The 109,501-nt window shown below is 73.7% G+C and carries 117 protein-coding genes and 1 pseudogene (1 of these 118 only partly in view); 56 read left to right on the top strand and 62 right to left on the bottom strand.

The annotated features are described in order from the left end of the window. The 3 genes in view from AC1C2V_RS13055 to AC1C2V_RS13045 are tightly spaced (at most 16 nt apart) and all read right to left on the bottom strand, a layout consistent with a single transcriptional unit that may run on beyond the window. Positions 1-335, bottom strand: the beginning of a protein-coding gene (locus AC1C2V_RS13055) for a peptidoglycan-binding protein (RefSeq protein ID WP_495390051.1). It extends 796 nt beyond the left edge of the window; only the first 335 of its 1,131 coding nucleotides appear in the window; the start codon lies at positions 333-335; its stop codon lies off the left edge, out of view. Positions 336-351: 16 nt separating this feature from the next. Further along, positions 352-933 (bottom strand): hypothetical protein, encoded by a 582-nt coding sequence (locus AC1C2V_RS13050; protein WP_495390050.1) that lies wholly within the window; start codon positions 931-933, stop codon positions 352-354. A 2-nt stretch (positions 934-935) separates the two neighbouring features. Beyond that, positions 936-1,211, bottom strand: a complete 276-nt coding sequence (locus AC1C2V_RS13045) for a hypothetical protein (protein WP_495390049.1) — start codon at positions 1,209-1,211, stop codon at positions 936-938. A 392-nt stretch (positions 1,212-1,603) separates the two neighbouring features. Here AC1C2V_RS13045 and AC1C2V_RS13040 point away from each other — a divergent pair, with 392 nt between their 5' ends. Continuing rightward, complete coding sequence (locus AC1C2V_RS13040) at positions 1,604-2,545, top strand: alpha/beta fold hydrolase (protein WP_495390048.1); 942 nt, start codon at positions 1,604-1,606, stop codon at positions 2,543-2,545. Positions 2,546-2,582: 37 nt separating this feature from the next. Here AC1C2V_RS13040 and AC1C2V_RS13035 read toward each other — a convergent pair whose 3' ends face one another. The 9 genes from AC1C2V_RS13035 to AC1C2V_RS12995 all read right to left on the bottom strand — a co-directional run bounded on the left by AC1C2V_RS13035 (position 2,583) and on the right by AC1C2V_RS12995 (position 11,187). Then, positions 2,583-4,247 (bottom strand): ABC transporter permease, encoded by a 1,665-nt coding sequence (locus AC1C2V_RS13035; protein ID WP_495390047.1) that lies wholly within the window; start codon positions 4,245-4,247, stop codon positions 2,583-2,585. Beyond that, entirely contained in the window at positions 4,244-5,248 is a 1,005-nt protein-coding gene (locus AC1C2V_RS13030; protein WP_495390046.1) for an ABC transporter ATP-binding protein, read from the bottom strand. The genes AC1C2V_RS13035 and AC1C2V_RS13030 overlap by 4 nt, the downstream gene beginning before the upstream one ends. Beyond that, positions 5,245-5,955 (bottom strand): TetR/AcrR family transcriptional regulator, encoded by a 711-nt coding sequence (locus AC1C2V_RS13025; RefSeq protein WP_495390045.1) that lies wholly within the window; start codon positions 5,953-5,955, stop codon positions 5,245-5,247. Before AC1C2V_RS13025 ends, AC1C2V_RS13030 begins: the two co-directional genes overlap by 4 nt. Before the next feature lie 101 nt (positions 5,956-6,056). Beyond that, positions 6,057-6,983, bottom strand: coding sequence for a prenyltransferase (locus AC1C2V_RS13020; RefSeq protein WP_495390044.1), 927 nt, complete (start codon positions 6,981-6,983; stop codon positions 6,057-6,059). Next, positions 6,980-7,291, bottom strand: a complete 312-nt coding sequence (locus AC1C2V_RS13015; protein ID WP_495390043.1) for a lycopene cyclase domain-containing protein — start codon at positions 7,289-7,291, stop codon at positions 6,980-6,982. The genes AC1C2V_RS13020 and AC1C2V_RS13015 overlap by 4 nt, the downstream gene beginning before the upstream one ends. After that, positions 7,288-7,659: a lycopene cyclase domain-containing protein gene (locus tag AC1C2V_RS13010; protein ID WP_495390042.1), complete on the bottom strand. Its 372-nt coding sequence runs from the start codon at positions 7,657-7,659 to the stop codon at positions 7,288-7,290. Before AC1C2V_RS13010 ends, AC1C2V_RS13015 begins: the two co-directional genes overlap by 4 nt. Continuing rightward, positions 7,656-9,278 carry a phytoene desaturase family protein gene (gene crtI, locus AC1C2V_RS13005; protein WP_495390041.1) on the bottom strand — a complete coding sequence of 541 codons (1,623 nt, stop codon included), beginning with the start codon at positions 9,276-9,278 and terminating at the stop codon, positions 7,656-7,658. Before crtI ends, AC1C2V_RS13010 begins: the two co-directional genes overlap by 4 nt. Continuing rightward, a complete protein-coding gene (locus tag AC1C2V_RS13000; protein WP_495390040.1) occupies positions 9,275-10,153 on the bottom strand; it encodes a phytoene/squalene synthase family protein in 879 nt (292 codons plus the stop codon). The genes crtI and AC1C2V_RS13000 overlap by 4 nt, the downstream gene beginning before the upstream one ends. Then, entirely contained in the window at positions 10,150-11,187 is a 1,038-nt protein-coding gene (locus AC1C2V_RS12995; protein ID WP_495390039.1) for a polyprenyl synthetase family protein, read from the bottom strand. Before AC1C2V_RS12995 ends, AC1C2V_RS13000 begins: the two co-directional genes overlap by 4 nt. Positions 11,188-11,264: 77 nt before the next feature. Here AC1C2V_RS12995 and AC1C2V_RS12990 point away from each other — a divergent pair, with 77 nt between their 5' ends. Further along, the gene (locus tag AC1C2V_RS12990; RefSeq protein ID WP_495390038.1) at positions 11,265-11,816 is read left to right on the top strand and encodes a MarR family winged helix-turn-helix transcriptional regulator; all 552 of its coding nucleotides are present in this window, start codon (positions 11,265-11,267) and stop codon (positions 11,814-11,816) included. Here AC1C2V_RS12990 and AC1C2V_RS12985 read toward each other — a convergent pair. Genes AC1C2V_RS12985 through AC1C2V_RS12970 form a run of 4 tightly spaced genes read right to left on the bottom strand, consistent with a single transcriptional unit; the run spans position 11,811 to position 14,491 of the window. Beyond that, positions 11,811-12,548 carry a glycosyltransferase family 2 protein gene (locus AC1C2V_RS12985; RefSeq protein WP_495390037.1) on the bottom strand — a complete coding sequence of 246 codons (738 nt, stop codon included), beginning with the start codon at positions 12,546-12,548 and terminating at the stop codon, positions 11,811-11,813. The genes AC1C2V_RS12990 and AC1C2V_RS12985 overlap by 6 nt on opposite strands. Next, positions 12,545-13,117, bottom strand: coding sequence for a DUF2238 domain-containing protein (locus tag AC1C2V_RS12980; protein ID WP_495390036.1), 573 nt, complete (start codon positions 13,115-13,117; stop codon positions 12,545-12,547). The genes AC1C2V_RS12985 and AC1C2V_RS12980 overlap by 4 nt, the downstream gene beginning before the upstream one ends. A 5-nt stretch (positions 13,118-13,122) precedes the next feature. After that, a complete protein-coding gene (gene idi, locus AC1C2V_RS12975) occupies positions 13,123-13,689 on the bottom strand; it encodes an isopentenyl-diphosphate Delta-isomerase (protein ID WP_495390035.1) in 567 nt (188 codons plus the stop codon). Beyond that, positions 13,679-14,491: a TspO-related membrane protein gene (locus AC1C2V_RS12970; protein WP_495390034.1), complete on the bottom strand. Its 813-nt coding sequence runs from the start codon at positions 14,489-14,491 to the stop codon at positions 13,679-13,681. The genes idi and AC1C2V_RS12970 overlap by 11 nt, the downstream gene beginning before the upstream one ends. 126 nt (positions 14,492-14,617) lie before the next feature. Between AC1C2V_RS12970 and AC1C2V_RS12965 the strand changes: the two genes are divergently transcribed. Continuing rightward, entirely contained in the window at positions 14,618-16,165 is a 1,548-nt protein-coding gene (locus AC1C2V_RS12965; RefSeq protein ID WP_495390033.1) for an SDR family oxidoreductase, read from the top strand. Positions 16,166-16,184: 19 nt separating this feature from the next. Here the strand turns inward: AC1C2V_RS12965 and AC1C2V_RS12960 are convergent, their stop codons facing one another. After that, positions 16,185-16,517 carry a hypothetical protein gene (locus tag AC1C2V_RS12960; protein ID WP_495390032.1) on the bottom strand — a complete coding sequence of 111 codons (333 nt, stop codon included), beginning with the start codon at positions 16,515-16,517 and terminating at the stop codon, positions 16,185-16,187. Positions 16,518-16,683: 166 nt separating this feature from the next. Between AC1C2V_RS12960 and AC1C2V_RS12955 the strand changes: the two genes are divergently transcribed. Together AC1C2V_RS12955 and AC1C2V_RS12950 are read left to right on the top strand one after the other, a co-directional pair. Continuing rightward, positions 16,684-17,124, top strand: a complete 441-nt coding sequence (locus AC1C2V_RS12955; RefSeq protein ID WP_495390031.1) for a VOC family protein — start codon at positions 16,684-16,686, stop codon at positions 17,122-17,124. Further along, positions 17,121-17,873, top strand: coding sequence for a VOC family protein (locus AC1C2V_RS12950; RefSeq protein ID WP_495390030.1), 753 nt, complete (start codon positions 17,121-17,123; stop codon positions 17,871-17,873). The genes AC1C2V_RS12955 and AC1C2V_RS12950 overlap by 4 nt, the downstream gene beginning before the upstream one ends. A 60-nt stretch (positions 17,874-17,933) precedes the next feature. Here the strand turns inward: AC1C2V_RS12950 and AC1C2V_RS12945 are convergent, their stop codons facing one another. From AC1C2V_RS12945 to AC1C2V_RS12930, 4 genes are all read right to left on the bottom strand, one after another. Beyond that, positions 17,934-18,557, bottom strand: coding sequence for a nucleoside/nucleotide kinase family protein (locus AC1C2V_RS12945; RefSeq protein WP_495390029.1), 624 nt, complete (start codon positions 18,555-18,557; stop codon positions 17,934-17,936). Between the two features lie 113 nt (positions 18,558-18,670). Further along, positions 18,671-19,006, bottom strand: a complete 336-nt coding sequence (locus AC1C2V_RS12940; RefSeq protein WP_495390028.1) for a TraR/DksA family transcriptional regulator — start codon at positions 19,004-19,006, stop codon at positions 18,671-18,673. Between the two features lie 98 nt (positions 19,007-19,104). Next, positions 19,105-20,652 carry an amidohydrolase gene (locus tag AC1C2V_RS12935; RefSeq protein WP_495390027.1) on the bottom strand — a complete coding sequence of 516 codons (1,548 nt, stop codon included), beginning with the start codon at positions 20,650-20,652 and terminating at the stop codon, positions 19,105-19,107. A 31-nt stretch (positions 20,653-20,683) separates the two neighbouring features. Further along, on the bottom strand, positions 20,684-21,169 hold the full coding sequence (locus tag AC1C2V_RS12930; protein ID WP_495390026.1) for a heme-degrading domain-containing protein: 486 nt from the start codon (positions 21,167-21,169) through the stop codon (positions 20,684-20,686). 176 nt (positions 21,170-21,345) lie between these two features. On the opposite strand from AC1C2V_RS12930, the gene AC1C2V_RS12925 reads away from it, so the two are divergent. Both AC1C2V_RS12925 and AC1C2V_RS12920 read left to right on the top strand, forming a co-directional pair. Then, positions 21,346-22,608: an MFS transporter gene (locus tag AC1C2V_RS12925; RefSeq protein WP_495390025.1), complete on the top strand. Its 1,263-nt coding sequence runs from the start codon at positions 21,346-21,348 to the stop codon at positions 22,606-22,608. After that, positions 22,605-23,582, top strand: coding sequence for a hypothetical protein (locus tag AC1C2V_RS12920; protein WP_495390024.1), 978 nt, complete (start codon positions 22,605-22,607; stop codon positions 23,580-23,582). The genes AC1C2V_RS12925 and AC1C2V_RS12920 overlap by 4 nt, the downstream gene beginning before the upstream one ends. 17 nt (positions 23,583-23,599) lie before the next feature. On the opposite strand, the gene AC1C2V_RS12915 is transcribed toward AC1C2V_RS12920, so the two are convergent. Both AC1C2V_RS12915 and AC1C2V_RS12910 read right to left on the bottom strand, forming a co-directional pair. Then, the gene (locus AC1C2V_RS12915) at positions 23,600-24,025 is read right to left on the bottom strand and encodes a hypothetical protein (protein ID WP_495390023.1); all 426 of its coding nucleotides are present in this window, start codon (positions 24,023-24,025) and stop codon (positions 23,600-23,602) included. Positions 24,026-24,109: 84 nt separating this feature from the next. Next, the gene (locus tag AC1C2V_RS12910) at positions 24,110-24,868 is read right to left on the bottom strand and encodes a MerR family transcriptional regulator (RefSeq protein ID WP_495390022.1); all 759 of its coding nucleotides are present in this window, start codon (positions 24,866-24,868) and stop codon (positions 24,110-24,112) included. A gap of 114 nt (positions 24,869-24,982) precedes the next feature. Between AC1C2V_RS12910 and AC1C2V_RS12905 the strand changes: the two genes are divergently transcribed. Continuing rightward, positions 24,983-26,365 (top strand): pyridine nucleotide-disulfide oxidoreductase, encoded by a 1,383-nt coding sequence (locus AC1C2V_RS12905; RefSeq protein ID WP_495390021.1) that lies wholly within the window; start codon positions 24,983-24,985, stop codon positions 26,363-26,365. Positions 26,366-26,390: 25 nt separating this feature from the next. On the opposite strand, the gene AC1C2V_RS12900 is transcribed toward AC1C2V_RS12905, so the two are convergent. After that, on the bottom strand, positions 26,391-27,269 hold the full coding sequence (locus AC1C2V_RS12900; RefSeq protein WP_495390020.1) for an alpha/beta fold hydrolase: 879 nt from the start codon (positions 27,267-27,269) through the stop codon (positions 26,391-26,393). A gap of 244 nt (positions 27,270-27,513) precedes the next feature. Between AC1C2V_RS12900 and AC1C2V_RS12895 the strand changes: the two genes are divergently transcribed. The 4 genes from AC1C2V_RS12895 to AC1C2V_RS12880 all read left to right on the top strand — a co-directional run bounded on the left by AC1C2V_RS12895 (position 27,514) and on the right by AC1C2V_RS12880 (position 31,952). Then, on the top strand, positions 27,514-28,176 hold the full coding sequence (locus AC1C2V_RS12895; RefSeq protein WP_495390019.1) for a hypothetical protein: 663 nt from the start codon (positions 27,514-27,516) through the stop codon (positions 28,174-28,176). A gap of 103 nt (positions 28,177-28,279) precedes the next feature. Further along, positions 28,280-28,648, top strand: a complete 369-nt coding sequence (locus tag AC1C2V_RS12890; protein ID WP_495390018.1) for a hypothetical protein — start codon at positions 28,280-28,282, stop codon at positions 28,646-28,648. Beyond that, on the top strand, positions 28,648-30,888 hold the full coding sequence (locus AC1C2V_RS12885) for a hypothetical protein (RefSeq protein ID WP_495390017.1): 2,241 nt from the start codon (positions 28,648-28,650) through the stop codon (positions 30,886-30,888). Before AC1C2V_RS12890 ends, AC1C2V_RS12885 begins: the two co-directional genes overlap by 1 nt. After that, on the top strand, positions 30,885-31,952 hold the full coding sequence (locus tag AC1C2V_RS12880; RefSeq protein WP_495390016.1) for a hypothetical protein: 1,068 nt from the start codon (positions 30,885-30,887) through the stop codon (positions 31,950-31,952). The genes AC1C2V_RS12885 and AC1C2V_RS12880 overlap by 4 nt, the downstream gene beginning before the upstream one ends. Here the strand turns inward: AC1C2V_RS12880 and AC1C2V_RS12875 are convergent. Further along, positions 31,912-33,222, bottom strand: coding sequence for a serine hydrolase domain-containing protein (locus tag AC1C2V_RS12875; RefSeq protein WP_495390015.1), 1,311 nt, complete (start codon positions 33,220-33,222; stop codon positions 31,912-31,914). The genes AC1C2V_RS12880 and AC1C2V_RS12875 overlap by 41 nt on opposite strands. A 291-nt stretch (positions 33,223-33,513) precedes the next feature. Then, entirely contained in the window at positions 33,514-34,455 is a 942-nt protein-coding gene (locus AC1C2V_RS12870) for a hypothetical protein (RefSeq protein WP_495390014.1), read from the bottom strand. A 60-nt stretch (positions 34,456-34,515) separates the two neighbouring features. Between AC1C2V_RS12870 and AC1C2V_RS12865 the strand changes: the two genes are divergently transcribed. Both AC1C2V_RS12865 and AC1C2V_RS12860 read left to right on the top strand, forming a co-directional pair. Beyond that, the gene (locus tag AC1C2V_RS12865) at positions 34,516-35,763 is read left to right on the top strand and encodes an MFS transporter (protein WP_495390013.1); all 1,248 of its coding nucleotides are present in this window, start codon (positions 34,516-34,518) and stop codon (positions 35,761-35,763) included. Beyond that, positions 35,760-36,197, top strand: a complete 438-nt coding sequence (locus AC1C2V_RS12860; RefSeq protein WP_495390012.1) for a YchJ family protein — start codon at positions 35,760-35,762, stop codon at positions 36,195-36,197. The genes AC1C2V_RS12865 and AC1C2V_RS12860 overlap by 4 nt, the downstream gene beginning before the upstream one ends. On the opposite strand, the gene AC1C2V_RS12855 is transcribed toward AC1C2V_RS12860, so the two are convergent. Further along, positions 36,170-36,796, bottom strand: a complete 627-nt coding sequence (locus tag AC1C2V_RS12855; RefSeq protein ID WP_495390011.1) for a hypothetical protein — start codon at positions 36,794-36,796, stop codon at positions 36,170-36,172. The genes AC1C2V_RS12860 and AC1C2V_RS12855 overlap by 28 nt on opposite strands. Then, entirely contained in the window at positions 36,787-37,347 is a 561-nt protein-coding gene (locus AC1C2V_RS12850; RefSeq protein ID WP_495390010.1) for an RNA polymerase sigma factor, read from the bottom strand. The genes AC1C2V_RS12855 and AC1C2V_RS12850 overlap by 10 nt, the downstream gene beginning before the upstream one ends. A 128-nt stretch (positions 37,348-37,475) precedes the next feature. Here AC1C2V_RS12850 and AC1C2V_RS12845 point away from each other — a divergent pair, with 128 nt between their 5' ends. From AC1C2V_RS12845 to AC1C2V_RS12820, 6 genes are read left to right on the top strand one after another with little or no spacing between them, the layout of a single operon-like run. Further along, positions 37,476-37,970, top strand: coding sequence for an Asp23/Gls24 family envelope stress response protein (locus tag AC1C2V_RS12845; RefSeq protein WP_495390009.1), 495 nt, complete (start codon positions 37,476-37,478; stop codon positions 37,968-37,970). Next, the gene (locus AC1C2V_RS12840; RefSeq protein ID WP_495390008.1) at positions 37,967-38,362 is read left to right on the top strand and encodes a hypothetical protein; all 396 of its coding nucleotides are present in this window, start codon (positions 37,967-37,969) and stop codon (positions 38,360-38,362) included. The genes AC1C2V_RS12845 and AC1C2V_RS12840 overlap by 4 nt, the downstream gene beginning before the upstream one ends. After that, positions 38,359-38,541 (top strand): DUF2273 domain-containing protein, encoded by a 183-nt coding sequence (locus AC1C2V_RS12835; RefSeq protein ID WP_495390007.1) that lies wholly within the window; start codon positions 38,359-38,361, stop codon positions 38,539-38,541. The genes AC1C2V_RS12840 and AC1C2V_RS12835 overlap by 4 nt, the downstream gene beginning before the upstream one ends. Next, positions 38,534-38,941 carry an Asp23/Gls24 family envelope stress response protein gene (locus AC1C2V_RS12830; protein ID WP_495390006.1) on the top strand — a complete coding sequence of 136 codons (408 nt, stop codon included), beginning with the start codon at positions 38,534-38,536 and terminating at the stop codon, positions 38,939-38,941. The genes AC1C2V_RS12835 and AC1C2V_RS12830 overlap by 8 nt, the downstream gene beginning before the upstream one ends. Continuing rightward, positions 38,938-39,531 carry a DUF6286 domain-containing protein gene (locus AC1C2V_RS12825; RefSeq protein ID WP_495390005.1) on the top strand — a complete coding sequence of 198 codons (594 nt, stop codon included), beginning with the start codon at positions 38,938-38,940 and terminating at the stop codon, positions 39,529-39,531. The genes AC1C2V_RS12830 and AC1C2V_RS12825 overlap by 4 nt, the downstream gene beginning before the upstream one ends. Continuing rightward, positions 39,528-40,118: a hypothetical protein gene (locus AC1C2V_RS12820; RefSeq protein ID WP_495390004.1), complete on the top strand. Its 591-nt coding sequence runs from the start codon at positions 39,528-39,530 to the stop codon at positions 40,116-40,118. The genes AC1C2V_RS12825 and AC1C2V_RS12820 overlap by 4 nt, the downstream gene beginning before the upstream one ends. 183 nt (positions 40,119-40,301) lie before the next feature. On the opposite strand, the gene AC1C2V_RS12815 is transcribed toward AC1C2V_RS12820, so the two are convergent. Beyond that, the gene (locus AC1C2V_RS12815; protein ID WP_495390003.1) at positions 40,302-41,756 is read right to left on the bottom strand and encodes an aldehyde dehydrogenase family protein; all 1,455 of its coding nucleotides are present in this window, start codon (positions 41,754-41,756) and stop codon (positions 40,302-40,304) included. 113 nt (positions 41,757-41,869) lie between these two features. On the opposite strand from AC1C2V_RS12815, the gene AC1C2V_RS12810 reads away from it, so the two are divergent. The 5 genes and pseudogenes from AC1C2V_RS12810 to AC1C2V_RS12790 all read left to right on the top strand — a co-directional run. Beyond that, positions 41,870-42,805, top strand: coding sequence for a helix-turn-helix domain-containing protein (locus tag AC1C2V_RS12810; RefSeq protein ID WP_495390002.1), 936 nt, complete (start codon positions 41,870-41,872; stop codon positions 42,803-42,805). A gap of 176 nt (positions 42,806-42,981) precedes the next feature. Then, entirely contained in the window at positions 42,982-44,133 is a 1,152-nt protein-coding gene (locus tag AC1C2V_RS12805; protein ID WP_495390001.1) for a substrate-binding domain-containing protein, read from the top strand. After that, entirely contained in the window at positions 44,130-45,713 is a 1,584-nt protein-coding gene (locus AC1C2V_RS12800) for a sugar ABC transporter ATP-binding protein (RefSeq protein WP_495390000.1), read from the top strand. The genes AC1C2V_RS12805 and AC1C2V_RS12800 overlap by 4 nt, the downstream gene beginning before the upstream one ends. Further along, the gene (locus AC1C2V_RS12795) at positions 45,710-46,747 is read left to right on the top strand and encodes an ABC transporter permease (RefSeq protein WP_495389999.1); all 1,038 of its coding nucleotides are present in this window, start codon (positions 45,710-45,712) and stop codon (positions 46,745-46,747) included. Before AC1C2V_RS12800 ends, AC1C2V_RS12795 begins: the two co-directional genes overlap by 4 nt. A gap of 164 nt (positions 46,748-46,911) precedes the next feature. After that, positions 46,912-47,103, top strand: a pseudogene (locus AC1C2V_RS12790) (helix-turn-helix domain-containing protein); the annotation flags it as partial. Between the two features lie 102 nt (positions 47,104-47,205). Here the strand turns inward: AC1C2V_RS12790 and AC1C2V_RS12785 are convergent. The 7 genes from AC1C2V_RS12785 to AC1C2V_RS12755 are packed head-to-tail and all read right to left on the bottom strand — an operon-like array spanning position 47,206 to position 53,364. After that, the gene (locus AC1C2V_RS12785) at positions 47,206-48,081 is read right to left on the bottom strand and encodes an oxygenase MpaB family protein (RefSeq protein WP_495389998.1); all 876 of its coding nucleotides are present in this window, start codon (positions 48,079-48,081) and stop codon (positions 47,206-47,208) included. 20 nt (positions 48,082-48,101) lie between these two features. Then, on the bottom strand, positions 48,102-48,233 hold the full coding sequence (locus AC1C2V_RS12780) for a hypothetical protein (protein ID WP_495389997.1): 132 nt from the start codon (positions 48,231-48,233) through the stop codon (positions 48,102-48,104). 2 nt (positions 48,234-48,235) lie between these two features. Then, positions 48,236-49,495: an acyl-CoA dehydrogenase family protein gene (locus AC1C2V_RS12775; protein WP_495389996.1), complete on the bottom strand. Its 1,260-nt coding sequence runs from the start codon at positions 49,493-49,495 to the stop codon at positions 48,236-48,238. Between the two features lie 10 nt (positions 49,496-49,505). Continuing rightward, entirely contained in the window at positions 49,506-49,958 is a 453-nt protein-coding gene (locus tag AC1C2V_RS12770) for a MaoC family dehydratase (RefSeq protein ID WP_495389995.1), read from the bottom strand. Then, complete coding sequence (locus AC1C2V_RS12765; RefSeq protein ID WP_495389994.1) at positions 49,955-51,532, bottom strand: acyl-CoA synthetase; 1,578 nt, start codon at positions 51,530-51,532, stop codon at positions 49,955-49,957. The genes AC1C2V_RS12770 and AC1C2V_RS12765 overlap by 4 nt, the downstream gene beginning before the upstream one ends. After that, positions 51,525-52,433 (bottom strand): amidohydrolase family protein, encoded by a 909-nt coding sequence (locus tag AC1C2V_RS12760; protein WP_495389993.1) that lies wholly within the window; start codon positions 52,431-52,433, stop codon positions 51,525-51,527. Before AC1C2V_RS12760 ends, AC1C2V_RS12765 begins: the two co-directional genes overlap by 8 nt. A 1-nt stretch (position 52,434) precedes the next feature. Next, on the bottom strand, positions 52,435-53,364 hold the full coding sequence (locus AC1C2V_RS12755; RefSeq protein WP_495389992.1) for an SDR family oxidoreductase: 930 nt from the start codon (positions 53,362-53,364) through the stop codon (positions 52,435-52,437). Between the two features lie 147 nt (positions 53,365-53,511). Between AC1C2V_RS12755 and AC1C2V_RS12750 the strand changes: the two genes are divergently transcribed. Both AC1C2V_RS12750 and AC1C2V_RS12745 read left to right on the top strand, forming a co-directional pair. Next, entirely contained in the window at positions 53,512-53,967 is a 456-nt protein-coding gene (locus AC1C2V_RS12750; protein WP_495389991.1) for a MarR family winged helix-turn-helix transcriptional regulator, read from the top strand. 34 nt (positions 53,968-54,001) lie between these two features. Beyond that, positions 54,002-54,979 (top strand): ABC transporter substrate-binding protein, encoded by a 978-nt coding sequence (locus AC1C2V_RS12745; protein WP_495389990.1) that lies wholly within the window; start codon positions 54,002-54,004, stop codon positions 54,977-54,979. A 12-nt stretch (positions 54,980-54,991) separates the two neighbouring features. On the opposite strand, the gene AC1C2V_RS12740 is transcribed toward AC1C2V_RS12745, so the two are convergent. Continuing rightward, a complete protein-coding gene (locus AC1C2V_RS12740) occupies positions 54,992-55,354 on the bottom strand; it encodes a MerR family transcriptional regulator (RefSeq protein ID WP_495389989.1) in 363 nt (120 codons plus the stop codon). Between the two features lie 57 nt (positions 55,355-55,411). On the opposite strand from AC1C2V_RS12740, the gene AC1C2V_RS12735 reads away from it, so the two are divergent. Next, complete coding sequence (locus AC1C2V_RS12735; protein ID WP_495389988.1) at positions 55,412-56,122, top strand: SDR family oxidoreductase; 711 nt, start codon at positions 55,412-55,414, stop codon at positions 56,120-56,122. Between the two features lie 114 nt (positions 56,123-56,236). On the opposite strand, the gene AC1C2V_RS12730 is transcribed toward AC1C2V_RS12735, so the two are convergent. Next, positions 56,237-56,794 carry a small multidrug efflux protein gene (locus tag AC1C2V_RS12730; RefSeq protein WP_495389987.1) on the bottom strand — a complete coding sequence of 186 codons (558 nt, stop codon included), beginning with the start codon at positions 56,792-56,794 and terminating at the stop codon, positions 56,237-56,239. A 173-nt stretch (positions 56,795-56,967) separates the two neighbouring features. Between AC1C2V_RS12730 and AC1C2V_RS12725 the strand changes: the two genes are divergently transcribed. The 5 genes from AC1C2V_RS12725 to AC1C2V_RS12705 all read left to right on the top strand — a co-directional run bounded on the left by AC1C2V_RS12725 (position 56,968) and on the right by AC1C2V_RS12705 (position 60,304). Further along, positions 56,968-57,270, top strand: coding sequence for a putative quinol monooxygenase (locus tag AC1C2V_RS12725; protein WP_495389986.1), 303 nt, complete (start codon positions 56,968-56,970; stop codon positions 57,268-57,270). A gap of 3 nt (positions 57,271-57,273) precedes the next feature. Beyond that, the gene (locus AC1C2V_RS12720; protein WP_495389985.1) at positions 57,274-58,431 is read left to right on the top strand and encodes an FAD-dependent monooxygenase; all 1,158 of its coding nucleotides are present in this window, start codon (positions 57,274-57,276) and stop codon (positions 58,429-58,431) included. A 101-nt stretch (positions 58,432-58,532) separates the two neighbouring features. Beyond that, positions 58,533-59,129 (top strand): DUF6318 family protein, encoded by a 597-nt coding sequence (locus AC1C2V_RS12715; protein WP_495389984.1) that lies wholly within the window; start codon positions 58,533-58,535, stop codon positions 59,127-59,129. A gap of 35 nt (positions 59,130-59,164) precedes the next feature. Beyond that, positions 59,165-60,142, top strand: a complete 978-nt coding sequence (locus AC1C2V_RS12710) for a hypothetical protein (RefSeq protein ID WP_495389983.1) — start codon at positions 59,165-59,167, stop codon at positions 60,140-60,142. Between the two features lie 39 nt (positions 60,143-60,181). After that, positions 60,182-60,304, top strand: a complete 123-nt coding sequence (locus tag AC1C2V_RS12705; RefSeq protein WP_495389982.1) for a hypothetical protein — start codon at positions 60,182-60,184, stop codon at positions 60,302-60,304. On the opposite strand, the gene AC1C2V_RS12700 is transcribed toward AC1C2V_RS12705, so the two are convergent. Next, a complete protein-coding gene (locus tag AC1C2V_RS12700; RefSeq protein ID WP_495389981.1) occupies positions 60,291-61,478 on the bottom strand; it encodes an FAD-dependent oxidoreductase in 1,188 nt (395 codons plus the stop codon). The genes AC1C2V_RS12705 and AC1C2V_RS12700 overlap by 14 nt on opposite strands. Positions 61,479-61,586: 108 nt before the next feature. Here AC1C2V_RS12700 and AC1C2V_RS12695 point away from each other — a divergent pair, with 108 nt between their 5' ends. The 3 genes from AC1C2V_RS12695 to AC1C2V_RS12685 all read left to right on the top strand — a co-directional run bounded on the left by AC1C2V_RS12695 (position 61,587) and on the right by AC1C2V_RS12685 (position 64,015). After that, a complete protein-coding gene (locus tag AC1C2V_RS12695) occupies positions 61,587-61,952 on the top strand; it encodes a nitroreductase/quinone reductase family protein (protein WP_495389980.1) in 366 nt (121 codons plus the stop codon). Between the two features lie 109 nt (positions 61,953-62,061). After that, entirely contained in the window at positions 62,062-62,478 is a 417-nt protein-coding gene (locus AC1C2V_RS12690) for an Hsp20/alpha crystallin family protein (RefSeq protein WP_495389979.1), read from the top strand. Between the two features lie 313 nt (positions 62,479-62,791). Further along, entirely contained in the window at positions 62,792-64,015 is a 1,224-nt protein-coding gene (locus tag AC1C2V_RS12685; protein WP_495389978.1) for an NAD(P)/FAD-dependent oxidoreductase, read from the top strand. Between the two features lie 32 nt (positions 64,016-64,047). Here the strand turns inward: AC1C2V_RS12685 and AC1C2V_RS12680 are convergent, their stop codons facing one another. Then, complete coding sequence (locus AC1C2V_RS12680) at positions 64,048-64,359, bottom strand: MerR family transcriptional regulator (protein WP_495389977.1); 312 nt, start codon at positions 64,357-64,359, stop codon at positions 64,048-64,050. 51 nt (positions 64,360-64,410) lie between these two features. On the opposite strand from AC1C2V_RS12680, the gene AC1C2V_RS12675 reads away from it, so the two are divergent. Both AC1C2V_RS12675 and AC1C2V_RS12670 read left to right on the top strand, forming a co-directional pair. Continuing rightward, positions 64,411-64,746: an imine reductase family protein gene (locus tag AC1C2V_RS12675; RefSeq protein WP_495390158.1), complete on the top strand. Its 336-nt coding sequence runs from the start codon at positions 64,411-64,413 to the stop codon at positions 64,744-64,746. Positions 64,747-64,836: 90 nt separating this feature from the next. Continuing rightward, on the top strand, positions 64,837-65,598 hold the full coding sequence (locus AC1C2V_RS12670) for a class I SAM-dependent methyltransferase (RefSeq protein ID WP_495389976.1): 762 nt from the start codon (positions 64,837-64,839) through the stop codon (positions 65,596-65,598). Positions 65,599-65,610: 12 nt separating this feature from the next. On the opposite strand, the gene AC1C2V_RS12665 is transcribed toward AC1C2V_RS12670, so the two are convergent. After that, positions 65,611-66,462: a VOC family protein gene (locus AC1C2V_RS12665; protein ID WP_495389975.1), complete on the bottom strand. Its 852-nt coding sequence runs from the start codon at positions 66,460-66,462 to the stop codon at positions 65,611-65,613. Next, complete coding sequence (locus AC1C2V_RS12660; protein ID WP_495389974.1) at positions 66,459-67,190, bottom strand: TetR/AcrR family transcriptional regulator; 732 nt, start codon at positions 67,188-67,190, stop codon at positions 66,459-66,461. Before AC1C2V_RS12660 ends, AC1C2V_RS12665 begins: the two co-directional genes overlap by 4 nt. 98 nt (positions 67,191-67,288) lie before the next feature. Here AC1C2V_RS12660 and AC1C2V_RS12655 point away from each other — a divergent pair, with 98 nt between their 5' ends. After that, positions 67,289-68,188 carry an LLM class flavin-dependent oxidoreductase gene (locus AC1C2V_RS12655; RefSeq protein ID WP_495389973.1) on the top strand — a complete coding sequence of 300 codons (900 nt, stop codon included), beginning with the start codon at positions 67,289-67,291 and terminating at the stop codon, positions 68,186-68,188. A gap of 23 nt (positions 68,189-68,211) precedes the next feature. On the opposite strand, the gene rbsD is transcribed toward AC1C2V_RS12655, so the two are convergent. Genes rbsD through AC1C2V_RS12630 form a run of 5 tightly spaced genes read right to left on the bottom strand, consistent with a single transcriptional unit; the run spans position 68,212 to position 73,374 of the window. Continuing rightward, entirely contained in the window at positions 68,212-68,607 is a 396-nt protein-coding gene (rbsD, locus tag AC1C2V_RS12650) for a D-ribose pyranase (RefSeq protein WP_495389972.1), read from the bottom strand. Positions 68,608-68,647: 40 nt separating this feature from the next. Continuing rightward, complete coding sequence (locus AC1C2V_RS12645) at positions 68,648-69,634, bottom strand: substrate-binding domain-containing protein (protein ID WP_495389971.1); 987 nt, start codon at positions 69,632-69,634, stop codon at positions 68,648-68,650. Between the two features lie 37 nt (positions 69,635-69,671). Beyond that, positions 69,672-70,646, bottom strand: coding sequence for an ABC transporter permease (locus AC1C2V_RS12640; RefSeq protein WP_495389970.1), 975 nt, complete (start codon positions 70,644-70,646; stop codon positions 69,672-69,674). Next, positions 70,643-72,169, bottom strand: coding sequence for a sugar ABC transporter ATP-binding protein (locus AC1C2V_RS12635; protein WP_495389969.1), 1,527 nt, complete (start codon positions 72,167-72,169; stop codon positions 70,643-70,645). Before AC1C2V_RS12635 ends, AC1C2V_RS12640 begins: the two co-directional genes overlap by 4 nt. Further along, the gene (locus tag AC1C2V_RS12630) at positions 72,166-73,374 is read right to left on the bottom strand and encodes a LacI family DNA-binding transcriptional regulator (protein ID WP_495389968.1); all 1,209 of its coding nucleotides are present in this window, start codon (positions 73,372-73,374) and stop codon (positions 72,166-72,168) included. Before AC1C2V_RS12630 ends, AC1C2V_RS12635 begins: the two co-directional genes overlap by 4 nt. 171 nt (positions 73,375-73,545) lie before the next feature. Here AC1C2V_RS12630 and AC1C2V_RS12625 point away from each other — a divergent pair, with 171 nt between their 5' ends. Next, entirely contained in the window at positions 73,546-74,307 is a 762-nt protein-coding gene (locus AC1C2V_RS12625) for a CPBP family intramembrane glutamic endopeptidase (RefSeq protein ID WP_495389967.1), read from the top strand. 449 nt (positions 74,308-74,756) lie between these two features. Here AC1C2V_RS12625 and AC1C2V_RS12620 read toward each other — a convergent pair whose 3' ends face one another. After that, positions 74,757-75,854 (bottom strand): Gfo/Idh/MocA family protein, encoded by a 1,098-nt coding sequence (locus AC1C2V_RS12620; protein ID WP_495389966.1) that lies wholly within the window; start codon positions 75,852-75,854, stop codon positions 74,757-74,759. A 16-nt stretch (positions 75,855-75,870) separates the two neighbouring features. Next, a complete protein-coding gene (locus AC1C2V_RS12615) occupies positions 75,871-77,025 on the bottom strand; it encodes a Gfo/Idh/MocA family protein (protein ID WP_495389965.1) in 1,155 nt (384 codons plus the stop codon). Between the two features lie 107 nt (positions 77,026-77,132). On the opposite strand from AC1C2V_RS12615, the gene AC1C2V_RS12610 reads away from it, so the two are divergent. Beyond that, positions 77,133-78,143 (top strand): LacI family DNA-binding transcriptional regulator, encoded by a 1,011-nt coding sequence (locus AC1C2V_RS12610; RefSeq protein WP_495389964.1) that lies wholly within the window; start codon positions 77,133-77,135, stop codon positions 78,141-78,143. Between the two features lie 311 nt (positions 78,144-78,454). Here AC1C2V_RS12610 and AC1C2V_RS12605 read toward each other — a convergent pair whose 3' ends face one another. Beyond that, positions 78,455-79,888 (bottom strand): serine hydrolase domain-containing protein, encoded by a 1,434-nt coding sequence (locus AC1C2V_RS12605; protein ID WP_495389963.1) that lies wholly within the window; start codon positions 79,886-79,888, stop codon positions 78,455-78,457. Between the two features lie 112 nt (positions 79,889-80,000). Between AC1C2V_RS12605 and AC1C2V_RS12600 the strand changes: the two genes are divergently transcribed. From AC1C2V_RS12600 to AC1C2V_RS12590, 3 genes are all read left to right on the top strand, one after another. Next, entirely contained in the window at positions 80,001-80,204 is a 204-nt protein-coding gene (locus tag AC1C2V_RS12600; RefSeq protein WP_495389962.1) for a hypothetical protein, read from the top strand. Continuing rightward, on the top strand, positions 80,201-80,518 hold the full coding sequence (locus AC1C2V_RS12595; protein ID WP_495389961.1) for a type II toxin-antitoxin system PemK/MazF family toxin: 318 nt from the start codon (positions 80,201-80,203) through the stop codon (positions 80,516-80,518). Before AC1C2V_RS12600 ends, AC1C2V_RS12595 begins: the two co-directional genes overlap by 4 nt. 236 nt (positions 80,519-80,754) lie before the next feature. Then, positions 80,755-81,840 (top strand): lipase family protein, encoded by a 1,086-nt coding sequence (locus AC1C2V_RS12590; protein WP_495389960.1) that lies wholly within the window; start codon positions 80,755-80,757, stop codon positions 81,838-81,840. A gap of 9 nt (positions 81,841-81,849) precedes the next feature. Here the strand turns inward: AC1C2V_RS12590 and AC1C2V_RS12585 are convergent, their stop codons facing one another. Genes AC1C2V_RS12585 through AC1C2V_RS12575 form a run of 3 tightly spaced genes read right to left on the bottom strand, consistent with a single transcriptional unit; the run spans position 81,850 to position 86,578 of the window. After that, complete coding sequence (locus AC1C2V_RS12585) at positions 81,850-82,830, bottom strand: NAD-dependent epimerase/dehydratase family protein (RefSeq protein WP_495389959.1); 981 nt, start codon at positions 82,828-82,830, stop codon at positions 81,850-81,852. After that, entirely contained in the window at positions 82,827-85,562 is a 2,736-nt protein-coding gene (locus AC1C2V_RS12580; protein WP_495389958.1) for an alpha/beta fold hydrolase, read from the bottom strand. Before AC1C2V_RS12580 ends, AC1C2V_RS12585 begins: the two co-directional genes overlap by 4 nt. Then, positions 85,556-86,578, bottom strand: a complete 1,023-nt coding sequence (locus AC1C2V_RS12575) for a 3-oxoacyl-ACP synthase III (RefSeq protein WP_495389957.1) — start codon at positions 86,576-86,578, stop codon at positions 85,556-85,558. The genes AC1C2V_RS12580 and AC1C2V_RS12575 overlap by 7 nt, the downstream gene beginning before the upstream one ends. A gap of 224 nt (positions 86,579-86,802) precedes the next feature. Between AC1C2V_RS12575 and AC1C2V_RS12570 the strand changes: the two genes are divergently transcribed. Then, positions 86,803-87,996 carry a threonine aldolase family protein gene (locus AC1C2V_RS12570; RefSeq protein ID WP_495389956.1) on the top strand — a complete coding sequence of 398 codons (1,194 nt, stop codon included), beginning with the start codon at positions 86,803-86,805 and terminating at the stop codon, positions 87,994-87,996. Positions 87,997-88,043: 47 nt separating this feature from the next. On the opposite strand, the gene AC1C2V_RS12565 is transcribed toward AC1C2V_RS12570, so the two are convergent. Next, positions 88,044-89,309: an MFS transporter gene (locus AC1C2V_RS12565; RefSeq protein ID WP_495389955.1), complete on the bottom strand. Its 1,266-nt coding sequence runs from the start codon at positions 89,307-89,309 to the stop codon at positions 88,044-88,046. Between the two features lie 45 nt (positions 89,310-89,354). Between AC1C2V_RS12565 and AC1C2V_RS12560 the strand changes: the two genes are divergently transcribed. The 4 genes from AC1C2V_RS12560 (at position 89,355) to AC1C2V_RS12545 (ending at position 93,102) form a co-directional block, all read left to right on the top strand. Beyond that, positions 89,355-90,290, top strand: a complete 936-nt coding sequence (locus AC1C2V_RS12560; RefSeq protein ID WP_495389954.1) for a winged helix-turn-helix transcriptional regulator — start codon at positions 89,355-89,357, stop codon at positions 90,288-90,290. Between the two features lie 41 nt (positions 90,291-90,331). Continuing rightward, positions 90,332-90,814: an SRPBCC family protein gene (locus AC1C2V_RS12555; RefSeq protein WP_495389953.1), complete on the top strand. Its 483-nt coding sequence runs from the start codon at positions 90,332-90,334 to the stop codon at positions 90,812-90,814. A 92-nt stretch (positions 90,815-90,906) separates the two neighbouring features. After that, positions 90,907-92,163, top strand: coding sequence for a glycoside hydrolase family 3 N-terminal domain-containing protein (locus AC1C2V_RS12550; RefSeq protein ID WP_495389952.1), 1,257 nt, complete (start codon positions 90,907-90,909; stop codon positions 92,161-92,163). Positions 92,164-92,268: 105 nt separating this feature from the next. Beyond that, positions 92,269-93,102 carry a class I SAM-dependent methyltransferase gene (locus tag AC1C2V_RS12545; RefSeq protein WP_495389951.1) on the top strand — a complete coding sequence of 278 codons (834 nt, stop codon included), beginning with the start codon at positions 92,269-92,271 and terminating at the stop codon, positions 93,100-93,102. Between the two features lie 74 nt (positions 93,103-93,176). Here AC1C2V_RS12545 and AC1C2V_RS12540 read toward each other — a convergent pair whose 3' ends face one another. Next, a complete protein-coding gene (locus AC1C2V_RS12540) occupies positions 93,177-93,338 on the bottom strand; it encodes a hypothetical protein (RefSeq protein WP_495390162.1) in 162 nt (53 codons plus the stop codon). A 40-nt stretch (positions 93,339-93,378) separates the two neighbouring features. On the opposite strand from AC1C2V_RS12540, the gene AC1C2V_RS12535 reads away from it, so the two are divergent. Continuing rightward, positions 93,379-93,474 carry a hypothetical protein gene (locus tag AC1C2V_RS12535; RefSeq protein WP_495390157.1) on the top strand — a complete coding sequence of 32 codons (96 nt, stop codon included), beginning with the start codon at positions 93,379-93,381 and terminating at the stop codon, positions 93,472-93,474. A 65-nt stretch (positions 93,475-93,539) separates the two neighbouring features. On the opposite strand, the gene AC1C2V_RS12530 is transcribed toward AC1C2V_RS12535, so the two are convergent. From AC1C2V_RS12530 to AC1C2V_RS12520, 3 genes are all read right to left on the bottom strand, one after another. After that, a complete protein-coding gene (locus AC1C2V_RS12530) occupies positions 93,540-93,854 on the bottom strand; it encodes a hypothetical protein (RefSeq protein ID WP_495389950.1) in 315 nt (104 codons plus the stop codon). Then, positions 93,851-95,131: an inorganic phosphate transporter gene (locus AC1C2V_RS12525; RefSeq protein WP_495389949.1), complete on the bottom strand. Its 1,281-nt coding sequence runs from the start codon at positions 95,129-95,131 to the stop codon at positions 93,851-93,853. Before AC1C2V_RS12525 ends, AC1C2V_RS12530 begins: the two co-directional genes overlap by 4 nt. 77 nt (positions 95,132-95,208) lie before the next feature. After that, entirely contained in the window at positions 95,209-97,509 is a 2,301-nt protein-coding gene (locus AC1C2V_RS12520; protein ID WP_495390156.1) for a S9 family peptidase, read from the bottom strand. A 340-nt stretch (positions 97,510-97,849) separates the two neighbouring features. Between AC1C2V_RS12520 and AC1C2V_RS12515 the strand changes: the two genes are divergently transcribed. The 4 genes from AC1C2V_RS12515 to AC1C2V_RS12500 are packed head-to-tail and all read left to right on the top strand — an operon-like array spanning position 97,850 to position 102,143. Next, positions 97,850-99,346, top strand: a complete 1,497-nt coding sequence (locus AC1C2V_RS12515) for a branched-chain amino acid ABC transporter permease (RefSeq protein WP_495389948.1) — start codon at positions 97,850-97,852, stop codon at positions 99,344-99,346. 13 nt (positions 99,347-99,359) lie between these two features. Continuing rightward, positions 99,360-100,361 carry a branched-chain amino acid ABC transporter permease gene (locus tag AC1C2V_RS12510; RefSeq protein ID WP_495389947.1) on the top strand — a complete coding sequence of 334 codons (1,002 nt, stop codon included), beginning with the start codon at positions 99,360-99,362 and terminating at the stop codon, positions 100,359-100,361. Continuing rightward, a complete protein-coding gene (locus tag AC1C2V_RS12505) occupies positions 100,351-101,364 on the top strand; it encodes an ABC transporter ATP-binding protein (RefSeq protein WP_495389946.1) in 1,014 nt (337 codons plus the stop codon). The genes AC1C2V_RS12510 and AC1C2V_RS12505 overlap by 11 nt, the downstream gene beginning before the upstream one ends. Then, positions 101,361-102,143 carry an ABC transporter ATP-binding protein gene (locus AC1C2V_RS12500; protein ID WP_495389945.1) on the top strand — a complete coding sequence of 261 codons (783 nt, stop codon included), beginning with the start codon at positions 101,361-101,363 and terminating at the stop codon, positions 102,141-102,143. Before AC1C2V_RS12505 ends, AC1C2V_RS12500 begins: the two co-directional genes overlap by 4 nt. Positions 102,144-102,309: 166 nt before the next feature. Here the strand turns inward: AC1C2V_RS12500 and AC1C2V_RS12495 are convergent, their stop codons facing one another. From AC1C2V_RS12495 to AC1C2V_RS12485, 3 genes are all read right to left on the bottom strand, one after another. Then, the gene (locus AC1C2V_RS12495) at positions 102,310-103,332 is read right to left on the bottom strand and encodes a hypothetical protein (RefSeq protein WP_495389944.1); all 1,023 of its coding nucleotides are present in this window, start codon (positions 103,330-103,332) and stop codon (positions 102,310-102,312) included. 284 nt (positions 103,333-103,616) lie between these two features. Continuing rightward, positions 103,617-104,903, bottom strand: a complete 1,287-nt coding sequence (locus tag AC1C2V_RS12490; RefSeq protein WP_495389943.1) for an ABC transporter substrate-binding protein — start codon at positions 104,901-104,903, stop codon at positions 103,617-103,619. Between the two features lie 197 nt (positions 104,904-105,100). Beyond that, a complete protein-coding gene (locus AC1C2V_RS12485; RefSeq protein ID WP_495389942.1) occupies positions 105,101-105,955 on the bottom strand; it encodes an aldo/keto reductase in 855 nt (284 codons plus the stop codon). Positions 105,956-106,235: 280 nt separating this feature from the next. Between AC1C2V_RS12485 and cspE the strand changes: the two genes are divergently transcribed. Together cspE and AC1C2V_RS12475 are read left to right on the top strand one after the other, a co-directional pair. Continuing rightward, positions 106,236-106,439 (top strand): transcription antiterminator/RNA stability regulator CspE, encoded by a 204-nt coding sequence (gene cspE / locus AC1C2V_RS12480; RefSeq protein ID WP_495389941.1) that lies wholly within the window; start codon positions 106,236-106,238, stop codon positions 106,437-106,439. A 131-nt stretch (positions 106,440-106,570) separates the two neighbouring features. Beyond that, the gene (locus tag AC1C2V_RS12475) at positions 106,571-107,362 is read left to right on the top strand and encodes a hypothetical protein (protein WP_495389940.1); all 792 of its coding nucleotides are present in this window, start codon (positions 106,571-106,573) and stop codon (positions 107,360-107,362) included. A gap of 120 nt (positions 107,363-107,482) precedes the next feature. Here the strand turns inward: AC1C2V_RS12475 and AC1C2V_RS12470 are convergent. Further along, a partial coding sequence (locus AC1C2V_RS12470; protein WP_495389939.1) for a DEAD/DEAH box helicase occupies positions 107,483-109,501 on the bottom strand: 2,019 nt, incomplete at its 5' end.

The raw sequence follows: 109,501 nt of genomic DNA, 5'->3' as shown, positions 1-109,501 counted from the left end.
ACCGGCACGAGGTCGACCGAGTACAGCGCGTCGCCCGTGGAGACCTTCTCGCCCTGCGGCAGGAGCCGTTCGGTGAGGACGCCGTCGGCCGCGTTCACCAGGTCGACGCCGCCGGAGCGCCGGGCCGTCACGTCGAGGCGGATCGACCGCTCCACCGTGCCGTGCGCCGAGTCCACGAGTGCGTAGTCCGCGGCGGACGCCGGCACCGGCGGCGGGGCGAACACCGTCCGCAGCGCGAGGCCGAGGGCGGCCCCGGCGGCCAGGACCACGAGGGCTGCCACGACGACCCACACCACGCGTGCGCGCGGTGCGGGCCCGAGCCGTAGTCGGCTCACGCCGCCGTCCCCTGCGTCACTCCGGGCACGTCTGCTTCACCTGCGTCAGGTCGGCGGAACGGGGGAGGTCCACGAACGGCGACCACGGACCGTTCTCGCTGTGCAGGTAGTCCTCGATGTAGACGTTCAACGACGGCGGGTCGGAGATCTCGTACCCCAGGTCCTCGAGGCACGTCTGCGCGTCGACCCACCGGTGGTAGATGACGGCGATCTCGGCCCGCGACAGCGGCTCCTCGTTCAGCGGGGGGCCCGCGGTCTCCTCGCACTCGGCGAGGTCGGCTTGGAAGGCGCCCGTCTGATCACGCGGAAGCGTATCGAAGGAGATCCCGTTGGGAAGGGCCACGACGCCCTCCCAACCCTTCTCCTGCACGCACCGGACAACATCCACATACCTGCCCTCCAGCGCCGCGTCCATGTCTGCCAATTTCTTCTCCGCCGCCTCAAGATCCGCGGAGGAGAATGACTCCTCCACCACGGCATCTACAGACGATTCTGCGGAGGCGGAACTTTCGGCCGTCGTCCCCGGGGCACCACACGCACCGAGGACGACGATCGACCCGCCGAGAATCAGCCCGCCAAGCCTCGCGCGAGCGGTCACCGCTAGACCGCGCTTCGGGGGGTCGCGTAGGTCTTGGACAGGTTCAGGTCACGCGTGGTCTCGACGAGCCAGAAGCCGTCTCCACAACCGCGTGCTGACCCGTTCTTCGTCGTTGTCTTCCACGTCGTCTTGTTGTCGTACTGTCCGAAGCCGACGCCTGGCGGGTGGTGGGTGGTCAACCCGGACGAGTACGTCGTCGTACGTCCCACCTGGGTGGAGTTGCAGCCCATGTAGCCCGAATCCTTGGTGGCGGCCTGGGCCGGTGCCGCGATACCCATGACGAGCCCTACCGCGAGAAGGGGGGGAGGATTCTCCGCATTGCGTGCATCAGCAGCTCCATTGCTCTTTGTGCCGGAATGTGCGCCTCACCGTAGCGACGTTGACCCCGGCCCGCAAGGGTGAACTCCGGCCGGACGCGAGGCGTCATCCCAGGTCACGGCTCTGCAGAACGCGCTCAGCAGCGCCAGCGCCACGACGACCTCCATCAGCCGCGCCCCGCCCGGACAAACGACCAGGCGTACCCGGTGGCTTTCCCACTGACCAGCCGTGGGTTTCCTCGCTCCGTCCCCGGGGGCGCGCACCGTGTCGCGGCGAGGGTGCGGAGCGAAGGCTGGAGGCATGCCTGCGGCTCCGGCTCCGACGGCTCCGCGCACCCAGTGACTGGATCTCCATGAGACCCCTGAGACTTGTCGGCACGATATCCGCGGGACTGCTCACCACCGCGCTCGTCGCCGTCGGCGGCTTCACCGCCTACCACCACGTCGCGCTCGGCGAGGAGGCCCGGAAGCTGACGCCCGCGGGGCAGCTGGTGACGGTCGACGGCCACCAGATGTCCCTGCGCGTCGAAGGTCCGAAGAACGACGAGCCGACGGTCGTCCTCATCGCCGGGGCGGGCACGGCCGCGCCGATCTACTCGTTCAAGCCCCTCACGGACCGGCTCGACGACGACGTCCGCACGGCGGTCGTCGAGCGGTTCGGCTACGGGTACTCCGACATCGTCGACACCGAGCGTGACGTCGCCTCGGTGCTCGAGGACGACCGGGAAGCGTTACGGCTCGCGGGAGAGACGCCCCCGTACGTCCTGGCCCCGCACTCGATGGGCGGGCTGGAGGCCCTGTACTGGGCCCAGACGTACCCGGACGAGGTCGCCGCCATCGTCGGCCTCGACATGGCGGTGCCGCACTCCTACGACTCGCTCGACTTCGAGGGCGAGAAGCGGACGATGGACCTCGGGCGCAGCCTCACGTTCTTCGGCGTGTCCCGGGTCATGGGCGGCGACGATCCCGCCACCGGCCTGACCGACGACGAGCGTGCGCAGCAGGAGATGCTGACCCAGCGCAACTTCCTGAACGACTCCCAGTACGACGAAGGGCTGGCGCTGCTCGACAACGCGGCCACCGTGCAGACGGGCACGATCCCGGACGTCCCGATGCTCCTGTTCGTCTCCGACGGCACGGAGATCGGCGACTTCTGGGTCCCGGCGAGCACGCAGTTCGCCGCCGAGGCCGGAGCCCGGCTCGTCCAGCTGGATGCCGGTCACTCCGTGTTCCAGGACGAGCCGGACCTCATCGCGCAGAAGGCGACGGCGTTCACGGCGACGCCCTTCGGGTAGCCGGAGGTGCGTGCGCCTGGGCCGGTCACGTCGTCGTTCATCTCGTCGCGACGTCCCGCCGCCGGAAGCCGAGGAAGGCGAGCACGAACAGCACCGCCGCCACGGCTGCCAGCCCGCCGACGTGCGCCCAGTCGACGTCGCCGGAGAGCGGGTCGGGCACCCAGAAGAACGGCGAGATCCGGCGGGCCCAGTCGGGCAGCCCGAACAGGTCGGCGAACAGCGCCACCAGGATCGTGTACTCGAGCAGCAGCCACACCAGGGAGGTGGCCTTGGGCGCCCACGCGAACAGCGCCGCGGCCAGCCCGACGAACACCGCGAGCGCCGGCAGGTACAGCAGACCCGCCTCGGTGGCCTGGCCGAAAGTCACGTCCTCGGAGCCGGCGACGGCGGCGCCGGCGGCCAGCGCGAGGATGCCGGTGACCAGCACCACGAGGGTCCCGGCCGACGTGACGGCGACCTGGGCCCCGAGCCAGCGGCCCCGAGAGACCGGCGTCGCCAGGGCGAGCTCGGCGCGCCCCGCGTCCTCCTCCGTCTTGGCGCGCAGGGCCGCGACGATGCCATAGGCGGCGGCGCCCAGCGCGGCGTACAGGACGATGATGCCGACGAAGGCCTTGGTCACCTCGCCGTCGCCCAGGACGCTCGCATAGACCGGGTTGTCCGCGAGCAACGCGGTCATCGACGACACCTGGTTGACGATCGTGCCCGTCGCGAACCACATGAACGCGAGGCCGAGCGCCGTCCACAGCAAGGCCATGCGCTGCTGCGCCCACACGAGCGCGGACGGGCTGCGCAGGCGCGCCAGGGCGTCGGCGCGGCCGGGGCGGTCGGCGACGAGCCCGGCGCCGAAGTCGCGTCGGGACGCGAGGGACGACGCGACGAGCAGCAGCGCGACGATGGCGACGGCGCCGAGGGCGGCCGGCCACCAGCGCAGGTCCACGAAGGCCCGCATCTGCTGCGCCCACGCGATGGGCGACAGCCAGGAGACCCAGCTGCCGTGCGCCTCCTGCATGTCGCCGATGGTGCGCAGCGTGAACGCGGCGCCGAGCGCGGCGAACGAGATCCCGCTGGCCCCGCGCGAGTGCTCCGTGACCTGGGCCGCGACGAGCGCGATCGCGCCGAACGTCATGGCGCTCATCGCCACGCCGAGCGACAGCGCGACCGAGTCGACGGCCTCCAGGCCGTTGCCGACCAGCACCGCGGCGGACAGGGCGGCGACCACCAGGTTGACGAGCAGCACCACGACCAGCGCCGCGACCACCGTCGCGTGCCGCCCGACGGCCGCCGCCCGCACCAGCTCGGACCGGCTGGACTCCTCCTCCGCGCGGGTGTGCCGCACCACCTGGAGGATGCTCATGACGGCGAGCGCGAGCACCATCCACAGCACGAGCTCGTTGGAGACCGCCGCCCCGACCGTGTAGTCGTCGGTGCCGTAGCCGGGCCCGGTCATCGACACCATGGCCGGCGTCTGGACCAGCGCGGCGCGCGCCTGCATCCCGGCCGGGTCGTCCGCCATCGTCGTGTACTCGGCGATGGAGGCCACGTAGAGCGCCGGGACGGCGAGCGCCCACACGAGCAGGCGCACCCGGTCGCGGCGCAGGATGAACCGCACCAGGCTCCAGGTCCCCGTGAGCGTGGTGCCGCCGCCGGCGCGCGCGGCGGCGGGCCGGGCCGCGCGCGGGGGCGCGGCGGCGACGGCGCTCATCGCGCACCTGCCGTGCTGCCGGAGACGGCGGCGTGCTTGCCCGCGCCGTCCCCGCCGTCCCGGCCGCCTGTGGGCACGCCGTCGGCGGCGAGCTCGTCGCCGTAGTGCCGCATGAACAGCTCCTCCAGCGACGGCGGCGCGGCGGTGAACGCGTGCACGCCGAGGGCGCTGATCGCGGGCAGGAGCGTGCCCATCGTGGCGTTGTCGACGTCGAAGGTCACGCGGGTCCCGGCAGCGTCCGTCGTGGTCGCGAGGTCGTGCACGCCGGGCAGGGACGCGATCGGGGCCGGGTCGCGGTCGACGACGGCGGTGACGCTGGACCGGGTGAGGTGGCGCAGCTCGTCGAGCGTGCCGGACTCCACCGCGCGGCCGCTGCGGATGATCGTGATCGTGTCGCAGACCTTTTCCACCTCGCTGAGGATGTGGCTGCTGAGCAGCACCGACGTGCCCGCGGCCTTGGCCTCGCGCACGTACTCGGTGAACACGGCCTCCATGAGCGGGTCGAGGCCGGACGTCGGCTCGTCGAGCACGAGCAGGTCGACCTCGGTGACCAGGGCCGCGACGAGCGCGACCTTCTGCCGGTTGCCCTTGGAGTACGTACGCGCCTTCTTGGTGGGATCGAGCTCGAACCGCTCCAGCAGCTCGGCCTTGCGCCTCCTGTCCGGCGTGCCGCGCAGGCGGGCGAGGTAGTCGATCGCCTCGCCGCCCGTGAGGTTCGGCCACAGGGACACGTCGCCCGGCACGTAGGCCAGGCGGCGGTGCAGCGCGACGGCGTCGCGCCACGGGTCGCCGCCCAGTAGGCGGGCGCTGCCGGACGTCGGGCGCAACAGGCCCAGCAGCACGCGGATGGTGGTGGACTTCCCGGCGCCGTTCGGCCCCAGGAAGCCGGCCACCTGGCCGACCTCGACCGTCAGGTCCAGGCCGTCGAGGGCCTGGACGGAGCCGAAGGACTTGCGCAGGTCGTGGATCTCGATCGCCGGCGCAGACTGCGTGGTGGTCATGGTTCCTCTTCGTGGGACGGGTCCTCGTGGGACGTGTCGTCGTGGTGCATGAGCTGGAGGTAGTCGTCGAGCATGCGGGGCGTGGTGAGGAAGCCCTCGGTGAAGAGCTCGAGCATCGGCAGGTAGAGATCTGCGATGAAGCGCCGCACGGCGGCCGAGATGTCCTCGGGGTCGGACGGCGGGTCGAACGTGACCGACAGCATCAGGGCGCCGAGGGAGGAGTACACGAGGTAGCGCACTCGTGCCCGCTCGTCCCGGCTGGGCTTCACGATGCCGTCGGCGACGGCCTCGGAGGTGTACTGCTCCGCGTCGTCGACCATGTGCTCGACGAACGCCCGGCCCACGGCGCCGCCGCCCTGCAGCGACCGCAGCACGTAGCCCACCAGGGGCGCCATCTCGTCCGTCCGAGCGAGCACCTCCAACAGCTGGCCGCCGGTGGCCTTGCCCATGTTCTCCCGCTTGGTCTCCACGATCCAGGCGAGCACGCGCTCGTCGCACGCCGCGCGGAGCTTGTCCTTGGAGCCGAAGTGGTGGATGACGAGGGCCGGACTCACCCCGGCGTCCGTCGCGATGGCACGGACCGACGCCCCGAAGCCTGAGCGCGCGAAGCGCAGCACCGCGGCGTCGAGGATCCGGGCACGAGCGCTGCCGTCGGACGGCACGAACGCCGCGTCGGGGACCTCGGGAGCAGGCTGGGCTGAACGCATGTTCAACAGACTAAACACTCGTTCAGTCGCTCCGCAAGCCCCCCCCCCCCCCGACGACCGCGGCCGGCAGCCCGCGCGAGGCCTGGGGACGGGTGTGAGCCTCAGAGCCACCCCATGGCGGCCGCGATGAGCAGCTGGGTCACCAGGAAGCCTGTGACGAGGTTGAGCCACAGGAACCGCCGCCAGCCGGCGTGCGCCTCCTCGCACCGGGAGTCGGGCACGCTCCGGTAGGGGGCGATGCTCACGACGTACGGCACCACGAGGACGGCGGCGAGCGCCCCCGGCCAGCCGGCCAGGAGGACGGCGACCCCGGCCGCGGCGTAGAGGCCCATGGCCGCGCGCACGGTGCGCGCGGCGCCGAGCCACGTGGCCACCGACCCGATCCCGGCGGCGCGGTCCACCTCGACGTCCTGCACCGCGCCGAACGCCTGGGAGGCCATGCCCCACAGGAAGAAGCCCGCGAGAGCCGCCAGTACCGGGCCGGTGGGCACCCCGCCCGCCAGTGCGAGCCCGAAGACCGCGGGGCTGACGAAGTGGGTGCTCGACGTCACGGAGTCGAGCACCGGGCGCTCCTTGAACCGCAGCCCGGGCGCCGAGTATGCAACGACGGCGAAGACGCTCACGGCGAGCACCCCGGTCGACGCCGCGTCGCCCACCACCACGAGGTACGCGAGGAACGGGACGTTGCTCAGCACGGCCGACCACACGGTGAGACGGTGCCAGCGGCGCGACAGCACGACGCCCTCGATGCCGCCCTTGCGGGGGTTGCGCAGGTCCGACTCGTAGTCCCACACGTCGTTGAGGCCGTACATCAGCAGGTTGTACGGGACGAGGAAGTAGAGCGCGCCGACGACGAGCTCCGCGACCCCGGCCCGCCCGAGCCCGCCCGCCAGCACGTACGCCGCGGCGAACGGATACGCGGTGTTGACCCAGCTCACCGGGCGCGACGAGCCCACCACCTGGCGCAGCGCGGCGGCCGCCCCGCTGGGCGGCGTCGTGGTCCCGGCGCCCGCCCCCGTCGCCGTCACGCGTCCTCCTCGTCCCCGCCCGCCAGCGCCCACAGGGCCGGCAGCAGCAGCGCCGCCACGACGGGCCACGCCAGGTCCTCCACGGGCGTGAGCCACACCCGGGCGCCCAGCAGCGCGCCGTCGCCGTAGTGGAACAGGTCGGCGGCGATCATGAGGCTGTCGAAGACGATCGTCAGCGCGGTGAGCACCAGGGCGGTGAGCAGCGTCGTCGCCCACCACCGCGCGCCGAGCCTGCGCACCGCGGACGCGAGGACGGCGACAACGAGGGCGCCCGCCAGGACGGCGGCCGCGAGCCCGGCGTAGGTCACGACGCCCTCGCCCGTGCCCCGGGCGCGGCCCGAAGGGCGCGCCGGCGGAGCGTGCGCCGCAGGAGCCCGTGCAGCAGGAGGGTGACGTACAGGAGGAACAGAACGAAGAAGAGCTCCTCGAGCGGCAGGTGCGGGGCCAGCTCGACGCCGGTCATGGCGGCGCCGCCGCGGGAGTAGAAGCCCTCGGCGATCGCGACCAGGTCCCAGGCGAGGAACGCGACCGCCCCCAGGACGAGCACGGCGGCGCCGCGCACGGGCCGCGCCGACCAGAGCACCAGACGCCCCCGGCGGTCGACGAGCGCCATGCAGGCGAGGGCTCCGAGCAGGAGGCCGAGGTAGACGAACGACGTCCAGTGCAGAGGGATCACGTCCTGGGGGCGAGGGGCGGGGAGGTCACGGGCAGGGGGTCCGCGCTCGTGTCGCCGCGGACGCGCTTGACCGCGAGCTCGGCGCTGATGAGGCACATCGGCAGCCCGACGCCGGGGATGGTCGATCCCCCGGCGTGCAGCAGGCCCGCGACGCGGCGCGACCGGTTACCGGCCCGGAACATCGCGCTCTGCCGCAGCGTGTGCGCCGGGCCGAGCATGCCGCCCGACCAGGACGAGAGGTCGGCCGCGAAGTCGCCCGGGCCGACGGTGCGCCGCACGACGATCCGCTCGCGCAGGTCGGGCACGCCCGCCCACGCGGCGACCCGGTCGATCGCAGCGTCGGCGATCTCCTCCACCGCCGAGTCCCCCGCGCCGTCCTCGCCGCCGCGGCCCAGGCCGGGGTCGGCCGGGACGGGCACGAGCAGGAACAGGTTCTCGTGCCCGGCCGGGGCCACCGTCGGGTCCGTGCGGGAGGGGGCGCACACGTACAGCGACGCCGGGTCGGGCACCCGGCCGTCGGCGATCGCGCCGAAGTTCTCCTCCCAGTCCGCGGCGAAGAACAGCGAGTGGTGCGCGAGCTGCGGAACCCGGCCCCGCACACCCAGCATCACCAGGACCCCGCCCGGCCCCGGGTCGCGCCGGGACCACCAGGACGGCGACCGGTCGCGCAGGCCGGGCGGCAGGAGCTCGGTCTCGACGTGGTGCAGGTCGGCGGCGGCGACGACGACGTCGGCCGGGGCGTGATGCGTCGCCCCGGCACTGTCCACCCAGCGCACGCCGGTGACCGTCGCCCGAGGCCGGCGCGGGCCGGGGACAGGGGCCCCGTTCCGCCCCGCCCTCGGGCGGGCCTCGACGGCAGTGGTCGTGACGGCGGTCGCGCGGGCGCGGGTGCGCAGGACGGCCCCCGCGCCGACCGCGAGCGAGGCGACCGCGTCGACCACGCGGGCGAATCCCCCCAGCGGGTATCGCACGCCGCCGTCGAGATCGAGGGCGCTCATGAGGTGGTACATGCTCGGCGCCCGGTCGGGAGACGAGCCGAGGAAGACGGCAGGGTAGCCGAGCACCTGGCGCAGCCGCGCGTCCTGGAAGCTCGCCGCGACCCGCGAGCCGAGCGACGTGCCGAGCAGCGGCACGAGCCGGTGCAGCCGGGTAGCGACGTCGGGGTGCATGAAGGGGCGCCAGGAGGCGAACGTCGTGTAGAGGAAGTGCCGCAGCGCCATGTCGTAGGTGTCGTGCGCGGAGTCGAGGTACCGGTCGAGGCGCGCGCCGGCGCCGGGCTCGATCCGCTCGAAGGCGGCCACGTTGGCCCCGCGGTCGGGAGACACGTCGAGCGCGGACACGTGGCCCTCGAAGAAGACGCGGTAGGCCGGGTCGAGCCCGACCAGGTCGAGCTCGTCGTCCGCGGTCGAGCCCATGAGCCGGAACCAGTGGTCGAAGACCTCGGGCATGAGGTACCAGGACGGCCCGGTGTCGAAGCGGAAGCCGTCCCGCTCCCACGAGCCCGCCCGGCCGCCCGGGGAGTCGTGCCGCTCGAGCACCTCCACGTCGTGGCCCTCGCGCGCGAGGAGCCCCGCCGTGGCGAGGCCCGCGATCCCGGCGCCGACGACGACGACCCTCACCGGAGCACGTCCCTCGCGATCGCGCCGGCGACGAGCCGCGCCTTGACCAGGTCCGGCACCCGCACCCGGTCGCGGCGGATCGTGGCGGCGGGGGTGGCGGCCAGCCGCCGGGAGAGCTCGGCGAACAGGTCGTGCGCCACGCGGACGGCCACGCGCGAGCTGCGCGGCAGGTCGCCGATCACGGCGTCGGCGGCGCGCAGGTCGGCGTCGACATCGGCGAGCAGCCGGTCGCGGTCGGCGTCGTCGAACGCGTCGACGTCGAGCCCCGGGAAGTAGGAGCGGCCGCGCGCCTCGACGTCCTCGGCCAGGTCACGCAGGAAGTTGATCTTCTGGAACGCCGCGCCGAGGCGGGCGGCGCCCGGGGCCAGGCGGTCGTAGACCGCGTCGTCGCCCGCGACGAACACCCGGAGGCACATCAGCCCGACCACCGCGGCCGACCCGTGCACGTAGGCGGCGAAGCTGGCCTCGTCGTGCGCGGCGACGGTGAGGTCGGCGCGCATCGAGGCGAAGAACGGCGACACCAGGTCGTCGCCGATGCCGAACCGGTCCGCCGTCCGCGCGAAGGCGTGCACGACGAGGTTGCTGCTGCGGCCGCGTGGCAGGGCCCGGGCGACCTCGCTCTCGAGCTCGGTCAGCAGGTCGTCGCGCTCGGCGGCCGTGAGGTCGGGCTCGACGTCGTCGACGATCTCGTCCGCGACGCGCACGAGCGCGTAGACGTTCCGGACGTGATCGCGCACCGGGTCGCCGAGCAGCCGGCAGGCCCAGCCGAACGACGACGAGTAGGCGTCGATGACCACCGCGGCGCTGCGCACGGCGACGGCGTCGTACGTCGCGCCGGCGGTCCCGGACAGGGACTGGGCCGGGACGGTGCTCACGCAGCATCCCGGGAGTCGCCGTGGCGGAGCCCGGTGACCGGACCGGCGAGCGCCGCCAGGCCGAGCTCGGAGGCGATGGCCGTGGCGTCGCGCTCGAGGTTCGTCACGAGGCTCTCGACGGCCGCGCGGGCTCCGCACGCCACGAGGAGGTCGCGGGCGCGCCGGAGCTCCGGCTCCCCGGCGTCGGGGTCGCCCAGCACGGTGCGCAGGTCGTCCCAGGCCCACGTCCCGCGGGCGAGCACGACCAGTGCCGTGCACTTGCCCTCCCGCAGGTCGGCGGCGTTGCTCTTGCCCGTCGCTGCCGGGTCGCCGAACACGCCGTCGAGGTCGTCGCGCAGCTGGTAGGCGAGGCCGAGCGCCCGGCCGAGGCGCTGGGCGCCGGGCTCGAGGTCGTCGCGCCCGGCCAGGATCATCGCGGCCTGGAGCGGCAGCTGGAAGCTGTACACGGCGGTCTTGTGCTCGGCCGTGAGGAGCGCCTCCTCGAGGTCGGCGCACGTGCCCAGGCTGAGCCAGACGTCGGCGAGCTCGCCGTCCGCGGTGAGGTGCAGGCACTCGTCGAGCACGTCGAGGAGGCGTTCGGTCGTCGCCGGGGCGGCGCCGCAGAGCGCGATCGCACGGACGGCGCCGGCGAGGGCGAGGTCGCCGGCCAGGATGCCTGCGGCGTTGCCGTAGCCGTGCGCCTGGCGCGGGCTCGCCCCGGACTCGCGAGCACGGGCGGCGTGCGCGCCGGCGACGTTGGGCCGCCCTCGCCGGATGTCCGCGTCGTCGATCACGTCGTCGTGCACGAGGAGCGCGGTGTGGAGGAGCTCCAGGGCGGCGCCGACCCGCTCGGCGACTTCCCGCGGCTCGGGCGGCGCCGTCCCGGCGACGGTGTCGTACGCGGCGAGCAGGATCCGCGGCCGCAGCCGCTTGCCCCCCTGGCTCGTGTCGCGCAGATCCCGCCACAGCCGGGTGCCGCCCGGGCGATCGCCCGCGGCGAGCACGCGCTGGACCGCGCCCTCGATCGTGCCCTCGATCGTCGACGAGCGATGCACGGCCGCACCTCCTTCGCTTCGAATATGCCTCGCCTAGCAAGATACTAGCCACCAACGAAGTTCGCTAGGATGACGGGGTGACCCAGGTACCCACCGCGGGATCGTCCTACTGGTACGGCGAGGAGGACGCGGAACCACGCCACCTTCTCGAGGCTCTGCGGGTGTTCCGCCGCGCGGACGAGGGCATGCGCCGACGCGTCGGCCGCGACATGGGGATGAACGTCACCGATCTCCGCGCGCTCCAGCACGCCATCGCCTGCGAGGGGCGCGACGAGCCCGCGACGCCGCGCGGGCTCGCGGAGTACCTGTCGATCTCGACCGCGTCGACGACGAAGCTGATTGATCGCCTGGTCGCGTCCGGCCACCTCGAGCGGCACCCGCACCCTTCCGACCGCCGCTCGGTGGTCGTCGTCGCCTCGCCGGCCGCGCACGCCGAGGTGCGCGAGCGGCTCACCCACGTGCACGACCGCATGCTCGAGATCGCCCGAGCCGTCCCGGCGCACTGCCGGCCTGCCGTCCGGGAGTTCCTCCTGGCGATGGCGACGGAGGCCGAGGAGGAGCCCGACGACGCCGCCGGCACCGTCGTCGCCGTCGTCGCTCACCCCACCCACCTGAGGAGCGCCTCATGACCACCGGCGCCGCCACCGCTCCCACGGCGGCGAGACCCGCCAGTTCAGGTGCAGGGTGCGCCAGGCGCGATCGAGCCGCCGTCGCCGCTGGCGTCGCCCGCGGAGACACCGTGCGGAGGCCCCGACCCGCCAGGAGCGGTCCAGACGGATCCGTCGGCGAGGGCCCAGCCGGAACGCCAGGTCGAGGTCGTCGTGCACCTCCGGGTCGGCGCGGACGACGTCTCGACGGACGGCCCGCCAGGCGCTGGAGCGGACCGCCATGCACGACCCCCACAGCGCGGTGTGGCCGAGCGCAAGATGCCCGAGCAGGTAGTAGGCCCCCAGGTAGCCGACGGACGTGACGGTCCGGAGCCCGTGCGGCAGGTCGTAGAACGTGCCGGTCCCCGTGAGCGCGTCCAGGCTCGGGTCGGCGGACATGCGCTCCACGAGCGTCTGCAGCCACCGTGGTCCCGGTCGCGAGTCAGCGTCGAGGCGCGCGATGATCTGGCCCTGGGCTGCGTCGTACCCGGCCGATGCGGCGGCAGGGATCCCGACGCGCGGCTCGCTGACGACCACGGCGCCCCAGCGCCGCGCGACCGCCGCGGAGGTGTCGGTCGAGCCGTTGTCGACGACGACGATCTCCCACGGGGCGACGGTCTGGCGCGCGAGCAGGGACAGGCACACCTCCAACGCCTGCGCATCGTCGCGGACCGGCACGACCACGGACACCGTCGGTGCCGCCCCGGCCGTCACCTCCCGGCCCTCCGGCGAAGGCCCCTGCCCGCCAGGACGACTCCGGCGACGGCCGCGCCCAGCACGCCGAGCGCGAGGTCGGAGACGGTGTCCAGGTACCCGACGTCGATCCCTTCGTCGAGATGGGTGTGGCCGGCCCACTCTCCGAGCTCCCACAGGACCGCGCCGAGCGCGCCGAGCCCTGTGGTCGCCGCCACCACGCCGAGCCGGGCGCGCCTCTCGTGGGCACCGGCGGTCAGCGCCTGCCCGCGCACGAGGGCCATGCCGACCGCGGCGACGAGGGCCGTGCAGACCGCATGCATGACGAGATCGAGCCACGGCTCGGCGTCGTACCAGCCGAGCTGCGCCGCCCATGCCGCCAGCAGGAGGCTGGCGCCGAAGCAGACGTCCAGGACCGCCGAGAGGCCCAGGAACCGGGGGACGAACGTTCCGCCCAGGACGAGGAAGAACAACGCGCCCGCGACTCCTCCGAGGGCGAGGCCGCCGACCACGAGGCTGGCCACCGCAGCCGCGCGCACCACGTCGCCTGGCACGAGCGCGGTCGCGGCGGCGGTGTGGCGCCTCGGCATGCGCTCTACCCTCTCGATCCCGGTCGCGCCCCGGACACCCCGCCGACCGCACGCAGCTCGTGCACCTGGGCGACCGCCCACGGGCTCAGCGCCCAGGGCGCGAGCGTCACGAGCGCCTCGAGATCCTTCCCCGCCACCCACCGCAGCTCCATGACCTCGTCGGGACTCGGCACGGGAGCCGCCTCCACGGAGGCGAACAGGACCGGGCAGATCTCGTTCTCGACGACGCCGCCGGCGTCCACCGCGCGATAGCGGAATGACGGGAGCACCGGGTCCCCGACGGCTACCGCGCCCAGCCCGAGCTCGTGGCGGGCGTGCCGCCGGACGGCGTCCGGCAGGGACTCGCCCCGGCGGGGGTGGCCGCAGAAGGAGTTGGTCCAGACGCCGGGCCAGGTCCGCTTCGTCAGCGCCCGCCGGGTGAGGAGCACCTGGCCGTCGGGGCGGAACAGGTAGCAGGAGAAGCCGAGATGCAGGGGCGTGTCACGGGTGTGCACGGTCGCGCGCGGCGCGGTACCCACCGGCCGGCCCGCGTCGTCGAGAAGGACGACGTGGTCGTCGGCCTCAGCCGTCATCGCCGGCCCGAGCCCTCTCGCGCGGCGCGGACTGCACGCGCAGCACCAGCGCGACGCCGAGAACGATGACCGCGGCCGCCGTCGCTGCCGCGACGGTCGGCACGGACTCCGGCTCCCCCTGCGACCTGGCGACGGCCACCCAGGCCAGGCCCCACGCGATGGCCGCCGCCACCGCGATCCGGCCCCGACCCCTCACCGCCAGGGCGACCCCGATCCCGGCCACGGCCGCCAGGACCCCGATCGCCCACCAGTCCGCGGCGTCCCCGCCGTCGAACCCCGAGCCGGCGAGGGCCGCCGCGACGTTCGCCACGGTGGCCACGCAGACCCAGCCCAGGTAGAGACCGAGGGTCCCGTCGACGAGCACGCGTTCCAGCAGCCCTCCCGCCCGGGTCTGCACCAGGATCACGAAGGTGCGGGCGAGGAGGCCGAGGAGCACCACGATGACCAGCACGCTCCACCACAACCACCCGGCCTGGACCACGAGGATCCACGCCGCGTTCAGGAGCATCGTCGCGGCGACCGGGAGCCTCAGGCGGCGCTGCCTGGCGTCCGCCGCGTGCGCGGGCAGCCACTGGAACACCGTGTAGCCGGCGAGACCGAGGTAGATGACCGTCCAGATGGAGAACGCCGGCGAGGCCGGCGCCAGGAGGGTGGCGTCGGCGGCGAGGGCGCCGCCAGCGGCCTCCGCGATCGGCGTACCGCCGAACACGCCGACGCCGATCATCGACCCCGCGACGCAGATCAGGAAGCTCATCGTGACCGCGACCTGCCGCGGTCGGTCGGCGACCGGTGGGTCCACCATGGGAGCTTCTCCTCGGGTCGTCTCGTCCGGCGTCGGACCTGCCACCCTCCACGATGCCACCGCCGCACCGATATTGCTAGCCTGGCTAGTAACCGGCTCCCATGCCAGTCAGGTCAGGTGGTCACCATGACGTTCGTCGACGGGCCCGCGCCCGATGCTCCCGGCTCCGCGACCGACGGGGCGGCTCCCGGCGGCCGCGGCCCCGTCGTCCTCGTCACCGGGACCACCGGCTACATCGGCGGGCGACTGGTGCCCGAGCTGCTCGCCGCCGGCTACACGGTGCGCGTCATGGCTCGGCACCCCGAGCGGCTCACCGGGCGCGACTGGTTCGACGCCGTCGAGGTGGTCGCCGTCGACGCCACCTCCCGCACGGACCTGCGTCGGGCGCTGGCGGAGGTGGACATCGCGTACTACCTGATCCACGCCCTCGGAGAGGGACCGGGGTTCGCGGAGCGCGACCGCCGCACGGCCCGCGGGTTCGCGCTCGCCGCCGAGGAGGCGGGCCTGCGCCGCGTGGTCTACCTCGGCGGGCTGCGACCCGACGGGGAACGGCTCTCCCCCCATCTGGAGTCCCGCCGTGAGGTGGAGGAGATCCTGCTCGACGGGGCCGTCCCGACGATCACGCTCCGAGCCGCGGTGATCCTCGGCTCCGGGAGCGCCTCGTTCGAGATGATGCGTTACCTCACGGAGCGGCTGCCGGTGATGGTCGCCCCGCGGTGGGTCGACAACCGCATCCAGCCCATCGCCGTGCGCGACGTGCTGCGGTACCTCGTCGGGGCGGCGAGCCTCCCGGGAACGGTCCGCCGGGGGTTCGACATCGGCGGACCTGACGTCCTGACCTATCGCGCGATGATGCAGCGCTACGCCGCGGTCGCCGGGCTCCGCCCGCGGGTGATCCGCGCCGTCCCGGTGCTGACCCCGCGCCTGGCCAGCCTCTGGGTCGGCCTGGTCACGCCCGTGCCCCCGGCGATCGCCCGCCCGCTCGTGGAATCCCTGGTGCACGAGGTGGTGGCGCGCGAGCAGGACGTCAAGGCCTACCTCCCGGATCCTCCCGAGGGGCTCGTCGGCTTCGACGACGCGGTCGCGCTGGCCCTTGCGAGGATCCGCGACCTCGACGTGCGGACGAGCTGGGCCTCGGCGTCGACCCCCGGCGCGCCCTCCGACCCGTTGCCCGAGGACCCCGACTGGACCGGCGGCAGCCTCCTGGTCGACGACCGGTCCCGCGAGGTGGACGCGACCGGCGAGGCCCTCTGGTCGGTGATCGAGGGCATCGGCGGCGCCCGCGGCTGGTACTCCTGGCGCCTGGGATGGGTGGCCCGCGGCGTCATGGACCGCCTCTTCGGCGGGCCCGGGCTGCGGCGCGGCCGCCTGCACCCGCAGCGGCTCGCGCCCGGCGACCCGCTCGACTGGTGGCGCGTGGAGAAGGTGGTCCCGGGGCGGCTGCTGCGGCTGCGCGCCGAGATGCGCCTCCCGGGGCTGGCGTGGCTCGAGCTGTCCGTCGAGGGCGGCGGCGAGCGCCCGACGTTCCGCCAGCGCGCGATCTTCGCCCCGCGCGGCCTCCCCGGACAGCTGTACTGGTGGGCGATCAGCCCGTTCCACGGCATCGTGTTCGGCGAGATGCAGCGCAACATCGCCCGCGCGGCCGAGCAGCTCGGCGCCGCCGAAGGCAGGTGACCCGGCGGCGGCTCTTGCCTCAGTGCCTCGCTCGGCGGGCGCCGAGCGGCCCGCCGAAGACGAGCGAGATGCCGAGCACGAACCCGACGTCGTACCAGTTGCCGTTGTTGTGCACCTCGTACACCGACACCGAGTCGGTGAACAGCGAGACCACGAACGTGATCGGCAGGATCATCCCCTGCCACAGCCCCCACCAGAACCCGTACGGCCCCTGCCCGCCGACGGTCGTGGTGTCCAGCTCGGGGTTCGGCCCCGCGGCGCAGGCGGCGAGCACGAGCAGGGCGCCGGCCGCGACGACCACCGTCGTCGCGCGGCGGGGCCACCGCCGGCCTGCGGGCTGCACCGATTCCACCCCGCCACGATCGCACCGGTTCGTCGGTCGAGCCCGTCAAGCCCCGGGTTTCGACAGGCTCAACCAGCGGGGCCGGGCAGCGGGCCGGCCCCCGATCGCGACAGGGATCCAGCCCGAGGAACGGCAGCGCGAGCGGGTGTCGGCGGGTCGGGGCAGGCTGGACGGCATGCCCCGCGGAGCGGTGTTCCCCGTCGTCAACTGTCGAGACCTCGCGACGGCAGGCGAGTTCTACGTGCGCACGTTCGGGGCCGTGCGGGCCTACCAGTTCCCGCCCGACGGCGAACCCGCCTACGTGGCGCTGCGGATCGGCGCCGGCCAGGTGGCGCTCGGCGTGGGCACGGGCCCGGCGCTGTACGGCGAGATCCCGCTTCCGGCCACCGGCCACGCGGTGGACGTGTGCCTGTACGTGCCCGACCTGGACGCCGCCGTCGCGGCGGCGCCCGGCGCCGGCGGCGCGGTGGTCGTGCCCCCGGCGGAGATGCCGTGGGGCGAGCGGGTGGCGTACCTCGGCGACCCCGACGGAACTATGCTGCTGGTGATCCAGGACGATCCGGCGCAGGGCGACCCCGCCCGAGAAGAACCGGCCGGAGAAGGAGAGGGACCGTGAGCGAGACGCCGATCGAGGAGAAGACCGCGCCGCGCGTCGCGGCGCTGGACGCGCTGGTCTTCGACGCCCCGGACCCGCAGCGCTCGGCCGACTTCTGGCAGGCGCTGACGGGCGCCGAGGTCGAGCAGCAGGGGTACGGGGAGGACTGGATCACGCTGAACGCCCCGGACGGGTGGTCGCTCGCGTTCCAGCCCGCGCCCGGCCTGGTGCGCTCCGAATGGCCCGGACAGGAGCATCCGCAGCAGCTCCACCTGGACCTGCGCGTGCCAGACGTCGCGGCGGCCGCGGCGCGCGCCGTCGAGCTGGGCGCCACCGTGCTGCGCGAGAACCCGGAGTGGACCACCCTGGCCGACCCCGCCGGGCACCCCTTCGACCTGTGCCACGCCCCCGACAACGACGGGCTCACCGTCATGGGCGTGACGTTCGACGTGCCCGACGCGTCCGCGGCGGCGGCGTTCTGGTCGCGGATCCTCGGCGACCCGGTGGTGTACGACGCCGAGGGGATGGCGATGCTCGGCGGGGAACAGGCCCTGCTGTTCCAGCAGGTGGAGGGCTACAACGCCCCGCGCTGGCCCGATCCCGCGTACCCGCAGCAGCTGCACCTCGACCTGCAGATCGACCCGCAGAGCCTGGACGACGCCGAGGCGGCGGCGCTCGCCGTCGGGGCCGTGCGGCTGCCGGGCGAGGAGGCGACGTTCCGGGTGTTCGCCGACCCGGCCGGGCACCCGTTCTGCCTCTGCACGGGGTAGCGCGGCCCGATGGTTGAGCCGGCGCCGTCCTGAGCCTGTCGCAGGGGGAAACCCGGTTGCTCAGCCGGGCAGCAGCAGCGCTGGCCGGTCGGGGTGGTCCACGCGCACGACGACGTCGGCCCGCCGCTCGGGCTGCGCCTCCCGCCGGTAGCGTCCGTACGCCGCGAGGGTCCAGGCGTCGTCGAGCGGCGTGTTCCGCGTCTCGGTGGCCGGCCGGAGCGCGAGGTGCACGGCGAGGTCCACGTCGAGCCCCCGGCCCAGCGCGAGCGACCCGTCCAGCACGACGACGGTGCCGGGCGCGGCGTCGACGTAGCCCGCGCGCGTGGCGCGGTCGGTGGCCGGGTCGCGCAGCGTGGGCAGCCAGCGCCCGCGCCGCACGATGCCGGTGAGCACCTCACGGTTCAGCCCGCCGACGTCGATCCACTCGGTCAGCAGGGCGTCCGGGTCCCGTCGGCCGCGCTCCAGGCGCAGCGACGCGGGCCGCAGGAAGTCCCGCACCGCCACGCGCGCCACCGGTCGGCCCGCCGCGCGCAGCGGCTCGACGAGCGCGTCGGCGAGCTTCTCCGGGCGAGTGGACGGGTGCCCGTCGACGAGCACCCGCACCGGGCCCGGCCCGTCCAAGGAGAGGACCCGCGCCACGACGTGGTCCACCACGCCGTCCGGGGTCACGGGTTCCACGCGCACCCCGTCATGCTGCCACCCGCCGAGTGTTGTGAGCGCGGTTGGCCCTGTTTCGGGCGCGAGACGGGGCCGAACGCACGCCCACAGCACGGGCTGCGACCGTAGGCCCAGCGAGCTCAGCGGGCGTGGTCCACGCAGCGGGTCGTGGCGGGCCGCACCTCGAGTCGCGCGGCGGGGATGGGCCGGCCGCACACCTCGCACACGCCGTAGGTCCCGGCGGCCACGCGGTCCAGCGCCGCCAGCAGCGCGCGCCGCTCGGCCTCCGCCTCCCCCGCGAGCGCCGCCGCCTGCTGCCGCTCCCAGGCGAGGGTCGCGCCCTCCGGGTCGTGCTCGTCGTCGACGTTGGAGTCCCGCGCCGACTCGACCAGCCCCTCGACCGTGCGGCGCTGTGCGGCCAGCCGCGACTCCACCTCGGCCAGCCGCACCCGCAGCCGTGCCTCGGCGCTCTTCATCCAGGCAGTCTCCCACCGCAACCCGCTGGTTGAGGCTGTCGAAACCCCGCTGATGGTTTCGACAAGCTCAACCGACGAACGGGCTCGACCGGCGTGTGTCAGAGCGCCCGGTGGGTCCAGCGGCCGGCGACGAGTGTGCCGGCGACGGGCGTCCCGCGCAGGACGGCGGGGTCGCTCGCGTCGAGATCGAGCGGGTCGACGTCGAGCACGGCCAGGTCGGCCGGAGCGCCGACGGCGAGGTCCAGCGGCTGCCCGTCGACGGACGCCTCGAGGGCGGCGCGGACGTCGATCCGCTGCTCGGGGTGCCAGGGCCGCCGCCCGTCGCGGGCGCGGGTGACGGCGGCCGCGATCGCCACCCAGGGGTCGAGGGGCGCGACGGGCGCGTCGGAGCCGAGCGTGAGCGGCACGCCCGCGGCCCTCAGCTCGGCCAGCGGGAACGCGCGGTCGGCGCGCCCGGGCCACAGCTCCTCGGCGATGTCGCGGTCGTCCATCGCGTGCTCGGGCTGCACGCTCGCCGTCACACCGAGGGCGGCGAACCGCGCCACGTCCTCGCGCCGCAGCAGCTGGGCGTGCTCCACGGAGCCCCGCGCGCCGGAGGCCTCGAACGCGTCCAGGGCGAGGGCGTTCGCCCGGTCGCCGATGGCGTGGATCGCGCAGCGCAGCCCGGCGTCGTGCGCGCGGGCCATGAGCGGGGCGAGGCGGTCCGTGGCGATGTTGAGGATGCCGTGCGCGTCCGGGCCGGCCGCCCCGGCGTACGCGTCGAAGCAGTACGCGGTGAGCGTGTTGAGCGATCCGTCGCTGATCACCTTGAGCGGGCCCTGGGTGACGAGCCCGCTGGCCGGGGCGAGCGGGTCGCCGTGGCGCAGCCCGGCGTCGAGCACGGCGTCCAGGTGCTGCTCCCACACCCCGGCGCGCACCCGCAGCCCGTCCCAGCCGCCCGCGACCCGGCGGCGCCAGGTCGTGAGGTTGTCCGCCACCTCCAGGTCGACGACGCCGACCACGCCGCGCGCCGCCGCCGCCCGGGCCGCGTCCGCCACCAGGGCGTCGGACACGACGTCGTCCACCGTGACGATGCGGGGGCTCGCCGGCATCCACTCCTCCTCGCGCAGCAGCCCGGTGGGGTGATGCGCGACGCCGAGGAACCGCAGCCCCGCCGTCGAGGCCCACGCGCTGTGCAGGTCGCCGGAGAGCAGCACCACCGGGATCTCGCCGGCGACGGCGTCCAACACCGCGGCGGTGGGGCCGTCCGGCCAGGTGGCCCAGCGGAACCCGTAGCCCACCAGCGGCTGCCCGCCCTGCGGCGGAGCAGCGCGTCCGAGCCGGTCGCGCACCAGCGCGGCGGCGTGCGCGGCGCTCGTCGCCATGGACACGTCCAGCCGCTGACGCACCATCGCCCACTGCGTGAGGTGGGTGTGCGCGTCCCACAGCCCCGGCACGACGGTGCGGCCGTCCAGGTCGACCCGTTCCGCCGGTCGGGCCGCCCACGCTGGTTGAGCCTGTCGAAACCTGGTCTCGACCAGCGGATCCTGAGCCTGTCGAAGGGCGACCGGCGAGATCGCGGCGATCTTGCCGTCGTCGAGCAGCACGTCGACCGGCGCGTCGGGGCGGCCGGCGAGCCGGGCGTTCGTCAGGAGCAGCGCAGGCACGGGGCCACCGTAGACGGCGCGTGCCCGCGCGTCAGGAGCCGTCCCGGGCGAAGGTGCGCAGCGCCTCGACGACGAGGGCGTGGTCGTCGGCCTGCGCCAGGCCGGACACGGTGACGACGCCGACGATCCCCACGCCGTCCACCCGCACGGGGAACGCTCCGCCGTGCGCGGCGTACTCCTGCAGCGGCAGCTGGTGCTGCGCGCCGAAGTCCGTGCCCCTCGCCCGCGCGCGCAGGCCGACGAGGAACGACGACGCGCCGAACCGGTCCACGACGCGCACCTTGCGCGCCACCCACGAGTCGTTGTCCGGCGTCGTGCCCTCGCGCGCGGCATGGAACATCTGCTGCGGTCCCTTGCGGACGTCGACGGTGACGGCGAGGTCGCGCTCCGTCGCGAGCTCGACCAGCAGGCAGCCGAGCCGCCACGCGTCGTCGTGGGTGAACCGGGTCAGCACCAGCTCCCGCTCCTGCTGCTCGACCTCCGCGACCAGGGCTGCGACGTCTTCGGTGTTCCCCATGGCGCCAGCGTCCCACGGCGCCAGCCGCCCGGAGTGACGAACGTCATGGACGGCATATCTTGCGGTTCCGGGGGATCATTGACCAGGCGGCCCGAACGGGCTGTCCGTGTGTGTCCTCCGTGGCGCGCCGCCCTCACCAGCTCGACAAGGACGGTGCAGCTGTGGCCGATTCGCCCATGCCCCGAAACGCCCCCGCGACGACGGACGAGTCGTCGCAGATGTCGTCGGAGAAGCTCTGGAGCCGCGAGCTCGTGCTCGCGTGGATCGTGAACTTCTTCCTCGCGTTCGTCTTCTACTTCCTCATGACCACCATGGCCGTGTACGCGGTCACGCAGTTCGCCGTCGGGGAGACGGCGAGCGGCCTCGCCTCCAGCATGTTCGTCATCGGGTCCACCGTGGCGCGCCTGTTCGCGGGCAACCTCGTCGACCTCATGGGCCGGCGCAAGATCCTGCTGATCGCGCTCGTCGTCGGTGCGGTCGCCTCGGTGGCCTACCTGCCGGTGTCGTCCTTCGGCGCGCTGCTCGTGGTGCGCGCGGTGCACGGCGCGTCGTTCGCCATCGCCTCGACCGCGGCGATGGCGCTGGCGCAGTCCGTCATCCCGGCGTCGCGCCGCGGCGAGGGCACGGGCTACTTCACGCTGAGCATGACGCTCGCCACCGCGGTGGGCCCGCTGCTCGGGCTGCTCCTGGTGGACCACCTCGGCTACGGGGCCCTGTTCGTCGGGTCGGTCGTGGCCTCGGTCCTCGCGCTGGTGCTCGCCCTGTTCCTGCGCACGCGCGACGCCGCCCCCACGCCGGAGGTGCGCGCACGCCTCGTGAGGTTCCGGCCCGCCGACATGCTGCACCCCGCCGTGCTGCCCGTCGCGAGCTTCATGCTCGTCCTCGCGATCTGCTACTCCGGCGTCCTCACCTACCTGCAGCCCTACGCCGCCGAGGCAGGGCTGGCAGGCGGCGCGAGCGTCTTCTTCCTCGTGTACGCCGCGTCGATGCTGGTCACCCGGTTCTTCATGGGCCGCCTGCAGGACCGGCGCGGGGACAACGTCGTGGTCCTCGTCGCCGTGCTGGCCTTCGCCGTCGGGTTGGCCCTGCTCGGCCTCGCGACGACCGACGCGCTCGTCCTCGTCGCCGGCGTCGCGATGGGGCTGGGCTACGGCACCCTGCTCGGCGCGCTGCAGGCCGTCGCGGTGTCGAAGGTGCCGATGCCGCGGGTGGGCGTCGCCATCTCGACGCACTACTTCATGGTCGACCTCGGCATCGGCCTCGGACCCGTGCTCCTCGGCGTCCTGCTGGGCGTGACCGGGTACGGCGGCATGTACCTGGTGCTCGCCGTCGTCGCGCTGGCGTCCCTCGCCCTCTACGCGCTGGTGCACGGCCGGCACGAGCGCGCCCGGCGTGCCCGCGGGTTCCGCGCGACGACGGTCGATAGCGTCAGCGCGTGACCCGACTGGTGCTCGTCCACGGCCGCGACCTCGACGGGTTCGACCCTGACACCCTCGAGGCGGAGTGGCTCGGGGCGCTCGGCGCCGGGCTGGCTGCCGCGGGGTCGTCGTACCGGCCGGGCGACGCCGACGCGTCGTTCGTCTACTACGGCGACACCCTCGAGCACCTGGTCGGCGGCGGTACCGGCGCCGGGCCGCCGGTAGCGGTCCGCGCGGCTGTCGCCCCTGATGCCCCCGGTGCCCTCGCCGCCCTCGCCGTCGACGAGCTGCTCTTCGCGCTCGCCGTCGCGCGCGAGGTGGCGGCGGGCGCCGGACGACGGGACGACGGGGCGCGTGTCACCCCGGTCGAGGCCGAGGGCCCGTCGTCGGAGAACCTTGTGCTCGACGCGCTCGTCGAGGCGTTGGTCGCCGCCCTCGCCGTGGTGGACCGGCACGTGCCCGGCCTCAGCGGCGCCGCCGTCCTGACCCTCGCCCGGGACGTGCACGCGTACCTCCATGACGACGCCGTGCGCCGGGTGCTCGACGACGGGCTCGCGGCCGCGCTGGCTGATGCCGGGCCCGCCGTCGTCGTCGCGCACTCGCTCGGGAGCGTCGTCGCTTACTCGGTGCTCGCCGCCCGGGCAGATGGCCCCGACGTGCCGCTGCTGCTCACCCTCGGCTCGCCGCTGGGGATCCGTGCGGTGCGGGAGGCTGTCGAGGCACGCACCCCGATCGCCCTGCCCGCGGGGGTGCGGCGCTGGGTGAACGTGCGCGACCCTGGCGACCTGCTCGCCCTGACCGACCTCGATCTCACCGGCCTCGATCTCACCGGCCTCGATCTCACCGGCCTTGAGGTAGGGGAGGTCGAGAACCTGCGCGTGGACAACCTCGCGCCGTGGAACCACGCGGCCGCCGCGCGGCTCGAGGACGGCTCCTGGGCGGGCTACCTGGCCGTGCCGGCCGTCGCCGCGCTCGTCGGCGAGCACGCGCCGTAATACTCGCCGGTCGAGTGTTACGGCGTGGTGTTGCGCCGGCCGGGGAGCAGCCGCTCGAGCGCGGCGACCAGGTCGATGGAGCTGCCGTCCTTGCCGCCGGCGCCCAGCACGAGCGGGGGGCGGCGGGGCTCCAGGCGGACGCCGCGGAGCCGGTCGACGAGCGTCAGCGGCGCGGTCAGCACGTAGAACTCGCCGTCCGTGGTGACGCCGGCCGTGCGGTCCTGGCGCAGGTACCAGCCGTGCAGGGACGTGCGGGCCACCCCGCGGCCGCCGTAGCCCTTGACCTCCAGCCGCTCGGGCTCCAGGCCGGCCTCCCGCGCGGCGCGCACGAACCGGCCCAGCAGGGCCTCCGCCTGCGCGTGCTCGGCGTCCTGCCGCGCCTGCAGGAGCTCCCCCTGCACGCGCGCGGCCTCCGTGCGCTGCGCCGCCCAGTCGTCGCTCACCGGGGCAGTCTTCCACCCCGCGAGTTGTCAGGACCACAGGGACGTTCTCATGGTCCTGGCCCTGACAACTCGGGGTGGGACGGGTCAGAGCTCGCGCTCGGCGTAGGCGACGAGTGCGTCGCGCACGAAGGTGGCGCCCTCGGTCCCGCCGTAGTTCTTCGCGAACCGCGGGTCCGCGACGTACATCTCGGCGAGCCCCAGGAGGTACTCCTTCGCCGGGCGCGCCTGCTCCGACCCGGGCGTGCCGGGGACGGAGCCGAGCCACTCGGCGTGCCGGACGGCGAGGGCCTGCGCCTCGTCGGACGTCGGGTCGACGCCGCGCGACGCCGCCTCGCCCCACGCGTCGGTGAGCTCCTGCGTGCGTGCCTGGAAGGCCTTCCGGCCCTCCTCGCCGAGGCCCCGCCACCACGCGTCGCTCGTGGCATACGCGTCGGCGCCCCAGCGCTCGGTCACCTCCTCCTGGTACTGCGCGTGGTCGAAACCGTCGAGCATGTCCTCGGCCATGAGCTGTTCTCCCTTCTCGATCGCGGTCACGGTCCGCTCCACGGATGCGATCTGCCGCGACAGTCGGTCCTGCTCGGCGCGCAGCTGGTCGAGGTGGCGGCGCAGAGCGCCTGCTTCCTCGGCCTGCTCGTCGAGCATCCTGCCGATGTCGGTCAGCGGCAGGCCCAGGTCGCGCAGCAGCAGGATGCGCTGCAGCCGCCGGATCGCCGCGTCGTCGTAGCGGCGCAGCCCGGCCGTCCCGGTGCCCGACGGCGGCAGCAGGCCGATCTGGTCGTAGTGACGCAGGGTGCGGCTGCTGACGCCGGCGAGCCGGGAGACGTCCTGGATAGAACGGGTCATGACCCGACCGTAGAGGTTGACGTTGCGTCAACCGCAACCCCTGGTTCGCGGGGCCACCCGAGATCACCCCCGCGGCCCGTTGACCCGCCGCGGCGCCGGTGGGTCACTGGAGGCATGGCCCGCTCGGTCGAGACCGACTACCTGGTCGTCGGCGCCGGGGCGGCCGGGATGGCCTTCGTCGACGCGCTCGTCGACCACGACCCGACGGCCCACGCGACGCTGGTCGACCGACGCACGGCGCCCGGCGGGCACTGGCTCGACGCCTACCCGTTCGTGCGGCTGCACCAGGCGTCCCAGCTCTACGGCGTCGCCTCGACCCGGCTCGGCGGCGGCGAGGTGCAGACCTTCGGACCCGAGCGGGGCCTGCACGAGCGGGCGGACGGCGCCGAGGTGTGCGAGTACTACGCGCGGGTGCTCGCCGAGCGGCTGCTGCCGACCGGCCGGGTGGAGCTCCTCGGCGGGCACGAGTTCCACGGCGGGCGCGTCGTCGATCTCGCCACCGGCCGGGACGTCGACACGCGCGTGCGGCGACGGGTCGTCGACGCCCGGTACCTCGCGCCGTCGGTCCCCGCGCTGACGCCGCCGCCCTTCGCGGTGGAGGACGAGGCCGTCGTCATCCCGGCCGGCGCGCTGCCCGAGGTCGCCGACGCCGACCGGTACGTGGTCGTCGGGTCCGGCAAGACCGCGACCGACGCGATCGTGTGGCTGCTCACCCGCGGCGTCGACCCCGATGCGATCTGCTGGGTGCGGCCCCGCGACCCCTGGATGTTCGACCGCGCCACCATCCAGCCCGACCCGGCGGTCTTCCTCGCGATGGTGACGACGCTCATGGTCGCGGCCGGGGAGGCGGCCACCGTGGACGACCTGTTCCTCCGGCTCGAGGACGCCGGGATCATGGTCCGTGTCGACCGGACGGTCACCCCGACGATGGCGCGCACGCCCACGCTCGGGCGGTGGGAGCTCAACCTGCTGCGGTCCGTGACCGACGTGGTCCGGCTCGGCCACCTGCAGAGCGTCGCACCCGGGCGCCTGACGCTGCGCGACGGCGAGGTCACCGTGCCGCGGGGTGCCGTCGTCGTGCACTGCGCCGCCTACGGCCTGCACCAGCGGCCCGCGCTGCCGATCTGGGGCGAGCGGATGACGGTGCAGTCGGTGCGGGCCGGGTTCCCGTGCTTCGGGGCGGCCCTCGTCGGGTACGTCGAGGGCACCCGGCACGACCGGCCCGACGAGGAGAAGAACCGGCTGTGCCCGCCGACGCCGTACTGGAGCACGCCGGCGGACTGGGCGGCGCTGCAGGCCCGCGGCGCCCGGGCCACGGCCACATTCATGGCCGAGCCGGACGTCGCCGCCTGGGCCCACTCCGTGCTGCTCAACCCCGTGCGGGTGCCACCCGAGGACGCCGCGCGGCCCGAGGTGCGCGACGCCGTCGGCCGGCTCTCCCGGCACGCCGCGGCAGGGATCGCCGGGCTGGAGCGCGTGGGCAGCACGGCGCTGTGAGCTGCCCCTGTCGACCCAGTCGGCTTCAGCCGGCCAGGACCTCCCGCAGGCGCGCCGCGAACGCCGCGGGGTCGTTGTCGGGCGACCACTCGTTGGCCACGAACCCACCGTGGTCACCGGGGAAGACGACCGGTTCGACGCCGAGCGCGGCGGCCAGCGCCTCGCCGCCGCGGCGCGGCATCGTGCCATCCCCCGCCTCGCCGACGGCGGGGACCAGGCGCACCGCGGTGCGCCGCAGCGCGTCGAGGTCCGGCTCGAACCACGGCAGCGAGGCCATGTTGCCGTTCAGCAGCAGGTCGCCGCGGGAGCCGTCGTCCTCGGTGGGCAGGCCGAACGCCGCCGGGTCGGGGGCCGGCTGGGCGAGGTAGTCGTCGGTCAGCGGCTCGGACTGCATCGAGACCTGGATGAACTTCGCCATCGCCGGGCCGAATCCGTCGCGCCGGTACGTCTCCACGATGTCCTGGGTGACCTTGCGCTGGACCTCGCGGTCCTCCAGCAGCGCCCACAACGGCGGCTCGTGCGCCACGACGGTGCCCAGCTCGTCCGGGTGAGTAGTAATCCACGGGAGCACGTTGACGGCACCGCCGCTGGAGGCGAACACGTCGACCGGGCCGTCGCCGATCTGCGCCCTCGCGGCCTGCACCACGCGGCGGAAGTCGTCGGCGTGGAGCTCCACCGAGACGTCGCCGTCCGGGGCGAGCGTGCTGCGCTCCGTGCCCCGCGGGTCGTAGGTGATGACGGTGCGGTCGTCGACATGCTCCACGAGCTGCTCGAACCCCGACGCCGCCATCGGCGAACCGAGCACGAACAGCGGCGGCAGGTCGCCCGGGGTCGCCGGCCGACGCACGTCGTAGGTGAGGACGGCGCCGGGCGCGTCCACGGTGAAGGTCTGCGGCGTGCTCATTCGAGGTGCCTCCGTCGTCGTCGATGGTGCTGCCATCTTGCGTCATCCCTCTGACACGGCGGCGGCGCGGAACTCATCGGTCGGCGCGGGCCCGACGCTGGCACGCCGCTGCAGGCTATGAGCCTGCCCCCTGACGGGCGTCGTCCACAGATCGGCATCGCCGGGGCCGTCCGGGGCGACGACCGACGAAGGTCGGACCACGCCGCCCTCTCCGGGCCCTGACCGCCACCAGAAGGAGACCGACATGGCCGCCGCACCCGCGCCACCGGCACCGCGCGGAGCCCGTCCCGCTCCACCCGCCGCCCGCTTCACCCCGCCCGACCTGGTCGACCTGCACACCGCGTGGACCCGCGAGCGGGAGCTCGCCGGCCGACCCGACGCCCGGCACGACGGCGGCCCCGGCTGGTCATGCCCCGACCGGCACGGCCGGCTGCTCGACGACGGCCTCGACGTGCTGCTGGAGCCCGTGCTCGGCGCCAACGCGCAGCCGGGCTACTACCCGTTCAGCCTGCTCGACGAGCGCACCGCCGCCGGCCTGCTGGACCGGCTCCCGGAGGAGGAGCTCGCGACCCAGCGGCAGAACCTGGGCCCCACTCTCGGGTCCGTGCTGCGGGCCGTGGTGCGCCACCCGGACCGCGTGCTCGCGCAGGGGTACGTCATCGGGCCGCTGCGCTGCGACGAGCGCATCAGCGTGACCGGAGTGCTGCTGCGCACCGACCGCACTCTGCGGCTCGACCCCCGCCACGGCCCCGGATGCGGGTGCCACGAGGTGGTCACCGTGCTCGTCGACGAGCTCGGGATCGACGACCTGCATGCCCCGCCGGACGAGGTCACGCCGTGGCGGGGGGTCGGCCGCACCGACGACCCGGAGGACGGCGAGACCTGGTACCGCGTGTGGTGGGACTGATCCGGGCCTGTGGACAACTCCGGTCGCCATGCCCCCGCCCTCGCTACCGTCGTGCCCGCGCCCCGGCGCAGCCACCGACTGCCACGACCCAGGACAGGACGGGATGACCCAGCTCGACCTCGACACCACGGCCCTCGCGGCCGCCGGAGCAGACGTGGGTGGCGCCGCCTCGGCGCTGTCCGGCTCCCCCGGCCTCGCCCTCGGCGCCCTGTCCACGGCGCCGCCGGCCCAGGCCACGGGCGACGCCGGCCTCTCCGCGGATCTGGACGACCTGGCCTCCGCGTGGCGGGCCGCCCAGGAGTCGCTCGTCGGCGCGCTCGGCTCGGTCGGGTCCGGGCTCACGCGAGCGGCCGAGGTGTTCGACGGCGCGGAGCAGGTCACCGCGGACGCGCTCGCGGCGTTGCTCGGCCCTTCTGTGCCCACAGCGCCCACGGTGACCGGGGCCGGGGCCGGGGCCGGGGGTGGCGAGTGATGCTCGACGTCGAGTTCGAGCCGCTGACCGGCAGCCCGGCCGCGCTCGCGGACGCCGCCGCAGGGTCGTCACGCACGGCCGCGCGGCTGACGGACGCGCGCGGGCAACTGCTGCGGGTGCACGCCGCGCTGGAGGGTCAGCGAGGCGGCGCGGTCGCCCAGGCACGCACCCGCGTGACGGAGCTGGCCGACGACACGCAGGCCGGCGCCGGCGTGCTCGACGCCGCGGCAGCGACCCTCCGCCGGCACGCCGAAGCGCTCGGCGACGCCCAGGCAGCGGCCGAGCGGGCGATCGCCGCCCGCGCGGAGGCGCTCGCCCGCGAGCGCACCTGGCAGGCGGAGGTCGACGAGGCGCGTCGTTCCACGTGGAACGCGGCAACGCCGGGCGCGGCTGCATCGCTCGGCACCGCAAGGGCACTCGGCACGATCACGCTCGGCACGTCATCCCTCGGCTCGGCGGCGCTCGACCCCGGTGCGGCGCCCGCCCGGCTCCTGACCGCCGAGCGGGAGCTCGCCGCAGCGCGGGTGGACGTCGCCACGGCGGAGGCGCGTTGGCGTGCCGCCCGCGACGCCAAGGCGGACGCCTCCCGGCGGGCGACGGCCGCCGTGCGCGCACTCGCCGACGGCCGCGCGGTCCGCGTCGCCGTGGCCGCCGGCATGTCCGGCGCGCAGCTCCAGGCCTCGGCGGCCGAGGGCCGGCACGCCACCGCGCTCCTGCGCGTCGCCGCAGGCGGTGCCGGCGGGGCCGAGGCGGGACGCCGCACTGCCCTGACGGAACTCTTCGCCGCACGCTCCGACGACCCCGCGTTCTGGGCCGCCTTCTGGGACAGCGCGACACCGGAGCAGCTCTATCGGGCCATCGCACCAGCCGTGGACGGCCCCTTCGACATGCTCGACCCGGGGCTCGCCGACACGCTCGAGCACGGGGTCGAGCTGTGGGCCCGCTCGGCGTCACCGGAGGAGCTGCAGCAGTTCGGGCACAGCGTGGTCGACGGGGTCGAGGGCGTGCCGTTCGGGCAGGCCGGGCGCTCCGACGTCGCCGCGGCCCTCCTCCCGGCTGACCTGCCGGCGGCCGCGCACGCCGGAGCCGGCGACGCGCTCGACGCCTGGTGGGGCGACTTCCGCCTCGACGACCGGTCGCTCACTGTGATGGCACCGGTGGTCGTCGCCGTCGCCGGCGGCTATGCCGCGCACCGGCGACTCGCCTTCGACCGGCTCGCCCCCGCGGACGAGGCCCGGCTCGCCCGGTCGGCCGGGCAATGGCTCGGCACGACGCCGCGCGGCGGGTGGCCGGACGGCGGCCGCACCATCGCGCAGGCGTTCGGCACCGCGGTCGAGGTCGGCTCGACGTCCGCGGACCGGAGCGACCAGGCCCGCGCGGCGCTCCTCGTCTCGCACGCCACGCGAGTGCTGCCGGACGGCCTGCTCGCGACGCCGGCACTGGCCGGTGACGCGGCGAAGGACATTGCCCTCGCCTACGAGCCTTATCTCCCGAGCATGGGTGACGCGACCCGGGACCAGAGCCCGTCGATCCGGTGCGACGACGTAGAGCCCGCGCCGCCTCCCGGCATCGTCCGCGACGCCCGGGTGGCGGACCAGGTCGGCGACCGGGCCACCTTCGTCGTCCAACCCGAGCTCGATGCGTTCGCCCTGCGGGACGTGATCGGCGCAACCTCCCGCACCCCGGAGGCTGCCGGAGTCTGGCTCGGTGCCACCGACCGGTATGCCGCCTCGATGCTCGAGGTCACCACCTCCGGAGCCTTCGACGTGGACACCGGGCCACGGAACTCCCTGGTGCTCGAGTCGCTCAGCGACATCGGGGCCGTTGCCGGGGGGATGCAGGCGGAGACGATCGCCGCAGCCAAGGATCGCGTCGAGACCCGCGAGGCCGTCGTCTCTCTCACCGGTGTCGGTCTCGGCCTCACAGCCATCGAGCGAGGGGCCGCCGCATCGGCCGCGTCGACGATCGGCGGGACCGCCCTGTCGTTCCTGTCCACGGATGCCCCGCTTGATGATGCCCGCGAGGACGTACGGGCCACGGAGGCCGACCTGCGCGACCGGTACGCCCCCGAGATGTTCGACGCCGTGATCGCCCACGACCGAGCCCTCGGCCTGCCTCCCGACCAGGTCGAGGAACGCGGTCAGACGATCGACCCCGCAGAGAACAACTCCGAACCAGAGTCGGCGTTCGACGACACCTTCGACGACCTCTCCGAGCCTCCCGAGGAGGAATGCCGATGAGCCCGACGACGCGGCGCGTCTTCGCCGACCCCAGCGTCACACCCCTCCTGATCTTCTGCCTCGTCGCGACGGGGCTGTTCCTCTGGTTCCACGTGGGCAAGGACATGTGGCGGGACTGGCAGATCCACCGTGCGGCCCACTGGGCCCCCGAGCCGTGGGCGCTGACCGCCGACGACTTCCCCGGCCACGACGCCTTCGAGCTACCCATCGAGCGGGAGTGGATGACGCCGGTGCGCCAACGCGGGTGGAGCGTCGCGGCGATCACGCAGGAAGGCCTGGGCCCGCTTTTCTACGGCGACCGCTCCTACCGCGAGTTCGGGACCACGAGCGACGATGCATGGGAGAGCGAGGACGACAGTTTGTTCCCCACCGACGCGACCTCCGGCCTGGTCGTGGACGGGGTGCAGGTGTTCACGTACGTCACCGCGTCCCCGTACGGTTCCTACGCGACGGGTCCCGGAAGCCACAGAGCCTGGGGCCTGCAGCGCGACGCGCTCGCGGCGGAGGTCCTCCTGCAGGACGGGTTCCGGTCGAACGTCTGGAACGCGGAGGGAACGGTGCTCTCGGTCGGGTACGTCGGCCCGCAGCTGACGGGTGAAGAGATCACCGAGCTGGAGGTGGGACGCTTCGGCGCCGGTGATCCCGGGTATTTCGGTGTCACGACCCACCAGCGCGGCGAGGACGGCGAGGAGTTCCGCACCACGACGATCGCCACGGTCGTCGAGGGCTCGCTCGCGGTGGTGGGCGTCGTCGTGCCCGACGGCGTGGAGCCGGCCGCGGACCTGGAGCCGGCGCTGCTGCTGGAGCGACTGTCCGCGGAGGTGCGCGCGGACCCGCCGTCGCACACGTCCCTGATGAGGAAGGCGAAGGCATTCGGGCCGACTCGCGCACCACGAGCGAGGTGGGCAGCGTGGTCGCGGCAGAGCTTGCTGGTTGAGCCTGTCGAGACCAGGTTTCGACAGGCTCAACCAACGAGTTTCGTCAGGCTCAACCAACGAGCTCGACTGGCTCAACCAGCGAGGGTCAGCAGGTGGCGAGCAGCGCCGGCACCATCGCGGTCATGAGGTCCGACTCCAGCGTGGTGAGGTCCCGGCCGGTCAGCGCCACGGTGGCCTGACGCTCCCCGTCCGGGGAGGTCAGCGTCATGCTGAGCGTGCCGTACGAGGCGCCGTCGTGCCCGTAGAGCCACTCGCCCTCGTGGCACGGGTCGGGCAGGCGGTACACGCCCAGGCCGTAGTCCAGCTGGGTGTCACCGCCGGCCGTGCGCGGCGTGAGGACGTCCGCGACGGTCTCCGGCTCGAGCAGGTCGCCGGTGACGAGCGCCTCGGTGAACCGCTGCAGGTCGGCGGTGGTGCTGGTCACCGCGCCCGCGGCGCCGAAGCCCGTGGGGTCGAAGTGCGTCAGGGAGTACCAGCCCGAGCCGAGGTCGCCGGTGTACGCGGACTCCTGGAGGTATGGCCCGCGCAGCCCCGGCTCGTCGGGGTAGTCCGAGCGCCCCATCCCGGTGGGCCCGAAGATCCGCGTCTCGAGCAGCCGCTCGACGCTGGACCCCGTGGCTTCCTCGAGCGCCAGGCCGAGCAGCACGTAGCCGGCGTTGGAGTACGAGAAGTCGGTGCCGGGCGCGAACAGCCACGGCTGGTCGTCCATCGCCGCGAGGTGGTCGGCGACCGGGTACTCCTCGCCGAGCACCTCGAAGAACTCGTCGAAGTCCTCCGGGTCGTCCATCCGGTTCGCGACCAGGGGCCCGAGGTGGTCCGGCAGGCCCGAGCGGTGGGCGAGCAGGAGCTCGAGGGTGACGGCGTCCTCGTACTCGTCGGGGATCACGGCCGCCGCCTCCGGCACGGCGTCCACCACCGGGGTGTCGAGCGTCCAGGTGCCCTTCTGGATCTCCTGCAGGACGAGCGTCGACACCATCATCTTCGTGTTGCTCGCCACCCGGAACCCGTCGTGCGGGCGGGCCGGGGCGCGATCGCCCCGCTCGCGCTTCCCGTCGGCACCGCGCCAGTGCAGCCCCGGCGCGTCGACGCGGGCGACGACGCCCACGGGGATGCCGGCGACCGTGTCCTCGAGGGCCTGGTCCAGGCCCTTCTTCACGTCGCGCACCCCCTGCGGGGTCGCGTCGCTCGGGGCGGTGAACGTGCGGGCGCTCGCCTGCTGCTGCGCCTCCTCGGCAGCCTCCGCGACGGCACGGGCCAGCGACTGCGAGTCCTCGTCCAGGGCGGAGGAGCCCGCGGCGGGCGATGGGGGTCCCGGTTTCTGCGCGCTCGCGGGGACGGCCCCGAGGGCGAGCGGCAGCGCGAGGGCGGCAGCGATGACGGTCAGGGGTGCGCGCATGCGACGACGCATGGTGTCTCCTTCTGGTCGGTGTGCCGCCACCCTCGCAGGTCACCCGGCGAGCGCGGATCCGCCTTCCGACGGAGATTCACCGCGCCCGGCCTCCCCCTTCCGTTCGATCACGCCGGTCGATCAAGGTCGGTGAGGTCGAGCACGAAGCGGTAGCGGACGTCGCCACGAGTACGTCCGCCGTCCGGACCTGATCCGGCTGGCGACGTGGGCTCGGCTCGAACGGCGCCGCACTCTGCTGCGGGACTCCGTCCGGCGCGCGGTGCGCCCCGAGGCCGCCGGCTAACCCCGCCCAGGTTCGAGACCGGCCAGGCGCGCATCCGCCTCGTCGCGACGGCGGGTGGCCTCGTCCCGCGCCCGCTCCGCCCGCTCCCGGCGCAGCGCCGCACCCCGCAGCTCGGCCTCGACGGTCTGCGCCTCCTCGTCCAGGACCGCGAGGCGACGGCGGACGGCGTCCCGCTCGGCGTCCAGCCGGCCCGCGGCCGCCTCGATCCGCGCGACGTCGTCCGCCGCCGCCGCGCGCTCCCGCTCCGCGGCCGCCAGGTCGTCGGCGGCGTCCGCGACGTCGCGTCGCACCTGCTCGCGCACCTGCTCGCGCTCCGCCTCGGCGGTCCGATCCGAGGCCGACCGGCGGCCGCCGCTGCCCGATCCCGGGATGTCGGGCACGGCGTGCAAGTGCCGCCGCCTGCCGTCCGTATGCGGCTCGATGCCGAGCTCCTGCGGCGCGGCGACGGCGGACGCGACGTCCGCCGGATCCACCCCGGTCGCCTCGAGCGCGCCGACCAGCACCCCGGCACGCACCGCCCGTCCCGCACCGTCGTCGATCATCGCGGCGGTGAGCGTGGCCTCGACCTGCGTCGCGACGGCGTCCGACACGATGGTCCCGGCCTCGGCCGCGAGCGCCCGCGCCCGCGCGGTGACGGCCACGGTGAGCTGCCGCCGCTGCCGGGTCAGCTCACGCAGCTGGTCCCCGTCCACGCCTTCCTGGGCCGCGCGCATTGCCGCGCCGAGGTCCACGACCTGCTGCACCTGGTCCGGATCGGCGCGCACCAGATGATTGACGACCCACGCCGCCGTCGACGGCTTGCGCAGCGCCCGCACCTGCCGCGCGAGGTCGGGCTCGTCGTCGGACCGCAGCTCGGCGGCCCGCGCCTCGCGCGCCGGCACGAACCCGCCCGGGGCCAGCGCGTAGAGCTCGGTGGCGACCTCCAGCAGCGTGGGCATCCTTCGAGGGTAAAGGGGCGGCCCGCACCCGGCTCGGCGCTTAGGATCGATTCGATCCTCATGACCGACACCCCGCCGCAGAGCCGGCCCCCCGTAGCGTCCGCCGGCCGAGCGCCCGTGGACGAGCGCCGCGCGACGATCATCCTGCTCGCGATGGCGCTGTCGACGTTCCTGTTCGTCACCGTCGAGTCGCTGCCGTCCGGGCTGCTCACGCTGATGGCCCCCGACCTGGACCGCTCGACGTCGCAGATCGGCCTGCTCGTCACCGGGTACGCGGTGGTCGTGCTGCTGACCTCGATCCCGCTCGCGCACTGGACGCGGCGGGTGGCGCGGCGCTGGGTGCTGTCGGGCTGCGCCGGCCTCGCGGCCGTGGCGACGCTGTGGGCGGCGCTCGCCCCGACGTACGAGCAGCTGATGGTGGCACGGCTCGTCACCGCCGCCGCGCAGGCGCTGTTCTGGGTCGCGGTGGTGCCGGCCACGACCGGGCTGTTCCGGCCGATCGTGCGCGGCAAGGCGATGGCGCGGCTGGCGCTCGGCAACTCGCTGGCCCCGGTGCTCGGCGTCCCGGTCGGCACCTGGCTCGGCGAGCACACGTCGTGGCGGTGGACGTTCGCCGCGGTCGCCGCGCTGTCGCTGGTCGTCACGCTGGTAGTCCTCGCCCTGTTCCCCACCATTCCGCCGTCCGAGGGCGGCGCGAGCCGCGCCCCCCACCCCAACGCGCGCCGGTTCGGCTTCCAGATGGTCACGACCGGGCTGGTGCTGGCGGGCGCGTTCGGCATCATCACGTTCGTCACCCAATACCTCATCGACGTCGCCGGGTTCACCCAGGCCGACATCCCGCGGCTGCTGCTCCTGCAGGGCGCGGCGAGCGTGGTCGGCGCGATCGTCGTGGGCCGGTTCATCGACGCCTACCCCGTGGTGGTGCTCCTGGCGGGCCTCAGCGTGCTGACCGTGTCCCTGGCGGCGATGTGGGCGCTCGGCGACAACCCGGTGGCCGCCGTGACGACGCTCGCGCTGTTCGGGTTCTCCTTCTCCACCGTGCCGCCCGCCCTGTCGCACCGCGTGATGCTCGTGGCCCCGCGGTCGACCAACATGGGCGTGGCCGTGTCGTCGTCCATGTTCAACGTCGGCATCGCGGCCGGCTCCGGGCTGGGCGCGGCGCTGGTCGCCGTCGTCGGCATCCGTGCCGTGCCGCTCGCGAGCGCCGTCGCCGTGCTGCTGGCCCTGCTCGTCGCCCTCGCCGAGGAGCGCTTCAACCCGCCGCTCACCACGGCGAACACCCCCGCCCGACCCGACATGACGCAATGACTGAATCAGTGCGTCACGTCTCCGCCGACCATTGGCAGGTGGACGACACCGACCGCTGCCCCTGCGGCTCCGGGGACACGTACGGCGCGTGCTGCGGCCCGCTGCACCGCGGCGAACGACCGGCGCCGACGGCGGAGGCGCTGATGCGCTCGCGCTACAGCGCGTTCGCCGTCGGGGACGCCGCCTACCTGAGGGCTACGTGGCACCCCCGCACCCGGCCGTCGTCGCTCGACCTCGACGTCGACCAGGAGTGGCGGCGCCTCACCGTGCTCGCCACCCACGCCGGCGGCCCGTTCCACGACGGCGGCGAGGTGGAGTTCGTCGCGTCGTACCGGTCCGCGGGCACCGGCGCGCGCGGCCGGCTGCGCGAGGTGAGCCGGTTCGTCCGCGAGGGTGGGCGCTGGTTCTACGTGGACGGCGACGTCGAGGCCTGACCATCCACGTGCCGTGCGACCGGGTGGATGTCCGGGTGGATGTCCGGGTGCACGTCGGCGACGTGCAGGTCGACGGCCACCCGGTGGGCGTCGAAGTCGGTGCCGAGCACCGCCGACACGGCGTCGGCCGTGGCCCCACGCACCAGGTCGGCGGCGTCGGCGATCCGGGAGCCGAAGCGCACGCTCAGCACCACGGTGACCGACTCCAGCTCCGGGGCGGCCGCCCCCGAGGGGTCGCCGGCGGCGCATCGGACGTCCCTCACCCCGATCTCGCCGTCCGGGTCGTCGAGCGCCGCGCGCACCCGGTCGACGACGAGGCGCGTCGCGACGACGAACGGCCCGCCGGCGTGCCGGCCGGCCACGTACGCCGAGGGCCGCGCGGTCCGGAGCACCCGCGTGAGGACGGACTGCCGCGCCCGCACCCAGCCCTCGTCCGTCAGCTCGCGCAGTCCCGCGGCGGCACGGCCGAGCACGTCGTCCTGCACGTCGTCCTGCACCTCGTCCTGCACCTCGTCCTGCACCTCGTCCTGCACCTCGTCCTGCACCTCGTCCTGCGCGGTGTCGTCGCCGAGGTCACCCGTGCCCGGGTTCACCTCCATGGCTCCAACCTCCTCCCGAGGTTCTGGCGCGCCCGGTGGACCGCTCCACGCACCGCACCCACCGTCGTCGCCTGGACCTGCGCGACGTCTGCGTAGGGCATTCTCTCCACCTCGGCCAGGATCCAACAGGCCCGCTGCAGCTCGGGCAGGTCGGCCAGCGCTCCCTCCAGCGCCTCGAGCAGGTCGCGCACCCGCGCCGCGGCCGCCGGGTCGGAGGACCCGTCGGCGGGCAGGCTCTGCGGCAGCTCCTCGGCCGGGTGCCGCACGATGTCCCGCACGCGACGACGCACCGTGTTCGCGAGGATGCCGAAGAGCCAGGTTCGCACGGCCGCGTCCCCGCGGAACCGGTCGACCGACGTCCACGCCGCCACGAGCGCGTCCTGCACGCAGTCCTCGGCGGCGGTGCCGTCGCCCAGCATCCTGCGCGCGTAGCGGTACATCGCCGTCCCGTGGCGGGCAGCCAGCGCGCCAAACGCATCCTTGTCCGCGAGCCTGGCGCGACGGACCAGCTCGGCGTCGTCGTCCACCGTCGGCCATGCGACGCCCAGCACGATGTGACGCAGATCACTCTCCTCGGAGCGTGACGATCGACGGGCTGCGGGCACTCACCCAGTGTCGGAAGAAACCGCACTCGTCGCGCGACAGACGACGCACGGGGCACCGAGCACGGAGGCTGGACATGGCAGAGAGCACGCAGCAGGATGCCGCCACCCAGGGGGGGAACGACTCGGCGAACACCCGGCGACAGCCGGCCGAGCGCACCCCGAAGGGCCCGCTGGCGACCGACAAGGGCACCACCACCATCGCCGACGGCGTCGTCAGCAAGATCGCCGGTATCGCCGCGCGCGACGTGACGGGGGTGCACGGCGTCGGCGGCGGCGCAGCCCGTGCGTTCGGCTCCATCCGGGAGCGCATCCCGGGCGGCACCACCAACTACGCCCAAGGCGTCAACGTCGAGGTGGGCCAGGCCGAGGCAGCGGTCGACGTCGAGATCGTCGCCGACTACGGCGTTGCCATCGCCGACGTCGCCGAGGCGGTGCGCCGCAACGTCATCACGTCGATCGAGCGGATGACCGGGCTCAAGGTCATCGAGGTCAACGTCGACGTGAGCGACGTCTGGTTGCCCGATGAGGAGGACGAGGGCGGGCAGCAACAGCAGCAGCGGGTGCAGTGAGCGGGCCGACGCTCCCCACGCCCGCCCGCAGGTTGCACGACGCCGCCGTGGCGGTCCCGGGGGTGGCAGAGCTGAGCGGCGGACTCCTCGGTGAGGTCGCCACCTACCTGCCCGGGGACCGGGTGCCGGGCGTGCGGTTCGACGAGGACGGCGTGCACGTGCACGTCGTGGTCACCGAGGCGGGCCTGCACGACTTGCCCGGCGTGGCCGGCGCCGTGCACGAGGCCGTCCGGGAGGCGCTGCGGCGGTCCGCGGCGCAGGGCTACGACGAAGGCGAGGAAGGCCCGGCGGCGGACACGCCCGTCATCGTGCACGTGGACGACGTCGAGGCCACCGGGACGACCGGTGGCCCGGAGGTCCCGACGACCGGGACGTGGAAGGACGAGACATGAACAACCTCACCACGACAGGGCTGATCGCCGGCCTGCTGCTCGCGCTCGCCGTGACCACCGGGGGCTTCCTGGGCTTCCTCCTGGCCATCGTGCTGGGAGGGATCGGCCTCGCGGTCGGCGCGCATCTCGACGGGAGACTGGACATCGGCGCGCTCCTGGGAGGCCGGCGCCGTGGCTGACGACGACCTTGACGACGTGTCCGGCGAGGTGGCCGGCGAGGTGGCCAGCGACCCGGACGGCGGGCAGGACGCCGGGTCCGTCGCCGGCCACGTCACCGTCGCCGACCGGGTGGTGGTGAAGGTGGCGCAGCGCGCCGCCGCGGGCGTCTCGACGCGGGTGCCCGGCGGGCTGGCGGGCAGCGACCTCCCACGAGTCGACATCGAGCTCGCGGGCCTGCGGGCACGCGTGCGGGCTCAGGTCGCGTCGACCTGGCCCGAGCCGGCCGCCGACGTGGCGGCACGGGTGCGCGACGCCGTCCGCGACGAGCTCCGACGCCTGGTCGGGGTGCACGTGGACGACCTCGTGGTGACGGTGGCCGGGGTGCAGCCGCCCGCGGCAGAGATCAGGAGGGTGCGATGACGACGATCGTGGAGGGTTCCGAGCGGGCGCCCGGCGCCGGGGCGGGTGCACCGGTGCCCGCCGCGCCGCCGCATCGTTCCGCGGCCGCGGCGCGCGCCGCGAGCGTCGTGCTGGCCGTGCTGCTGATCGCAGCGGGCGTGGTCGCCGGGCAGGAGGCGCTCTCCGCGCTGTCCGTGGGGGGCCTCTTGCCCGAGGACGGATGGCTGCGGCTGACGGCGGACCGGCTGGACGGGACGACGCTGAGCTCCGGCGCGATCGGCGCCGGGGTGGCGGCGATCGTCGTCGGCGTCATCGTGCTGGCCGCGGCGTGGCGCACCGGGGCCCGCACGGCGCGGCTGCGCCACGCGCCCGGCGTGGAGCTGCGGGCCCAGGACGTCGCACGGTTGGCGTCGGCGGCGGCGGACGACGTCGACGGCGTGCTCGCCGCGGCCTCGACGGCGTCGCGCCGCAGCGTCGTGGTGCGGGTGCGGACGACCGGGGACGACGGCGTCCCGGGCGAGGTGACCGAGGTGGTCACCTCCAGGCTCGCCGTCCTGGACCCCGCCCCCCAGGTGCACGTGCACGCCGTGACCGCTGGGGGTGCGCCATGAGGACGCGCCGCCACGTCGTGGGAGCCGACCGCACGATCCTGACCGTCGTCGGCCTGGTGCTGGTGATCGGCGGGGCCGGCCTCGTCGCCCTCGCCGCGGGCTGGCTCCCCACGGGAGCCGGGCTGCCCCAGCCGGGTACGTCGTTCGACGCCTCCGTCGTCGGCGATGCGGCGGACGCGAGCTGGTGGGCCGGCGCCTGCGCCGTGGCGGCGCTGCTGCTGGTCGGCCTCGGGCTCTGGTGGTTGATCGCGCACCGGCCGGGTCCGCGCTCCGGGTCGCTGCCCCTGCCGGGCTCGCGCACCGGCGACCGGCTGCGAGTCGTTCCGGACGCTGCGACCCGGGCGGCGTCGGCCGCCCTCGAGTCGGACCCCCGCGTGCGCTCCGCGTCGCTGGGGCTGAGCCGGGAGCACGGTCAGCTCGTCCTCGTGGGACGCGTCAGGGTCGCGTCGCAGGCCGACGTCACCGCGCTGGGCACCCTCGTCGACGACGTCGCCCGCCGCACGGGTGAAGTGCTGGGGCAGGACCTCACGGCGCGGGTGCACCTCGCCGTCGCCCGCCGCGGCGCGGCGGGCCGTCGCGTCGCCTGACGCGCGTCAGGCGATGCTCTCGCGAGGCGCGACGGCCACCGGTGCGACGGCCGCCAGCGGGGACGCCGGCAGCGCGCCCCGACCGCCAGAAACCCCAGCGACTGGATGATCGACGCGATGCCTACGATGTGACATCTCCTCGTTCGAGTCGATTCACCCTTCTTTGAGCCTCAGAACCTGAGCTCAGAACGGGTAGCGCTGGACCTGCGACTGGACGGTCACCCACTGCGTCTCGGTGAACGCCTCCACGTTGGCGTCGTGCCCGCCGAACCGCGCGCCGGTGCCCGACGCCTTGGTGCCGCCGAACGGCGCCGCCGCCTCGTCGTCCACCGTCTGGTCGTTCACGTGCACGATGCCCACGTCGAGGCGGTCGGCCAGCTCGTAGCCGGCAAACGCGTCCGCGGTGAGCACCCCCACCGAGAGCCCGTACTCGGAGGCGTTGACCAGGTCCACGGCCTCGTCCACCGACGAGAACCGCAGCACGGGCGCCACCGGACCGAAGATCTCCTCCGCCCAGGCGCGGTGCTCAGGCGTGACCCCGGACAGCACGGTGGGCTCGTAGCAGAGCCCGTCGTACCGGCCGCCCGCCTCGAGCACCGCGCCCGCCGCGACGGAGTCGGTCACGATGCCGTGCACCTTGTCCCGCTGGCCCGCGTCGATGAGCGGGCCGAGCGGCGTGCCCGTGGCCGGGTCGCCCACGGGGATGTTCCGCGCCTTCTCCGTGAGCGCCGCCACATACGCGTCGTGGACGTCGGTGTGCACCAGGTGCCTGCCCGCCGTCATGCAGATCTGCCCCTGGTGCAGGAAGGTCCCCCAGGCGCCGGCGCTCGCGGCGGCCTCGACGTCGACGCCGGGCAGCACGACGAGCGCGTTGTTGCCGCCCAGCTCGAGGTGGGCCCGCTTGAGCAGCCGCCCACACCGCTCCCCGATGACGCGGCCCGCGGACGTGGAGCCGGTGAACGACAGGACCGGCACGCCCGGGTGGTCGACGAGAGCCGCGCCGGCCTCCGCGCCGCCCGGCACCACGGACAGCACGCCGGCGGGGAGCCCCGCCTCCTCGAGCACGGCCGCGAGGAACAGCCCGCCCGCGACGGCGGTGCGCGGGTCGGGCTTGAGCACGACGGCGTTGCCCAGCGCGAGCGCGGGCGCCACGGACCGCATCGCGAGGATGCCGGGGAAGTTGAACGGCGAGATGACGCCGACCACGCCCACCGAGCGCCGCCGCGCCAGCGACAACCTGGGCTGCGCCGTGCGCAGGAGCTGCCCGTACGGGACGAGGGCCGTCGCGGCGGCCAGGTGGAGCTCCGCGGACACGAGGCCCACCTCGAAGGCCGCCTTGCCCTGGCCGGAGCCCGCCTCCCGCACGAGCCAGTCCACGTACTGCGGCGTGCGCTCCGCCAGGACGGCGGCCGCGGCGCGCATGACGGCCGCGCGCTCCTCGGCCGGGCGCGCCGCCCACTCGCGCTGCGCGGACGTCGCGAGGCCCGCGGCCCGCGCGACGTCGTCGGCGCCGCCGGCAGCGACCCGCCCGATCGTCTCGCCGGTGGCGGGGTTGACTACGTCGGCCGTGGCAGCGGTGGCGGCCCACCCCCCGAGGTATGCACACCCGTCCCAGTCGGCCGGATCGAAGAACGTCATCGTCTCCCCATCTCGTCGTCCGCACTCGGACGTTAACCCACCCCGACCCCTCCTCCGTCGGCGTTTTGTGCACTAGCGTTCGCAGGACCGGGCAGCCCGTGCACGGAGGCACCATGGCAGTACTCGAGGTCGAGAGCGCCGACGCCTGGCAGGACGTCGTGAGCAACTTGTTCGTGCCCCTGAGCTGCCTCGGTTTCGAGCGGACGTTCCGCGGCCGGATGGAGCACGTCGGGCTCGACGACGGGATCTCCGTCTCTCTCGTCACGACCTGCGGCACCAGCGCGGAGCGGTCGGCCCGGCTCGCGGCGCACGCCGCGAGCGACGACCTGCACCTGTCGCTGCAGCGCTCCTCGCGCGGGCTCGTGCGCGCGAGCGGCACCGCTGTCGGGGTGCGGCCGGGCTCCGTGTCGGTCTACGCCACCGACGCCCCGTACTACCTCGACTACTCCGCGCCCCACCAGCAGCAGCTCATCGTGCAGGTCTCCCGATCCTCGCTCGGCCTGCCCGAGGGGATGCTCGACGCCGCCCGGCGCCGCCTCGCGCTGCCGGGCTCGCCCGCCGCGCGGGTGCTGTTCGGCTACGTCGCGGGCATCGTGCCCGGCCTGGGCGGCATCGCGATCGACGACGGTGCCGCGGTGGACGACGCCGGAGCCGTGGCGCGCGACCTGGCGGTGGCGATGCTGCGCACGTCCTTCGCGTCGGGGCCGGTGCTGCCGGAGACGCCGGCGGGCCTGCTCGCGGCGATCCAGGACTTCGTGCGCACGCACGCGGGCGACCCGGCGCTCGACGTCGAGCTGATCGCCCGCCGATTCTCCATGTCGCGGCGCCGGCTGTACGTGCTGTTCGGCGCGCTGGGGGCCACCCCGGGCGAGCACCTGCGATCGGTGCGGCTGGCGGCGGCCGCCACCCGGCTGAGCGACCCGACCGAGCGCCGCACCGTGGCCCAGATCGGGTCGGCCTGCGGGTTCGACGACGCGACCACGTTCACGCGGGCGTTCCGCCGCGCCTACGGCACGCTGCCGCGCGACCACCGCGCCGCGTTCCGCTGAGCCCCTGAGCCGCTGCCCGGGCCAGCGGCGGCGCGCCCGCGCATCGGCGTTCTGTGCACGGTCGCGGCACACTCCTTGAGCCGTTCGCACAGCGGACCTACGTTCGCGACACGCCCGACGACGAGGCCGGGCCCGCCGATCCCCGTCACCGTCGACGGGCGGAAGGACGTGTCACGATGCGCGGACTGCGAACCCGGACCATGGCGGCCGTGACGCTCACGGCCGCGACCGCCCTCGGCCTCGGCGCCTGCTCCGACGACGCCGGCGTGGACGACCCCTCCACGGGCCCGGGCGGCTCGAGCGGGGCCGCCGACGTCGCCGCCGCGGAGGAGTTCCTCGCTCCCTGGCTCGGCGGCACGGAGAAGGACCTGCTGATCGATGAGCCCCTCGACGCCCCCGTCGAACCCGGCACGCACGTCGTCTACCTCGACTTCGGCACGCCCGTCAGCGCCCAGATGTGGGCCAACCTGCAGGCCCCGGCCGAGCTGCTGGGGCTCACGCTGGAGCGGGTCGAGACCGGCCAGGATGCCCAGTCGATCAACGCCGCGATGAACTCGGTGGTCGAGCTCGAGCCCGACGGGATCATCAACATCACGCTGGACCCGGTCTTCTTCGAGCCGCAGCTCGCACAGCTCGAGGAGCTCGGCATCCCCATGGCCAGCGGCTCCGTGATGAACACGGAGGAGCTCGGGCTCCCCGAGGCGTTCAACGGCCCCGAGTGGATGCGGGCCAACGGCGCCGCGCTCGCCGCCGCGGCCGTCGTGCGCTCGGGCGGCGCGCAGGAGTACGCGTTCTACAACATCCCGGAGTTCCCCTTCTCCTCCTACGAGCTCGAGGGCGCGCAGGAGAAGATGACCGAGCTGTGTCCCACCTGCGAGCTGCGCGTGATCGACATCCCGATCGCCGAGCTCGGCTCCACCGCCGCCGACCGCATCGTGAGCGACCTCCAGTCCAACCCCGACACCGAGTACTTCATCGGCGCCGTCGACGAGGTGCAGATCGGCCTCGCGCAAAAGCTCGACCTGGCCGGGATCGACGTCGACGGGATCGCCATGTGGCCCGCCCCGGCCAACCTCGAGCAGGTCGCCGGCGGCCAGCAGGACGCGACGCTCGCCGTCGATCTCAACCTCATGATGTGGACGGTGCTGGACCAGCTCCTGCGCGAGATCGGCGGCCAGGACTACGCCTGGCCGGACGACCTGGTTCGCGCCCAGACCCTCACCCAGGTGATCGACACGTCGACCGTGCCGGACGACCCCGCCGTGGGGTACGTCGCGATCGAGGACTACCAGGACCGGTTCGCGGCGAACTGGCTCGTGGGCCGGTGACCGGACGTTCCGCCGGCGCCGCTCCCCTCCTGCGGGTCGCCGGGGTCGTCAAGACCTTCCCCGGCCTGGTGGCCCTCGACGAGGTGTCCCTGGATGTGAACGCCGGCGAGGTCGTCGCCGTCGTCGGCCACAACGGCTCCGGGAAGTCCACCCTGGTCAAGGTGCTCGCGGGCCTCTACGTCCCCGACGCGGGCACGATCGAGAGGGGCACGAACGAGAAGAGCGGCGCCGACGACGGGACCGCGACCGAGGTCCACTTCATCCACCAGGACCTGGCACTCGTGGGCGAGCTCAGCACCGTCGAGAACCTCACCCTGCTCGCGGGGTCCGGCGCCGCAGCGCTCGCACCCACCCCCGTCGCGGCGCCGCGGGCGCGCGCCCGCGAGCTCGTGGGGCGGTTCGGCGACGTGTTCGACGTCGACGCCCCGGTCCGCACGCTGACCCCGGCGCAGCGGGCGATCGTCGCGATCGCGCGCGCCCTGGACGGGTGGACGCACGGCCGGCATGTCGTCGTGCTCGACGAGCCCACGGAGTCGCTGCACCGCACCGAGGTCGAGGTGCTCTTCGCCGCCGTCCGACGGCTCGCGGCGGACGGCGCCGGGGTCGTGTTCATCTCCCATCGCCTCGACGAGGTGCTGGCGCTCGCGGACCGGGTGTCGGTGCTGCGCGACGGTCGCAAGGTGGCCGACGAGCCGGTCGAGGGTCTGGACCACGGCCGCCTGGTGGAACTCGTGACGGGCGAGCTCGGCACGGGTTCACTCGGCACGGGTTCACTCGGCGCCGGCTCGCACACCGCGGACGGCGCCGCCCGGCCGGGGACCCGCGCGGGCGCCGAGCCCGTGCTGCGGGCCCGGGCCCTCGCCGGCCCGGGCCTGCGGGGCCTGGACCTCGACCTGCACCCGGGCGAGGTGGTCGGCGTCGCGGGCGTGCTGGGCTCGGGCCGCGAGACGGTGCCCGCCCTCCTGTTCGGCGCGGCTCACGGCACCGCGGCGGAGCTGACCGTGCGCGGCAGGCCGTACCCGCGCCGTTCGCCGGCGGCGAGCATCCGACGGCGGATGGCGTTCGTCCCCAGCGACCGCGCCCGCGACGGGTCGACCGGGCCGATGACGGCGCGCGAGAACCTCACGCTGCCGCAGCTGCGCACGCTCACGGGGCGGCTCGGGGCGGTCGCGCGGCGTCGGGAGAACGCCGAGGCGGAGCGGCTCCTGGAGCGCTTCGACGTCGTGCCGCGGCGGCGCGAGCAGACGTTCTCGCTGTTCAGCGGCGGCAACCAGCAAAAGCTGGTGCTGGCGCGGTGGCTGCGCGACGACCCCGCCGTGCTGCTGCTCGACGAGCCCACGCAGGGCGTCGACATCGGCGCCAAGCACGCGGTCTACGCGGCCGTCGACGCCGCGGCGGCGGGCGGCGCCGCCGTACTCGTCTCCTCCTCGGAGGCCAAGGAGCTGGTGCGGTTGTGCGACAGGGTGCTCGTGCTGCGCGACGGCGAGGTCGCCGTCGAGCTCGCCGGCGGCGACCTCACGGAGCACCGCCTCGTTCGCGAGGGCTACGGCCTCGCGGGCTCGACGCAAGGAGCACCATGAACTCAGCGCTGCGCGCCTTCTCGTTCCGCAACATCAGCGCGGTCTACATCTTCGTGGCGATGTTTGTGCTGTTCTCGCTGTGGATCCCCGAGAAGTTCCTGCAGCCGGGCGTGTGGCGGTCGCTGCTCGACGCCGAGGCCCTCACCGGCCTCGCCGCGCTCGCCGCGCTGGTGCCGCTGGTCGCCGGGTCGCTCAACCTCGCCGTCGGCGCCCAGGTGGGCTTCTCGGCCATCCTGTCGGCCTGGTTCCTCGCCCGGGCGGGCCTGCCGATCGCGGTCCAGCTACCGCTGGTGGTGTTCGTCGGCGCGGTTATCGGCCTGGTCACCGGGCTGATCATCACGCGGCTGCGCGTCGAGTCGATCATCGCGACCCTCGGCGCCAGCTCGATCCTGCTCGCCGGGATGGCCTGGGTCTCGGACAGCCGGCAGATCCTCGACCTCGGCCCCGACTACCGCGCGATCGCCACGACCGACCTCCTCGGCGTGACCGTGCCGGTGTACGTGCTGCTCGCCGTCGCGCTGGTCACCTGGTACGTGCTGGAACGCACCCCGGCGGGGCGACGCACGTACGCGACGGGATTCAACGCGGACTCGGCGCGCCTGGCCGGCGTGCGGGTCCAGCGCGTGCGGGTCGCAACGCTCGTCGCGGGCGGGGCCGTCGCCGCTCTGGCGGGCGCGCTGCTGACCAGCCGGATCAACGCCGGCGACCCGACGGTCGGGCCGAGCTTCCTGCTGCCCGCCCTGACCGCCGTCTTCCTCGGTTCGACGCAGTTCCGCGGCGGCCGGTTCAACGTGTGGGGCACGATCGTGGCGATGTACGTCCTGGCCGTCGGGATCAAGGGGCTACAGCTCGCCGGGTCCCCGGCCTGGGTGAACGACCTGTTCTACGGCGTCGCCCTGATCCTCGCGACCGCGCTGTCCCGCTGGAAGGCCGCCGCCCGCGAGACGGCGGCGATCCGGCGGGCGACGCGCTTCCTGCGCAGGCCCACGGCCGGCCTGCGAGCCAGCCCGCCAGGCGGTCCGGCCGGTCGGTGACGATCTCGTCGACGCCGAGGGTGACGGCCGCCGCCCAGTGCTCGGGCTCGTTCAGCGTCCAGACGGCGGCCGCGAGCCCGCAGGTCCAGGCACCACGACCTCGCTGTCGACCGTGAGCCGCCTGCGCCCCCGACCGTGGCCGGGTCGGCCCCCTCGATGACGATCTGCTCCAGCGCCTCGTTGAGCAGCAGCAGGCGCCGGGCACGAACACGCGCTACGTCACCGGGCGGCGCGTGGACCGCGCCCGCCGGCTGCTGCTGGAGGGCAGGACGCCCGCGGACGCGGCCGTCGAGGCGGGGTCCCACGACCAGTCGCACCTGACGCGGCACTTCCGTCGCGTGCTCAGTACGACGCCGGGCGCGTTCGCCGCGTGGCGGTTGTCGCGTGGCGGTTGTCGCGTGGCGGTTGTCGCGTGGCGGTTGTCGCGTGGCGGTTGTCGCGTGGCGGCCGGCGGGCCGTCAGCGCAGGCCGCGCCGGCGCTCGGACGTCCCCATCCCCCAGCGCACGGCACGGACGGCGACCGCGCCGGCGGGGCCCCCGCACGCGCGCCGGAACGGGGTGCCGACGCCGAGGGCATCGCGGGCCCAGCCGGGGAGCAGCGCGACGGCGCCCGCGGCGAGCAGGCCGTACGGCGCGCGGGCCGAGCGCGGCAGCGGCGGCTCGCGCAGCATGAAGTCCGCGGCGTCGAGCGCCGCGGGCGTGGCCTCGAGCTCAGGGCGGTAGGCCGTGATCGTCTCGCGCAGCTCGGCCACCGTCTCCGGCACGACGACGGCGCCCAGCGCCCGTGCGATGCGGGCGGACTGCGCCACGTACTCGTCGGCCTCGCCGGCGGCGAGCGGGCGCTCGCCGTAGCGGGTGTGTGCGGCGAGGAACGAGTCCGCCTCCGCGGCGTGCACCCAGGTGAGCAGGTGCGGGTCGCCCGCGCGGTACGGGCGGCCGTCCGGGGCCTTGCCGCGCACCCGCTCGTGCACCCCGCGGACGCGGTCGATCATCGCCTCCGCGTCGTCGGTCGTGGCGAACGTGGTGGTGGCGATGAAGGTGGACGTGCGCGCCAGCCGGCCCCACGGGTCGCCGCGGTAGCCCGAGTGCCCCGCCACGCCCGCCATCGCCAGCGGGTGCAGCGACTGCAGCAGCAGCGCCCGCAGCCCGCCCACGAACATCGACGCGTCCCCGTGCACCCGGCCGATCGGGCTGTCCGGGGTGAACCATCGCGGCCCTGGCGTGAGGTGGATGCGGTCGCGGTTGGCATGCCCGTCCGGCCCGGCGACCTTGAGGAAGAGGGCGTCGCCGACCTTGGCCCGCACCGATTCCACGGGTTTCGTCGCCGTCGTCATGCGGCCAGTATCGCCCCCGCTCAGACGTCCATCGGGGTGAGCACCGCGATGCGCCACCCGTCGTCCGTCGTCATGTCGCGTTCGGTCGTCATGTCGTGGCCTCCCTCGTTGGTGGCGCCGTCGATGTCGAGCCCACACAGGGCCGCAGACACCGTCACACGAACGCGCTGATCCCGGTGATCGCGCGGCCGACGACGAGGTGGTTGATCTCGTCCGTGCCCTCGAACGTGTAGATCGCCTCGGCGTCGGCGAAGAACCGCGCGACCCCGGCGTCGAGGGTGATGCCGTTGCCGCCGCACACCTCGCGGGCGAGCGCGACGGTCTCACGCGTGCGCCGCGCGATCCACCCCTTGGCGAGCGCGGCGTCCGCGTCGGAGAACCCCGGCGCGTCGACGGTGCCGGCGTCGGCGAGCTGCGACAGCCGCACCGCCATGCCGAGCGACGCGGTGAGGTTCCCGAGCATCGCCGCCAGCTTGGCCTGCACCAGCTGGAACGACGCGATCGGCCGCCCGAACTGCTCCCGCCGGGTCGTGTACGCGAGCGCCGCCCGGTAGGCGCCGGCCTGCGCCCCGGCCGCGAGCCACGCGACGTCGGTGCGCATGGCACGCAGCAGGCGGTTGACGTCGCGGAACGACTCGACCCGCTGCAACCGCATCGACTCCGACACGCGCACGCCGTCGAGCGTCACGTGCCCGTTGGGGACGATGCGGACCGCGGTCTTGCGCCCGATGGTCTCGACGGTGACGCCCGGGGCGCGACGGTCGACGAGGAACGCCATGACCCGACCGTCCGCGGCACCCTCGGAGCGGTCCTTGGCGAAGACGCAGAGCAGGTCCGCGCGCCCCGCTCCCCCGATCCACCGCTTCGCGCCCGTGAGGGTCCAGGTGTCGTCCTTGCTGTCCCGGACGGCCGCGGTCTCGAGCCCGCGCGCGACGTCGCTGCCGTGGTCGGGCTCGGTGAGCGCGAAGGCGCCCCAGGTGCTCCAGTCGCGGACGGCCGGGTCCCAACGGTCGACCTGCTCCGGCGACCCGCCGCGCAGCACCGCGTTGCGGAACAGCCACCCGTGCCCGCCGAAGAGCACCGCCGTCGAGACGTCCGTGCGCGCCAGCTCGAAGGTGCGGAAGCCGGCGAACAGCGCCGACGGCTCGGGTGGCGTCGTGGCGCCCCCCGGCTCCGGCGGGTCCATCAGCCGCAGCCCGGCGAGCGTGTCGCGCAGGGCCGGCGGGCACTCCGCGCGCTCCCACCAGTCGTCGACGTGCGGCGCCACGTCGCGCTCCAGCGCGTCGCGCAGCCGGCGCAGCACTGCGCGCTCGGCGCCGGTCAGCAGCAGCTCGTAGTCGTAGGGGTCGACGTCGGCGTACAGCCGGTCGTCGGTCACCTCATCCTGCCGCGTGTCCCTCGAGCTGCTCGTCATCGCGGCCGCCTCAGGCGTAGAAGCGCGCGAGCCAGGTGGCGACGACCGCTGGCTTGGTGCCGCCGTCCACCTCGATCACGGCCTCCACGGCGAGCTGGTGCCCGCCCGCGACTGCGGTCACCTCGCGCACCGTCGCGGCCATGCGCACGCGGGAGCCCACCGGCACGGGCGCCGGGAAGCGCACGCGGTCGAGGCCGTAGTTGACCTTGGTGCCCACGCCCTCGACCTGCAGCAGCTCCTCGGAGAACGGCACCACCAGCGACAGCGTGAGGTAGCCGTGCGCGATCGGGCCGCCGAACGGGCCGGCCGCCGCGCGCTCCGGGTCCGTGTGGATCCACTGGTGGTCGTCGGTGGCGTCGGCGAACAGGTTCACCTGCTCCTGTGTGACCTCACGGTAGGCGGTGACGCCCAGGTCGGCGCCGGCCAGGGACTCGATCTCGGCGTACGGGACGGTGGTGGTCATGCGGTCTCCATCGTGTCGGTGCCGGTCTCGGTCTCGAAGCGCTCGCGGAGAGCGTGCTTGCGGAGCTTGCCCGTCGCGGTGCGCGGCAGCTCGGGGCACAGCACCACGTGCTGGGGGATCTTGTAGCGGGCCAGCCGGTCGGCCAGTGCCTCCCGGACGCGGGCCGCGGCGACCTCGGGCGTGAGGCCCGCGCCCTCGGCGGGGACGACGAACGCGCAGCCCACCTCGCCCCACCGCTCGTCGGGCACCCCGACGACGGCGACCTCCGCGACGCCGGGGACCTCGAGGAGCGCGTTCTCCACCTCGGCCGGGTACACGTTCTCGCCGCCGGAGATGTACATGTCCTTGAGCCGGTCGCGCACGAAGACGTACCCGTCGACGTCCACGGTGGCGAGGTCACCGGTGCGGTACCACCCGTCGGCGAGGACGGCGGCGCTGGCCTCGGGGTTCTGCCAGTAGCCCGCCATGACGTTCGGCCCCTGGGCGATCACCTCGCCGATCTCGCCGGGGGCGGCGTCGGTGCCGTCGCCGCGCACCACGCGCCCCTCCACCCAGAAGTGCGGGCGGCCGGCCGAGCCGGGCTTCCGCGCGGCGTCCTCGGCGGTGAGCAGGAAGACGCCGGGCGCTGTCTCCGTCATGCCGAAGCCCTGCAGGATGCCGACGCCGCGCCCGGCCCACGCCCGCAGCGTGCGGTCGGGCAGCGGCGAGCCGCCCACATACACGTTGCGCAGGCTGGAGACGTCGGTCGTGGCGAAGTCCTCGTGCCGGGCGAGCAGGTCGAGCATGGTCGGCACCGCGAACATGCTGGTGGCCCGCTCGGCCCCGATCGCGCGCAGCACCCGCTCGGGCCGGAACTGCTGCTGCAGCACGATCCGCCCGCCCTTGAGGAACGTCGGCATGGCCAGCATGTTGAGCCCCGCCACGTGGAACAGCGGCGCGAACGCCAGCGCGACGTCGTCGTGCACCACGTCGGAGTCGACCAGCACCGAGAAGTACTGGAAGCTCAGCGAGCCGTGCGTGTGGACGGCGCCCTTGGGACGGCCGGTGGTGCCCGAGGTGTACATGATCAGGGCCGGGTCGTCCCAGGAGACGGGCTCGTCGATCTCGGCCTCGGCCGCCGTCGCGAGGAGCCGCTCGTAGTCGACGGCGCCCGCCACCTCGGGTCCGGCCGGATCGGCGTCGACCGCCACCCAGGCGCCGACCCCGTCCAGCGCGGGCGCGACGCGCACCGCCAGCTCCGCGTGCTCGCGCCCGTGCACGACCACGCAGGCGCCGCAGTCGCGCAGCACGTACTCGACCTCGTCGGACGCGAGCCGCGCGTTGACGACCACCCAGATCGCTCCGAGCTGCGCGGTCGCGAAGAACGTCTCCAGCAGCGCCGGGTGGTTGAACCCGACGTACGCGATGCGATCGCCCTTCTGGACGCCTGCGGCCCGCAGCGCGTTCGCGAGCCGGCGCGTGCGGCGCTCCACGTCCGCGTAGGTGAACGAGCGGTCGCCGAACGAGATCGCCGTCCGCCCCGCCGTGTTCTTCAGGCGGCGGCGGGGCCACGACCCGATGCCGAGGTCACGCACGGCCGGCCCCGGCGAGGCCGAGCACCCGCAGCGCGTTGTCCTTGAGGATCTTGGGCCGCACGTCGTCCTTGACGTCGAGGGCGGCGAAGTCGCGCCGCCAGCGGTCCGGCGTGAGCAGCGGGAAGTCGGAGCCGAAGAGCACCTTGTCCTGCAGCAGGCTGTTCGCCTGCCGCACCAGGGCCTCGGGGAAGTACTTCGGCGACCAGCCCGACAGGTCGATGTACGCGTTGCCCTTGTGCGTCGCGACGGCGATCGCCTCGTCCTGCCACGGCACGGACGGGTGCGCCATGATCACCGTGAGCTGCGGGAACGTGCCCGCGACGACGTCGAGCAGCATCGGGTTCGACAGGCCGAGCCGCAGCCCGTTGCCGCCGGGCATGCCCGCGCCGATGCCGGTCTGGCCGGTGTGGAAGAGGGCGGGCACGCCCGCAGCGGAGATGGCTTCGTAGAGCGGGAACCAGCGTTCCTCCGACGGGTCGAAGCCCTGCAGGGTGGGGTGGAACTTCATGCCCCGAACGCCCAGGTCGTCGAGCTGGCGGCGGGCCTCGTCGAGGGCGTCGGGGCGGCGCGGGTCCACCGAGCCGAAGGGGATGAGCACGTCGGCGTTCGCGGCCGCGCCCGCGACGAGGTCGTCCACGCTGTTGGGCGCGTGGCCGAGCTCGGTCGTGGCGTCGACGGTGAAGACCACGGCGGCCGTGGCGCGCTCCCGGTAGTGGGCCGCGGTCTCGTCGACGGTGGGCCGCTCGGTGGGGGCGCGGAAGTAGCGGGCGGCGGCCTCGATCACCTCGCGCGGCAGGGAGTGGCGGCCGTCGTGGTCCTTCTCCACGTGCACGTGGACGTCGACGGCGTCGATCGCGTCGACGTCGACCGCGCACTCGTACCGCGCCACGTGACGTGTCACGTCACACCCCCGGCGCCGGCGGCTCGGGGAACTTCTGCCCGACCGTCTGCAGGTGCGGGCCGACGACCGAGCCGAAGTCCTGCGCGAGCTCGTCCGCCGTCCAGCCGCCGTCGGCGAGCGCGACGACCGCCTCCTGCGGGTGCGTCCACAGCGCGAGGCGGTCGCCGCCGACGCCGATCGCCTGGCCGGTCACCGACGCCGCGGCTTCCGAGGCGAGGAACGCGACCAGGCCCGCGACGTCGTCCGGGCCGCCGAAGCCGAGCGCCCGGCGCGCGAAGGGCGGCATCGGCTCACCACGCTGCGCTGCCTCGACGAACGGGCGGAAGAACGGGACCGTCTCCGTCATCGCCGTTGCCGCGACGGGCACGATCGCGTTGACCGTGATGTCGGCGCGCGCGAGCTCCAACGCCCAGGTGCGGACCATGCCGACGATGCCGGCTTTTGCCGCGGCATAGTTGGTCTGGCCGAAGTTGCCGCGCTGACCGGTGGGAGAGCCGACGCAGACGATGCGGCCGCCCTCGCCCTGCTGCCGTAGATGGGTCGCGGCCTCGCGCACGCAGGTGAAGGTGCCGCGCAGGTGCACGCCGATGACGGTGTCGAAATCGTCGTCCGACATCTTCCACAGCACGCCGTCGCGCAGCACTCCCGCGTTCGTCACGAGGACGTCGAGCCGGCCGAACGCGTCCACGGCGGCCGCCACGAGCTCCTGTGCCGTGGCCGTCGGACCCACCGGCGCGACCACCGCGACCGCCCGGCCCCCGGCGTCCTCCACCCGGGCGACCGCCGCCTTTGCGACGTCGTCGTCGACGTCGTTCACGACCACCGCGGCGCCGCGGCGCGCGAGCTCGGTGGCGTAGGCGAGGCCGAGCCCCCTGCCGCTGCCCGTGACGATCGCGACCTTGCCGTCCAGGCTGACGTTCCCGCTGGCCATGCACTCCCCCGGTCATCGTCGACTGCAACGTCGCTATGACGTCGTTGCGCCGTCGACCGCGTCGTCGAGGCGTGCTGCCAGCGTGGCCCCGGATAGTGAGGATGTCAATCATTGTGATTCTCAATGATCGCGGGTAGCGTCGACGACGTGACAGGCATCCACCGGCTCGGCCGGGAGAACATCGGGCTGCTGCTCGCGCTGTCCAGCGGACGGGCGGTCGCCGCGGCTCGCGAGGCGCTGGTGCCGCACGAGCTCAACGCCCGCTCGTACTCGTTGCTGGAGCAGCTTGTGCTCTCCCACGGCGTGAGCCAGCGCGAGCTCGCGGACGCGCTCGCACTCGACCCGAGCCAGATCGTCGCGCTGGTGGACAACCTCGAGAGGCGCGGGCTCGCCGAGCGGCGCCCGCACCGGGCCGACCGCCGGCAGAAGTCTGTCGTCGCCACCGCCGCCGGAGCGGACCTGTACGTCGAGGCCCGACGTCGGGTCGAGGGGTCGCTCGACGAGCTGCTCGGCGACCTGTCCACCGACGAGCGCGCCGTGCTCGCCGACCTGCTGCACCGGATCGCGCGTCCGGCGTCGGGCGCGCTGGAGGACGTCGGCTGACGCCCTCCGCTCACCTCGACGAAGGGGAAGCATCATGCGCACAAAGACGTGTGCTCTGGCCGTGGGGGCCGTCGCGGCCCTGATCCTGTCGGGCTGCTCGGGCGGCGACGCCGGCGGCGATGGCGGCGGTGGCGAGTCGGAGGGCGGCACCACCGCCGTGACCGTGGGCGTGCTGCCCATCGTGCCGAGTGCCGCGCTGCAGCTCGGCATCGACGAGGGGATCTTCGAGGAGCACGGCTTCGACGTGACGCTCGAGTCCGGGCAGGGCGGGGCGGCCCTGCTGCCGGCGGTGGTGTCGCAGCAGATGGAGTTCGCGATCTCCAACCCGCTGAGCGTCATGCTGGCGCAGGAGCAGGGCCTCGACGTCCAGCTCGTCACCGGGTACTCGCACTCCAAGGCCGAGGGCGACGACGTCACCAGCGTGTGGGCGGCGCCCGACTCGGGCATCGAGCGGCCGGCCGACCTGGCCGGCAAGACCGTGGCCGTCAACACCCTCAAGACCATGGGCGAGGTGTCGATCCGCGAGATCGTCACGCAGGACGGCGGCGACGGCGCGAGCGTCGAGTTCGTCGAGATGGGCTTCCCGGACATGCCCGCCGCGCTCGACGGCGGCGACGTCGACGCCGTGTGGGTGCCCGAGCCGTTCCAGACTCAGCTCAAGGAGGGCGGCAACACCCTCGTGTCGTACAACTACCAGGAGGTGTTCCCCGGCGTCATGACGATGGGCGTCATCACCTCCGGCGCGCTGGCCGAGAAGGACCCCGAGATGGTGGAGGAGTTCACCGCCGCCGTCGACGAGGTCACCGCGTACGCGCAGGAGAACCCAGACGCCGTGGCCACCTCGCTGGCGGGGTTCCTGGAGATGCCGGAGGACGTCGCCGGGTCGCTGGTGATGGAGGACTTCCGCTCCGACATCGACGCCGACGCCATGCAGACGCTGTCCGACCTGTCCGTCGAGGACGGCATCCTGTCGCAGCCGGTCGACATGGGGACGTTCCTGCCGGGCGAGTAGCCCGGCGCCTCGTCAGGCGACGCGCAACCGGGCGTACGCCTCCTCGAGCACGCCGTCGAGACGACTGCGTGCCGTGCCGAGCTGCTCGATCTGCGCATCGATCCGGGCCCTCTCCCGCTCGAGCCGTTCGACCATCGCCGGCGACGTCGTCCCGGAGTACACGCAGGGCAGCAGCCCGAGGACGTCGTCGCTGGACAGGCCGGCGCCGAACAGCTGCTGGATCAGCACTACCCGCTCCACCGCATCTGGCCGATACAGCCGCTGGCCGCCGGAGGATCGCTCCGACGCCAACATGCCCCGGGTCTCGTAGTACCGCAGCGACCGCACGCTCACGGCGGTGCGCCGCGCGAGGTCGCCGATCTTCAGCTGCTCCATCCCGTCCACGCCTCCCACTTGCACCTGACATTGATGTCAGCTTCTAGTGTGCCGTACATGAACACACACGGATCCACCGCACTGGTCACCGGCGCAAACCGCGGGCTCGGCCGCGTCTTCGTCCAGGAGCTGCTCGCCCGCGGCGCCCGCAAGGTCTATGCCACCGCGCGCGACGTTGAAGCCATCGACGTACCGGACGGGGACGGCCGCGTCCAGCCGCTGCGCCTCGACATCACCGACCCCGACCAGGTCGCCGCCGTCGCGGCGGCCGCCCAGGACGTCGACCTGCTCGTCAACAACGCCGGCATCGCCACCGCGCAGAACTTGCTCACCGGCGATCCCGCCCTGATCCGTGCCGAGCTGGACACCAATTTTTTCGGGACGCTCGACGTCACCCGCGCCTTCGCGCCGATCCTCGGCCGCAACGGCGGCGGCGCGATCGTCAACGTCCTGTCCCTGCTGTCGTTCCGCACGTTCCCGGGCAACGGCTCCTACGCCGTGGCCAAGGCGGCCGAGTGGCAGCTCACCAACAGCACGCGGCTGGAGCTCGCCTCGCAGGGGACGCAGGTGCTCGGTGTGCACCTCTCGTCCACCGACACCGACATGATGGCCGGCTGGGACATCCCCAAGAACGACCCGCTCGACGTCGTCCGCCTCACCCTCGACGCGCTCGAAGCCGGCGAGCTCGAGGCGCTCGACCCCGACTCCAGCACCGTCAAGGCGCTGCTCGACCTGCCTCCGGAGAAGCTGTACGCCGACTTCCTCTGATGCGAACGTCTCTGCCCGTCGGTCATCGGGGAGTGATGACTGACGGGCAGAGACGGTTGTCGGGGGCTGTGCCAGAACACCTGCACCTGGTCGTGGCCGGCTTCGTCGTCGTTGTCACCGGATGGCCTGGAGGACGCCGCTGATGACGAGCGCGGTGGCCGTGGTCCATGCGACGATCGCGGCCGCCTGCCAGATGAGGATGCGGACCTTGCCGACGCCCGAGGCAGCGAGCATCGTGGCCGTGAACTGGGTCGGCAGCAGCGCGGGCCCGAGCAGGCTCACGCCCGGTACGCCGTAGCGTTCGTAGGCGCGCTGGAACTTCGCCCGGCGCGCGGAGCTGCGAGCTTCATCGGGCTCCATGGCCGGTGCTGACTCCATGGCGGACCAGCCGCCGACCGTCGCGCCGACCCGTGCCTGGGCGTTCGCACGATGCCGGGTGACGACGGCGTTGCGCGCACCGGAACCGAGCAGCACCAGCGCCGCCACACTGAGGAAGTTGCCGATCATCGCTGCAACGGCAGCGACGACCGGGTGGATGCCGCCGAGGATGCCGATCGCCACGCCACCTTCGCCCTCGATGAAGGGGATGGCGCCCGCGGCCGCCACGATCAGCGGCTGCACGAGCTCGGGCACCTGGCCCATGAGGTTCTGGAGGGTTTCGACGAGGTCCATGATCTGCTCCTGTGGTTCGTGGGTCGGGGTGACCCCCGTGCTGACTCCAGTCCACCGTTCGCGCGCGCAGCGCGTAAGTGTCCGTTGTCAGCAGCTTCTGGGCACTTCGCACGCCGCACCCGTGACATGTGTCATGCCCCCCGTCGCCTGATGAGCCGCTAGCGTCACGACCCATGACCTACGCGAACGTCGGCACGCTCGGCACAGCCCCCGGACGGCGCGACGAGCTCGTCGCGCACCTCACGCAACGCAGTACGGAGCTGGCGGACGCGGGCTGCCTGCTCTACGAGGTCGGCGTCAGCGACGACCAGCCGGACACGGTGTTCGTCGCCGAGCTGTGGATATCGGCGGAGGCACACCGCGCGTCGTTGCAGCTGCCCGCCGTGCAGGCGTCGATCGCCGCGGCCCGCCCGCTGCTGTCGGGCGACTTCGGCGGGTTCGACTTCACCGTCGTCGGCTCGCCGCTGAGGGGCTGACCGATGCCGGACGAGCGCACCGCCGTCGTGATCGGCGGCGGCATCGGCGGCCTGGCGTCGGGCGTGGCGCTGGCCCGCCAAGGGTGGGACGTCACGGTCATCGAGCGTGCGACGTCGCTGGACCCGGTGGGCGCGGGGATCGCCGTCGCGCCGAACGCCGTGCGGTCGCTGGACGCGCTGGGCGTCGGGGACGCGACGCGCGACCTGGCCGCGCTGCAGGGCGAGGTCGGCCTGCGCAGCCCGGACGGGCGGTGGCTGCTGCGCGGCCGGGCGGAGGAGTCGACGTCGCTGTTCGGCGACCGCACGCTGCTGCTGCACCGCGCACAGCTGGTCGGCCTGCTCGCGGACGCCCTCCCCGCCGGGTCACTGCGCCTCGGCACGAGCGCCGTCGTCACCGATCCGGGCACGACGTCGCGGCCCGCGCGGATCACGACCCCGGACGGCGACCTCGACGCGGACCTCGTGGTCGCGGCCGACGGCATCGGGTCGGCCACCCGCACCCGCTGGTGGGCGGGCGCTCCGGCGCCGGTGCCGGGCGGGTCGACGGCGTGGCGATTCGTCACCCCGCCGGTGCCGGGCGTCGTCGGCTCGGAGACCTGGGGTCGGGGGATCGTCGTGGGCGTCGCGCCGCTCGCCGACGGGCAGGTCTACGCGTACGCGTCGGTAGCCGAGGCCGCGGGCGTGCCCCGAGACCTCGACGAGCTGCGGGCCCGGCTCGCCGGCTGGCACGACCCGATTCCCGCGCTCCTGGCGTCGGTCGACGACACCGCGGTGCTGCGGCACGAGCTGCGCCACCTGCCCGCTCCCCCGGCGTCCCTCGCGGCGGGGCGGGTCGCGCTCGTCGGCGACGCCGCCCACGCGATGCTGCCGAACCTCGGGCAGGGCGGGTGCCAGGCGATCGAGGACGCGGTGGTGCTGGGCGCACGCGTGCACCCACGCGACGACGTGGCGGCGGCGCTGCAGCGCTGGTCGGCCGAGCGGCGGCCGCGGGTTCAGCGGGTGATGCGGATGTCGGCGCGGGTCGCCGGGCCCACCCTGTGGACGTCGGCGGCCGCCACCGGCGTTCGCGACACGGGAATGCGCGCCCTCGGCCGTTGGACGGAATCGCTCGGTGCCCGGGCCTTGCGGCCCGTGATGAGCTGGCACCCGCCCAGCAGCTGAGCCGCCACCTGCGGCGACGTCGTTGTCCACAGACTCCGAGTCAACCATCTGACGGATTGCCCTACAGTGACCGCGACGTCACCGCCGACAGGAGCCCCGTCATGACCCGCACCCGGGCCATCCTCGCCGCCACCTCCATCGCCGCCGCACTGCTCGTCGCCGGCTGCGACGGCGACGCGCCCGCGCCGCCGTCGCCCGAGCCGACCGCCACCAGCGCGAGCCCTGATGCCTCGTCGTCACCGTCGCCGACATCCAGCTCTGTCGTCGTCGCGCCAGAGCGGCCGAAGGCGATGGACGACGACGGTCCCGCCGGCGCCGAAGCCGCCGCGGTCTACTTCCTCGAGCTCGACGACTACATCATGAAGACGGGCGACACGGCGGAGTATGAAGCGATGTCCCACAAGGATTGTTCGCATTGCAATACGCGCCTCGACCAAGCGAAGGAGATTGCCGAGCGCGGCGATCGATGGGAGGGCGGCGTCATCCGAGCCCACGTGCTCCATACCTACGAGCAGGATGCTGCCACCGGAATCTGGCCGATGGACGTTAAGGTCACGGTGGCTCCGGTAACTGTCACGGATACCTCCGGGAAAGAGGTGTTCACCGACGCTGCCGATGTCACCGAATCTCGAGTCGAAATCGCTCGCCGTGACGGCCAGTGGGTCGTCCTCGAAGTCCGAGAGAATCACGCGCCGTGAAAGCTCATCGGTGGGCAGTCAGTGTCGCCGCGACCATGGCCTTGTTTGCAGCAATTCCTGCGGTTCACGCTGGCGCAGAGCAGCTATCAACCGGACCCGACTCGGGCCGGGATTATGGCGGCTTCGCGGACGCCAACTCCAAAGAGGTCGGAGTTGACGCCAGTTCAAGTGCCTGGAACGACAACGCCGACGGTCGTGAACCTGCGGACGACGAACCCAAGGACCTCTACGCCCGCGCCGACGCGGTGACGTGCGGGACGCTGGGCGACCTGGACTCCCTCAGCGGCATCGTGACCGCCCCCGGCGCGTGCCCCGACGGCAAGGACGTCGCGGAGATCATCGTCCCGTGCGACGAGAGCGAGTACGCGCTCGACGCGCTCTGGGTGCGGCGCGTCCAGGAGGACGGCTCGTACGGCGACGCGGAGCAGCTGTCGGACGACGAGTGCATCACCCCCGCGGACATCGCCGCCCAGGCCCGCCGCGAGTTCAAGTCGATGAAGATCGCCGCGCCGGAGGTGACGGTGCAGGGCAACCCGCCGATGGTGGTGAACGTGCACTACCCGGCGTACACGTCGGGCACGCCGCAGGACCGGCAGGTCACGCTGCTGGGTGTGCCGGTCGTCATCCGCGCGGAGCCGACGGAGTTCACGTGGGACTTCGACGACCCGTACTCGCCGGGCGGCAGCACCCTCACGACCACCGACCCCGGCCGGCCCTGGCACGACGGCGACCCCCTGCCCGACGCCACCTGGGTGGGGCACACCTACAGCCGCCTGGGCACGCCCGGCGCGGACGCCGGCACCGACGTGGACGACAACGGCAACGTGTACCGCACCGGCGTCGCGGTCTTGCTCACCACCACCTGGCAGGGCCGCTTCCGCGTTCAGGGGACCAGCACGTGGACCGACATCGCCGGCACGATCTCTACGACGAGCACCACGGGTCCCACCACCGTCACCGAGGTGCGAACCCACCTGGTCTGCGACGACCTCGAGGGCAGCACCTCCTGCTGAATCGCGCCGCCGGCACCACAGGTGCGGTGCGGGCTGCAGATGCCCGACGCCGTCGTCCTCGCCACCGCGCTCCACCTGGACGGCGCGGTGGCCACTTTCGACGACGCCCTCCGTCGTGCGGCCGAGACCCAGGGAGTCCTGCACAGCTTCACCGTAAGGTGACCGGTCGTCCCCCCCGGAGCCGCGCATCCGCCGGGCGCCCGTCGTCGTCGGAGTCCAGATACCGGACGATCCGCGCGACGGCTTCGCGCCCGGCGCGGTTCGCCCCCACGGTGGAGGCCGACGGCCCGTAGCCCACGAGGTGCACCCGCGGCTCGCCGTCCACCTGGGTGGAGTCCATCCGGATGCCGCCGCCCGGGGCGCGCAGCTGGAGCGGCCGCAGATGGTCCAGGGCGGCGCGGAAGCCGGTGTTCCAGAAGATGACGTCCACGGCGAGCGTCTCACCGTCGGCGGACACGACGCCGTCAGGCACGATCCGCGTGAACATCGGACGGCGCTGGAGCACGCCGCGAGCCTCGGCCGCGAGCAGCCGCGGCGTGCGGATCAGCCCAGTCACGGACACGACGCTCAGCGGTGGCAGGCCCTCGCGCACGCGGTCGGCGACCATCGCGACGGCGTGCGACCCGTCGTCGGGCCCGAACTCGTCGCGCCAGACCGGCTCGCGCCGCGTGAACCAGAAGGTCTGCGCCACGTGCGAGACCTCCTCGAGCAGCTGCACGGCGGAGATCCCGCCGCCGACGACGGCCACCCGCTCCCCGGCGAAGTCCTCGGCGCGCACGTAGTCGGCCGTGTGCAGCTGGCGTCCGCGGAACGTCTCCTGGCCCGGGTAGCGCGGCCAGAACGGCTTGGACCAGGTGCCCGTCGCGTTGACCATCGCCCGGGCGGCGATCACCCCCGACGTCCCCCGACCCTCCCAGCGCACCACCAGGTCGTCGTCTCCTCCGTCAGCGCCGTCCGCCCGCTCGACGCGGCGCACCCGCACCGGCCGCGCGACGGCGAGGCCCAGCTCGTCCTCGTAGTCGCCGAAGTAGGCGGGCAGCACGTCGGCGCTCGCGGCCTCGGGCTCGACGTCCGGCTGCTCGATGCCGGGCAGGTCGTAGATGCCGTTGACCGTGCTCATCCGCAGCGAGCGCCAGCGGTGCCGCCACGCGCCGCCGGGGCCGTCCTCGGCGTCGAGGACCACGAACGTGCGACGGGCCGCGCCGTCGACACCCGGCTGCGCACCCGCGGGCACGAACCCGCGGCGCCGCAGGTGATAGGCCACGGACAGCCCCGCCTGGCCCGCGCCGATGACGACGACGTCGGCCACGGTGGGCAGCACGTCGGTCGGGGTCATGACCACGAGAACGCCGGTCCGGCCTGCAGTCTTCCCTCGCGCCGCATGGAGGGCGCCACCGCGGAGGGCACGCCACCGCGGTCATCGTCCGGATCGTAGGCTGGCGGGGTGTCGGACACCGGAATCCCGGCGGCCCTCTGCGGCGCGACCACCTGCCGGATCACCACTCGCGGGCGCGTCAGCGGCGCGGCGCATGCGGTGACGGTCTGGTTCGCACCGGTTGGCACTCGGCTGTACGTCGCGGTGCGCGGAGGGCCTCGCAGCGACTGGCTCCAGAACGCACTCGCGCAGCAGCGGGTGGGCGTGAGCCGACGCAGCAGCTCATGGTCAGCCGCCGCGACGCTCGTCAGCGATCCAGACGAGAGCCGTCGTGCCGTCGAGGCGTTCGCCGCCAAGTACGCCCGGCACGGCTCGATCATCCGCGCCTGGCGCGCCGACGCTCCCACCTTCGCGCGGCTCGACCTCGACGTGTGACCTCCTGGCACCCGCCACGACGGGGATGATCGCCCTCGGCGAACCCGGAAATTGAGTCGAGGGCGCTCAAGTTGAACCCTTCAGCAGCACCCACCTGGAGGAGGACAGCATGACCACCACCCTGACCCGTACCCCGTTCGCCGACGCCTGGCTCCGCGACCTGTGGACGCCGCGTCTCGCGACCGAGAGCCCCGTGCCCGCGGCCGACGTGTACCGCGACGGCGAGGACCTCGTCGCCCGCCTCGACCTGCCGGGCGTGAACCCGGCCGAGGACGTCACCGTCGAGGTCGAGGGCCGCAAGCTCGTCGTGCGCGGCGAGCGCAAGGACCAGCGCACGGAGGAGTCCGAGGGCCGCCGCATCTCGGAGGTCCGCTTCGGCTCGTTCCGTCGCGTCGTCACGCTGCCGAAGGCCGTGGACGGCGACGCCGTCCGCGCGACCTACGACGCGGGCGTCCTGACAGTGACCGTGGCCGGCGTCTTCGCCGGCACCGCGCCGCAGCGCGTCGAGGTCACCACCGCCGCCTGAGGCGGAGGTGCAGCGAAGGGTGGGGGCCGAGGAACGAGGCCCTCGCCCGCAGCGGAACCGCAGACTCGGGCGGCCGACACCACCGCCGCCTGAGGCGGAGGTGCAGCGAAGGGTGAGGGCCGAGGAACGAGGTCTCGCCCGCAGCGGAACCGCAGACTCGGGCGGCCGACAACACCGCCGCCTGATCGCTCAGGCGCACGCCCGACGGCGTCCGGTCGCTTCCGCGACCCGGGCGCCGTCTGCATGTCCGGTGTCACGTCTCCGACCCCCACCCCGTCGTGGTGTCAGAACCGACGACGATGAGGGAGAGACGATGTCTGAGAAGAACATCAGCAAGGTCGTGGTGATCGGCGGCGGGTACGCCGGTGTGATGACGGCCAACCGGCTGACCAAGCGCGACGACGTGACGGTGACCCTGATCAACGCCCGCCCGCAGTTCGTGGAGCGGATCCGCCTGCACCAGCGGGTGGCGGGCTCGAACGACGCGGTCGTGAGCTACGACGAGATCCTGGCCGACGGCGTGCGGCTGACGGTCGGCACCGTGGACCGGATCGACGCGCCCGCGCGCCGGGTGACCCTGGCCGACGGCGGCACGGTCGGCTACGACTACCTCGTGTACGCGGTGGGCAGTACCAGCGCCGATCCGAGCGTGCCGGGGGCGGCCGAGCACGCGTATCCGCTCGCCAGCCTGGAGGAGGCGGACCGGCTGATGCCGGCGCTCGACGCCGTGGGTCGCTCGGCCGCGATCACCGTGGTCGGCGCGGGTCCGTCCGGCCTCGAGACCGCCACCGAGCTGGCGGAGCAGGGCCGACGCGTGACGCTGGTCGGCGGCGACGTGCTCGGCCCGTACCTGCATCCGAAGGGACGCGAGGTCGTCGCCGCGACGCTCGCCCGCCTCGGCGTCACCGTGCTGGCGGGCCCGTCGGCCACGGTCACCGAGGTGACGGCCGACGTCGTGCGGCTCGCCGACGGGCGCGAGATCCCCGGCGACGTGACGATCTGGACCGCGGGGTTCCGCGCGCCGGACCTCGCCGCGCGCAGCGGCCTGAGCACCGACGCCGCGGGCCGCCTGCTCACGGACGAGACGCTGACCAGCGTGGACGACGACCGCATCGTCGCCGCCGGCGACTCGGCCGCGCCGTCCGACCGGCCGTTCCGCATGAGCTGCCAGGCCGCGGGGCAGCTCGGCGGGGTGGCCGGCGACACGGTGCTCGCCAAGATCGCGGGCGAGGAGCCCGCACCCGCCGCGGTCGGCTTCCTCGGCCAGTGCCTCAGCCTCGGCCGCAGCGCCGGCCTCTTCCAGTTCGCCCGGCGCAACGACGACCCCGTGAGCCTCTACCTCGGCGGCCGCCTGGCCGCCAGGCTCGGCGCGGGGCTCAAGGAGCTCGTCTGCTGGAGCACCGTCAAGCAGCTCACCTGGGAGGCCCGAAAGCCTGGGCTGGTGCGGTTCCCGTCGTTCATGGCCGACCCGCGACGTCGCCAGGTGCTGAGCGAGCAGGCCGCGCCCGAGCGGGCCGACGTCGTCCGGGTTGCCTAGGTCGCGCCCCGCCGGCTCAGGCGGGCACGGGGTCACGACCGGCCGAGCCTGGTCATCTGGTCCTCGATCCGCCGGAGTCGCGACTGCATCGCGCCCAGCAGCTCGGGGCACCCCGCCCACTCCGGGACCTCCCCGACGGCGCAGGGCAGCACGTAGGCGATGTCCTCGGACGACAGGCCCGCGCCGAGCAGATGCCAGATCTGCCTGACCCGCAGTACGGCGTCCTCGCCGTACTCGCGATAGCCGTACGCGCCGCGGTCGGCGTCCAGGAGGCCCTGCGACCCGTAGTAGCGCAGCTGGTGGGCGCGGACTCCCGTCCGACGGCTCAGCTCCCCGATCCGCATCCCGCTCCCCCTTGACCTTCACACCGGTATGAACGTCGACGATGCACGGCCCTGCTCACGACGGCCGGTGTCGACGCCGCGGCATACGCCCCGTTCGCGCAGCAGATCGCGGCCGGGGTGGCCGGGTGGCTGCCCGGGTACGCCGCCCAGATCGACCGCGGTTCGTTCCCCGCCGAGATCTCGGCCCTGGAGACCGACGCACGCGCAATGTCGCACCTGGTCGAGGAGAGCGAGGCGGCGGGTGTGAACGCCGAGCTGCCGAGGCTGATCAAGGCGATGGCCGACCGCGCGATCGCCGCAGGGCACGGCGCCGAGCAGTACCCCGTGCTCATCGAGGAGTTCAGCAAGCCGTCGACGGCCGACCGGGAGCCCCGGCTCCGGCCCTAGCCCTCGAGCGCGTCCCACAGGACCCGCACCGCCTTCGGCCGGACGCCCAGCATCAACCCGTCAAAGCCGACAGCCGGTAGCGTGCCCGGCATGGCAGAGAGCTCCCCGAGGGCCCGGGATCACGTACGGCTGCGCGACGACGTCCGCCCGGGCGAGGAGGACAGGGCGTACCTGCCCGGCATGAGCAGCGCCTGGAAGATGCCCTGGTACGACGTGCAGAGCTGGTGGCGTCGCGCCGGCCGCCTGCACCGCCGCACGGTCGAGCTCGCGGGCATCACCGGCGGCCAGCACGTGCTCGACGTCGGCTGCGGCACCGGCAACCTCACGCTCGCCGTGCTGCGCACCGTGCCCGACGCCGTCGTCACCGGCCTCGACCCCGACGGCGCCGCGCTCCGCCGTGCGGCGCGCAAGGCCCGGCGGCGCAGGGTGGGCCGCACCGGCGACCTCACGCTCGTCCGCGGGTTCGCCGACCGGCTGCCCGCCGCCGACGCGAGCCTCGACCACGTCCTCTCCTCGCTCGCGCTGCACCACGTGCCGCTGGACGAGAAGGAGCGGTTCGCGGCCGAGCTCGTCCGCGTGCTCCGCCCCGGCGGCCGGGTCACCATCGCCGACCTCGACGCACCCGGGGGCCACGGGCACGGCGGCGGCCACGGGCACGGCGGCGGTCACGGGCACGGCGGTCACCCGCACGGGCACGGGGGCGAGATCGGCAGCAACCAGCACCGCGAGGACAACGCCGACGGCGGCATCCAGCGGCTGCTCACGGACGCCGGCCTGGTCGACGCCCGCGAGGTGGGCCGCACGACCTTCATGGACACGCCGGTCATGTGGGTCCAGGCCGGCCGCCCCTGAGCGGTTCCGCCGTCAGGCGGATCCCTGCGGCGCGAACTGCGACAGCACCAGCTCGGCCCCCTGCGGGTCGCGCACCACCGCGCGGCGCTCCCACTCGTCGTCCTTCGTCGACAGCACGGTGCCGCCCGCCGCCCGCGCGGCGTCGGCCGAGGCGTCGCGGTCCGCGATCGCGAAGACGACCGACCACCGGGCCGGGCCGTCGGTGTGCTGGATCCCGGCGACGGCGTCGGCGAAGCCAGGCGGCGCAAACCCCACCTGACGCTCGAAGATGTCGGGGTCGGAGGTGGCGGCCAGGTGGTCGCCGTACCCCGGCACGCGGGCCATACCGATCGCTAGCTCCGGGTCCACCTCCCAGCCGAGGAGCGCCCCGTAGAACGCGACGGCGCCGTCGCGGTCGGAGGTCTCGAGGTTGCTGAAGTTCCACGTGCCCGGCGCGTTGACCACCTGCGCTCCGAGCCGGTACCCGGCCTGCCACAGGCGGCCCGGCGCACCCTGGGGGTCGACGATGCGCGCCATCCACCCCGCGACGTGGCCGGGCGGGCCCACGGGCTGGGCCGCCGAGGCGACGACCCCGCCCAGCTCGGCGACCCGCGCGGCCGCCGCGTCGGCGTCGTCCACGGCGAGGTAGGTGTGCCACTCCGTCCCGCCCTCGAACCCCGGGTCGGGGCTGGCGATCCCGGCGATCGCCGTATCGTCGGTGCCGTCCCACGACGCCACGACGTACCTCCCGGGCGCCCCGGGCGGCAGCTTGTCCGTGAACGTCCAGCCGAACAGTGCGCCGTAGAACGCGATCGCGGCGTCCACGTCCGGCGTCTCGAGGTCGATCCAGCTGGGTACCCCGTGCGGGTAGGTGTGTGACGTCATGCCTCCAGGCTGCTCCGCGCCACCGACATCGAGCCCGACATCGAGCCCCGCAGGTCGCCGATCCCGCCCTCGAGCATCGCCAGGGCCGAGCGCGTGAGGCGGCGGACGTCCTGATCGAGCTCGGCCACCCGGTCGTCGTCGAGCACGCGGCGGCGCACGTGCAGGAGGAGGGCGCGCTGCACGCCGACCAGCGCGGCGGCGGCCGTGCGGGCGAGCACGTCGACCTCGTCGTCCTCGGACGGGGTATGAGCCACCGTGCCCCGGGGCGCCCCGCCCGTTCCACGCCCCGCCTCCGCGGCGAGCTGCACCGCCAGGGCGTCAGTGTACCGGTCGGTGGCCTGCCGCTCGCGCGCCTGGAGCGCGGGGCTCGCGGCGACGACCCTGTGCAGGGTACGCAACCGCTCCGCCGCGCCCGGTTCCCCGGCCGAGGCCTGGGCGACGAGTCCGCCGGAGGCCGTCAGGGCGCGTTCGACGGCCGCGACCACGGTCTCTCCTTCTGCCCGCCCCGCGACGGTGGCGACCAGCCGGTCGCCGAACTCGTCGAGCCGCGGGAAGAACAGGTCCTCCTTGCCGCGGACGTAGTTGAACACCGTCGCGGGCGCGACCCCCGCGTCCCGAGCGATCTGCTGCACGGTCACGTCGTCGTAGCCGTGATCGGCGAACAGCCGCCACGCCGCGTCGAGGATCGCGCGCCGCGTGCGCTCCTTCTTCTCGTCCCGCAGTCCCACTCATCCACTCCTCGTCCGAGCCTGTACGGAAGTCTAGATCCAGACTAGTTTTAGAGTTACTCTAATTTTAGACCGACTCGAAGATTTGGAGACAGCCGATGCGGATCAGCATCAACCTCACCGACCAGTCCTGGCAGGGAACGGCGCCGACGGCGATCGCCGATGTCGCGCGCCGCGCCGAGGACGCCGGCGTCGACACGCTCTGGCTCCCCGACCACCTCGTCCAGGCCGACCCCACGGTCCCGGCGGACCACGACGACCAGCTGGAGGCGTTCACGACCCTCGGCCACCTCGCCGCGCTCACGTCGCGCGTGCGGCTGGGCACGATGGTGGCCGCGGCGACGTTCCGCGCCCCGGCCCTACTGGTCAAGGCCGTGACTACGCTCGACGTGCTCAGCGGCGGGCGCGCGTGGCTCGGCGTCGGCGCGGGCCACCACGGCGGCGAGGCCGCGGACATGGGTCTCGACCTGCCCGCCACCGGGGCTCGGATGGACCGGCTCGCCGACGTCCTTCGCCTCGCCCGCCGGATGTGGGCGGGCGACGAGAGCCCGTTCGTCGGCAGCGGCGGCCTCCGCCTCGAGCGCCCGCAGTGCCGGCCGGGTCCGGTGCACGAGGGTGGACCGCCGATCCTCGTCGGCGGCGCCGGCGAGCGCCGCACCCTGCGGCTCGTCGCCGAGCACGCCGACGCGTGCAACGTCTTCGACATCCCCGACGAGGGCGCGACGGTGCGGCACAAGCTCGCCGTCCTCGCCGCGCACTGCGCCGACGTCGGCCGCGACGTCGCGGACCTCGACCGCTCGCTCAGCGCGCGCCTGACGCCGGGCGAGCCCGCGGACAGCCTGGTGCGCCGGGCCGAGGCCGCCGCCGCATGGGGCATCACCCACCTCGTGCTCATCACCCCGGAGCCGTGGGGCGCGGCCGCGCTCGACGCCGTCGGGCGGGCCGTCGCCGAGGTCGCGACGCTCGAGGCCACGGTGCCGCAGCCCCTCGGCCGCTGACCGGCACGCTCAGAACGGCACGCTCAGAACGGCACGCCGCAGCGCAGGACGACGTTGGCGTACGGCGTCGCCTCGCCGGTGCGCACCACGAGCGCGGCGCCGGCGCTCAGCTCCTTGAGCCGCTCGTGCGGCACCGCGGACGGCTCGAGGCCGCGCGTCGTGACCCACCGCTCGACGACCGTGCCACGCGCCTCGTCCGCGATCGTGGACGCCTCGACGACGAGCTCGTCCAGCAGCGCGTCGAGCACCTGCTCGAACGTCGGGACCCCGGGCACGAGCGCGAGGTCGACGACGGCGACGGCGACCTCGCCGCCGCGCGGCAGCGGCAGCCCGCGGTCGGCGACGACGACGCGGTGGGTGTGCCCGAGCCGCGCGACCTCCCGGGCCAGGTCAGCGTGCAGGATCCCGCCGCGCTTCACTCCGGTACCCCCGACTCGCGGCGGCCCGAGCCGCCCGGCGTCACTTGACGAAGTCGGCGACGTTGTCCGCCGTCACCGTCTCGACGGGCACGGGGATCTCGGCGTCGACGCTCTCCCCCGCGAGCACCTTCGACATCACCTCGACGGCCTGCTTGCCCAGCTCCACGGGCTGCTGGGCGATCGTCGCGATCATCGTGCCGTCCTGCACGGCGGCCAGGCCGTCGTCGGTGCCGTCGAAGCCGACGACGGCGACGTCATCGCCCGCGCGGTCGCCGAGCGCCTGGACGGCACCGAGCGCCATCTCGTCGTTCTCGGCGAAGACGGCCGCCGCGTCCGGGTGCGACTGCAGCAGGTTGGTCGCGACGTCGAGCGCCTCCGCACGGTCGAAGTTGGCCGTCTGCGTGGCCACGACCTCGATGTCCGGGTAAGCCTCCAGGCCCTCGGCGAAGCCCTGGCCGCGGTCACGGCTCGCGGACGTGCCGGCCACGCCCTGCAGCACGATCACCTCGCCCTTCTCCCCGATCGTGGCGGCGAGCGCGTCGGCGGCCTGCTTCCCGCCCGCGACGTTGTCGCTCGAGACGAGGGAGCCCACCTCGGCACCGTTGACGGCCCGGTCGACGGCGACCACGGGGATGTCGGCCTGGATCGCGGGCCCGATGCCGGCGCCCGCGGCGTCGGAGTCGACCGGGTTGATGATGAGGCCCTCGGCGCCGCCGGTGACGGAGTTCGCCACCTGGTTGGCCTCGGTCGTCGAGTCGTTCTGCGCGTCGACCACCTCGAGCTCGATGCCGAGCTCGTCGGCGGCGGCCTGCGCGCCGTCGCGCACGTCGACGAAGAACGGGTTGTTCAGCGTGGACAGCGACAGGGTGACGGACTTGCCCTCGGCGGCGCCTTCGCCCTCGTCGCCCGATCCGCCGTCGCCGCCCCCGGTGTCCCGGTTACAGGCCGCGAGCGTGAGCGCGAGCGTCGTGCCGAGCGCGACGGTGGCCGTGAGGCGGCCGGTGCGTGTGATGCGGTTCCGCAGCATGGTTCTGCTCCCTGGGTGTGGGTGGGCGTGTGGGGTGTCAGTGGCGGGTGTTCTTGCGGCGCAGCACGTCGATCCCGACCGCGACCGCGATGACCACGCCGATCACGACCTGCTGCCAGAACGACGACACGTTCATGAGGTTCAAACCGTTGCGGATGACGGCGAGGATCAGGGCGCCGACGAGCGTGCCGGACACGCGGCCGACGCCCCCGGCGAGCGACGCGCCGCCGATGACGACCGCCGCGATCGCGTCCAGCTCGTAGCCCGCGCCGGCCTGCGGCTGCGCGGACGTGAGCCGACCGGCGAGCAGCATGCCCGCGAGCCCGGCGTACAGACCGGAGAGCGTGAAGACGGTGACGAGGACCCGGCGGACGCGGATGCCGGACAGCCGCGCCGCCTCGACGTTGCCGCCGACCGCGTACATCTCGCGCCCGACGACGGTCCGGTTGAGGATCAGCGACGCCACGAGGCCCGCGACGACCAGCACGAGGATGGGCACGGGGACGCCGACCACCGTGCTGCCGAGGAACGACACCTCGGACGCCGTCGCGATCGGGCGCCCGTCCGAGACGACGAGGGTGAGCCCGCGCGCGACCGACAGCATCGCCAGGGTCGCGATGAACGACGGCAGCCGGCCGTAGGCGACGGCCAGCCCGGAGACGGCGCCGGTTACCGCGCCGGTCGCGAGGCCGGCCACCACCGCGAGCCATCCCGGCATGCCGGCCGAGGCGTACGACCAGGCGGAGATCATGCCGGCCAGCGCCGCCACCGACCCGACAGAGAGGTCGATGCCGCCGGCCACGATGACGAAGGTCATGCCGAACGCGAGCACCGCGATGGTGGAGGCCTGGATGCCGATGTTCAGCAGGTTGGTTCCGGTGAGGAAGTCCGGGGTCGCGATGAACAGCGCGAGGCACAGCACGACGAGCCCGACCAGGGCGCCGTTCTCCGCGAGGAACCTGCCGACCCGGGCGCGTCCCCGGCGCGGGGCAGTGGTGGTGGCGGTGGTCATGACTCAGCTCCTTCGGCGCGGTCCTCGGCGTCCCGGTCGACGTCCCGGACCGCGAGGGACATGACCCCGTCCTGCGTGGCGCCCTCGGCGGGCAGCTCGCCCGCGAGGTGGCCGCCGCTCATCACGAGGATCCGGTCGCTCATGCCGAGCACCTCGGGCAGGTCGCTCGAGACCATGACGACGGCCCCGCCGGCGGCGGTGACAGAGTTGACGAACTCGTAGATCTCGACGCGGGCGCCGACGTCGACGCCTCGGGTCGGCTCGTCGAGCAGGAGCACGCGCGACCCGGCGAGCACCCAGCGCCCGAGGACGACCTTCTGCTGGTTGCCGCCCGACAGGTCGCCGACCACCTGGTCGACGTCGCGCATCCGCACCCGCAGGCGCTCGGACACTGATCCCGCCCGCCGGCGCTGGCCGGCGCGGTCGACGAGCCCGGCCCGCGCGGTGGACCGCAGCGTGGCGTACCCGAGGTTCTCCGCCACCGACGCGCCGAGCACCAGGCCCTGGGACTTGCGGTCCTCGGGGACGTGCCCGACGCCGGCGTGGATCGCGCCCGCGACGTCCTTGCGCCGCAGCCGGCGCCCCCCGACCCGCACCGTGCCCGCGTCGTACGGGTCGGCACCCGCGATCGAGCGCAACAGCTCCGTGCGACCCGCGCCGACGAGGCCCGCGACGCCCACCACCTCGCCCGCGCGGGCCTGGAACGTCACGCCCTCGAGCACCCCGGCGCGCGTCAGGCCCTGCACGTCGAGCAGCACGTCGGCCGGGCCCTCGTACTCCCGGCGACGTGGGAACTGGTCGTCGATGTCGCGGCCCACCATGAGCCGCACGAGCTCCGGCTCCGGCGTGCTCGCGGGCACCTCGTCGACGAGTCGCCCGTCGCGCAGCACGCTGACGCTGTCGCCGATCTCTGCGATCTCGTCCAGGTGGTGGCTGATGAAGACCATCGCCACGCCCGCCTCGCGCAGCTCCCGCACCACGCGGAAGAGCTGGTCGATCTCCGTCCGCGTCAGCGCCGCCGTCGGCTCGTCGAGCACGAGGATGCGCGCGTCGAGGCTCAGCGCCTTCGCGATCTCCACGAGCTGCTGACGTGCCACGCCGAGCTCGCCCACCTGGTGGTCGGGGTGGACGTCGAGCCCGATGCGGTCGAGCCAGCGGCGGGCCGTGGCGCGCATCGCCCTCCGGTCCAGCAGCCCACCGCGCTGCGGCATGCGCCCGAGCGAGATGTTCTCGGCCACCGACATGCTCGGCACGAGGTTGAGCTCCTGGTGGATGGTCCCGATCCCCAGCGCCTCCGCGGCCCGGACATCCGGCAGCGACACCTCGGCGCCGTCGACGACGATGCGGCCGCCGTCCGGCTGGTAGATGCCGGACATCATCTTGATGAGCGTCGACTTGCCGGCGCCGTTCTCGCCGAGCAGCACCTGCACGCGGCCGGGCCGCACGTGCACGGTCACGTCGTCGACCACGGTGACCGGGCCGAACGTCTTGGTCACGCCCTCGAGCGAGAGCACCGGGGTCATGCGGACCTCCTGGCGGGCCCGGTGGACCCGCGCACGACGAGATGGGCGGGCAGGACCGTCGACGCCGCCCGGCGCCCGGCGAGCAGCTCGCGCACGGCGTCGGCGGCGAGCGCCCCCATCCGTGCCGGGTCGTGCGCGACGACGGTGAGGGGCGGGGTGACGAGCGAGAACGCGGGCAGGTCGTCGTACCCGACGAGGGAGACGTCATCCCCCACCCGGACCCCGCGCTCGCGCAGCACCTCGAGGGCACCGAGCGTCATGGGCGAGTCCGCGGCGACGATCGCCGTGGGCGGGACGTCGAGGTCGAGCAGGCGGCGTGCCCCGGAGACCCCGCTCGCATACTGGAAGTCGCCCTGGGCGACCAGCGCCGGGTCCGGGTCGAGTCCCGCCGCGGCCGCCGCCTCGTGGAACGCACGCAGGCGCTCGCGCCCGGTGGACGTCTGCTGGGGGCCGGCGATGAGCCCGACGCGCCGGTGTCCGAGCCGCACGAGGTGGTCCACCACCTCGTGCATGCCCGTGCGGTTGTCGGAGGTGATGCTCGGGACGAGCGCCCCGCCGGCGCCGGCATCGCCATCCAGGTCCTCGAGCGTGCGGTCCACGAACACGATGGGGATGCCGATCCCGAGGATCTCGCGCAGCGTCCCGGAGCCGTCGCCCTGCGGGGCGATGACCATCGCGTCGACCCGCTGCGAGACGAGGAGGTCGAGGTAGCGGTCCTGCTGCTGGACGGACTCGTCGGCGTTGCACACGAGCGTCGCGATGCCGGCCCGGAGCGCGCGGCTCTCCACGGCGTACGCGATCTCGGCGAAGAACGGGTTGCGCACGTCCGAGAGCAGGATCCCGATCGTGCCGGTGCGGGTCCTGCGCAGCGAGGCCGCCCGGGCGTCCGGGCGGTAGCCGAGCGCCTGCACCGCCTCCTCCACCCGGGCCCGTGCCGTGGGCGACGTGGCCGGGTGCCCGGACAGCACGCGCGAGGCGGTCGCGACGGAGACCTCTGCCTGCGCCGCGACGTCGCGGATGGTCACCGACCGCATCCCGGCCTCCCACCGTGTTGGTTGAATCTGTCGAAACCCGCTGGTTGAGCCTGCCGAAAACCCGCTGGTTGAGCCTGTCGAAACCCGCTGGTTGAGCGTGTCGAAACCCGCTGGTTGAGCGTGTCGAAACCCGCTGGTTGAGCCTGTCGAAACCCGTGCAACCGTTTCCATGGAATCGGTTACACGATCGTGTCATGCCCGGTCGCGCCCGGGCAAGGCAGCCGCCCGAGTGCCGCGCCCCACGCGCTCCAGGTACATTGTCGCGGGCGACCGGCCCCCCTGACCTGGCACTTCGCGACTCCCTTCGCGACGAAGCCCCCAACCCCCGAGGAGACCCGCACCGTGCACCGCCTCCGCACCAGCACGCGCATCGCCCCGCCCGTGATCGCCTTCCTCCTCGTGACCGGGGTGGCCGCACCCCTGCTCGACGCGGCCCAGGGCGCACTGGGGCTGGGCGTCGACCTGGTCCGCCTCACCATGTTCGCGACGGTGGTCGGCGCCGCGGCCGTATGGGCCGTCTGGCCCCACACGCGCACTGCCCTCGACGTCTCTCGGACGGACACCGGGCGGGCGGTCGGGCTCGCCACCGTCCTCGCGCTGGCGGTGGCCGCGGTGCTCCTCGTGCTCGACCTCGCCGAGGGCGACCGGTGGTCCGTGCTCGATCCGTCGACGCTGTCCGCACCGCTGGTCGTGGTCCTCGTGGTCCAGGTGGTGGCTGCGGCCGCCGAGGAGGTCGGCTGGCGCGGCGTCGTCCAGCCCCTCCTGGAGCGGCGGTTCTCGCTGCTCCTGTCCGGCGTCGTCACGGGCCTGCTGTTCGGGCTGGGGCACGTCTACATGCTGGCCGACGGGGGAGCGGTCGTGTACGCGACATTCGTCCTGTCCGCCGTGGGCCTCTCCGTGCTGCTCGCCGTCCTCACCACGGGCCGCTCGCTCGTCGCGCGCGTCGTGATCGGCACTGTCTTCCACTGGCTGATCAACGTCGTGATCCTGCTGCTCTTCTCGGACGGCGACGCGTCGCTGCTGTGGACGGCGAACCTGGCCGTCGCGTTCGTCGCCGTGGCCCTCGTGACGCTCGCGCTCCGCCGGCAGTTCACCCGCCGTTGACGCGCGTGTCACGGGCAACCCCTACCGTGGGCCGCGTGACCCTGCGACGACGCACCCTCACCACCGCCACGGCCCTGGCCGCGGCTCTCGCAGGGCGGCGCCGACCCGGCGCGCTACCGGTACGCGTACACCGCGCCGTCGAACACGGGGATCAGCATCGACATGCACCGCCGCTGACCACATCGCTGGTTGAGCTTGTCGAAACCCGCTGGTTGAGCCTGTCGAAACCCGCTGGTTGAGCTTGTCGAAACCCGCTGGTTGAGCTTGTCGAAACCCGCTGGTTGAGCTTGTCGAAACCGGGTTTCGACAAGCTCAACCAACGGCGGGCCGGGTTTCGACAAGCTCAACCAACGGCGGGCCGGATTTCGACAAGCTCAACCAACGGCGGGCCGGATTTCGACAGGCTCAACCAACGGCGGGCCGGGTTTCGACAAGCTCAACCAGTGAGATCAGGGCGTGAGCACCCGCGCGGTCTTCTGGGCGCGCACGCTCAGCTCGGCCGCCTTGAAGGCGTGCTCCTGCGTCATCGCGTTCTCGGTGCGCTCCAGGGAGTCGAGGATGAGCTGCCCGAAGAAGGGGAAGCCGACCTGGCCGTTCGCGACCAGGTGGTGCTCGCCCTCGCCGTCGACCAGGAACACGTGCCCGCCGCCCTCGCCGGTGGCGACGTTGGCGTACTTGCGCAGCTCGATGTACCCGTCGGTGCCGAGGATGAACGTGCGGCCGTCGCCCCAGGTGCTCAGGCCGTCCGGCGTGAACCAGTCGACGCGGCAGTACCCGGTGGCGCCGTTGTCCATGACGATGCCGGCCTCGCCGAAGTCGTCCAGCTCCGGGTGGTCCGGGTGGTGGTAGTTCGCGATCGCGGCGTGGCTGACCTCGGCGTCCTTCGCCCCCGCGTAGTGCAGCATCTGCTCGAAGTTGTGGCTGCCGATGTCGCAGAGGATGCCGCCATACTTCTCCTTCTCGAAGAACCAGTCCGGGCGGCCGGTGCCGAGCCGGTGCGGGCCCATGCCCATCACCTGCAGCACCCGCCCGATCGCGCCCCGGTCGATGAGCTGGTCGGCCAGCACGGCCGCCTCGACGTGGATGCGCTCCGAGTAGTAGACGGCGTACTTGCGCCCGGTGCGCGCGGTGGCCTCGCGGGCCGCCTCGAGCTGCTCGAGCGTCGTCAGCGGCGCCTTGTCCGTGAAGTAGTCCTTGCCCGCCTCCATGACGCGCAGCCCGAGCGCCGCCCGCTCGGAGGTCACCGCGGCGCCCGCGACGAGGCGCACCTCGTCGTCGTCAAGGATCTCGGCCTCGCTGCGCGCGACGCGCACGTCGGGGAACTTGGTACGCATCACCTCGACCTTGGCGGGGTCCGGGTCGTACACCCACTTCAGCGTGCCGCCCGCGCCGGCCAGCCCCTCGCACATGCCGTACACGTGCCCGTGGTCGAGGCTGGACGCGGCGAACGCGAACTCGCCCCGCTCCACCACCGGCGCGGGCACCGGGTCCGGCGCGTAGGCGGCGCCGCTCGCCGCGCCCGTGCTCCGGTTGCTCGTCGTGCTCATGCTTCGCTCGTCGCGTTCATGCCTTGGCTCCCACCGTGATCGCGCCCGGCAGCTCGCCGACCGACGCCGTCTTGGAGAAGAAGTGCGGGGCCCGCTCGACGAGGGTGCCCGTGCGATAGAACGGGTCGTCGGGGCCCAGGGGCAGGTCGACGGTGCGACGCTCGATGCCCGCCTCGTAGATGGCCGTCACCAGCTCGATCGCGCGGCGCCCGTCCTCGCCGTCCACGGCGGGACGGCGGCGCTGCCGCACCGCGTCGAGCATGTCGCCGATCTGCCCGGCGTGCCCGGTGTGCGCCAGCGGCCGGTGCGCGGCCGCGACGGCCTCGATCTCGGCCTTGCGGCCCACGTCGCCCTCGTCCGCCGGGAAGCCGTTGGGGTTCGCGAGCTCCGCCTCGACCTTCCACGGCTGCGAGACCCGCGCGTCGCGGCCCTGCACGACGATCGCCTGCTCCTCGCCGTGGGACACCACCGAGGCGGTGACCTCGGCCAGCGCCCGGTCGTACTGCAGCACGCTCACCGACAGGTCCTCGACCTCGGCGTTCTCGTGCGCCGTGTTGGCGAGCACCGACGTCACGGCCCGCGGGGAGCCGAGCATCCACAGGGTCATGTCGAGGTGATGGATGGCGTGGTTGAGGGTGCAGCCGCCGCCCTCGCTCTCCCACGTGCCGCGCCACCACAGGTCGTAGTACTCGGTGCCGCGCCACCAGGCGGAGCTGACCTGCGCGTGCGTGACCGGGCCGGCGAGGCCCGAGTCCAGCACCTCCTTGAGTGTGGCGATGTCGTCGCGGAAGCGGTTCTGCGCGACGACGGACAGCAGCCGGCCGTGCTCGCGCGCGGCCGTGATCATCGCGTCGCACTCCTCGAGGGAGAGGGCCATCGGCTTCTCGACCAGCACGTCGACGCCGGCGCGCAGGACGGCGATCGCGAGGGCGGCGTGGGTGGACGGCGGCGTCGCGACGCTGACGAGGTCGAGGTTCTCCGCGGCGAGCATCGCGTCCTCGTCCTCGTACACGCGGGCACCGTCGAGGCCGAGCTCGGCGCGCACGGCCGCGGCCCGGCCGGGCGCGATGTCGCACAGCGCGACGATCTCGCACTCCTGCCCGAAGCGCTGATAGGCGTCGATGTGCGCTCGGGAGATCCCGCCCGTGCCGACGATCCCGATGGTGAGCATGGTTCCTCCGATGGAACGGCATGATACGTATCATGTGAACGAAGATCAGAGTGGCCGCAGGGCGCGGACATGTCAAGACGGCGAGCGACGGAGGCCATACTGTGGCGGTGCCGAACCCCCCGACCAGCCGCGACGTCGCCCGCCTCGCCGGGGTGTCGCAGGCGGCGGTCTCCTACGCGCTCACCGGCCGCGGCACCATCTCCGCGGCCACGCGCGAGCGCGTGCTGCAGGTGGCCGAGTCGATCGGGTACCGCCCCAACCTGGCGGCCCGCTCCATGCGCACGCGGCGGTCCGGCCGGCTCGCCGTCGTGACCGGCACGACCCTCGACACCCAGCTCCGGGTGCTCACGGGCGCGAGCGAGGTCGCCGAGGCCGCGGGCTACGCGACCGAGACGCACACCATCGACGGCACCGTCGAGGAGCGCACCGCCCGAGTGCGCGACCTCGCGGCGAGCCGCCAGTACGAGGGGGTCCTCACCCTCGTGCCCTTGCTCCCCGAGGCCCTCTCCGCGGAGTCGTCGCCCGAGGGCACGGCGCCCGTCGTGGCCGAGGCCACCTTCGACGAGCAGATGCGCAGCCTCGGCGACCTCGCCGAAGCGAGCGCGATCGAGGTGTTCGTCCGGGCGCTCGCCGCCGCCGGCTGGCGCCGGTTCGTGCACGTCGGCGGCCCGGAGCAGTACGCCTCCGCCCGCGCCCGCCGCGACGTCTACCTCGCGACGGTGGCGAGCCTCGGCCCCGAGGCCGAGTCGCTCGGCGTGTTCGGGGGCGAGTGGTCAGGGGAGTCGGGCCGCTGCGCGATCCACGAGCTCCCCGACGACGCGCCGCCCTTCGCGGTGATCGCCGCCAACGACGTGCTCGCCGCCGGCGTGCTGCGCGGGGCGGCCGAGCGCGGCTGGTCCGTGCCCGGCAACCTCGTCGTCACGGGCTGGGACGACTTCGAGATCGGCGCCTACATGTCCCCGTCGCTCACCACCGTGGCCGTCGACTTCGCGGAGGCCGGCCGCAACGCGATGCGCGTGCTGGTCGCCGCCGTGCGCGGCGAGCCCCGACCCCCCGCCGGGGGGCCGATCCACCGCGTCGTCTGGCGCGAGTCCACGGGCGGGGAGCCCGCTGGTTGAGCCTGTCGAAACCCGCGTTGAGCCTCTGGTGCGCCCGTGGCCGCCATCCAGCAGAAGTCCGAAAGGCGACTGGGGTGCGTTGAGCCGGGCCACCCACGGCCCCGGCCCTCGCCGGCTGGGTGGCGCGGTCCAGGACATAGGAGGCAGGCGGACGATTGGCTGACCTCGTCGTTCGGGCTGGGCCGGGAGGATGGCGCGCGAGGGGCTGTCGAGTACGCCCGTCGTCGACGGCTCGAGGCGGAGTGTGCTTCCAGGAGTGGTCGGGCGGTGTCGTGGGTCAGGTTGCGGGAGACGAGCGATGGGGGTGCGGGCTACGCGACGTCGGGCCGCGTCATCAGCGGTGACGCGAGGTGCAACGCCAGGCTGGGGCCGGTCAGGGGCACGACGTTCCACGTCGCGACCGCCGTCCCCGCGCCGGCGTCGACCACCAGCCGGACCCGGTGCGGGGTGGTGATGACGTAGAGGTCAGCGACGAACGCATGGCCCTGCCAGGCGCCGGCCGCGACGACCGGGCGGCCGAGCGGGGAGCTCTCCCGCCACTCGCCGTGGCCGACCTCGACGTCGAGGGACGACCCGAGGTGCACGAGCCACCCGCCGTCCACGGGATCGACGACCACCGTGGTGCCGTCGGGCAGGGCAGAGTCCTCGGCGGGGGCGTCGACCCTCGCCTCGACGAAGCGCCCGGGTTCGGCCGAGCCCTGCGGTGGCGCGAGCGACAGCCGCCGCGACCGCTCGGCGAGGGCGTCGTCGTCCTGACCGCTGTCGGCGTGATCCAGGCCGGGCAGAAGGTACTCCCAGATCGGATCGAGCACGGTCTCGCCGCCCTGCGTGAGGGCGCTGGTCACGACGACGACGAGATCGTGCGACGGCACGACCACGCACAGCTGACCGAACGAGCCTTCGCCGCGAAACCCGTGCCGCGACATCCAGAACTGGTAGCCGTACCCGCACCGCGTGTCGGGGTTGTCCGACCAGCCCTCGACCTGCTGCGTCTCGATGTGGCGTCCGGTCGCGAGCTCCACCCACTCGCGCGGGACGAGCTGCCGGTCGCCCCGACGCCCGCCGCGCAACAGCAGCTCGCCGAAGGCGGCGACGGCCTCGGTCGTGAGGTGCAGACCGTGGAAGCCGAACGCAGCGCCGCTCGCCACCCGGTCCCATTCGGCGTGGTCGACGCCCATCGGCGTGAAGAGGCGCTCGTCGAGCAGCTCCGGCAGGCCGCGGCCGGTGACTTGTTCGACCATCCGGGCCAGGACATAGGTGGTGGCGTTGTCGTAGGCGTGCCGCGTCCCCTCGGCCTCGGGGAACGGCACGCGCAGGAAGCCCCTGGTCAGGTCGTCCGGTTCCAGCTGCCACGCCTCGGCGAGGCTGTCCGTGTCGTGCCCGGTCGTCATGGACAGCAGGTGGTGCACGGTGAGGCGGCGGCCCTGCTCCGAGATGTCGGAGGGGACGTGATCGGGCAGCACGTCGACCACCCGATCGTCGAGCGAGAGGAGCCCGTCGGCGATCGCGAGCCCCACGGCGACCGAGGTGAACGACTTGGTGAGCGAGTAGAGCAGGTGCGGGCGCTCGGCCGAGTAGGGCGCCCACCAGCCCTCGGCGACGACGTGGCCGTGGCGCACGACCATGACGGAGTGGCACTCGACGGACTCCGCTTCGAGCCGGTCCAGCAGCGCGGCCACGGCACGGGACGACACCCCCGTGGCAGCCGGCGTCGACCGCGGCAGCAGGGCGCGTGGCGAAGGCATCCCCGCACCCTAGCGAGCCCGGCCACGTGAGTGGTCAGGTTTTCGACGACGTCGGCACGCGCACCAGCGCGGCATGTTCGACAGATGTTCAACACAGTCCTACGCTGTACGCATGTCGCAGAGCACCGTCGGCTTCCGCCCGTCCGCCGAGGAACGTCGCATCCTCGAGAACATCGCCCGCACGGGCATGTCCACCAGCGACGCGCTGCGCCGCGGTCTGCACCTCGTCGCGCACGAGCGGTGGCTCGACCAGGCGCGCGCCGACGCCGAGAAGCTGCGCGACGAAAACCTGAACGACGAGCCGGACGGCTGGTGATCCGCGGCGCCGTCTACCGGGTCGACCTCGGAACCCCGCGCGGCCACGAGCAGGGCGGTCGCCGGCTGGGACTCGTGCTGTCGCCCTCGGAGATGAGCTGGCCGGTCGCGACCGTCGTGCCCACCTCGACCAGCGCCCACCCGGCGACGTTCCGCCCCGAGCTCATGATCGGCGGGCAGCAGACGCTGTTCCTCGTCGACCAGATCCGGACCGTGGACACCGACTACGTCGTCGGCGAGCCCGTCGACTACCTGCACCACAGCGAGCTCGCCATCGTCGAGCAGGCCGTGATCCACTACCTCGGCCTCGTGTGACGAGCGCTCCGGCACCCCGTCGTCCGGTCTCGCCGCTCGAGGCTCACGGCGCCCCACGTCGCTCGGGCTGTCCCCCCAGGTTGCCAGGAGGCGTGCACCGTGTCGGCCCCGTCATGCTCCACGCGACGCTGATCGCATGTTCTTCGGACGAGGTACCCGATCGGTGTCCCGTACGTTCCTGGCGCTGACCTCCGTCGTCGCGGTCGGCCTGAGCGCCGCGTGCGGCGCGGGGCGCCGTGCAGTCGGTGACGCCGGTGGAGGACCTGTCGGCGGCCGAGGTCTCGGCCCGGCTGCGCGACGCGGAGGTCGATCCGGGCGAGGTGCGCTACGGCGTGACGGCGTACCGGGTCGTGTACAGCACGATCGGCGTGGAGGGCGCGCCCACGACGGCGAGCCAGCTAGTCGCGTTCCCCCAGAACGACGAGAGCGACCTGGGGGTCGTGTCGTGGCTCCACGGCACCACGGTGTACCGGGGTGACGCCGCCTCGGTGAACGAGGCGTCCACCGACCGGGCCGCGACGCTGCTGCTCGCCTCGACCGGCCGTGCGGTCTCCGCCCCGGACTACCTGGGTCTGGGGGAAGGCCCGGGCAACCACCCGTATGGGCACCCGGAGGCGACGGTCTCGGTGTCGCTGGACGCCCTGCGGTCGGCGCGGGAGCTGGCCGAGCGGCACCACCTGACGTTCGACGAAGAGGTGCGGGTCGGCGGCTTCTCCCAGGGCGGGCCGGCCACGATGCTGCTCGGGCGGGCGCTCCAGGAGGGCGCCGACCCCGCGTTCGAGCTGGGCGGGCTCGCCCCGATCTCCGGGCCGTTCGACCTGAGCCGGTTCGAGGCGGACGCCGCCGACGACAAGATCGCGATGGCCGCGCTCTACCTGGTCTACTTCTCGACGGCCGGGGATCGCCTGTACGACCTCTACGACACGCCGGAGCAGGCGTTCCGCGAGCCGTACGCCGCCCAGGTGGAGGAGCTGCTCGACGGCGACCACCGCACGCAGGAGATCGCCGCCCCGCTGCCACCGGCGTCCGCGGACCTGTTCACCGACGAGTTCCTCGAGTCGATGCGTCACCCCACCGGGATCCTGCGGCAGAAGCTGCGCGTCATGGACACGACCTGCGACTGGCGCCCTGAGGTCCCCGTGCACCTCTTCCACGCCTCGGGCGACCAGGACGTCGCCATCGAGCACGCCCGGCACTGCCAGCGGCAGCTGACGGCGCAGGGCGCCGACCAGCAGCTGACCGACGTCGGCGACGTCGACCACAACGGCACCGTGCGCGCGGCGCTGCCGCAGGTGGCGCGCGCGTTCAGCCCGGGTGCGTGAACGAGCGGGTCAGCCGTCGAGGCGGTAGTACGCGGCGAGGCGGGCCAGGCCCTCGTCGATGCCGACGGCGGGCGTCCAGCACAGGTCGGCGCGGGTCGCCCGCTGGTCGAACCAGTGCGCGGTGGACAGCTGCTCGGCGAGGAACCGCGTCATGGGCGGCTCGTCGTCGCCCGGGCGCACCCGCCACACGGCCTCGGCCAGCCCGCCCGCCGCGCGCGCAACCGGCGCGGGCACCCGCCACGCCGGCGGGCGCACCCCCGCCGCCCGGCAGATGCCCGTCAGCAGGTCCGCGACCGTGCGCGGCTCGCCGTTCGTCAGCACGTACGCGCGCCCGTGCACCTCAGGCGCGCGGTCGAGCGCGGCGACGATCCCATCGGCGGCGTTGTCGATGTAGGTGGTGTCGATGAGCGCGGCGCCGTGCCCCAGCAGGGGCAGCCTGCCGCGCGCGGCCCGGTCCACCACCCGCTGCACGAGCTGCGTGTCCCCCGGCCCCCACACGATGTGCGGGCGGACGGCGACCACGCTCGTCCCGGCGGGCCCGCCATCGAGAGACAGGGCGGACAGCTCCGCCACCGCCTTGGTCCGCGCGTACTCGCCCCGGGCGTGCTCCGGGTCGGCGGGCTCGGCCCCGACCCCCGTCAGCGAGGTTCCGGCGTGCGCCACCGACGGCGACGACACCTGCACGAAGCGCGGCACCCCGGCCCGAGCGGCGGCCTCGAGCAGCCGGCGGGTGCCGCCCACGTTCACGGCCTCGAACTCGGCCGGGTCCCCCGCGAGGGACACCTTGGCCGCGAGGTGCACGACGGCGTCCACGCCGGCCAGGGCGCGTTCCACGGCGTCGGCGTCGGTCACCGACCCCTCGACGTCGAGGGCCCCCGCGACGCCGGACGGGCGCCGCTGCAGGGTGCGCACCGGCTCGCCGCGGTCCACGAGGACCCGCGCGACCGCGCCGCCGAGCAGCCCGGAGGCGCCCGTGACCAGCACCGTCACGGCGCCGCCACCCGGCCGCCGGCCAGCACGCCGTCCGCCCAGGCGGCGAGCCGGGCGCGGTCGATCTTGGAGTTGTGCCGCACGTCGGTGGGCATCGACGGCACCACCAGCACCGCGGCGAGCGGGACGGGCGACGCGGCCCGCACGGCGGCGCCGAGCTCCTCCGGCGCGAGGCCGGGACGGCGCGCCCCGGCGACGGTCTCCACGACGGCGACCGGCTGCTGCAGCCCCGCCGGCCCCACGCCGACGACCGCCGCGCGGCGCACCTGCGGCACCCGCTCCACGTGCTGCTCGGGCCCGACGGGCGCGAGCGGGCCGGACGTCGTGGTGAGCACGTGCGCGAGCCGCCCCTCGATCCACAGCCGCCCCTCGGCGTCGATGTGCCCGACGTCGCCGGTGCGGTGCCAGCGCCCGGGCGGGGTGTCCCGCTCGGCGGCGAGGTCGGTGAGCCAGAGCCGGTCGTACCGCTCCTTGAGGTGCGGCGCCCGGACGAGCACCTCGCCCAGTACGCCCGGGGTCGCGGCCGGCTCGCCCGTCGCGGCCCCGTCGTCGTCCAGCGCGCTGACGAGCACCTCGCCGCCACCGACCGGCCGCCCGACGCAGACGCCGTCGTCGGGCGCGGACGCGGCGGCCCGGATGCCGTCGAGCGTGACGTCCGTGACGAGCAGGCACTCCGTCATCCCGTACGGGGTGTGCGCGGTCGCGGCGGGCATGAGGTCGGCGGCCGAGCCGAGCAGCTCCGCGCCGATCGGCGCCCCCGTCGACAGGAACGTCCGTACCCGCGCGAGGGCGGCCCGGTCCGCGTCGTCGAGCGCGCCCGCGGTGGCGACCACGTGGAGGATCGCCGCCGGGGAGAGGAAGACGATGTCGCCGTCGGACGCGCGCACGGCGTCGGCGACCGCCCGCGCGGTGAGGGTCCGGGGCGCGGACACGTCCATGCGCGGCGTCACCGAGCGGGTGCCGAGGGCCGGGCCCAGCAGCGCGAACGGCGCGAAGCCCGTCACCAGCCCCGTCTCGGGCCCGACGTCGAAGTGGTCGCGCAGCACGTCGCGCAGCGCCGACAGCTCGGCCTGCGTGTAGACGACGCCCTTCGCGGGCCCGGTCGACCCGGAGGTGAACAGCACGGCGGCCTCGTCGTGCGGCCCGGGCTCGGGCGGCAGGTCGTGACCCTCGCCCGCCCGCGCGACGTCGATCAGCTCGTGCGCCACCCCGAGCGCCCGCCGGACCACGGGGCCGAGCGGTTCGGCGGAGATCCGCACCCCCGGCCAGCCGAGCGCCCGCGCCGCCGCCAGCCCCGGTCGCTGCGCCACCACGAACTGCGGCCACGCCCCCCGCTGCGCGCGGGTCAGTCCGCGCACCCCCAGCCCGGCGTCCGCCACCACGACGACGGCCCCGATCCGCAGGCACGCGTACACCAGCGCGGTCAGCGTCGGCCCCGGCTGCACCAGCAGCGACACCCGGTCCCCGCGCCGCACCCCGATCCCGTACAGCCCGGCGGCGACCCGCCGCACCTGCCGCGACAGCGCCCGCCAGCTCACCGTGAGCGGCCCGCCGTCCGCGCCGTCGGTCGTCATGTCCAGCACAGCGGGCGACCCGTCCGAGGCGCGCGAGTCGAGCGCGGCCCACAGCGGGGTTTCGACAGGCTCGACCGGCGGCTTCGTCGGTCGAGCGGACGGCGACGCGGTCCACGAGGCGGAGGAATCGGGGGGCTCGGGCACGGAAGTAGAAGTTCCCGAAGTGGAGGGCCCTTTGGGGCCCGTGAACGCATCCGTGCCCGAGCCCGCCGATCCCTCCGCCGGCCGCAAGACAACCGACGGAAGCCATGCGAGCACGGTCGACGCGACGTCGACGTCCTCCGCGAGAAGATGCCCGGCGCCGGCGAACCGGTGCACGCGCGCGTGCGGCATCCGGTGCACGAGGTCGTCGAGGTACCGGTCGGAGAACACGGGGTCCCGCGGGCCCCACAGCAGGAGCGCGGGCACGGTGAGCTTGGCGACGCCCGCGGCGATGCGGTCGAGCTCGGGCCGGCTGGGGTGGCCCGGCGCGGCGGGGATGTCGGCGACGAACCCCTCGATGCCACCGCGCTCGTCGGCCGCGCGGTACGGCAGCCTGTAGGCGTCGGCGACGTCATGCGGCAGGGCGGGGTGCGCCAGACGCAGGGTGGTCTCGAGGAACGCGCGGGTGGTGCGGGTGCCGAGCGGCAGCACCGGGCCGGCGAGCGCGAGGCGCAGGGGTGCGGGGATCGGCACGTCGTCGGGCTGGTGGACGGCGGTGTTGAGCAGCGCGACGCCGGCGAGCTGCTCGGGGTGGTCGACGGCCCAGCCGAGCGAGACGACGCCGCCCCAGTCGTGGCCGAGCGTCACGACGGGGCCGTCCAGCCCGAGCGCGTCGGTGAACGCCGCCAGATCTGCGACGCGCCGCGCGAGCGGCCGGTGCTCGCCCGTCCGGCCGGACAGCCCCATCTCCAGCTGGTCGACCGCCACGACGCGCCAGCCGGCGTCGCCCGCGGACCTGACGAGCCGCCGCCACAGGTACGACCAGGTGGGGTTGCCGTGCACCGCCAGCACCGTGCCGGCGGGGTCGACGCCCCGCGAGCGCAGCTCGGCGAGGTTGTCGAGGTAGTGCCACTGCCCGCCACGGGCGTCGTCGAGCACGTGGCTGAACCGCGGGTCGAGCCCGGGCAGCCCCGGCGGCACGGTGTCCGCACCCCGCGTCACGGGGACCGTCACCACGCGAGCTCCAGCATCGCGGTGTTGATGCCGGAGCCGACGCCCATGAGCAGCACGCGGTCGCCGGCGGTCAGGGAGTCCTGCTGCCCGGCGAGCGTGATCGGCACCGAGGCCGGGCCCACGTTGCCGAGGGTCGGATAGGTCACCGGCACCCGCGACCGGTCGAGCCCGACGGCCTCGACGATCGCGTCGGTGTGCACGCGCGAGACCTGGTGGGTGACGTACCGGTCCATGGAGGCCCAGTCCCAGTCGGAGACGGCGTCCTTCCAGGCGTCCACCACGAGCTCGAGGCCGCCGTCGAGCAGCGCCTTCGCGTCGGTGAACATGCCGTCGGTGCTGCCGACGCACAGGTCGTGGAACCGGGTCGCGGCGCGCGACACGCCGCCCAGCACGCGATGCCCCTCCGGGTGCTCGTCCGCACGCCCGAGGACGGCGGCGGCCGACCCCGAGCCGAGGGTGAGGGAGGCGAACTCCTGCATGAACTCGGAGCGCCCCCGGTCCTCGGCGAGCAGCCGCTCGATCGTGCGGTCGTGGATGAGGTCGGCGTCCTCGCCGTCCACCACGACGGCGTACCGGATCTGCCCGGAATCGATCATCGTCGCCGCCAGGCTCATGCCGTTGATGAAGCCGAGGCACGCGTTCGCGATGTCGAAGTTCACGGCCGACGACGGCAGCCCGAGCCCGTGGTGCAGCCGCACCGCGACCGACGGCTCCAGGTGCCTGCGCGTCACCGAGGTGTTGATCAGCAGGCCGACGTCGCTGGGGTCGACCCCGGCCGTGCCGAGCGCTTCGTGCCCAGCGGCGATCGTCGCGGTGTCCGAGTCCTCGCCCGGCGCCCAGGCGCGTCGCTCGGTCACGCCGGCCACACGCTCCAGCAGCGTGGACGGCAGGCGTAGTCGCCGCAGGGCAGGACCGAGCCTCGCCTGCACATCGGCGGAGGTGCGGACCCCGGAGGGGAGCCTGCTCGCGACCGACAGCAACGAGACGTTGGTGAACCTGGTGGTGGCGTTCCCTGTCACACGAGCTCCAAGAGGCCGGGTACACCGGCACGACGACGGTAGGTCGGGGCCGGCATGGCGTCGCCGCCCCCGGACAGTGCCGGCGGCACATCTCCTAACCTTCCGCCCCCCAGGGGTCTGACGCACGACGCCGGCGCACGGTTCCCGGGTGAGGTGTGGCGTCGCCCACGCCCGCGGGGGCGTCCCGGCCGTTGCCGCGTCGACGCCGCGCCTACCCTAGGCGCGTGACCGACCCGCGCAGGACCGCCCCACAGCTCCCGCCGTTCGCCTCCGACAACTATGCGCCCGCCCACCCGGACGTCCTCGCTGCCGTCGCCGCGGCCAACGACGGGTACGCCGTCTCGTACGGGGACGACCCGTGGACGGCGCGGCTGGACGCCCGCGTGCGCGAGGTCTTCGGTGCGGGGGCGCTCGCGTTCCCGGTGCTCAACGGCACGGGCGCGAACGTCGTGTCGCTCACCGCGCTGTCCCCCCGCTGGGGCGGCGTCGTCGTGTCCGACGTCGCGCACGTCAACACCGACGAGAACGGCGCGCCCGAGCGGGTGGGCGGCCTCAAGCTGCTCGCGTGCCCGTCCGTCGACGGGCGGATCACGCCGGACGACGTCGCGCGCTGGGCCGGCCAGCGGGACGACGTGCACCGCGCGCACCCGGCGGTACTGTCGCTCACCCAGTCCACCGAGCTGGGCACCGTGTACGCGCTCGACGACCTGCGGGCGCTGACCCACGTGGCGCACGCCCTGGGAATGGCGGTGCACGTGGACGGCTCGCGGCTGGCGAACGCGGCCGCAGCGCTCGGCTGCTCGCTGCGGGCGCTGACCACCGACGCCGGGGTCGACGTCGTCTCCCTCGGCGCCGCGAAGAACGGCGGCATGCTCGGCGAGGCCGTCCTCGTGCTCGGGCCCGACGACGCGCCCGACCCGGCGTCCGCCCGCTCGCGGGAGGCCGCCGCGGCCGCCGTCCCGTACCTGCGCAAGTCGACGATGCAGCTCGCGTCCAAGACGCGGTTCGTCTCCGCCCAGCTCCTCGCGCTGCTCGGCGAGCCCTCCTCGCCGGTTGAGCCTGTCGACATCGACTCGCTGGTCGAGCCCGTCGAAACCCGCCCGCTGGTCGAGCCCGTCGAAACCCCGCCGCTCTGGTGGCGCAACGCCGCGCACGCGAACGCGATGGCTGCGCGGCTGCGCGACGGGCTGTCGGAGCTCGCGCCGCAGGTGCGCGTCACCCGCCCCACCGAGGCCAACGCCGTCTTCGCGACGCTCCCCCGCGCCGCCGCGGACCGGCTGCGCGCCGTCTCGCGCTTCTACGACTGGGCCGACGGCGAGTCGCCAGACCGCGTCGAGGTGCGGCTCATGTGCGCCTGGGACACCGCGCCGGAGTCCGTCGACGCGTTCGTCTCCGCGGCGGCCGACCTCGCCGGTTGAGCTTGCCGCTCGCCGGTTGAGCCTGTCGAAACCTGGTTTCGACAGGCTCAACCGGCGTGCGTGGTTTCGACAGGCTCCACCGGCGACGCGTCGTAGTCGTCGAGGTCGCGCAACCGGCGGACCGGGCTGAGCCCCACGATGACCGGGCCGGCCAGCAGCACGAAGGCCGAGCCGAGCAGCACCGCCCGGTTACCGAGCTGCGCGGCGAGCACGCCGGCCGCCAGCGACCCGAGCGGGATCATGCCCCAGGAGACGAACCGCACGGTGGCCATCACGCGCGAGAGCAGCTCCGGCGGGCTGGCCACCTGCCGGTAGGTGCGCGTCACGACGCTCCCCGGCACCACGGACGCCCCGAACACGAGCGTGCCGAGCGCGAAGCAGAGCCACCCGACGGGGCCGGCGCCGAGGGGGATCAGCAGGGCGCCGGCGAACCCGAACAGCCCGTCGAAGAGCAGCACCCGCGCGGAGCCGAACCGTCGCACCAGCCACGGCGTCGCCACCGCCGCGAGCAGCGACCCCACGCCGTCGGCGGCGAGCAGCACGCCCACCATGGCGGGCGGCGCGTCCAGGTCACGCACCAGGTAGAGCGCGAACAGCCCGGCCTGGACCCCGCACACGAGGTTGACCACGCACGCCCACCAGGTGGCGGGCGCCATCACCGGGTGGCGCACCACGAACCGCCAGCCCTCGGCGATCATCGCCCGCATCCCGGGGCGCTCCTCGCCGGCGGCGAGCGCGGGCTCCCGCCGCTCCGGCAGCCGGGTCAGCAGCAGCGCCGAGGCGAGATACGACACGACGTCGACCAGCAGCGCCGGCACCGCGCCCACGGCCTGGACCAGCAGCCCGCCGGCGGACGGGCCGCCGAGCTGCGTCGCGGCCTGCGTGCCGGAGACGAGGCTGTTGCGGCTCGTGAGCTCGTGCTGCGGCACCACGGTGGGCAGGAACGTCGTGTTGGCGGTGAAGAAGAACACCTCGGCCACGTTGACCGCGAGCGCCGCGAGCACGAGGTGGGTGAGCGTGAGCTCCCCCAGCCACCAGACCAGCGGCACCGTGAGTATCGCGGCCGCCCGCACCAGGTCCGCCACCACCTGCGTGGCCCGCAGCGGCAGCCGGTGCACGATCGCGCCCGCAGGCAGGCCGAGCACGATCCAGGCGAGGTACGACGACGCGGCCAGCACGCCGGTCTCGATCGGCCCGGCGTGCAGCACGGCGACGGCCGTCAGCGGCAGTGCGACGGCGGTGACCGCCGTGCCGACGCCGCTGGCGGTGCTCGCGGTCCAGTAGGTCCAGAACGGTCGGGCGCCTGGGGCCACCGTCCGCCTCCCTCGATCGTTGTAAGTTCCAATTTGGAACTCTATATGAACGACGACTCCTGGACGTACGCCCGGCCCGACGAGAGGATGACCCCCATGCGCCGCGAGGACCTTGCCGACAGCGACTGCGGCATCGCCCAGTCCCTCGGCGTCGTCGGCGACTGGCAGAGCCTGCTGATCGTGCGCGAGGCCGCCGCCGGCGTCACCCGGTTCGAGGGCTTCGCCCGCGAGCTCGGGCTCTCCCGCCGCGCCCTCACCGAGCGGCTCGGCCAGCTCGTGGAGCACGGCGTGCTGGAGAAGGTGCCGTACTCCGAACGGCCGCCGCGTCACGACTACCGCCTCACCGCGCAGGGCGAGGGGCTGCTGCCGGTGCTGATCGCGCTCCAGGAGTGGGGCACGCGGTTCGTCATGGGCGACGGCGAGCTGAGCGGCGCGCTGGGCGACGGCGACCTCGCGCGGGTGCGCGCCCTCCAGGGGACGCGCGTGCCCGACGTCGAGCTCACGGCGCACGACGGCTCCCGCGTGACGCTCGTCGACCCCGACCGCTGGACGGCGCTGTTCTTCTTTCCCGGCGCGTACGCGCCGGGCACCCACGGCTACCCGCCGCGCTGGGGCGAGGTGCCGGGCACCAGCGGCTGCACGCTCGAGTGCGTCACCTACGGGCGGCGGCACGCCGCCCTGGAGGCGGCGGGGGCGCGCGTCCTCGGCGTCAGCACCCAGCACCCGGAGCAGCAGGCCGCGTTCGCCGCGCACGCCGGGCTGCCGTACCGGCTCGCGTCGGACCAGGACGGCCTCGCGGCCTCCGCCCTGCGCCTGCCCGTGTTCCGCGCGGGCGGGGCGGACCGGCTCAAGCGCGTCACGCTGCTGGTCGACCCGGGCGGCATCGTGCGGCACGTGCAGGCGCCCGTGACCGACCCGGCGCAGTCGGTCGACGACGTGCTCGCCCTCGTCCGCGGGCTTCGGACGGCGACGCCGCGTTAGGGTCGGGTGCGAGCACCGGAGCCGGCGGAAGGACCCCCCACATGACCAGCCCCACGAGCCCGACCAGTCCCACCGAACCGGCAGGACCCCACAGCCCCCACGTCGCCGAGGCGTCGATCCACGTGACCCAGCCGCCCCCTCGCGTGTGGGCCGAGCTCATGCACCCCGGCGCGCGGTGGATGCTGGGCGCGAACATCGAGACCGACTTCCAGCCGGGCAGCCCGATCACGTTCGAGGGCCGCTTCTTCGGCCGCCAGTTCGCCGACAAGGGCATGGTGATCGCCGTCGAGCGCCCGCACCTGCTGCACTTCACCCACTTCTCGCCGCTCGGCGACCTCGAGGACCTGCCGGAGAACTACCACGAGATTCGCATTACTCTCGCACCGGACGAGACGGGTACGGTCGTGTCCGTGAGGCAAGAGAACATCGACACGGCACAGCACGCGACCAACTCCCAGGCGCACTGGCAGGACGCTCTCCGCACCCTGGCCCATCGGGATGGCGCGCCTGCCCGGCACGCGTGACCCCCGCACCCCGCCGCTGGCTGAGCGTGTCGAAACCACGCCGGTTGAGCCTGTCGAAACCACGCCGGTTGAGCCTGTCGAAACCACGCCGGTTGAGCCTGTCGAAACCTGGTTTCGACAAGCTCAACCAGCGGTTCGCGTCGCTGGCCGGCGCGCTGGCCGTCGTGACGATGCTGGCAGCGTGCTCCGGCGCCGGCACCGAACCCTCCCCGGGGTCGGGCTCGTCGTCGAGCGCACCCGCGGCTGACTCGCCGTCCGCCGCGCCGACGGCGTCCGGCACGCCGTCCCCGACGCCCTCGCCCACCGAGGAAGCCCCCGACGACGTGCTCGCCGGCTGGTCGCTGGAGGAGAAGGTGGGCCAGCTGCTCATGGTCGGGGTGTCGGTGAGCGAACCGGCCGCCGTCAGCGCCGACTCCGTGCGCGAGAAGCACGTGGGCAACGTCTTCCTGCACGGACGCAGCGAGGCGGGGGTGGAGGCCACCCGCGACCTCGTGGACGAGTACACCGCCCTGGTCTCCGAGCGCTCCACGCACGGCACGCCGCTGCTGGTCGCGACCGACCAGGAGGGCGGTCTGGTCCAGGTGCTGCGCGGCCCCGGATTCAGCGAGATCCCGAAGGCCACCGAGCAGGCCACCTGGAAGGCCGCCACCCTGCAGGACCGGGCGCGCGGCTGGGGCGACGAGCTCGCCGCGGCGGGCGTCAACCTCAACCTGGCCCCGGTGATCGACGTCGTCGACGAGGGCGACGCGGCGAACAACCCGCCCATCGGGGCCTTCGGGCGCAACTACGGGTTCACGCCGGAGTCCGTGCTGCGGTCGGCGACGGCGTTCGGTGACGGCATGACCGACGCGGGGGTCGCGCCCGTGTTCAAGCACTTCCCGGGGCTCGGCCGCGTCACGGCCAACACCGACACGGACGCCGACGTCGTGGACGACGTCACCACCACGGACGACCCGTCCGTGCAGGTCTACGCCGACGTGATCGACGACGGCGCCCCGTACGTCATGATGTCCACCGCCGTCTACGAGCGCATCGACCCCGACGCCCCCGCCGCGTTCTCCCCGGTGGTGGTGGGCGACCTGCTGCGCGACGAGCTCGGCTTCGACGGCGTCGTCATGACCGACGACCTGTCCGCCGCCGCCCAGGTGCAGGGCTGGTCGCCCGGCGAGCGGGCGGTCGCCGCCGTGGACGCCGGGGTGGACATCGTGCTCGCCTCCGCCGACCCGAGCGTCGCGCCCGAGATGGCGGACGCGCTGGTGGCGAAGGCTGGCGAGGACCCCGAGTTCGCCGAGAAGGTGGACGAGTCCGCGCGGCGGGTGCTGGCGGCCAAGGCCTCGCTCGACGACTGACCCCGGCACCGCAACGTGCGTGCCCGTTCCCCCGCGGTTGGAGGCAGTGGTCCGCCGTCGGCGAACGTCGTTGACCGGGGTGACGCGGAGGTCTTGGCTGACCGGATGACGAGCTCACCCGGCACCCCTCCCCCCGTCCCGGACCCCTCGCAGCTGCGGCAGGTCGCGTCCTCGTTCGGCGGCGACGCCGAGAGCTACGACCGCGCCCGGCCGCGCTACCCCGACGCCCTGATCGCGGCGATCGCCGAGGCCGCCGGCCGGGTCGCACCGGGCGGGCAGGCGCCCCGGGTGCTCGATGTCGGCGTGGGCACCGGCATCGTCGCGCGCCAGCTGCGCGCGGCGGGCTGCGAGTTGCTCGGGGTGGACGTCGACGAGCGCATGGCCGAGATAGCGCGCCGCGACGGGATCGACGTCGAGGTCGCCACCATCGAGGACTGGGACCCGGCCGGGCGCGTCTTCGACGCCGTGACCGCGGGCCAGACCTGGCACTGGGTCGACGCGAAGGCCGGCGCCGCGCGGGCCGCCGAGGCCCTGCGCCCCGGCGGCGAGCTCACGGTGTTCTGGAACGGGGGCGACCCGCCCGCGGACCTGGCGGCCGCGTTCGCCGCCGTGTACCAGGAGGTGCTACCCGGGTCCCCGATGGCCGCCGCCGGGACGCTCTCGGCAGCCGAGGGGTACGCGCGGATTGTCGCCACCGCCGCCGCGGGCGTGCGGGCCGCCGGCAGCTTCACCGAGCCGCGCGAGCACCGCTACCCCTGGGAGCGCACCTACACCCGCGAGGAGTGGCTGGACCTGGTGCCCACCACCGGACTGATGACCCGCCTCCCCGCCGACCAGCTGCGCGCGGTGCTCGACGGCCTCGGCGCCGCGATCGACGCCGACGGCGGCAGCTTCGTGCAGCGGGGCGTCACGCTCGCGCTCAGCGCAGCACGCGTCTGACGGCGCACCGCCCCAGCGGGGGCAGGGCCGGCCGACGGGCCCCGGCCCCGGCGTCGGTCTGCAACTCGGAGTTGTCACCGTTCCGGTTGGGCGTTCGCCGACGCGATCTCCACTGTCGGCTCCTCGCGCTCGTCGAGCGTGACGGCGTTCTTGGCATGGTCCACAGACTCCTCCGAGGCCGGGCCGCCCGGGTTCTCGGTGGCGAGGGCCTGGTTGGCGGCGACGAACGGTCGCAACCGCCGCTACCCGGCCTTCGCCGGGATCCTCAGCACGTTCATGCAGGACGGCTACGACCTGGACTTGGACCAGCTGTTCGAGCTCGGACTGCACTTGCTCCTCGACGGCATCACCACACGTCTCGGCAGACCATAGCTCCGACGAGATTTCGTGCGAGCTCACTCGCCGTCGCGTTCACCCTCGTACCGGGAACTTGTCGCTCAGTGCCCGCCGGAGACGAGGAAGACGATCCCGAAGGCGATCGCGCCGACCACGACGCCCAGGCACGCGATGGCGCCGGCGAGGCGGGCCGGCGTCGGGCGGGGGATCGAGATCGCGCGGGACCCACCGTCCGCCGCATCCGCCGCACCGTCCTGAGCCGGTCGAAGGGTGCCGGGGATGGCGGCCGGCGCCTCCGGGGGCGTGGTGCCGGCCAGCAGGCGCAGCCCGAGGGCGAACAGCGCGGGGATGCCGGCGCCGATGATCAGCCCGGCCACGACCACCTGGCCCAGGGCGCCCCACTCGATGAAGTTCATGCTCCCACCTTCTGGTTCGACGGGGCTGCCACGGTGCCGACGGCCTCGACGGCCGGCCCGACGGAGGACGCGGTCGCGGTGGCGGGCACCGGCCCGACCCGCTCGCCGCCGGCCTCGCCCGTGGTCGCGGCGACGGGCTCCACGGAGGCGCCCTTCTCCTCGTCCCAGGCCTCGTTGACGTTGTTGTGGTCCACCGGCCTGCGGCGCGACGCGAGCCAGATGGCCACGGACACGACCACCAGCAGCACGAAGACGGCGATCGTGCCGGCGGTGCCGCCGATCGACGACTCGAGCCAGTGGCACAGCGCGCCGACGAGCCCGGCCGCGGGGAGGGTGACCAGCCAGGCGACGAACATGCGCCCGGCGACGCTCCAGCGCACCTTTGCCCCCGGCATGCCGACACCGGAGCCGAGCACGGACCCGGTCGCGACGTGCGTCGTCGACAGCGAGAAGCCGAAGTGGCTGGACAGGAGGATGACGGCGGCGGACGACGTCTCGGCGGCCATGCCCTGCCGGGTGTCGATCTCCACGAGCCCCTTGCCGAGCGTGCGGATGACCCGCCAGCCGCCCAGGTAGGTGCCCATCGCCATCGCGACGGCGCAGGCGAGGATCACCCAGAACGGGACGCCGGAGTCGGCCGGCACGGCCCCGCCGGCGATGAGCGCGAGCAGGATGATGCCCATCGACTTCTGCGCGTCGTTGGTGCCGTGCGCCAGGGAGACGAGCGACGCGGAGCCGATCTGGCCCCAGCGGAAGCTGCGGCTCGTCACCTCCTGCGGCACGCCGCGGGTCAGGCGGGCTACGAGCCATGTGCCCACGCCTGCCACCGCGATCGCGACGAGCGGGGCGATCAGGGCGGGCACCAGCACCTTGGAGATGACGCCGGTCCACAGCACGCCGGACGTGCCGACGGCGGCCAGCACCGCGCCGACCATGCCGCCCACCAGCGCGTGCGAGGAGCTCGACGGGATGCCGAACAGCCAGGTGATGAGGTTCCAGACGATGCCGCCGACCAGCCCGGCGAGGACCACCGGGAGGGTGATGACGCCGGCATCGACGATGCCCTTGGCGATCGTGGCGGCGACGGCGAGGGAGAGGAACGCCCCGACGAGGTTGAGGACGGCGGACAGCGCGACGGCGGTCCGGGGCTTGAGGGCTCGGGTGGCGATGGAGGTGGCCATCGCGTTGCCCGTGTCGTGGAACCCGTTCGTGAAGTCGAACGCGAGGGCCGTCACGACGACGAGCACGAGCAGAAGCGTCTCGGTCACGTCATCCATCGTGGGGGGTGATCCTGAGCGTTGACGACCAACGGTGGGCCGACAGGTGAACTGTTCGAGGACTGTTCACCTGCTGTTCATCTTGCCTGGAGCACGTCCAACGTCCAGGCGTGCTCGAAGGCGATCTCCTCCCAGCGCGCGTACCGGCCGGACACGCCCCCGTGCCCGGCCGACATCTCGATCTTCAGCAGCGCAGGGGCGCCCGCGGCCCGCAGGCGGGCCACCCACTTGGCGGGCTCCACGTACAGCACGCGGGTGTCGTGCAGCGACGTGGTCGCGAGGATCTGCGGGTAGGCGGACGCGGCGCGCCGTCCTGAGCTCGTCGAAGGGTCCGGCACGTTCTCGTACGGGGTGTACGCCTTCATCCGGGCGTACACCTGAGCGTCGTGCAGCGGGTCGCCCCACTCGTCCCACTCCACCACGGTCAGCGGCAGCGTCGGGTCGAGCATCGACGTCAGGGCGTCGACGAACGGCACCCCGGCGAGCACGCCCGCGAACAGCTGGGGTGCCAGGTTGACCGCCACGCCCACCGTGAGGCCGCCCGCGCTGCCGCCGTCGGCCACCATCCGCTCGGGCGCCGTCCAGCCCGTCTCCACCAGGTGCCGCCCGCAGGCGACGAAGTCGGTGAACGTGTGCGTCTTGTGCTCCAGCTTGCCGTCGTCGTACCAGTGCCGGCCCAGCTCGCCGCCGCCGCGCACGTGCGCCACGGCGAACACGACGCCGCGGTCGAGCAGGCTCAGCCGGGGCACCGAGAAGTACGGGTCGATACTCACCTCGTAGGCGCCGTACCCGTACAACAGCAGCGGCGCGGGCTCGGCGCGGGTGCCCGAGCCGTCCAGGGTCACCGCGTCCCGACGCCACACCAGGCTGATCGGCACCCGCGTGCCGTCCTCGGCCATGGCCCACTCCCGCCGCTGCACGTAGTCGGCCGGGTCGTAGCCGCCGAGCACGGGCTGCTGCTTGCGCACATGTCGCTCGCCCGTGGCGAGGTCCACGTCCACCACCGTGGTCGGAGTGACGAACGACGTGTGCTGCACCCGCAGCAGCGGCTGCTCCCACGCGGGGTTCGCGTCCACGAACACGGAGAACAGCGGCTCGTCGACGTCGATCTCCTCCGCCTCCCACGCGCCGTCGGCCGCGCGCTGCGCCGCCCGCTCGAGGTCGACGACGGCGACCCGCGGCAGCGCCTCGCGCCGCAGGCTCAGCACCGCGTGGCGGGCGAACGCGTCGACGCCCTCGAGCCGCACGTCGGGGTCGTGCGGCACGACGACGCGCGCTGCCGCGGGGTCGAGCGGGGCCGTCGCCCCGTCGTCGCCCGCCGTGGGCACGTCCGCCACGACGAGCTCGAAGTTCTCCGCCCCGTCGTTGTGCAGCACGAGCAGCACGTCCCTGGTGCCGACCATGCGGTCGGAGCCCGTCCCGTCGCCCGGACGGGCCCCCACCCCCTGGTCGGCCGACGAGTCCGCCTGGTCGTTGCCGGCAGTCGTGGGGAGGACGGCGTGCTCGACGGTGTACTCGACGCCGTCGCGGCGCGCCCACACCACCCGGGGCTCGCCCGTCGGGTCGGCGGCGTCCAGCAGCAGCGCCTCGCTCGTCGTCTTCGACCCGACCTCGATCACCAGGAAGCGGCGCGAGCGCGTCAGCCCGACACCCACCCAGAACCGCTCGTCCGGCTCCTCGAGCACGAGCACGTCGTCCGCGGCCGGCGTGCCCACCCGGTGCCGCCACACCTGGTGGGGGCGCCAGGCGTCGTCCACCGTCAGGTAGAAGACGTGCGAGCCGTCCGGCGTGAGCACCGCGCCGGGGAAGGTGTTCTCGACCACGTCGGGCAGGTCCTCGCCCGTGGTCAGGTCCCGCAGCCGGAGCGTGAACCGCTCGTCGCCCGTGGTATCCACCGCGTACGCGAGCCGCGTCCCGTCCTGGGACACGTCGAACGTGCCGAGGGAGAAGAAGTCGTGGCCCTCGGCGGCCACGTTCTGGTCGAGCAGCACCTGCTCGCCGGCCGGCACGGTGCCCGCGTCGATCAGCGGCGGCGCCCACTCCCCCGCCGCGGGCACGCGCGCGTGGATCGGGTACTGCCGCCCCTCCTGGGTGCGCGTGTAGTACCAGGAGCCGTCGAGCCGCACCGGCACAGACAGGTCGGTCTCGAGCGTGCGCCCCTTGATCTCGTCGAAGACCGCCTGGCGCAGCGGCGCCAGGTGCGCCAGCCGGGCCTGCGTCCACGCGTTCTCGGCCTCGAGGTGGGCCAGCACGTCGGGCGAGTTCTTGTCGCGCAGCCACTCGTAGTCGTCCACGACGTCGTCGCCATGGTGCGACCGGATGGTCGGGCGGCGCTCCGCCACCGGCGCCTGCGCGGGGGCCGTCGCTGCGTCCGTCACGGCGTCCGTCACGGCGTCTGCCTGCGGGGTCGTCTGCGGGGTCGTCGCTGGGTCGACGTCGGGGTCGGCTGGGGGCGTCAGGTCGTCGGGCACCCGGCCAGCCTAGGTCCCGACCGCAACGCCGGGGTTGACGCCGGGGTCGGTGCCCCGGGCCCATCCCGCGATGCAGGACTGTGACCTGGATCTGTCATTTCTGTCACATTTTCGTCGCTACACTCGCGGCACGCTCGCGAAACCCCGCGGATACATGGGCCCTTTAGGGTCCCTGCATCGACGGGGCGAGCGGGTGGAACCTGGGCTCGCCCAGGGAACGACACCGATCTGACGGAGGACCCGCCCGATGACGACGGACCGACCCAGTAGGGCAACCGTGCTGTGCCGCACCGTGGCAGTGCTCGCGATCGCCCTCGTACCAACGGTGCTCGCCACGCCACCAGCTCAGGCGAGCCCCGGCGCGAACACCGAGGCGCACGCCGCCGCCGCAACCGCCGGCGACAGCGACACCCCGACCGACTGCCAGCCGGACGACACGACCGCGTGCGTCGCCGTCCTCGTCCTGAACGAGCAGAACGACCGGATCGCGGGCGCCGAGGCGACCATCGCCGGCCCGGGCGACTTCAGCGCATCCGTCACGACGACGGCGGACGCCCTCACGTCCGTGGCGGTGCCCGAGGTCGGTCGGTACACGATCACGATCGACCCCGCCTCGCTCCCCGCCGACGAGCAGCTCCCCGAGGGGGCGTCCACCGAGCTCCAGGTCACCGCGCAGACCGGCGGCACGGCCCGCGCCGCGTTCCGGCTCGGCGCCGCGGCCGAAGCGCCGAGCCCGTCGTCCGAGGCGACCAGCTCCGCGCCCGCCGAGGGCGGGACCGACGCCGACTCGGGCACCGGAACCACCACGGAGGGCGAGGGCGTCAGCACGGCACCGGAGGGCGACGCCTCCCAACAGGCCATCACCTGGGCCCAGGTGTGGCAGCAGTTCGGCTCCGGCATCCGCTTCGGCCTGCTGCTGGCCCTCGCCTCCATCGGGCTGAACCTCATCTTCGGCACCACCGGGCTGTCGAACTTCGCGCACGGCGAGCAGTTCGCGCTCGGCGCCGCGGTCGGCTTCATCACCATCAACCAGATGGGGATGTCGATCTGGCTCGGCGGTCTGCTCACCATCGCGATCTGCGCGTTCACCGGACTCGCGCAGGACGCCGGGATCTGGCGCCCGCTACGACGGCGCGGCACACCGGTGATGCAGATGATGATCGTCTCCATCGGGCTGTCGATCACCCTGCAGTACGTCATCCAGCTCCTCATCGGCGGCGGGTCCGAGCGCATCCTGGGCGCCAACCCACGGCCGCTGAACATCGCGGGGATCACGCTCAGCACCACGTCGTGGATCTCGATGGCGGTCGCCCTCGTGTGCCTCGTGGGCTTCGCGTTCTTCCTCACCCGCACCCGGCTGGGACGGGCCACCCGCGCTGTGTCGGACAACCCGGCGCTCGCCGCGACCACCGGCATCGATCCCGACAAGGTCGTGCGCATCGTGTGGATCGTGGCGACCGGCTTCGCCGCCCTCGCCGGCCTCATGTGGGGCATCTCGTTCGGGTCGTTCAACTGGCAGCTCGGGGTGCAGCTACTGCTTCTGATGTTCGCGGCGGTCACCCTCGGCGGCCTCGGCACCGCGTTCGGCGCGCTCGTCGGGTCGATCCTCATCGGGCTCGTCGTCGAGCTGTCCAACCTCGTGATCCAGAGCGACCTGCGCTACGCGTCCGCGCTCGTGATCCTCATCCTCGTGCTCCTGATCAGGCCGCAGGGCATTCTTGGCCGCCGCGAGCGGATCGGCTGAAGGGAGACCCATCATGGACGAGTTCCTCAGAATCCTCACCCAGTCGCTGGCCGAGCTCATCGCGCCCACCACGGCCGCCTACGCCATCGCCGCGATCGGCCTCAACCTGCACTTCGGGTACACGGGCCTGCTCAACATGGGCCAGGCCGGCTTCATGCTGCTCGGCGCCTACGGCTTCGGCATCGCGACGATCGCCGGCGCCCCGTTCTTCCTCGCGCTGCTGGTCGCCCTCGCGGCCGGCCTGCTCTTCGCGCTGCTCCTCGGTATCCCGACGCTCCAGCTCCGGGGCGACTACCTCGCGATCGTCACCATCTCCGCCGCCGAGATCATCCGCTGGATCGGCCGGTCCACCTGGCTGCAGGAGTGGACCGGCGGCGCGTCCGGCCTGCAGGGCCGCAACTTCAAGGGCACCTTCCAGGACCTGTCCCCGCTGCCCGACGGGCGCACCGTCATCGGGCCGCTGGAGTACATCAACACGGGCTCCGACTCGTGGTGGACACGGATCTTCGCGTGGGGGCTCGTCGCCGTCGTGCTGCTCTTCGTCTGGCTCATCACCCGCAGCCCCTGGGGCCGCGTGCTCAAGGGCATCCGCGAGGACGAGGACGCCGTGCGCGCCCTGGGCAAGAACGTCTACTCGTACAAGCTCCAGTCGCTCGTGCTCGGCGGCATGCTGGGTGCACTCGGCGGCGTGCTCTACGTGCTGCCGCTCACGATCGCGCCGGACGCGATGGGGCGCACGATGACGTTCTTCACCTGGACCGTCCTGCTATTGGGCGGAGCGGCCACGGTGTTCGGGCCGGTTCTCGGTTCGATGGTCTTCTTCGGCGCGTACATGCTCATGCGCACCGGCATGCGCGCCCTCGCGGAGAACACCGGCGTGGGCGACGTCATCACCACCACCAACGTGGAGCAGATCGGCGGCATGCTGGTCGGTCTCACGCTGATGCTCCTGGTGATCTTCCGGCCACAGGGCATCCTCGGGAACAAGAAGGAGCTGGCCTTCAATGTCCGCTGACGAGACCCCCACCCAGACTGCGCCGGACGCCACGCCCGAGCCCACCCCCGCGCCCGACTCGGTGGTCGACGCCGCCGCGGCGGCCGCGCAGGAGCCGAACTCCGCCGTCGCCGTCGAGGCCCGCGGCGAGCTGGCCCAGGTCGAGCCCAAGGTCGGCGTCGCAAAGCCCGACGCCATCCTCGTCGCCGACGACGTCGTCCGCCGCTTCGGCGGCATGACCGCCGTCGACGTCAAGCACCTGGAGGTGCAGCGGGGCGCCATCACCGCGCTCATCGGCCCCAACGGCGCCGGCAAGACGACGTTCTTCAACCTGCTCACCGGGTTCGACACCCCGCAGAGCGGCACCTGGAGCTTCGAGGGTCGCTCGCTGCAGGGCAAGGGTGGCGCGCGCGTCGCCAAGGCCGGGATGGTGCGCACCTTCCAGCTCACCAAGGCCCTGTCGCGGCTCACGGTGCTGCAGAACATGCTGCTCGCCGAACCGAAGAACCCCGGCGAGCGGTTCTGGCTGTCGTGGCTGCCGTTCACCTGGCAGGCGCACGAGAAGGCCGCCACCGAGAGGGCGATGGAGATCCTCGCCCGGTTCACGCTGGATGCGAAGGCCGCCGACTACGCCGGGTCGCTGTCGGGCGGGCAGCGCAAGCTGCTCGAGATGGCCCGTGCCCTGATGACGAACCCCACGATCATCATGCTCGACGAGCCGATGGCGGGCGTGAACCCCGCGCTCGTGCAGTCGCTGCTGGGGCACGTGCAGGCGCTGCGTGACGAGGGCATGACGGTCCTCTTCGTGGAACACGACATGCACGCCGTGCGGCACATCTCCGACTGGGTGGTGGTGATGGCCGAGGGCCGGATCGTCGCCGAAGGGCCGCCGGCGACGGTGATGCATGACCAGGCCGTCGTCGACGCCTACCTGGGGGCCCACCACGACACCGACCTCGGGGACGACTCGCTGCTCGACCCCGAGATCCTGGCCCGGCTCGAGGCCGAGGAGGAGAAGCGATGAGCGACACCTCGATCCTGCCCGGGGAGACCGCGACCGGCGCCCCGAAGGACAAGGAGCTGCTGCTGCGGGCCGACAACCTCGTGGCCGGCTACATCCCGGGCGTGAACATCCTCGACGGGTGCTCGATCGAGGTCGCCAAGGGCGAGCTGGTCGGCATCATCGGGCCCAACGGAGCCGGCAAGTCCACGCTGCTCAAGGCCCTGTTCGGGCTGGTGAAGGTCTACTCCGGCACCGTGACCCTCGAGGGTCAGGACATCACCGGCATGAAGGCGAACTCCCTCGTGGCGCGCGGCGTCGGGTTCGTGCCGCAGACGAACAACGTCTTCCCGTCGTTGTCCGTCGAGGAGAACATGCGTATGGGCGTCTACCTGCGGCCCAAGGTGTTCGAGGAGCGCTGGTCGTTCATCGGCGACCTGTTCCCCGTGCTGCACGACCGGCGCAACCAGCGGGCGGGCGCCATGTCGGGCGGCGAGCGGCAGATGGTCGCGATGGCCCGAGCGCTCATGATGAACCCGTCCGTGCTGCTGCTCGACGAGCCGTCCGCCGGCCTGTCCCCCGTCCGCCAGGACGAGACGTTCCTGCGCACGCGCATGATCAACAAGGCCGGCGTCTCGGTGATCATGGTCGAGCAGAACGCCCGCCGCTGCCTGCAGATCTGCGACCGCGGCTACGTCCTCGACCAGGGCAAGGACGCCTACACCGGCACCGGCCGGCAGCTACAGGCAGACCCGAAGGTCATCTCCCTGTACCTCGGCACCCTCGCTGAGGAGCCGTCGTGACCCACCCGGCGAGATAGTTCGAGTCTGGCCGAGGTAGTTCGGATTTCGGCGAGGTAGTTCGGAATTCGGCGAGGTAGTTCGGGTGAGCACGACGACGGCGGTGGAAGCTCCGCGGAGCTCCCACCGCCGTCGTCATTCCACCTGGCTCACCGACCCGGGCGTGGCCTCAGGCCGTCAACCCGAGGATGCTGCGTCTGCGCCCCACCCGGTACGCGGCCCGAAGTCGCTGCTCCAGGGCGATGGGGTCGCCCAGGTCCTCCCAGCGCACGCGCACGACGATCCACCCAGCGGCCTCGAGCGACTGCTGCCTCGCTGCTTCCGCACGACGCACGGCGTCCGGGTCGCCGTGCTCGTCGCCGGAGTACTTGATCGCCCCGTCGAACTCCACGGCGACACGCACGACCTCCCAACCGAGGTCGACGAAGACCGTCCCCTGCGCCGTCGCCACCTCGATCTGGCAGTCCGCCCGTGGGAGCCCGGCGTCGGAGGCGACGAGCCGTGTCACCGTCTCGCCCGGCGATCCCGACCGCGGATCGCACAGGTCGAGGACGCCGCGGGCCTGCACCACACCCCGCTTGCCACGCGACGCCGACATGATGCGTGAGACCTCGTCGAGGTCGGCACCGAGCCGGGCCAACGAGTCGCACACGACGAGCGCGCCGTCCCGCGGCAGGCTGCGGATGCAGTCGACGAGCGTGCGAGCGAGCGACGTCACCGGCATGCCGCGCACGGTCGCCCGGTCCGCGACGGGAAGAGTCGTGTGGTGCCGCCGCACCAGTGGCTCGGCCTCCTCGTCGACGTGCGGGTTCCACTCCCGCGTGACGTGGACCAGCGACGGTGTGCGATAGAGCCAGGCCCCGTGCAGCAGCGCGGCGGTCGTGTGGCTGAACCACAGGGGTGCGGTCGTCCCGTCGACGAGCCCTCGCACCTGCGTCAGGATCGTTTCCTCGAACGTCCGCTCGACCTCGCCCGGCAGGAAGACTCCGCGAAGGCGCTCGACCACCCCGACCGCGAGCCGGTCCGCGACCGTGCCGGCGTCAACGCGGGAGAGGTCGAGGGCGAGCGGCACGATCGGCGGGTGTTCGACGTCCGCCGAGCGCATGCCGCCCAGCGGAGAGCCGGTGGCGTTCATTGCGTCCACGATCCCGGCGATCCGGCGGATCGCCGGGAGGTGCTCGGCTTCTCTCATGGACCGACGATGATCCAGGGACGACGTCGGGCGGGCCACCGGACGCTGACCTGTGGAAACTGCAAGCCTGGGGGCAGCGTCGCACCCCGCCGTCCCGAGAACGCGACGCGAACTACCTCGGCGAGATCTGGACTACCTCGCGGGGTTCGTAACTACCTCGCGGGAATCTGGACTACCTCGGCGGACGACGACGGCCCGGGCGCTGGTTGAGCGCCCGGGCCGTCGTGCCGTGCGGTGGTGCTGTGGGGTCGCCGGTCAGGAGCTCGGCCCCGACCGCCGAGGTGTCACTCGGTGGTGCCCTCGATCTCCCGCTCGAACGTGTAGGTGTTGTCGGGGCCGTACTGGTAGATCCCGATGAACGCCGAGGACGGGTCGTTGGCGTCGTTGAGCGGCCCGATGCCGGACTTGCCGACGTAGTTGATCTCGTCGCCCGCCTCGAGCGCCTTCACGCCCTCCTCGAACGAGTTGACCTCCTTGCTGCCCTCTTCGGCACCGGAGACGGCCCGGATGTTCTTCGAGATCGTGGCGCCGTCGGTGGCGCCGCCCCTCACCGCGGCCAGCGCGGCGAGGACGGTCGCGTCGTACGACTCCGCCGAGTACGAGAAGTCGTTGAGCTCGCCGTCCTCGTTCTCGGAGTACCAGGCCTTGAGCTCCTCGCGGAACGTCTCGTCGGCCTGCGCCCCCGGCAGAGTGCCCTTGACGCCCTCGAGGGTGCCCGGGTCGAACTGGTCGCCGTAGTTGGACAGGTTCCCGTCGACGAAGTAGGTGTTCCCGGCGAAGTCCCACCCCTGCGAGACGAGCTCGTTGACGATCGCGACGGTCTCCTCGAAGGCGATGACCGAGATCGCGTCGGGCTTCTGCGCGAGCAGGTCGGTCACCTGGGCTCCGAAGTTGGTCTCACCCGGGGCGAACTCGTGGCCCTGGCCGGTGCCGCCGTAGACGACTTCGCAGCCACCGGCCTTGACGGCCTCCTCGACCACGTCGCGCAGACCGGTGCCGTATGCCTCGTTCTGCACGAGGAAACCGATCTTGCAGTGGCCGTCGTCCAGGAGGAGGGAGGCGTGCGCCGCACCCTGCACCGTGTCCGGCGGGGCCGTGCGGGCGAAGAAGTCGCCGTACCCGGAGAGGTCCGCCGCGGTGTTCGCGGGCGAGATCAGCATGACCCCGGCCTCCTCGAACGTGTCGACCACGCCGAGGGTCACCGCGGAGGACGCGGCACCGATCACGGCCGAGACGCCCTTGCCGATGAGGTCAGTCGCCGTGCTGCTCGCGACGGACAGGTCCGTGCTGTCGCCGGAGTCGCCCCACTCGACGGTGACGTCCTCGCCGAGGACACCCCCGCCGGAGTTGATGTCGTCGATCGCGAGGCCGACGCCCGCGATCTCGGGCGGGCCGAGGAACGCGAGGGTGCCGGTGACCGGGAGGATCGTGCCGATCTTCAGGGGTTCGGCCGAACCCTCGCTGCCCTCGTCGTCGCCGCCGCCGCCGTCGGAGGAGGCACAGGCGGTGAGGCCAAGGCTGAGTACCGCCGCGAGGGCGAAGCCCCGGGCGACCGTGCTGCGTCGGATCATGCTGTTCCCCTTTTGGAGGTAGGACATTCGCGCGGCTCAACACCGCATTCAGTGCCGCTGAACGTAGCGAGACTGTATGTCGCGTACGTGTCGCGCGGGTCACTCGCAACAGATCGTGACGAACCTGTTACCTGCGTCACACTGGCATATCCGGGGGCGCGCCGATAGACCCCGGAACGCGGGTCGCGACGCTCGGTTCAGTCGCGGAACTGCGTGAACGACGCCGTCGCAGGGTCGGCACCCGTGCGCCCGGCGACGCCGGACTCGAGCGCGTCGATCTGTGCCACCTGCTCCGCCGACAGCTCGAAGGTGAAGAGGTCCAGGTTGGAGGCCTGACGGTCCGCCGACAGCGACTTCGGGATCACGATGCGGCCCTGCTGCACGGCCCAGCGCAGCACCACCTGCGCCGGCGTGACGCCGAGGTCGGCGGCCGCGGTGACGACAGCGGGGGCGTCGAGGTCGGCGCCCCGCCCGAGCGGGGAGTACGCCTCCACGGCGATCCCGAGCTCACGGCAGCGCTGCTGGAGCGGCACCTGCTGGAACGTCGGGTGCACCTCGATCTGGTTCACCGCCGGGACGACGTCGGCCGCGGCGACGAGCCGGTCGAGCTGCTCCACCAGGAAGTTCGACACCCCGATCGCACGCACCGCTCCGTCGGCGAGCAGCTTCTCGAAGGCGCGCCACGTCTCGACGTACAGGTCGCGGCTCGGGACCGGCCAGTGGATCAGGTAGAGGTCCACCTGGTCGACGCCGAGCGCCCGGCGCGAGCCCTCGAACGCACGCAGCGCCGCCTCGTAGCCCTGGTCGCCGTTGCGCAACTTGGTGGTGACGAACACCTCCTCGCGCGGCAGCCCCGACGCGCGCAGCGCCGCGCCGACCCCGGCTTCGTTGTAGTAGGCGGCCGCGGTGTCGACGTGGCGATATCCCAGCTCCAGCGCCTGCTCGACGTTGGCCTGGGTGCCGTCGTCGGGAACCTGGAAGACGCCGAGGCCGACCTGCGGGATCTGGATGCCACCGGCGAGGTGGACGGGCGGGACAGGTGAGGTGGTCATGACCCCTTTCTATCGGCCGGGACGCCTGTCTGCGCCGCACGTGCTCACCCTGTGGACGTCCTGAGCGGGAACACTGGTGCCTATGCGCGCGCTCGCGTACCGTTGTGCCTGTTGCAGTGCCTCGCTCGTACCGGACGGTCATCCCGTCTGCGCCACGGTGGCCGTGTCGTCAGGATTGACGCAGCCTCCCGGCGGACCTTGGTTTCAAGAGTTGACGACGATTCACCGTGATGCGCGATCTCGACGGTCGAGGTCGTCGACACCTCTTGAAGGAGTAAGCATGGCCACCGGAACCGTGAAGTGGTTCAACAGCGAGAAGGGCTTCGGCTTCATCGCCCCCGAGGACGGCTCGGCTGACGTGTTCGTCCACTTCTCCGCGATCCAGTCCCAGGGCTACCGGTCCCTGGACGAGGAGCAGCGCGTCGAGTTCGACGTGACACAGGGGCCCAAGGGCCCGCAGGCGGAGAACGTCCGCCCGCTCTGATCTCGTCTCTCGGTCGGCTGACGCCGGCCGCGTGAGGCGCACGGCCCGTGCCCCGCTCGTCGGGGTGCGGGCCGTCGTCATTCCCGGACGAAGCATGGGAACGCGCGTCCGGCCACGGTCGTTGACCCGTCATGGGATTCCTCGACCGACTTCTCGGCAGGGCTCGCGACGAGCGCTCGTACCACGGCGTGCCCGGCCGGCCCGGGTACGAGCAGCCAGCCACGGGTGAGGCGCCCGGCAAGTACGGCTACGCGCCCGCGCCCGGGCAGCAGCCCGCCGGCCGCCCCGGCTCCGCGACCCCGGTCGCCCACCGCGACCCGGACGAGGTGGCCGTCGAGCGGTACCGCTACCTGCTGCGCACCGCCCCGCCGGACGCGGTGGAGCAGGCGCACGCGGAGGCGTTCGCCCGCCTCACGCCGGAACAGCGGCGACGCGTGCTCAGCGAGCTGGGGTCGACGGTGCCCGAGTCGGAGCGCGCGACCTCCGACGACCCGCAGTCGCTCGCCCGCATGGCGACGCGTGCGGAGATGCGCAACCCGGGCACGCTCGAGCAGTCGTTCCGCGGCCAGGGCGCGGACGGCGGCGCTCCCGGCGCCCGCGGCCTCGGCTTTGGCTCGATGGTCGGCTCGAGCCTGTTGGGCACGGTGGCCGGCGTCGTCATCGGCTCCGCCGTGGCGAACGCCATCTTCGGCCCTGCGTTCGGCGACCCCTCGCAGGACTTCGCCGGCGACGCGGGGGCCGAAGGAAGCGGGTCCGGCGGTGAGGGCGGCGACGCCGGAGCGGACGCCGGCGCCGGGGATCCCGGGTACACGGAGGCGGCGGGCGCGGACCCGGGGTACGGCGCGGACCCGGGTGGCGACGCCGGCGGGTTCGGCGACTTCGGGGGCGGCGACTTCGGGGGCGGCGACTTCGGCGGCTTCTGACCCTCGTCGGTCGAGCCTGTCGAGACCACGCTCCGGGTTTCGACAAGCTCAACCAGCGGGGTTTCGACAAGCTCAACCAGCGGGGTTTCGACAAGCTCAACCAGCGGGGTTTCGACAGGCTCAACCAGCGGCGCAGAGCCCGAGGAACGCGCCGAGCCGGCCCAGGCCCTCGGCGCTGTGCGGCAGGTAGTCCGTCAGCGCCGGGGACCGTACGACGATCGCGCACCACTGCCCGCGGGAGACCGCCACGTTGATCCGGTGGCGCGAGAGCAGGAAGCCGGTGCCGCGCGGCACGTCCTGCGGGGAGGACGCGGCGAGCGTCACGATCGCCACCGGCGCCTCGGTGCCCTGGAACCGGTCGACCGTGCCGACTCGCACGCCCGCGAGCCCGGCGCCCTCGAGCGCGCGCCGCACGGCCCAGACCTGGGCGTTGTAGGCGGCGAGCACCACGACGTCGCGCGGCTCCAGGGGCCGTGCCGGCTCCCCGGCGCCGGGTACCCAGGCGCGGCCGACGATCTCGGTCACCTGCCGCACCACTTCTGCGGCCTCCTGGGGCGAGGCGACGCCGTTGCCGGAGTGCTCCACGGGCACGTGGTGGACACCGGGGGCCACGCCCTCCAGCCGCCGGCCGGACGCGGTGTCGTGGGCGCGCAGCCGCCCCTCGTAGGCAAGCTGGGACACCGCCTCGCACAGCTCGGGGTGCATACGCCACGACCGCGCCAGGAAGTACCCCAGCCCGGGCGGGAGCACGTCGTGCCCATCCGCGAGCCACCCGAGCGCCGACCGGTCCACGGGCTCCGGGTGCCGGCCCCGGCTGACCTGCGGCAGCTGCTGCGGGTCGCCCAGGAGCAGCAGCCGCTGTGCCGACCGAGCTACGGCGATCGTGGACGCGAGGGAGAACTGCCCGGCCTCGTCCACCACCAGCAGGTCCAGCCCGCCGTCGGGCCAGCGGTCCGGGTGCGCGAAGTCCCAGGCCGTGCCCCCGACCATGCTCGCGCCCCGCCCGGAGAACTCCGCCAGGTCCTCCCCCGACAGCTCGGCGCAGACGGCCGTGGGTGAGGGGCCGTCGGCCTGCCGCTTCTTGGCGACGCGCTCGGCGGGCACGCCCGCCTTCTCGACGACGGCGCGCAGCATGTTCTCGACGGCGGCGTGCGACTGCGCCACGACGCCCACCCGCCAGCCCTCCGCGACGAGCGCGGCGATCACGTGCGAGCCCACGTGCGTCTTGCCGGTGCCGGGCGGGCCCTGCACGGCGAGGTAGGAGCGGTCGAGGTCGCGCGTCGCGGTCAGGATCGCGGCCGTGAAGTCGTCGTCGACGACGTCGGGCAGCGCGCCCCCGCCGGCCACGCGCGGGGGGCGCCGGCGCAGCAGGTCCGTGGCCGGGCCGTCGGGCAGCGTGCGGTCGACGTCCCAGCGCGAGAGCGCCGCCTGCGCCACGTCCTCGAGCGCCTGCTCCTGCGGGTCTGCGCGCGGCCCGCTCGACGGCGTGAGCGCCATCGGCAGCTCCGGGAAGGTCTCGGCGCCCACGCGCACCTGCTCGCGCAGCACCAGCACGTCCCGCTCGCCGCCGGGCGTCTCACGACGCGAGGCCTCGAGGATCAGCCCGCCCCCGTGGAAGCCCCGCACCGCGTTGGCCGGGACGGTCACCGCGGCCGGCGCCGGCGCGTCGTAGAGCACGAACGGCGCCGCCCCCACCACGAGCTCGGACCCCTCGGGCAGCCGCCCGACCAGCTCCATGACGCGCGACGACGCGCGCCGCCCGTCCTCGACCGCCCAGTCCTGGACCACCGTGGCGCGTTCCACGTGGAACGTGTTGCGGCGACCCTGCCACTCGTCCGTCGGCAGCTCGAGCCGGGAGTAGTGCTCGTGCCAGAACGGCTTGCTCTCCCGGCGCCAGTAGCCCAGCGATGCCCCGATCATCGCCAACCCCTGGGCCTCGTCGTCCCGGATGCCACGGTCCTCGCCGGCCCGCTCCCGGATCTCGGCCTCCAGCGCGAGCCGCCGCTCCCGTGCCTCGCGGGCCGCCGCCTGCCGCGGCGTCTCCTCGGCGGGGGGCATGGTCTCGACAGGCTCGACCGACGAGTCGGGGGGCATGGTCTCGACAGGCTCGACCGACGAGTCGGGGGGCATGGTCTCGAC

Source organism: Isoptericola sp. Y541 (assembly GCF_059445465.1).
Note: the sequence above shows the minus strand (reverse complement) of the source record. Positions and strands in the feature narration are given on the sequence as shown.

Excerpts from the sequence above, each read along its gene's own strand:
- AC1C2V_RS12785 (WP_495389998.1), bottom strand. The coding sequence starts at position 48,081 with ATGACGACGGCGACGAAACCCGTGGAATCGGTGCGGGCCAAGGTCGGC.
- AC1C2V_RS12635 (WP_495389969.1), bottom strand. The coding sequence starts at position 72,169 with ATGACCCCGGTGCTCTCGCTCGAGGGCGTGACCAAGACGTTCGGCCCG.
- AC1C2V_RS12880 (WP_495390016.1), top strand. The coding sequence starts at position 30,885 with ATGAGCCCGACGACGCGGCGCGTCTTCGCCGACCCCAGCGTCACACCC.
- AC1C2V_RS12870 (WP_495390014.1), bottom strand. The coding sequence starts at position 34,455 with ATGCCCACGCTGCTGGAGGTCGCCACCGAGCTCTACGCGCTGGCCCCG.
- AC1C2V_RS12640 (WP_495389970.1), bottom strand. The coding sequence starts at position 70,646 with ATGACCACCGCCACCACCACTGCCCCGCGCCGGGGACGCGCCCGGGTC.
- AC1C2V_RS12965 (WP_495390033.1), top strand. The coding sequence starts at position 14,618 with ATGACGTTCGTCGACGGGCCCGCGCCCGATGCTCCCGGCTCCGCGACC.
- AC1C2V_RS12535 (WP_495390157.1), top strand. The coding sequence starts at position 93,379 with ATGCAGGACGGCTACGACCTGGACTTGGACCAGCTGTTCGAGCTCGGA.
- AC1C2V_RS12835 (WP_495390007.1), top strand. The coding sequence starts at position 38,359 with ATGAACAACCTCACCACGACAGGGCTGATCGCCGGCCTGCTGCTCGCG.
- AC1C2V_RS12475 (WP_495389940.1), top strand. The coding sequence starts at position 106,571 with ATGGGATTCCTCGACCGACTTCTCGGCAGGGCTCGCGACGAGCGCTCG.
- AC1C2V_RS12910 (WP_495390022.1), bottom strand. The coding sequence starts at position 24,868 with ATGACCCGTTCTATCCAGGACGTCTCCCGGCTCGCCGGCGTCAGCAGC.
- AC1C2V_RS12705 (WP_495389982.1), top strand. The coding sequence starts at position 60,182 with ATGCCCGACGCCGTCGTCCTCGCCACCGCGCTCCACCTGGACGGCGCG.
- AC1C2V_RS12615 (WP_495389965.1), bottom strand. The coding sequence starts at position 77,025 with ATGCTCACCATCGGGATCGTCGGCACGGGCGGGATCTCCCGAGCGCAC.
- AC1C2V_RS12645 (WP_495389971.1), bottom strand. The coding sequence starts at position 69,634 with ATGCTGCGGAACCGCATCACACGCACCGGCCGCCTCACGGCCACCGTC.
- AC1C2V_RS12720 (WP_495389985.1), top strand. The coding sequence starts at position 57,274 with ATGCCGGACGAGCGCACCGCCGTCGTGATCGGCGGCGGCATCGGCGGC.
- AC1C2V_RS12490 (WP_495389943.1), bottom strand. The coding sequence starts at position 104,903 with ATGATCCGACGCAGCACGGTCGCCCGGGGCTTCGCCCTCGCGGCGGTA.
- AC1C2V_RS12620 (WP_495389966.1), bottom strand. The coding sequence starts at position 75,854 with ATGAGCACGACGAGCAACCGGAGCACGGGCGCGGCGAGCGGCGCCGCC.
- AC1C2V_RS12690 (WP_495389979.1), top strand. The coding sequence starts at position 62,062 with ATGACCACCACCCTGACCCGTACCCCGTTCGCCGACGCCTGGCTCCGC.
- idi (WP_495390035.1), bottom strand. The coding sequence starts at position 13,689 with ATGACGGCTGAGGCCGACGACCACGTCGTCCTTCTCGACGACGCGGGC.
- AC1C2V_RS12600 (WP_495389962.1), top strand. The coding sequence starts at position 80,001 with ATGTCGCAGAGCACCGTCGGCTTCCGCCCGTCCGCCGAGGAACGTCGC.
- AC1C2V_RS12775 (WP_495389996.1), bottom strand. The coding sequence starts at position 49,495 with ATGACGAGCAGCTCGAGGGACACGCGGCAGGATGAGGTGACCGACGAC.
- AC1C2V_RS12815 (WP_495390003.1), bottom strand. The coding sequence starts at position 41,756 with ATGACGTTCTTCGATCCGGCCGACTGGGACGGGTGTGCATACCTCGGG.
- AC1C2V_RS12825 (WP_495390005.1), top strand. The coding sequence starts at position 38,938 with ATGACGACGATCGTGGAGGGTTCCGAGCGGGCGCCCGGCGCCGGGGCG.
- AC1C2V_RS12500 (WP_495389945.1), top strand. The coding sequence starts at position 101,361 with ATGAGCGACACCTCGATCCTGCCCGGGGAGACCGCGACCGGCGCCCCG.
- AC1C2V_RS12925 (WP_495390025.1), top strand. The coding sequence starts at position 21,346 with ATGCCCCGAAACGCCCCCGCGACGACGGACGAGTCGTCGCAGATGTCG.
- AC1C2V_RS13025 (WP_495390045.1), bottom strand. The coding sequence starts at position 5,955 with ATGCGTTCAGCCCAGCCTGCTCCCGAGGTCCCCGACGCGGCGTTCGTG.
- AC1C2V_RS12855 (WP_495390011.1), bottom strand. The coding sequence starts at position 36,796 with ATGGAGGTGAACCCGGGCACGGGTGACCTCGGCGACGACACCGCGCAG.
- AC1C2V_RS12845 (WP_495390009.1), top strand. The coding sequence starts at position 37,476 with ATGGCAGAGAGCACGCAGCAGGATGCCGCCACCCAGGGGGGGAACGAC.
- AC1C2V_RS12905 (WP_495390021.1), top strand. The coding sequence starts at position 24,983 with ATGGCCCGCTCGGTCGAGACCGACTACCTGGTCGTCGGCGCCGGGGCG.
- AC1C2V_RS12630 (WP_495389968.1), bottom strand. The coding sequence starts at position 73,374 with ATGGAAACGGTTGCACGGGTTTCGACAGGCTCAACCAGCGGGTTTCGA.
- cspE (WP_495389941.1), top strand. The coding sequence starts at position 106,236 with ATGGCCACCGGAACCGTGAAGTGGTTCAACAGCGAGAAGGGCTTCGGC.
- AC1C2V_RS12710 (WP_495389983.1), top strand. The coding sequence starts at position 59,165 with ATGGCCTTGTTTGCAGCAATTCCTGCGGTTCACGCTGGCGCAGAGCAG.
- AC1C2V_RS12885 (WP_495390017.1), top strand. The coding sequence starts at position 28,648 with ATGCTCGACGTCGAGTTCGAGCCGCTGACCGGCAGCCCGGCCGCGCTC.
- AC1C2V_RS12665 (WP_495389975.1), bottom strand. The coding sequence starts at position 66,462 with ATGACGTCACACACCTACCCGCACGGGGTACCCAGCTGGATCGACCTC.
- AC1C2V_RS12890 (WP_495390018.1), top strand. The coding sequence starts at position 28,280 with ATGACCCAGCTCGACCTCGACACCACGGCCCTCGCGGCCGCCGGAGCA.
- AC1C2V_RS12670 (WP_495389976.1), top strand. The coding sequence starts at position 64,837 with ATGGCAGAGAGCTCCCCGAGGGCCCGGGATCACGTACGGCTGCGCGAC.
- AC1C2V_RS12875 (WP_495390015.1), bottom strand. The coding sequence starts at position 33,222 with ATGCGCGCACCCCTGACCGTCATCGCTGCCGCCCTCGCGCTGCCGCTC.
- AC1C2V_RS12740 (WP_495389989.1), bottom strand. The coding sequence starts at position 55,354 with ATGGAGCAGCTGAAGATCGGCGACCTCGCGCGGCGCACCGCCGTGAGC.
- AC1C2V_RS12655 (WP_495389973.1), top strand. The coding sequence starts at position 67,289 with ATGCGGATCAGCATCAACCTCACCGACCAGTCCTGGCAGGGAACGGCG.
- AC1C2V_RS12495 (WP_495389944.1), bottom strand. The coding sequence starts at position 103,332 with ATGAGAGAAGCCGAGCACCTCCCGGCGATCCGCCGGATCGCCGGGATC.
- AC1C2V_RS12735 (WP_495389988.1), top strand. The coding sequence starts at position 55,412 with ATGAACACACACGGATCCACCGCACTGGTCACCGGCGCAAACCGCGGG.
- AC1C2V_RS12755 (WP_495389992.1), bottom strand. The coding sequence starts at position 53,364 with ATGGCCAGCGGGAACGTCAGCCTGGACGGCAAGGTCGCGATCGTCACG.
- AC1C2V_RS12895 (WP_495390019.1), top strand. The coding sequence starts at position 27,514 with ATGGCCGCCGCACCCGCGCCACCGGCACCGCGCGGAGCCCGTCCCGCT.
- AC1C2V_RS12525 (WP_495389949.1), bottom strand. The coding sequence starts at position 95,131 with ATGGATGACGTGACCGAGACGCTTCTGCTCGTGCTCGTCGTCGTGACG.
- AC1C2V_RS12560 (WP_495389954.1), top strand. The coding sequence starts at position 89,355 with ATGAACGACGACTCCTGGACGTACGCCCGGCCCGACGAGAGGATGACC.
- AC1C2V_RS13035 (WP_495390047.1), bottom strand. The coding sequence starts at position 4,247 with ATGAGCGCCGTCGCCGCCGCGCCCCCGCGCGCGGCCCGGCCCGCCGCC.
- AC1C2V_RS12865 (WP_495390013.1), top strand. The coding sequence starts at position 34,516 with ATGACCGACACCCCGCCGCAGAGCCGGCCCCCCGTAGCGTCCGCCGGC.
- AC1C2V_RS12770 (WP_495389995.1), bottom strand. The coding sequence starts at position 49,958 with ATGACCACCACCGTCCCGTACGCCGAGATCGAGTCCCTGGCCGGCGCC.
- AC1C2V_RS12860 (WP_495390012.1), top strand. The coding sequence starts at position 35,760 with ATGACTGAATCAGTGCGTCACGTCTCCGCCGACCATTGGCAGGTGGAC.
- AC1C2V_RS12485 (WP_495389942.1), bottom strand. The coding sequence starts at position 105,955 with ATGACCACCTCACCTGTCCCGCCCGTCCACCTCGCCGGTGGCATCCAG.
- AC1C2V_RS12810 (WP_495390002.1), top strand. The coding sequence starts at position 41,870 with ATGGCAGTACTCGAGGTCGAGAGCGCCGACGCCTGGCAGGACGTCGTG.
- AC1C2V_RS12795 (WP_495389999.1), top strand. The coding sequence starts at position 45,710 with ATGAACTCAGCGCTGCGCGCCTTCTCGTTCCGCAACATCAGCGCGGTC.
- AC1C2V_RS12685 (WP_495389978.1), top strand. The coding sequence starts at position 62,792 with ATGTCTGAGAAGAACATCAGCAAGGTCGTGGTGATCGGCGGCGGGTAC.
- AC1C2V_RS13045 (WP_495390049.1), bottom strand. The coding sequence starts at position 1,211 with ATGGGTATCGCGGCACCGGCCCAGGCCGCCACCAAGGATTCGGGCTAC.
- AC1C2V_RS13040 (WP_495390048.1), top strand. The coding sequence starts at position 1,604 with ATGAGACCCCTGAGACTTGTCGGCACGATATCCGCGGGACTGCTCACC.
- AC1C2V_RS12970 (WP_495390034.1), bottom strand. The coding sequence starts at position 14,491 with ATGGTGGACCCACCGGTCGCCGACCGACCGCGGCAGGTCGCGGTCACG.
- AC1C2V_RS12930 (WP_495390026.1), bottom strand. The coding sequence starts at position 21,169 with ATGGGGAACACCGAAGACGTCGCAGCCCTGGTCGCGGAGGTCGAGCAG.
- AC1C2V_RS12725 (WP_495389986.1), top strand. The coding sequence starts at position 56,968 with ATGACCTACGCGAACGTCGGCACGCTCGGCACAGCCCCCGGACGGCGC.
- AC1C2V_RS12940 (WP_495390028.1), bottom strand. The coding sequence starts at position 19,006 with ATGAAGAGCGCCGAGGCACGGCTGCGGGTGCGGCTGGCCGAGGTGGAG.
- AC1C2V_RS12700 (WP_495389981.1), bottom strand. The coding sequence starts at position 61,478 with ATGACCCCGACCGACGTGCTGCCCACCGTGGCCGACGTCGTCGTCATC.
- AC1C2V_RS12715 (WP_495389984.1), top strand. The coding sequence starts at position 58,533 with ATGACCCGCACCCGGGCCATCCTCGCCGCCACCTCCATCGCCGCCGCA.
- AC1C2V_RS12545 (WP_495389951.1), top strand. The coding sequence starts at position 92,269 with ATGACGAGCTCACCCGGCACCCCTCCCCCCGTCCCGGACCCCTCGCAG.
- AC1C2V_RS12510 (WP_495389947.1), top strand. The coding sequence starts at position 99,360 with ATGGACGAGTTCCTCAGAATCCTCACCCAGTCGCTGGCCGAGCTCATC.
- AC1C2V_RS12900 (WP_495390020.1), bottom strand. The coding sequence starts at position 27,269 with ATGAGCACGCCGCAGACCTTCACCGTGGACGCGCCCGGCGCCGTCCTC.
- AC1C2V_RS12745 (WP_495389990.1), top strand. The coding sequence starts at position 54,002 with ATGCGCACAAAGACGTGTGCTCTGGCCGTGGGGGCCGTCGCGGCCCTG.
- AC1C2V_RS12505 (WP_495389946.1), top strand. The coding sequence starts at position 100,351 with ATGTCCGCTGACGAGACCCCCACCCAGACTGCGCCGGACGCCACGCCC.
- AC1C2V_RS12680 (WP_495389977.1), bottom strand. The coding sequence starts at position 64,359 with ATGCGGATCGGGGAGCTGAGCCGTCGGACGGGAGTCCGCGCCCACCAG.
- AC1C2V_RS12805 (WP_495390001.1), top strand. The coding sequence starts at position 42,982 with ATGCGCGGACTGCGAACCCGGACCATGGCGGCCGTGACGCTCACGGCC.
- AC1C2V_RS12605 (WP_495389963.1), bottom strand. The coding sequence starts at position 79,888 with ATGCCTTCGCCACGCGCCCTGCTGCCGCGGTCGACGCCGGCTGCCACG.
- AC1C2V_RS12955 (WP_495390031.1), top strand. The coding sequence starts at position 16,684 with ATGCCCCGCGGAGCGGTGTTCCCCGTCGTCAACTGTCGAGACCTCGCG.
- AC1C2V_RS13030 (WP_495390046.1), bottom strand. The coding sequence starts at position 5,248 with ATGACCACCACGCAGTCTGCGCCGGCGATCGAGATCCACGACCTGCGC.
- AC1C2V_RS12980 (WP_495390036.1), bottom strand. The coding sequence starts at position 13,117 with ATGCCGAGGCGCCACACCGCCGCCGCGACCGCGCTCGTGCCAGGCGAC.
- AC1C2V_RS12515 (WP_495389948.1), top strand. The coding sequence starts at position 97,850 with ATGACGACGGACCGACCCAGTAGGGCAACCGTGCTGTGCCGCACCGTG.
- AC1C2V_RS12530 (WP_495389950.1), bottom strand. The coding sequence starts at position 93,854 with ATGAACTTCATCGAGTGGGGCGCCCTGGGCCAGGTGGTCGTGGCCGGG.
- AC1C2V_RS12820 (WP_495390004.1), top strand. The coding sequence starts at position 39,528 with ATGAGGACGCGCCGCCACGTCGTGGGAGCCGACCGCACGATCCTGACC.
- AC1C2V_RS12730 (WP_495389987.1), bottom strand. The coding sequence starts at position 56,794 with ATGGACCTCGTCGAAACCCTCCAGAACCTCATGGGCCAGGTGCCCGAG.
- AC1C2V_RS12555 (WP_495389953.1), top strand. The coding sequence starts at position 90,332 with ATGACCAGCCCCACGAGCCCGACCAGTCCCACCGAACCGGCAGGACCC.